105 protein-coding genes and 2 riboswitches (1 of these 107 running past the window's edge) are annotated in these 115,343 nt (G+C 62.1%); of the genes, 89 read left to right on the top strand and 16 right to left on the bottom strand.

Annotated elements, in window-relative coordinates:
- Positions 1-312 precede the first annotated feature (312 nt).
- The 3 genes from nifJ (at position 313) to Q4T40_22325 (ending at position 6,464) form a co-directional block, all read left to right on the top strand.
- On the top strand, positions 313-3,864 hold the full coding sequence (gene nifJ, locus Q4T40_22315; protein MDT8903977.1) for a pyruvate:ferredoxin (flavodoxin) oxidoreductase: 3,552 nt from the start codon (positions 313-315) through the stop codon (positions 3,862-3,864).
- A 172-nt stretch (positions 3,865-4,036) separates the two neighbouring features.
- Complete coding sequence (locus Q4T40_22320) at positions 4,037-4,768, top strand: AAA family ATPase (GenBank protein MDT8903978.1); 732 nt, start codon at positions 4,037-4,039, stop codon at positions 4,766-4,768.
- Positions 4,769-4,985: 217 nt separating this feature from the next.
- The gene (locus Q4T40_22325) at positions 4,986-6,464 is read left to right on the top strand and encodes a methyl-accepting chemotaxis protein (protein ID MDT8903979.1); all 1,479 of its coding nucleotides are present in this window, start codon (positions 4,986-4,988) and stop codon (positions 6,462-6,464) included.
- Between the two features lie 75 nt (positions 6,465-6,539).
- Here the strand turns inward: Q4T40_22325 and Q4T40_22330 are convergent, their stop codons facing one another.
- On the bottom strand, positions 6,540-7,355 hold the full coding sequence (locus Q4T40_22330; GenBank protein MDT8903980.1) for an alpha/beta hydrolase: 816 nt from the start codon (positions 7,353-7,355) through the stop codon (positions 6,540-6,542).
- A gap of 141 nt (positions 7,356-7,496) precedes the next feature.
- Positions 7,497-7,694, bottom strand: a complete 198-nt coding sequence (locus Q4T40_22335) for a hypothetical protein (GenBank protein MDT8903981.1) — start codon at positions 7,692-7,694, stop codon at positions 7,497-7,499.
- A gap of 103 nt (positions 7,695-7,797) precedes the next feature.
- A riboswitch (cyclic di-GMP riboswitch) is annotated at positions 7,798-7,882 on the bottom strand.
- Between the two features lie 212 nt (positions 7,883-8,094).
- On the opposite strand from Q4T40_22335, the gene Q4T40_22340 reads away from it, so the two are divergent.
- Positions 8,095-8,490, top strand: coding sequence for a molybdenum cofactor biosynthesis protein MoaE (locus Q4T40_22340; protein MDT8903982.1), 396 nt, complete (start codon positions 8,095-8,097; stop codon positions 8,488-8,490).
- A 108-nt stretch (positions 8,491-8,598) separates the two neighbouring features.
- Here the strand turns inward: Q4T40_22340 and Q4T40_22345 are convergent, their stop codons facing one another.
- Positions 8,599-9,195, bottom strand: coding sequence for a ferritin-like domain-containing protein (locus Q4T40_22345; protein MDT8903983.1), 597 nt, complete (start codon positions 9,193-9,195; stop codon positions 8,599-8,601).
- Positions 9,196-9,383: 188 nt separating this feature from the next.
- On the opposite strand from Q4T40_22345, the gene Q4T40_22350 reads away from it, so the two are divergent.
- From Q4T40_22350 to Q4T40_22375, 6 genes are all read left to right on the top strand, one after another.
- Positions 9,384-10,223, top strand: a complete 840-nt coding sequence (locus Q4T40_22350) for a methyl-accepting chemotaxis protein (protein ID MDT8903984.1) — start codon at positions 9,384-9,386, stop codon at positions 10,221-10,223.
- A gap of 135 nt (positions 10,224-10,358) precedes the next feature.
- Positions 10,359-10,631, top strand: coding sequence for a hypothetical protein (locus tag Q4T40_22355; protein ID MDT8903985.1), 273 nt, complete (start codon positions 10,359-10,361; stop codon positions 10,629-10,631).
- A gap of 410 nt (positions 10,632-11,041) precedes the next feature.
- Positions 11,042-12,004, top strand: a complete 963-nt coding sequence (locus Q4T40_22360; protein ID MDT8903986.1) for a GGDEF domain-containing protein — start codon at positions 11,042-11,044, stop codon at positions 12,002-12,004.
- Positions 12,005-12,275: 271 nt separating this feature from the next.
- Positions 12,276-13,055, top strand: a complete 780-nt coding sequence (locus tag Q4T40_22365; protein ID MDT8903987.1) for a helix-turn-helix domain-containing protein — start codon at positions 12,276-12,278, stop codon at positions 13,053-13,055.
- Positions 13,056-13,436: 381 nt separating this feature from the next.
- Entirely contained in the window at positions 13,437-14,126 is a 690-nt protein-coding gene (locus Q4T40_22370) for a hypothetical protein (GenBank protein MDT8903988.1), read from the top strand.
- A gap of 178 nt (positions 14,127-14,304) precedes the next feature.
- On the top strand, positions 14,305-14,736 hold the full coding sequence (locus tag Q4T40_22375; protein ID MDT8903989.1) for an EamA family transporter: 432 nt from the start codon (positions 14,305-14,307) through the stop codon (positions 14,734-14,736).
- Between the two features lie 76 nt (positions 14,737-14,812).
- On the opposite strand, the gene Q4T40_22380 is transcribed toward Q4T40_22375, so the two are convergent.
- On the bottom strand, positions 14,813-15,271 hold the full coding sequence (locus Q4T40_22380; protein ID MDT8903990.1) for a hypothetical protein: 459 nt from the start codon (positions 15,269-15,271) through the stop codon (positions 14,813-14,815).
- Positions 15,272-15,431: 160 nt separating this feature from the next.
- On the opposite strand from Q4T40_22380, the gene Q4T40_22385 reads away from it, so the two are divergent.
- Both Q4T40_22385 and Q4T40_22390 read left to right on the top strand, forming a co-directional pair.
- Positions 15,432-16,223, top strand: coding sequence for a PhzF family phenazine biosynthesis protein (locus Q4T40_22385; protein MDT8903991.1), 792 nt, complete (start codon positions 15,432-15,434; stop codon positions 16,221-16,223).
- 134 nt (positions 16,224-16,357) lie between these two features.
- Positions 16,358-16,918: a flavin reductase family protein gene (locus Q4T40_22390; GenBank protein ID MDT8903992.1), complete on the top strand. Its 561-nt coding sequence runs from the start codon at positions 16,358-16,360 to the stop codon at positions 16,916-16,918.
- On the opposite strand, the gene Q4T40_22395 is transcribed toward Q4T40_22390, so the two are convergent.
- Positions 16,906-17,289 (bottom strand): VOC family protein, encoded by a 384-nt coding sequence (locus tag Q4T40_22395; GenBank protein ID MDT8903993.1) that lies wholly within the window; start codon positions 17,287-17,289, stop codon positions 16,906-16,908. The two genes, Q4T40_22390 and Q4T40_22395, sit on opposite strands and share 13 nt — an antisense overlap.
- Before the next feature lie 58 nt (positions 17,290-17,347).
- A complete protein-coding gene (gene rph / locus Q4T40_22400; protein MDT8903994.1) occupies positions 17,348-19,987 on the bottom strand; it encodes a rifamycin-inactivating phosphotransferase in 2,640 nt (879 codons plus the stop codon).
- Between the two features lie 220 nt (positions 19,988-20,207).
- Between rph and Q4T40_22405 the strand changes: the two genes are divergently transcribed.
- The 8 genes from Q4T40_22405 (at position 20,208) to uvrA (ending at position 33,891) form a co-directional block, all read left to right on the top strand.
- Positions 20,208-21,923, top strand: coding sequence for a histidine kinase N-terminal 7TM domain-containing protein (locus Q4T40_22405; protein ID MDT8903995.1), 1,716 nt, complete (start codon positions 20,208-20,210; stop codon positions 21,921-21,923).
- A 4-nt stretch (positions 21,924-21,927) separates the two neighbouring features.
- The gene (locus tag Q4T40_22410) at positions 21,928-22,572 is read left to right on the top strand and encodes a response regulator transcription factor (GenBank protein ID MDT8903996.1); all 645 of its coding nucleotides are present in this window, start codon (positions 21,928-21,930) and stop codon (positions 22,570-22,572) included.
- A 139-nt stretch (positions 22,573-22,711) separates the two neighbouring features.
- Positions 22,712-23,086 (top strand): hypothetical protein, encoded by a 375-nt coding sequence (locus Q4T40_22415; protein ID MDT8903997.1) that lies wholly within the window; start codon positions 22,712-22,714, stop codon positions 23,084-23,086.
- The gene (locus tag Q4T40_22420) at positions 23,079-26,105 is read left to right on the top strand and encodes an autotransporter outer membrane beta-barrel domain-containing protein (GenBank protein MDT8903998.1); all 3,027 of its coding nucleotides are present in this window, start codon (positions 23,079-23,081) and stop codon (positions 26,103-26,105) included. Before Q4T40_22415 ends, Q4T40_22420 begins: the two co-directional genes overlap by 8 nt.
- A 482-nt stretch (positions 26,106-26,587) precedes the next feature.
- Positions 26,588-27,259: a peroxiredoxin gene (locus Q4T40_22425; protein ID MDT8903999.1), complete on the top strand. Its 672-nt coding sequence runs from the start codon at positions 26,588-26,590 to the stop codon at positions 27,257-27,259.
- A 149-nt stretch (positions 27,260-27,408) separates the two neighbouring features.
- Complete coding sequence (locus Q4T40_22430; GenBank protein MDT8904000.1) at positions 27,409-28,647, top strand: PDZ domain-containing protein; 1,239 nt, start codon at positions 27,409-27,411, stop codon at positions 28,645-28,647.
- Positions 28,648-28,915: 268 nt separating this feature from the next.
- The gene (gene uvrB, locus Q4T40_22435) at positions 28,916-30,982 is read left to right on the top strand and encodes an excinuclease ABC subunit UvrB (protein MDT8904001.1); all 2,067 of its coding nucleotides are present in this window, start codon (positions 28,916-28,918) and stop codon (positions 30,980-30,982) included.
- 56 nt (positions 30,983-31,038) lie between these two features.
- Positions 31,039-33,891 carry an excinuclease ABC subunit UvrA gene (gene uvrA, locus Q4T40_22440; GenBank protein MDT8904002.1) on the top strand — a complete coding sequence of 951 codons (2,853 nt, stop codon included), beginning with the start codon at positions 31,039-31,041 and terminating at the stop codon, positions 33,889-33,891.
- 547 nt (positions 33,892-34,438) lie between these two features.
- Here the strand turns inward: uvrA and Q4T40_22445 are convergent.
- Positions 34,439-34,936 carry a hypothetical protein gene (locus tag Q4T40_22445; protein ID MDT8904003.1) on the bottom strand — a complete coding sequence of 166 codons (498 nt, stop codon included), beginning with the start codon at positions 34,934-34,936 and terminating at the stop codon, positions 34,439-34,441.
- Positions 34,937-35,029: 93 nt separating this feature from the next.
- Here Q4T40_22445 and Q4T40_22450 point away from each other — a divergent pair, with 93 nt between their 5' ends.
- The 12 genes from Q4T40_22450 (at position 35,030) to Q4T40_22505 (ending at position 44,168) form a co-directional block, all read left to right on the top strand.
- Positions 35,030-35,191: a hypothetical protein gene (locus Q4T40_22450; GenBank protein ID MDT8904004.1), complete on the top strand. Its 162-nt coding sequence runs from the start codon at positions 35,030-35,032 to the stop codon at positions 35,189-35,191.
- 522 nt (positions 35,192-35,713) lie between these two features.
- Positions 35,714-36,313 (top strand): hypothetical protein, encoded by a 600-nt coding sequence (locus tag Q4T40_22455; protein ID MDT8904005.1) that lies wholly within the window; start codon positions 35,714-35,716, stop codon positions 36,311-36,313.
- 259 nt (positions 36,314-36,572) lie between these two features.
- Positions 36,573-37,052 (top strand): hypothetical protein, encoded by a 480-nt coding sequence (locus tag Q4T40_22460; GenBank protein ID MDT8904006.1) that lies wholly within the window; start codon positions 36,573-36,575, stop codon positions 37,050-37,052.
- A 128-nt stretch (positions 37,053-37,180) separates the two neighbouring features.
- Positions 37,181-37,612, top strand: coding sequence for a C-GCAxxG-C-C family protein (locus Q4T40_22465; GenBank protein ID MDT8904007.1), 432 nt, complete (start codon positions 37,181-37,183; stop codon positions 37,610-37,612).
- Positions 37,613-37,631: 19 nt separating this feature from the next.
- The gene (locus tag Q4T40_22470; GenBank protein ID MDT8904008.1) at positions 37,632-38,153 is read left to right on the top strand and encodes a GNAT family N-acetyltransferase; all 522 of its coding nucleotides are present in this window, start codon (positions 37,632-37,634) and stop codon (positions 38,151-38,153) included.
- Entirely contained in the window at positions 38,150-39,007 is an 858-nt protein-coding gene (locus Q4T40_22475) for a C45 family autoproteolytic acyltransferase/hydrolase (GenBank protein ID MDT8904009.1), read from the top strand. The genes Q4T40_22470 and Q4T40_22475 overlap by 4 nt, the downstream gene beginning before the upstream one ends.
- Before the next feature lie 110 nt (positions 39,008-39,117).
- Positions 39,118-39,684, top strand: a complete 567-nt coding sequence (locus Q4T40_22480; protein ID MDT8904010.1) for a DcrB-related protein — start codon at positions 39,118-39,120, stop codon at positions 39,682-39,684.
- 109 nt (positions 39,685-39,793) lie between these two features.
- On the top strand, positions 39,794-40,354 hold the full coding sequence (locus tag Q4T40_22485) for a PsbP-related protein (protein ID MDT8904011.1): 561 nt from the start codon (positions 39,794-39,796) through the stop codon (positions 40,352-40,354).
- A 22-nt stretch (positions 40,355-40,376) separates the two neighbouring features.
- Positions 40,377-40,937, top strand: coding sequence for a DUF6141 family protein (locus Q4T40_22490; GenBank protein MDT8904012.1), 561 nt, complete (start codon positions 40,377-40,379; stop codon positions 40,935-40,937).
- Positions 40,938-41,114: 177 nt separating this feature from the next.
- Positions 41,115-42,110 (top strand): ABC transporter substrate-binding protein, encoded by a 996-nt coding sequence (locus Q4T40_22495; protein MDT8904013.1) that lies wholly within the window; start codon positions 41,115-41,117, stop codon positions 42,108-42,110.
- A 13-nt stretch (positions 42,111-42,123) separates the two neighbouring features.
- The gene (locus Q4T40_22500; GenBank protein MDT8904014.1) at positions 42,124-42,981 is read left to right on the top strand and encodes an ABC transporter permease subunit; all 858 of its coding nucleotides are present in this window, start codon (positions 42,124-42,126) and stop codon (positions 42,979-42,981) included.
- Between the two features lie 11 nt (positions 42,982-42,992).
- Positions 42,993-44,168 carry a glycine betaine/L-proline ABC transporter ATP-binding protein gene (locus tag Q4T40_22505; GenBank protein ID MDT8904015.1) on the top strand — a complete coding sequence of 392 codons (1,176 nt, stop codon included), beginning with the start codon at positions 42,993-42,995 and terminating at the stop codon, positions 44,166-44,168.
- A gap of 86 nt (positions 44,169-44,254) precedes the next feature.
- Here the strand turns inward: Q4T40_22505 and Q4T40_22510 are convergent, their stop codons facing one another.
- Entirely contained in the window at positions 44,255-45,754 is a 1,500-nt protein-coding gene (locus Q4T40_22510) for a long-chain fatty acid--CoA ligase (GenBank protein ID MDT8904016.1), read from the bottom strand.
- 163 nt (positions 45,755-45,917) lie between these two features.
- On the opposite strand from Q4T40_22510, the gene Q4T40_22515 reads away from it, so the two are divergent.
- From Q4T40_22515 to Q4T40_22525, 3 genes are all read left to right on the top strand, one after another.
- Positions 45,918-46,508, top strand: coding sequence for a peroxidase-related enzyme (locus Q4T40_22515; protein ID MDT8904017.1), 591 nt, complete (start codon positions 45,918-45,920; stop codon positions 46,506-46,508).
- A 21-nt stretch (positions 46,509-46,529) separates the two neighbouring features.
- Positions 46,530-46,913: a Rid family detoxifying hydrolase gene (locus Q4T40_22520; GenBank protein MDT8904018.1), complete on the top strand. Its 384-nt coding sequence runs from the start codon at positions 46,530-46,532 to the stop codon at positions 46,911-46,913.
- Between the two features lie 73 nt (positions 46,914-46,986).
- A complete protein-coding gene (locus Q4T40_22525; GenBank protein MDT8904019.1) occupies positions 46,987-48,336 on the top strand; it encodes an MFS transporter in 1,350 nt (449 codons plus the stop codon).
- Here the strand turns inward: Q4T40_22525 and Q4T40_22530 are convergent.
- Positions 48,333-49,970: a hypothetical protein gene (locus tag Q4T40_22530; protein ID MDT8904020.1), complete on the bottom strand. Its 1,638-nt coding sequence runs from the start codon at positions 49,968-49,970 to the stop codon at positions 48,333-48,335. The two genes, Q4T40_22525 and Q4T40_22530, sit on opposite strands and share 4 nt — an antisense overlap.
- Before the next feature lie 184 nt (positions 49,971-50,154).
- Positions 50,155-50,565, bottom strand: coding sequence for an OsmC family protein (locus Q4T40_22535; GenBank protein MDT8904021.1), 411 nt, complete (start codon positions 50,563-50,565; stop codon positions 50,155-50,157).
- Between the two features lie 246 nt (positions 50,566-50,811).
- Positions 50,812-50,896, top strand: a riboswitch (cyclic di-GMP riboswitch).
- A 116-nt stretch (positions 50,897-51,012) separates the two neighbouring features.
- Between Q4T40_22535 and Q4T40_22540 the strand changes: the two genes are divergently transcribed.
- The 4 genes from Q4T40_22540 (at position 51,013) to Q4T40_22555 (ending at position 54,267) form a co-directional block, all read left to right on the top strand.
- Positions 51,013-51,174: a hypothetical protein gene (locus Q4T40_22540; GenBank protein MDT8904022.1), complete on the top strand. Its 162-nt coding sequence runs from the start codon at positions 51,013-51,015 to the stop codon at positions 51,172-51,174.
- 67 nt (positions 51,175-51,241) lie between these two features.
- Positions 51,242-51,412, top strand: coding sequence for a hypothetical protein (locus Q4T40_22545; protein ID MDT8904023.1), 171 nt, complete (start codon positions 51,242-51,244; stop codon positions 51,410-51,412).
- Positions 51,413-51,546: 134 nt separating this feature from the next.
- Positions 51,547-53,352 (top strand): excinuclease ABC subunit UvrC, encoded by a 1,806-nt coding sequence (gene uvrC, locus Q4T40_22550; GenBank protein MDT8904024.1) that lies wholly within the window; start codon positions 51,547-51,549, stop codon positions 53,350-53,352.
- Positions 53,353-54,108: 756 nt separating this feature from the next.
- Entirely contained in the window at positions 54,109-54,267 is a 159-nt protein-coding gene (locus Q4T40_22555) for a rubredoxin (GenBank protein MDT8904025.1), read from the top strand.
- Between the two features lie 819 nt (positions 54,268-55,086).
- Here the strand turns inward: Q4T40_22555 and Q4T40_22560 are convergent.
- Both Q4T40_22560 and Q4T40_22565 read right to left on the bottom strand, forming a co-directional pair.
- Complete coding sequence (locus Q4T40_22560; protein ID MDT8904026.1) at positions 55,087-57,054, bottom strand: methyl-accepting chemotaxis protein; 1,968 nt, start codon at positions 57,052-57,054, stop codon at positions 55,087-55,089.
- 154 nt (positions 57,055-57,208) lie between these two features.
- Positions 57,209-57,748 (bottom strand): DUF3231 family protein, encoded by a 540-nt coding sequence (locus tag Q4T40_22565; GenBank protein ID MDT8904027.1) that lies wholly within the window; start codon positions 57,746-57,748, stop codon positions 57,209-57,211.
- Positions 57,749-57,909: 161 nt separating this feature from the next.
- Between Q4T40_22565 and Q4T40_22570 the strand changes: the two genes are divergently transcribed.
- From Q4T40_22570 to Q4T40_22595, 6 genes are all read left to right on the top strand, one after another.
- A complete protein-coding gene (locus tag Q4T40_22570; GenBank protein ID MDT8904028.1) occupies positions 57,910-58,923 on the top strand; it encodes an alpha-hydroxy-acid oxidizing protein in 1,014 nt (337 codons plus the stop codon).
- 329 nt (positions 58,924-59,252) lie between these two features.
- Positions 59,253-60,260, top strand: a complete 1,008-nt coding sequence (locus Q4T40_22575) for an aliphatic sulfonate ABC transporter substrate-binding protein (GenBank protein ID MDT8904029.1) — start codon at positions 59,253-59,255, stop codon at positions 60,258-60,260.
- A gap of 121 nt (positions 60,261-60,381) precedes the next feature.
- Positions 60,382-61,194 carry an ABC transporter permease gene (locus tag Q4T40_22580; protein MDT8904030.1) on the top strand — a complete coding sequence of 271 codons (813 nt, stop codon included), beginning with the start codon at positions 60,382-60,384 and terminating at the stop codon, positions 61,192-61,194.
- Complete coding sequence (locus tag Q4T40_22585) at positions 61,194-62,009, top strand: ABC transporter ATP-binding protein (GenBank protein MDT8904031.1); 816 nt, start codon at positions 61,194-61,196, stop codon at positions 62,007-62,009. Before Q4T40_22580 ends, Q4T40_22585 begins: the two co-directional genes overlap by 1 nt.
- Entirely contained in the window at positions 61,996-62,505 is a 510-nt protein-coding gene (locus Q4T40_22590) for a methylated-DNA--[protein]-cysteine S-methyltransferase (protein MDT8904032.1), read from the top strand. The genes Q4T40_22585 and Q4T40_22590 overlap by 14 nt, the downstream gene beginning before the upstream one ends.
- Before the next feature lie 289 nt (positions 62,506-62,794).
- Positions 62,795-63,139, top strand: a complete 345-nt coding sequence (locus tag Q4T40_22595; protein MDT8904033.1) for a phage holin family protein — start codon at positions 62,795-62,797, stop codon at positions 63,137-63,139.
- Positions 63,140-63,187: 48 nt separating this feature from the next.
- On the opposite strand, the gene Q4T40_22600 is transcribed toward Q4T40_22595, so the two are convergent.
- Entirely contained in the window at positions 63,188-63,847 is a 660-nt protein-coding gene (locus Q4T40_22600; GenBank protein ID MDT8904034.1) for a hypothetical protein, read from the bottom strand.
- A 96-nt stretch (positions 63,848-63,943) separates the two neighbouring features.
- Here Q4T40_22600 and Q4T40_22605 point away from each other — a divergent pair, with 96 nt between their 5' ends.
- The 28 genes from Q4T40_22605 to Q4T40_22740 all read left to right on the top strand — a co-directional run bounded on the left by Q4T40_22605 (position 63,944) and on the right by Q4T40_22740 (position 94,137).
- Positions 63,944-64,741 carry a Cof-type HAD-IIB family hydrolase gene (locus Q4T40_22605; protein ID MDT8904035.1) on the top strand — a complete coding sequence of 266 codons (798 nt, stop codon included), beginning with the start codon at positions 63,944-63,946 and terminating at the stop codon, positions 64,739-64,741.
- A gap of 169 nt (positions 64,742-64,910) precedes the next feature.
- Entirely contained in the window at positions 64,911-65,399 is a 489-nt protein-coding gene (locus Q4T40_22610; protein ID MDT8904036.1) for a hypothetical protein, read from the top strand.
- Positions 65,383-66,147, top strand: coding sequence for a 6-carboxyhexanoate--CoA ligase (locus Q4T40_22615; protein ID MDT8904037.1), 765 nt, complete (start codon positions 65,383-65,385; stop codon positions 66,145-66,147). Before Q4T40_22610 ends, Q4T40_22615 begins: the two co-directional genes overlap by 17 nt.
- Positions 66,148-66,149: 2 nt before the next feature.
- The gene (gene bioF / locus Q4T40_22620) at positions 66,150-67,325 is read left to right on the top strand and encodes an 8-amino-7-oxononanoate synthase (GenBank protein MDT8904038.1); all 1,176 of its coding nucleotides are present in this window, start codon (positions 66,150-66,152) and stop codon (positions 67,323-67,325) included.
- Positions 67,325-68,071 carry a dethiobiotin synthase gene (gene bioD, locus Q4T40_22625; GenBank protein MDT8904039.1) on the top strand — a complete coding sequence of 249 codons (747 nt, stop codon included), beginning with the start codon at positions 67,325-67,327 and terminating at the stop codon, positions 68,069-68,071. Before bioF ends, bioD begins: the two co-directional genes overlap by 1 nt.
- Positions 68,058-69,401: an adenosylmethionine--8-amino-7-oxononanoate transaminase gene (bioA, locus tag Q4T40_22630; GenBank protein MDT8904040.1), complete on the top strand. Its 1,344-nt coding sequence runs from the start codon at positions 68,058-68,060 to the stop codon at positions 69,399-69,401. The genes bioD and bioA overlap by 14 nt, the downstream gene beginning before the upstream one ends.
- Before the next feature lie 81 nt (positions 69,402-69,482).
- Positions 69,483-70,145 carry a HEAT repeat domain-containing protein gene (locus Q4T40_22635; protein ID MDT8904041.1) on the top strand — a complete coding sequence of 221 codons (663 nt, stop codon included), beginning with the start codon at positions 69,483-69,485 and terminating at the stop codon, positions 70,143-70,145.
- Between the two features lie 139 nt (positions 70,146-70,284).
- Complete coding sequence (locus Q4T40_22640) at positions 70,285-71,013, top strand: phosphatase (GenBank protein MDT8904042.1); 729 nt, start codon at positions 70,285-70,287, stop codon at positions 71,011-71,013.
- A gap of 69 nt (positions 71,014-71,082) precedes the next feature.
- Positions 71,083-71,961 carry an RNase adapter RapZ gene (gene rapZ, locus Q4T40_22645; protein ID MDT8904043.1) on the top strand — a complete coding sequence of 293 codons (879 nt, stop codon included), beginning with the start codon at positions 71,083-71,085 and terminating at the stop codon, positions 71,959-71,961.
- A 297-nt stretch (positions 71,962-72,258) separates the two neighbouring features.
- Positions 72,259-73,632 carry a YvcK family protein gene (locus tag Q4T40_22650; GenBank protein ID MDT8904044.1) on the top strand — a complete coding sequence of 458 codons (1,374 nt, stop codon included), beginning with the start codon at positions 72,259-72,261 and terminating at the stop codon, positions 73,630-73,632.
- A 29-nt stretch (positions 73,633-73,661) separates the two neighbouring features.
- The gene (whiA, locus tag Q4T40_22655; protein MDT8904045.1) at positions 73,662-74,600 is read left to right on the top strand and encodes a DNA-binding protein WhiA; all 939 of its coding nucleotides are present in this window, start codon (positions 73,662-73,664) and stop codon (positions 74,598-74,600) included.
- Positions 74,601-75,359: a polysaccharide deacetylase family protein gene (locus tag Q4T40_22660; protein MDT8904046.1), complete on the top strand. Its 759-nt coding sequence runs from the start codon at positions 74,601-74,603 to the stop codon at positions 75,357-75,359. It abuts the gene before it with no gap.
- 135 nt (positions 75,360-75,494) lie between these two features.
- Positions 75,495-76,580, top strand: a complete 1,086-nt coding sequence (locus Q4T40_22665) for a copper amine oxidase (GenBank protein MDT8904047.1) — start codon at positions 75,495-75,497, stop codon at positions 76,578-76,580.
- A 57-nt stretch (positions 76,581-76,637) separates the two neighbouring features.
- Positions 76,638-76,856, top strand: coding sequence for a hypothetical protein (locus tag Q4T40_22670; protein MDT8904048.1), 219 nt, complete (start codon positions 76,638-76,640; stop codon positions 76,854-76,856).
- Positions 76,857-76,997: 141 nt separating this feature from the next.
- Positions 76,998-77,138 carry a six-cysteine ranthipeptide SCIFF gene (gene scfA, locus Q4T40_22675; GenBank protein MDT8904049.1) on the top strand — a complete coding sequence of 47 codons (141 nt, stop codon included), beginning with the start codon at positions 76,998-77,000 and terminating at the stop codon, positions 77,136-77,138.
- Positions 77,139-77,284: 146 nt separating this feature from the next.
- Positions 77,285-78,640, top strand: a complete 1,356-nt coding sequence (gene scfB, locus Q4T40_22680; protein ID MDT8904050.1) for a thioether cross-link-forming SCIFF peptide maturase — start codon at positions 77,285-77,287, stop codon at positions 78,638-78,640.
- A gap of 74 nt (positions 78,641-78,714) precedes the next feature.
- Positions 78,715-80,964 carry a carbamoyltransferase HypF gene (gene hypF, locus Q4T40_22685; protein MDT8904051.1) on the top strand — a complete coding sequence of 750 codons (2,250 nt, stop codon included), beginning with the start codon at positions 78,715-78,717 and terminating at the stop codon, positions 80,962-80,964.
- Positions 80,965-80,966: 2 nt separating this feature from the next.
- On the top strand, positions 80,967-81,188 hold the full coding sequence (locus Q4T40_22690) for a HypC/HybG/HupF family hydrogenase formation chaperone (protein ID MDT8904052.1): 222 nt from the start codon (positions 80,967-80,969) through the stop codon (positions 81,186-81,188).
- A complete protein-coding gene (gene hypD, locus Q4T40_22695) occupies positions 81,178-82,275 on the top strand; it encodes a hydrogenase formation protein HypD (GenBank protein ID MDT8904053.1) in 1,098 nt (365 codons plus the stop codon). Before Q4T40_22690 ends, hypD begins: the two co-directional genes overlap by 11 nt.
- A complete protein-coding gene (gene hypE / locus Q4T40_22700) occupies positions 82,272-83,282 on the top strand; it encodes a hydrogenase expression/formation protein HypE (protein ID MDT8904054.1) in 1,011 nt (336 codons plus the stop codon). The genes hypD and hypE overlap by 4 nt, the downstream gene beginning before the upstream one ends.
- A 161-nt stretch (positions 83,283-83,443) precedes the next feature.
- Positions 83,444-84,703, top strand: coding sequence for an RNA polymerase factor sigma-54 (gene rpoN / locus Q4T40_22705; GenBank protein ID MDT8904055.1), 1,260 nt, complete (start codon positions 83,444-83,446; stop codon positions 84,701-84,703).
- 237 nt (positions 84,704-84,940) lie between these two features.
- On the top strand, positions 84,941-85,969 hold the full coding sequence (locus Q4T40_22710; GenBank protein MDT8904056.1) for a rhodanese-like domain-containing protein: 1,029 nt from the start codon (positions 84,941-84,943) through the stop codon (positions 85,967-85,969).
- A 70-nt stretch (positions 85,970-86,039) separates the two neighbouring features.
- Positions 86,040-88,256, top strand: coding sequence for a respiratory selenite reductase catalytic subunit SrrA (gene srrA, locus Q4T40_22715; protein ID MDT8904057.1), 2,217 nt, complete (start codon positions 86,040-86,042; stop codon positions 88,254-88,256).
- Between the two features lie 4 nt (positions 88,257-88,260).
- Positions 88,261-88,806: a 4Fe-4S dicluster domain-containing protein gene (locus tag Q4T40_22720; GenBank protein ID MDT8904058.1), complete on the top strand. Its 546-nt coding sequence runs from the start codon at positions 88,261-88,263 to the stop codon at positions 88,804-88,806.
- 4 nt (positions 88,807-88,810) lie between these two features.
- Positions 88,811-89,962 (top strand): polysulfide reductase NrfD, encoded by a 1,152-nt coding sequence (gene nrfD, locus Q4T40_22725; protein ID MDT8904059.1) that lies wholly within the window; start codon positions 88,811-88,813, stop codon positions 89,960-89,962.
- Positions 89,963-90,008: 46 nt separating this feature from the next.
- Positions 90,009-90,959, top strand: a complete 951-nt coding sequence (locus tag Q4T40_22730; GenBank protein ID MDT8904060.1) for a rhodanese-like domain-containing protein — start codon at positions 90,009-90,011, stop codon at positions 90,957-90,959.
- Between the two features lie 172 nt (positions 90,960-91,131).
- On the top strand, positions 91,132-92,514 hold the full coding sequence (locus tag Q4T40_22735; protein ID MDT8904061.1) for a hypothetical protein: 1,383 nt from the start codon (positions 91,132-91,134) through the stop codon (positions 92,512-92,514).
- Positions 92,515-92,751: 237 nt separating this feature from the next.
- On the top strand, positions 92,752-94,137 hold the full coding sequence (locus Q4T40_22740; protein ID MDT8904062.1) for a hypothetical protein: 1,386 nt from the start codon (positions 92,752-92,754) through the stop codon (positions 94,135-94,137).
- On the opposite strand, the gene Q4T40_22745 is transcribed toward Q4T40_22740, so the two are convergent.
- On the bottom strand, positions 94,124-94,807 hold the full coding sequence (locus tag Q4T40_22745) for a hypothetical protein (GenBank protein ID MDT8904063.1): 684 nt from the start codon (positions 94,805-94,807) through the stop codon (positions 94,124-94,126). The two genes, Q4T40_22740 and Q4T40_22745, sit on opposite strands and share 14 nt — an antisense overlap.
- A 322-nt stretch (positions 94,808-95,129) precedes the next feature.
- On the opposite strand from Q4T40_22745, the gene Q4T40_22750 reads away from it, so the two are divergent.
- The 6 genes from Q4T40_22750 to Q4T40_22775 all read left to right on the top strand — a co-directional run bounded on the left by Q4T40_22750 (position 95,130) and on the right by Q4T40_22775 (position 102,667).
- On the top strand, positions 95,130-96,371 hold the full coding sequence (locus tag Q4T40_22750) for an ROK family transcriptional regulator (GenBank protein ID MDT8904064.1): 1,242 nt from the start codon (positions 95,130-95,132) through the stop codon (positions 96,369-96,371).
- Positions 96,372-96,437: 66 nt separating this feature from the next.
- Positions 96,438-97,451: a TRAP transporter substrate-binding protein gene (locus Q4T40_22755; protein ID MDT8904065.1), complete on the top strand. Its 1,014-nt coding sequence runs from the start codon at positions 96,438-96,440 to the stop codon at positions 97,449-97,451.
- Between the two features lie 97 nt (positions 97,452-97,548).
- On the top strand, positions 97,549-98,061 hold the full coding sequence (locus tag Q4T40_22760; protein ID MDT8904066.1) for a TRAP transporter small permease: 513 nt from the start codon (positions 97,549-97,551) through the stop codon (positions 98,059-98,061).
- On the top strand, positions 98,051-99,346 hold the full coding sequence (locus tag Q4T40_22765; protein MDT8904067.1) for a TRAP transporter large permease: 1,296 nt from the start codon (positions 98,051-98,053) through the stop codon (positions 99,344-99,346). Before Q4T40_22760 ends, Q4T40_22765 begins: the two co-directional genes overlap by 11 nt.
- A 280-nt stretch (positions 99,347-99,626) precedes the next feature.
- Complete coding sequence (locus tag Q4T40_22770; GenBank protein ID MDT8904068.1) at positions 99,627-101,153, top strand: tagaturonate reductase; 1,527 nt, start codon at positions 99,627-99,629, stop codon at positions 101,151-101,153.
- Positions 101,154-101,179: 26 nt separating this feature from the next.
- Complete coding sequence (locus tag Q4T40_22775; protein MDT8904069.1) at positions 101,180-102,667, top strand: altronate dehydratase family protein; 1,488 nt, start codon at positions 101,180-101,182, stop codon at positions 102,665-102,667.
- Between the two features lie 80 nt (positions 102,668-102,747).
- On the opposite strand, the gene Q4T40_22780 is transcribed toward Q4T40_22775, so the two are convergent.
- Together Q4T40_22780 and Q4T40_22785 are read right to left on the bottom strand one after the other, a co-directional pair.
- The gene (locus Q4T40_22780) at positions 102,748-103,491 is read right to left on the bottom strand and encodes a LytTR family DNA-binding domain-containing protein (GenBank protein MDT8904070.1); all 744 of its coding nucleotides are present in this window, start codon (positions 103,489-103,491) and stop codon (positions 102,748-102,750) included.
- On the bottom strand, positions 103,488-105,167 hold the full coding sequence (locus tag Q4T40_22785; GenBank protein ID MDT8904071.1) for a LytS/YhcK type 5TM receptor domain-containing protein: 1,680 nt from the start codon (positions 105,165-105,167) through the stop codon (positions 103,488-103,490). Before Q4T40_22785 ends, Q4T40_22780 begins: the two co-directional genes overlap by 4 nt.
- A gap of 271 nt (positions 105,168-105,438) precedes the next feature.
- On the opposite strand from Q4T40_22785, the gene Q4T40_22790 reads away from it, so the two are divergent.
- The 10 genes from Q4T40_22790 to Q4T40_22835 form a co-directional block, all read left to right on the top strand.
- Positions 105,439-105,687, top strand: a complete 249-nt coding sequence (locus Q4T40_22790; protein MDT8904072.1) for a hypothetical protein — start codon at positions 105,439-105,441, stop codon at positions 105,685-105,687.
- 2 nt (positions 105,688-105,689) lie between these two features.
- Positions 105,690-107,510, top strand: a complete 1,821-nt coding sequence (locus Q4T40_22795; GenBank protein MDT8904073.1) for a cobalamin-dependent protein — start codon at positions 105,690-105,692, stop codon at positions 107,508-107,510.
- An 85-nt stretch (positions 107,511-107,595) separates the two neighbouring features.
- A complete protein-coding gene (locus tag Q4T40_22800) occupies positions 107,596-108,045 on the top strand; it encodes a hypothetical protein (GenBank protein MDT8904074.1) in 450 nt (149 codons plus the stop codon).
- Between the two features lie 30 nt (positions 108,046-108,075).
- On the top strand, positions 108,076-108,543 hold the full coding sequence (locus Q4T40_22805; protein ID MDT8904075.1) for a RidA family protein: 468 nt from the start codon (positions 108,076-108,078) through the stop codon (positions 108,541-108,543).
- 75 nt (positions 108,544-108,618) lie between these two features.
- Positions 108,619-110,082 (top strand): hypothetical protein, encoded by a 1,464-nt coding sequence (locus Q4T40_22810; protein ID MDT8904076.1) that lies wholly within the window; start codon positions 108,619-108,621, stop codon positions 110,080-110,082.
- A gap of 92 nt (positions 110,083-110,174) precedes the next feature.
- Positions 110,175-111,473, top strand: a complete 1,299-nt coding sequence (locus Q4T40_22815; GenBank protein MDT8904077.1) for an FAD-dependent oxidoreductase — start codon at positions 110,175-110,177, stop codon at positions 111,471-111,473.
- A 73-nt stretch (positions 111,474-111,546) separates the two neighbouring features.
- Entirely contained in the window at positions 111,547-112,284 is a 738-nt protein-coding gene (locus Q4T40_22820) for an FCD domain-containing protein (protein ID MDT8904078.1), read from the top strand.
- 89 nt (positions 112,285-112,373) lie between these two features.
- On the top strand, positions 112,374-113,375 hold the full coding sequence (locus Q4T40_22825; GenBank protein MDT8904079.1) for a D-cysteine desulfhydrase: 1,002 nt from the start codon (positions 112,374-112,376) through the stop codon (positions 113,373-113,375).
- 138 nt (positions 113,376-113,513) lie between these two features.
- Positions 113,514-114,218, top strand: coding sequence for an SIMPL domain-containing protein (locus Q4T40_22830; GenBank protein ID MDT8904080.1), 705 nt, complete (start codon positions 113,514-113,516; stop codon positions 114,216-114,218).
- Between the two features lie 454 nt (positions 114,219-114,672).
- Positions 114,673-115,343, top strand: the start of a protein-coding gene (locus tag Q4T40_22835) for a methyl-accepting chemotaxis protein (protein ID MDT8904081.1). The gene runs 1,348 nt beyond the window's last position; the window shows 671 of its 2,019 coding nt (coding positions 1-671); the start codon lies at positions 114,673-114,675; the stop codon falls past the right edge of the window.

The following is a 115,343-nucleotide window of genomic DNA, read 5'->3' on the forward strand; positions in this document are numbered from 1 at the left end:
TCAACGGCCGGGGCTTTTTCGCGTTCTTGCGGGGCCGCCAAACCCCGTCGCCGCCTCCCGCCCGCCCCCAGGCAAAAAGTATGTTAAATAATTCTTTTTCCGGCTATATCGCGAAGGATTATGGGGCCATAAGGGTGAATTGTATACTTGGTGTATTCGTGTATACACTTGTTTTTTCGGCGCCCTCCGAGGCGGAAAAACCGACGCTCGTCCGGGGCCGGCCACCCCCTCCGGCCGTCCCCGGTCCGGCCCGTTTCAACCGCCCCGTCGGCCCGAGTGTAATAGTACCGTTACGAAAGGATGGGAAAATTTATGGCTAAAATGAAAACCATGGACGGAAACTGCGCGGCGGCGCACGTGGCGTACGCGTTCACGGAAGTCGCGACCATCTACCCCATCACCCCCTCGTCCACCATGGCCGAGTACGTCGACTCCTGGGCGGCGGAAGGCCGCAAAAACATCTTCGGCCAGACTGTCAAAGTCGTCGAGATGCAGTCCGAGGCCGGCGCCGCCGGCGCCACCCACGGCTCGCTCCAGGGCGGCGCCCTCACCACCACCTTCACCGCCTCCCAGGGCCTCCTCCTCATGATCCCCAACATGTACAAAATGGCCGGCGAGCTCCTGCCCGGCGTGCTCCACGTCAGCGCCCGCGCCGTAGCCGCCTCGGCCCTAAGCATCTTCGGCGACCACCAGGACGTTATGGCCACCCGCCAGACCGGCTTCGCTCTCCTGGCCGAAAGCAGCGTCCAACAGGTCATGGACCTGGCCGCTGTCGCCCACCTCGCCGCCATAGAAGGCCGCGTCCCCTTCGTCAACTTCTTCGACGGCTTCCGCACCTCGCACGAAATCCAAAAAGTCGAGACCTGGGACTACGACGACCTCGCCAAGCTCATCGACCGCGACGCCCTCGCCGGCTTCCGGCAGCGGGCCCTCAACCCTAGCCGCCCCTGCATCCGCGGCACCGCCCAGAACCCCGACATCTACTTCCAGGGCCGCGAATCCGCCAACGAATACTACCAGGCCCTGCCGGCCATCGTCGAAAAATACATGGCCAAAGTCAAGGAAGTCACCGGCCGCGAATACCACCTCTTCGACTACTACGGCGCCCCCGACGCCGACCGCATGATCGTCGCCATGGGCTCGGCCTGCGAAACCATCGAGGAAACCATCGACAAACTCCTGGCCCAGGGCGAGAAGGTCGGCCTGCTCACCGTCCACCTCTACCGGCCGTTCTCCATCGAACACTTCATGAAATACATCCCCAAAACCGTTACCAAGATCGCCGTCCTTGACCGCACCAAAGAACCGGGCAGCGCCGGCGAACCTCTCTACCTCGACGTCAAGAACGCCTTCTACGGCAAAGCCTGGCAGCCCGTCATCGTCGGCGGTCGCTACGGCCTCGGCTCCAAGGACGTCGTCCCGGCGCAGATCGTCGCCGTCTTCGAAAACCTCAAGGCCGCCCAGCCCAAGGACAGCTTCACCATCGGCATCGTCGACGACGTCACCGGCACCTCGCTGCCGCTCGGCGCCGACATCGACACCACCCCGGCCGGCACCCGCGCCTGCAAATTCTGGGGCCTCGGCTCCGACGGCACCGTCGGCGCCAACAAAATGGCCATCAAAATCATCGGCGACAAGACCGACCTCTACGCCCAGGGCTACTTCGCCTACGACTCCAAAAAATCGGGCGGCATCACCGTCTCCCACCTCAGGTTCGGCAAAAAGCCGATCAAATCGCCCTACCTCATCAACAAGGCCGACTTCATCGCCTGCCACAACCAGTCCTATGTAGCCAAATACGACGTCATCGCCGGCCTCAAGCCCGGCGGCACCTTCCTCCTCAACTGCATCTGGGACGACAAAGAGCTCGACGCCCAACTGCCGGCGGCCATCAAACGCTACATCGCCGTCAACAACATAAAATTTTACACCATCAACGCCGTCAAAATAGCCCGCGACATCGGCCTCGGCGGCCGCATCAACATGATCATGCAGTCCGCCTTCTTCAAACTCGCCGACATCATCCCCGTCGAAGACGCCGTCAAATACCTCAAAGACTCCGTCACCGACGAATACGGCAGCAAAGGCGACAAGATCGTCAACATGAACTTCGCCGCCATCGACCAGGGCATCAGCGCCATGGTCAAAATCGACGTCCCCGCCGCCTGGAAAGACGCCAAGGACGCCGTCGCCGCCGCCAAAGCCGTCCCCGAATTCATCAGCAAAGTCGTCATCCCCGTCAACCGCACCGAAGGCGACAGCCTCTCGGTCGGCGTCATCAAAGAGATGGGCATGGTCGATGGCACCTTCCCCAGCGGCACCTCCGCCTACGAAAAACGCGGCATCGCCGTCGACGTCCCCGAATGGCAGCTCGACAAATGCATCCAGTGCAACCAGTGCGCCTTCGTCTGCCCGCACGCCTGCATCAGGCCGGTGTTGGCGAACGACGACGAAGTAAAGAGCGCCCCCGCGGGCTTCACCGTCAAACCGGCCACCGGAGCCGCCGGCCTCCACTTCCGCATAGCCGTCTCGCCGCTCGACTGCACCGGCTGCGGCAACTGCGCCCAGGTCTGCCCCGCCAAGGAAAAGGCCCTCGTCATGCAGCCGCTCGACAGCCAGCTGCCCCAGCAGGACCTGTGGGACTACGCCATGAGCCTGTCTGCCAAGCCCAACCCTATGAACAAAGAAACCGTCAAAGGCAGCCAGTTCGAAACCCCCTACCTCCAGTTCTCCGGCGCCTGCGCCGGCTGCCTTGAGACCGCCTACGCCCGCCTCGTCACCCAACTGTTCGGCGACCGCATGATGATCGCCAACGCCACCGGCTGCTCCTCCATCTGGGGCGCGTCCGCGCCGTCCATGCCCTACTGCGCCGACAAGAACGGCTTCGGCCCCGCCTGGGCCAACTCCCTCTTCGAGGACAACGCCGAATACGGCCTCGGCATGTACACCGCCGTCAAACAGATCCGTGAGCGCCTGGCCGGCAAAGTCGCCGCAGCCATCGCCGTTGCCAGCGGCGACGTCAAAGCCGCCCTCCAGGAATGGCTCGACAAAAAAGACATCGGCGCCGGCACCCGCGAGCGCGCCGACAAGCTCGCCGCCGCCCTCGAAGCCGCCAAAGGCGCAAATCCGCTCTACGCCGAGCTCCTCGAATATCAAGACTCCTTCGTCAAGCGCTCCCAGTGGATCTTCGGCGGCGACGGCTGGGCCTACGACATCGGTTACGGCGGCCTCGACCACGTCCTCGCCTCCGGCGAAGACGTCAACGTCTTCGTCTTCGACACCGAAGTCTACTCCAACACCGGCGGCCAGTCCTCCAAAGCCACGCCCACCGCGGCCATCGCCCAGTTCGCCGCCAGCGGCAAGCGCACCAAGAAAAAAGACCTCGGCATGATGGCCATGAGCTACGGCTACGTCTACGTCGCCCAGGTCTGCATGGGCGCCGACCGTGCCCAGACCCTCAAAGCCATTGCCGAAGCCGAAGCCTACCCCGGCCCGTCGCTCATCATCGGCTACTCGCCGTGCATCAACCACGGCCTCAAGATCGGCATGGGACACAGCCAGCTTGAGTGCAAACGCGCCGTCGAAGCCGGCTACTGGGCCAACTACCGCTACAACCCCGCCCTCAAGGAAATGGGCAAAAACCCCTTCAGCCTCGACTCCAAGGCGCCTACCGCCGACTTCACCGAATTCCTCATGGGCGAGGTCCGCTACGCCGCCCTCAAGCAGGAATTCCCCGACGTCGCCGACCAGCTGTTCGCTAAGACGGCCAAAGACGCCGCCGAAAGGCTCGACAGCTACCGCCGTCTGGCCAAGTCCTGCGACGAAGCCGTCGCCGAAGCCGCCGCCGCAAAGGAAGGCAAATAAAGCCCCGCAACGAGCGAACAGCCTCAGCCCCGTAAAGGGGCTGAGGCTGTCTTCATCCCACCGCCTTTCGCCCGCGGCCGGCGTTCCGGCGCGAGCGATGGATTATTGGTCCGGAATAAGCTATAATACCACCAAAGAAGCCCGGGGCAGGGCGGAAGAGGGGGGAGCAAACATGGAAGCGCTTGAATGCGGGCACTACCTGCGCTCGATAAAACTACTGCGCGGGGAAATAGCGTCGTTCGATCACTATCCCTTTTCCCTGCCCGTCATCCGCAACCTGGATTGTCTGGCGTTTCACCCGCGGGTCACCTTCATCATCGGCGAAAACGGCACCGGCAAATCGACACTGCTGGAAGCGATTGCCGTCGCCTGGGGCTTCAACCCCGAAGGCGGCACGCGCAACTTCAACTTCGCCACGCGCAGTTCCCATTCCCAACTGCATCAGCACATCCGGCTGATTCGCGGGGCGAAAAGACCCCGGGACGGCTTCTTTCTGCGGGCGGAAAGCTTCTACAACCTGGCGACGCAGATAGAAGAACTCGGCGTCGGAGATTCTTACGGCGGCAGGTCGCTGCACGAGCAATCCCACGGAGAAGCGTTTTTTGCCACTTTCATGAACAAATTCAGGGGCAGCGGGCTCTACATTCTCGACGAGCCCGAAGCCGCCCTGTCTCCCATGCGCCAAATGGCGATGATCGCAAGAATCCATGATCTGGTGCGGCAGCACTGCCAGTTCATCATCGCCACCCACTCGCCTATTATTATCGGCTATCCGGACGCGGCCATCCTGCAAATAACCGAAGACAGCATCGACACCGTCGAATACGAAAACACCGAACACTATATTGTAACGAAAGAGTTCATCAACAACCGCAAAAAACTCCTGCCGATACTGCTGGAATAAACTCGCCCGCCCGTCCTCCTCATACCCTTATGCATTACTGACACCCGCAGGTATTGATGGTGCCATTGAATTTGGTAATAGCACATTTTAGCGTCACTTGGCGACATTTAGCAGGATTTTCCCGAAATAGCGCGAAAGTTAATTTATAATGATTATGAACTAATAATACATAAAAGCGATAGCCGATAACTTCACCGGCGAAAAGGAGACGGGAACCATGTTCAACATTTTCAAAAAAAGCGCGCCCTGCGAGGAAGCTCTGTGCATCCTCAAAAACGTCGAGGACAGGATAAGCGGCAAACAGGCCGACCCTGTCCGGGTCGATTACCCCATCCACCAGCGCGTCCTCAGCAACTTCGATAAACTGTTGGCCAGCGAAGCCAAGATGGCCGAAGCCTGCAAAAAAATGCTCGGCACCGTCTCCGCGCTCAGCGAATTCGACGTCAGGATGACCCACTCGTCCTACAGCCTCATGAACTTCGCCAAGGAAATGGCCCTCCTCAGCGAATCCAACCTCGCCATCGTCGAGGAAATCACCGCCAGCATGAACACCGTCAACGACACCATCTCCCAGACCTCCCAGAAAATGCAGCACCTGTCCTCAGCCTCCCAGGCCCTCATCGCCAAAAACGACGAAAGCATCGTCCAGATCGGCGAGATCAACGCCCTCAAGGAAAACGTCGTCGCCGACACCACCCTCATGCGCGAGCAGATCGGCCAACTCGTCGAAATGGCCACCCGGGTCAACGACATTGTCGACGGCGTCGCCGCCATCGCCGAGCAGACCAACCTGCTGGCCCTCAACGCTTCCATCGAAGCGGCGCGGGCCGGCGAGCACGGTCGCGGCTTCGCGGTCGTCGCCGAGGAAATCCGCAAACTCGCCGACAGCACCAAAACCAACCTCAACGACATGCGCGGCTTCGTCCAAAACATCCAGCAGGCCGCCCAGGGAGGGCGGGAGAGCCTCGGCAACACCCTCAGCTCCACCAGCTCCATGAACGAAAAACTCGACAACATCTCGGCCACCGTCGCCGAAAACGTCGTCATGCTCAAAACAGCCGTCAAAGACGTCGAAGACATCTCCGCCCTGATGGTCAACGTTAAGGAATCGGCCCAGCAGGTCAACCAGGCCATGACAATGTCCGCGCAGGACGCCGAAAAGCTCCACGGCATGACCCAGGCCATCCACGACGACGCCGCCCAGAGCGCCGCCAACGCCAAGCAGATATCCAAGATCGACGAAGACCTCAGCGGCATCGTCCGCGACATGGTCTCATCCCTCAACGGCGGCATCCACGCCATCTCCAACGAGGAACTCGTCGCCAACCTCGTCAAAGCCAAGGAAGCCCACGCCAACTGGATGCGCAACCTCAAAAAAATCGCCGACGAGATGAAAACCTACCCCCTCCAGACCAACTCCAAGCGGTGTGCCTTCGGCCACTTCTACCACGCCATCACCATCGACCACCCCGACGTCCTCCGCGAATGGGCCGCCATCGACGCCGTCCACAACGACATGCACGGCATGGGCGATAAGGTGATCGCCGCCGTCGAAGCCGGCGATGCGGCCGGAGCGCAGAGCCAGTACGCGCAGGCCGAGGAGCTTTCCCGCCAGATCGAGGCGCGGATCGACGCCGCCATCCGCGTCATCGAAGGCAAGGCCCGGGCTGGCGAAGCCGTCCTCCGTTACGCCTGAGACCCGTGACGCAAAACCGTCCCCGTTCCCGCAAAAGGGAACAGGGACGGTTTTTTTGCCTTTCCCCGGCGGCGCTTAACGCCCGGCCGCGAACCGCGCCAGCTCCGCGTTGAACTTCTCGCGCTCGTCGTAAAACAGGCCGTGGCCGCTGTACTTAAACGGCACCAGCCTTGAGCAGGCGATGCCCTCGTGTTGGGCCACGCCCAGCGGAAAGTGACACACCCTGTCGTGGATGCCGTGCATGATCAGCGTGGGCACGCGGATCTCGCCGAGATCGGCAAAAAGCCGCTCCTCGTCCAGCCACACCTGCGCCACCGCCGCCGTCGCCCAGCCCGCCGCCTCCAGCCCCATCTGGAAAAACCACTCCATCAGCGGCTGGGTCTTATACTGGAAAAAGAACATATCGCCGAAATCCCTCAGCATCGCCGGGCGGTCGGCAAGCGTCCCGGCGATGATCTTCTCCACAGCCTCCCGCTCCAGGCCGTGAGGGAAATAGGGCCGCCGGATGAGGCTGGGGGCGGCGGCCGCGCACAGGGCCAGCCTGGCGAAGCCGCACCCGTGGCGGGCCATATAGCGGACGGCGATCGCCCCGCCCGTCGAATGGCCTAAGAGAGTCGCGTTTTCCAGGCGAAGCGCCTGCACCACCGCCAGAATATCGTCCGCCTGGCGGTCATAATCGTAACCGCCGGCGGGTTTGTCCGCTTTGCCGAACCCGCGGCAGTCCACGCCGATGCAGCGGTACCCCAGCCGGAAAAGCTCGTCGAACTGATACTCGAACATCCTGTGGCTCGCCGGCCAGCCGTGCAGGAACAAAATCGCCTCCCGGCCCTCCGGGTTGAGCTCCTCCACATACAGCCTCACACCCGGTTCAACTTTTACATAAAACCCCATGCGCCTCGCCTCCGAATTCGTTTATTATCATCCTATTCGGCGCTGGGCGTCGTAGTTACATAAGAACTAATCCACCTGGTTCTCCGCTCCCGCTTAAAGCCAAAAAAACAAACCCGCGCGGCTGCGCGGGTTTGCTCATCATTACACCTTCGTATCTATCCTGGATGCAAACAACACCGGGCCCTTGTCGGCGCCTGGCAGCACCAGCCTCCGGATAACGTCCCTGCCCAGGATTTCGATCTGCTTTTCGGCCTGCGTCGTCAGATAAACCACCAAATCCTCCTCCGCGGTCGGCAAATACCCCTTGATTGTTTTATAGACACACTCGCGGTTTATCATCGAAAACCTCCGCACCAGCCCATAGCCGCCACCATCCGTCAAGTGCAGCCGAATAACTAAAAAAGGCAGGCCGCCGCCTGCGCAAAACAACTATTCTCAGATAGTTGGCGGCTTGGCAGTCATAGACGTATGTCCTTAGACCCATAGCTTTGCGTCCTTATCTTTCGATAAGTTTGCCCATTCGACAAATTATAACAATTATTATTAATTCAATCTTACTACCTGAACATCATCAGTGTCAAGGTACTTCCTAGGAGTTTTTTCCTACGTAACAGGGACTTAAGTCCTATAACAAGAGCGGCGCCCCCTTTTTCATCGGTCGCCGGCAGGTCATGCCTCCCCGGCGGCGTATATAATATAAGTCACCTAAATCCCTGCACTGATGAAAGGCGTTGGTAAAATGAAAAAACTCGCACCATCCATCGACGAATGGCTCAAAGAAGCGAAAGCCCATCCGTCGGCCGCAAGGGTAGGCATGTATCTCGTCCATAACGGCGTCGTCCGCCAAACGCCCAAGGCCCAGGTCCGCCAGGGCATCGACGACGGCTCGCAGGTCACGGGAATGGAGTTCGCCTACGACGCAGCGAAAGTCGACGCCGCGGTCGCGGAAACCTATAAAATGGCGGGCATCTTCTACATCAAGGTCTGGCTCAACGAAGGCCGGCTCGACCTCGGCGACGACATAATGTACATTCTGATCGGCGGCGACATCCGGCCGCATGTCGTCGACGCGCTGCAGACCCTCGTCGAAAAAATCAAAACCGAATGCGTCACCGAAATCGAGCAGAAACATTAGCGGCTGCGAAATTCCGGCCCCCTCGCCCCGGGGCCCCAAAGACCCGCGGCAATATGCAAAGGGTCTTCGGGGCCGTTTCCGGCAGCGAACCGGCGGCGCGAACGCCGATTAGTCGGTTTCTTCCGGCAGCGGTTCGTGCGTCAGCTTGAATAACGCCGCCGAAAACTCCGCCACATGCTCCTTCTCGTCATTCATAAGCATGCAAAAGTGAGCTTTTACCCGGTCCTCCTCGGCCTCGTTCATGTAGCGCTGATACTTATTGATCGCGTGCAGTTCGTCCTGAATGGCTTTCGTAATGCAGCGTATCGCCGGAAGATCCTTCTTATTCGGCGGTACGACCTCCACATCCGCTTCTTCCTGGGCCTTTTTACTCGCAGTCCATTTTGGCTTCGGGCGTTTCATCACTAAGAAGCCGAGGTCTTCCTCCTTAAGCATTGCCGCCTGCACGGGATCAAACAGCGAAATCAGCCGCATTGTTTCGACATAATGCTGCATCTCATCTTCGGCGACATCAAGAAAAAGTTCGTCCAGGCACGTCTCCGCGGCACAGGTCAGATAGTCGGCAATCGCCCCGCGCTCGTCCGCGGCCGCATCTCTAAGCAAATAAAGGTCAGGATGATTGGGGCATTCATCCATGTCCGGCTTGCAGGACGACGGCGAGCAGCCATATCCGGCTTTGGCCGGGTAACAGGTGGATTTAGGCACAGTCATTCCTCCCGTATTCTTTCTTGATATATGATATGTCGCGTAGTTGGCCAAAGTGTTCCCAAGCGACCGGACGCCCCCGCGCTTTTTTCGTCGGTCCGGCAGGAGGCTTAGAGCCACCCCGTGGCGTATGCTATAAAATACTGATGTATCAGGCTTCGTTCGGATTATATGGAGGGAGAAAAAACATGCAAGACAGCGACAGGGACATACTGAATCAATATATCTATGTACTATCGCGTCTGTCCGATATAGTTCCGGCAGACTACGGCGTGACGGTCGCGGACTGCACGACCTGCCTTTTCTACAAGCCGGCGAAAAACCTTGATCTCAAGGCCCCGGTAGGGCAGTCGCTAAGGGACGGGAGCGCGATCAAAAGGGCTATCGATGAAAAGCGGCGCATATTTACCAAAATCGATAAATCGGTCAGAGGCATCCCTTACATCGCGCTGGCCAACCCTCTGTACAATGACGACAACCAAGTCATCGGCGCCGTTACCATTACCCAGTCGGTCGAGCTATACGACAGCTTTAAAGAAATGGCGACGACGCTGACCGGGGCGATAAGCTCGCTGGCGGCGACCAGCGAAAAGATCGCGGCGCAAAGCGAGGAAATAGCGGCCGTCAGCCAAACCCTGACAACCTCCACCAAAGAATCCCAGCAAAGTGCCCAGGAAACGGACAAAGTGCTCGGCCTGATAAAAAACATAGCGTCGCAAACAAACCTGTTGGGCTTAAATGCGGCGATCGAAGCGGCGCGGGTTGGTGAACAAGGCCGGGGCTTCGGCGTGGTTGCCGAAGAAATCCGCAAGCTCGCTGCCGGCAGCACCGATTCGATCAAGCAAGTCGAGAACATCATCAAAGAAATTAAAGAAACAAGCACGTCATCATATCAGCACGCGGCGCATATTGAAGGAACGATAGCCCAGATCGCGGGCGCCATCGAGCTTATCGCCTCCTCCATCCAGCAGATAAGCGTGATGGCCGAAAAACTGGATCATACCGCCGAAGGCTTCATCGACAGTTGATATCCCGGACAGCCTCCGTCCTGCCAATCCGGAAGACAGCAAACCCGCGAGCCTCGCGGGTTTTGCCCGGGCAGGGCCGGCGTATACTATTAGTGCCGCCGATATTGGCTGAATACATACTAAGGGGGACTCGTATTGACGGCGCTAAAGAAGGTGGCCGTTTTTCTTATGATTATCGGCGTCGAGAAAGGCCAGAGAATTTTTCAATTGATGGACAACAGCGAAATCAAAGCCGTCGTTCCCGAAATCCGGGGGCTGACGGCAGTCACCCGGCAAACGCAGGAAACCGTCTGGGCCGAGTTTAAAGACTTGGGCTACGAAGATAATATGAACCCCGCCGAGGCGCTGGACATCGTCCGGCTGCTGTTCAACGGCCGCAAGATCGGCGGGAAGGCCGGAAGAGGCTAGAGTGGGTTACGCCCGCTCTTTTTTGTTTGTACCCATACCCTTTGCGGGGGAAGAAAGCTCCGGCTCCTGTCCGGCTTAGGTTTTGCGCCTAAAGCGATTGGCTCTTGAGTGAAACCGACGGGCGTCAAAACGAAACCCAACGCGTCAGCAAGGAATTTGTCGAATAAAGGCGAATTGGGAAAAGTATATTTACGTTGCCTTAAAATGGATCGCGCTGTTGATTGCCGGCAAGGAAGTGATGATCAATTAACACAATGCTTGCGCTTCAGTTGAATATATTTATGGTTATATTACTGTCTATCGTTGCCGGACACGCATATTCCAAGCTTGATAGAAAAAAGCAAGTCCACCGGTTGTTTTTTTTGTTAATACTCTTAACTCTGTTAACATTGGTATTGGAAATCCTGAGTGTGGCGTTAAATTCCGGTTATTATCCCAATTTTATTGTTGCCCATAAGCTGGTTGATACATTAGGGTTTGCATTGTCGCCGTTAGTACCTATTTGTGCCGTGTCATACGTATATAAGAGAACGAACAAATATAAAAAAGTGAATAGCAAAGCTTTTTGGCTGGCTATCCCGTTCTTTGTAAATGGCATCATATCAGTTGGCAGCTTTAGTTTTGACTGGATATTCAGCATAACTCCTGAAAACGTGTACGTTCGGGGGCCGCTGTTCTTTGTTTCACCGCTAACCTATTACTTTTATTACACAGTAAACTTAGCGGTCTTATGTGCTGCCCGCAAGAAGTTTAGCAAGGAAGAGCTGCTTATACTCGGCATGCTCACGATAATTCCTGCGGTGATGTCTGTCTTTCAGTTGTATTACTTTATTTTTTTGACCATCTGGAATAGCACGGCCATTGCCGTGATAATTAACTATATTTTTATTATCCACAGTCAGACGAAGATTGACCCGTTAACGGGCCTGAGGAACCGTGTCGCGTATAACGAATACATTGAAGGTTTGCGAGGGAAAAGAAATATAGTTTTATCGGTAGTGACTATCGACCTGGACGACTTCAAAAGCATTAATGATACCCATGGTCATCACGAGGGAGATAAAGTATTGCGGATATTCGCCGGGCAGTTAGAAGACATATTTGAAGGGAAAGGAGTTCCCATCCGCTTGGGTGGTGATGAGTTTGTCGTCTTGCTCGACGAGAACCAAAGAGCTGTGGTAGAGACGTATATAAAAATACTGAACGATAAGATCAATGCTTATAATTTGCGAAGCGAACTGCCTTATCGGATTAAATTCAGCTATGGCCTGACGGTATTTGACGACAGGTATAACAGCGTGGATGAGCTTATCCGTCACAGCGACAAGCTTATGTATATAGAAAAGCAGCGAAGAATCGACGGGGATAATTAAACGACAACCGGCATGAATGAAATTACTCCGAGCGCCAGGATGCAAAGAGCGGAATACCGCTCTTTTTTGTTTGTCCCTTCCTTCCCGTTGCGAAGCCTGCCACGCGTCGGCACGGCTCGCGGTATCGGTTCACGGACAAAGATTCTCTGGCCCTCCGCGGTCGGGAAAACCAAATTATTTTTCCTTAATTTTGAAAAATATCAATAATTTACAAGGAAATTATTGGTAAATGTCGAAGAAGTTCTTACATATAGAAAGGGTGTGAAGCCTCTTGTTGTCTTTCGGTCGTGTCACCGTCCGGCTTACCGCGGTCGTCCTCTGCTTGGCTATCGTCTTTTCCTCCGGTGTCGCCCAGGCGTTCAGCTTTTCGACAACAACCTCCCGCGCCGTCAATCACGCCTACATACCCGCCGGCACAATCGTCCCCTGCGAGCTTATCACGCCCCTCAACTCGGGCCGCAACTACCAGGGCGAGCGGGTGCTGTTCAAAACGACCGGCGCCGTCCAGGTCAACAGCGTCACGGTCATCCCCATCGGCGCCGCCGGGGAAGCGATTGTCTCCGAGGTCAAAAAGGCCGGGGCCTTTGGGAAGGGCGGCAAGATCGCGATAACGACCCGCTCCGTCAAGGCTGTCAACGGCGTCGATGTTCCGGTGGCCTTCAACCTTGAAAAAAGCGGCGGGGGAGAAGGCGGCTGGGTAATTCCGGCCTTCCTCGTGATATCGATCTTTGCCGGCTTTGTCCGGGGCAAGAACCAGGACCTTCCCGCCGGCACGAGGTTCAGCGTCGCGGTGGAGAGCGATTACGACCTGGGCTGCGAGCCCGATCAACTGGCGGAAGTGATGATCGACCCCAACAGCAGGAAAACGGCCGTCGCGCCGGCAGCCCCCCAGAAAGCCGCCGTGCCCGACATCATGACAGTCGACCAAGCCGCCGCCTACCTTCAGGTATCGCCCGAAACGGTGCACTACCTCATCAACGAGGGCAAACTGAGGGCCATCAAAGTCGGCGACGGCTACCGCATCAAGAAAAGCGACATCGACAACATGTGACGGGAACGAAAAAGCCACGAGTGATCGTGGCTTTTTTGTTTGTGCCGATACCTTTGCGGGGGCGCAAACGCCCGGCTCCTGTCCTCCGGCCGAACGCGCCGTATGGCTCGCGGTTTCGCCCGCCGGCGCCGTCGTCAACTGTCGTCCGTGACAGATGACTCCTCTCGCGGCCGTCCATGGCCGCTCGCGCCGCATGCTCACCGCTTCGCCAACGGCGCGTACCAGCCTCCGCAACGTCGCCGTCGTTTGCGCCCCCGCAAAATTGAAAGAAACACATTACTTTTTAGTGACCAAAAAAGAATTGAGAAAGAAGGGAATGTAATTATAGAACAGAAGTGTCAGTAGGGAAATGAATTTTACGGAAGGTAAAAATGGCGAAAGATGAAAGCATACGATGGCACATTTATTCATGGTATTGACCTAAAAAACTGGTATCCCGTACATAATATTTCTCTAGCTGGTTCTCTCATGTCACCTGATTATTTGGCTTTGATTGATTCTGGAATTGGCGCAAGTCATCTTAGCTTAAGAGAGGCATCCCTATCAGATATTTCAAATGCGAAAATTCCTTCTGGGGCTGTAACACCTCGATCTGTGCAAACAATAATTATGGCTTCAATTATTAAGAGCACAGGTGGGGTGGGCTTTGGTTTAACCAATACGCAATCGCTTATGACTTCGGAAATGCAAGAAGTGTTACTAAAAGCAAATGTCGAATTAGAATTTGAGAGACTTAGGCGCATAGTCGCTTCTGACGCTGCAAGTCGCTTATCCTGCATATGGGTTGCTGAAAATAACCGAATCGGAGAGGCTCATATTAGAAAGATGCTGGGAGTTTCAACATATATTGTTTCTGTCGATATTCCTGAAGCTCTTCGAGTAACCAAGGTGGATACGGACTGGTTTGATTTATACTGCCATGATCCAAAAGAAGAATATATTCATAAATATTGGTCGTCATTAGAATGCACAAGTATTCCCAAATGGGAGTTTCTGGTTGAAGGCATAGTCAGGCTAACTGAGGAGAGACAGATAGATTATATTAAAAAGTTTGGTGCAAAAATCCCGTAGGATGACCATATAAATTGAAGTATGACTTGAAGGGTATGGACAACTTTTTGTTCCCAAAAGGATTGAAGGTTTTTTCCTTTTAGAGCGGGTACCCCCGCTCTTTTTTCATTGCCGGGAGGTTGAGCGCCCACTCCCGGCGTATATATAAAAAATTACCAACAACCGGGAGTGATTACCCTTGGATCATCTTTGGCTTGTTTTCGCGCTGTTGTCGGCGGGGACGGCGGCGTTGGTGGCGATTTTCGGCAAGATAGGGTTGCAGGGTATCGACGCCAATACGGCGACCGCGGTGCGGGCGGTTATCATGGCTTTGTTCCTGGTCGGCGTTGTGGCTTTCCAGGGGACGCTGAAGGACATCCCGGCCATCATCGCCGACCGGAAGGCGATTACGTTCATCGCCCTGAGCGGTGTGGCGGGGGCGACGTCGTGGCTGTTCTACTTCCTCGCCCTCAAGTACGGCAACGTCTCCCAGGTCGCCCCCGTCGACAAGCTCAGCGTCGTCATGGCCACCGTCATCGCCGTCCTCTTCCTCGGCGAAAAAGTCAGCCTCCTCGGCGGCGCTGGCGTCGTCCTCATCGCCCTCGGCGCCATCCTCGTCGCCCTCGGCTGACAGCCTGACCGGTACCGCGAAAAGATAAGAGCGCCGTCAAAACTGACGGCGCTCCCGTATCCGGTTCGCTTATCCCTTACTTCACCCTTGTCCAGGTTCCCACGACCACCATCGAATCGTTGTCGTTGGCGTGCTTGTAAAAGTAATCGATCCTATCGTTTTTGCTGTCGTATGTACCATCGTTGAACCCGTCCTCATCGACGCAGTGGATGGTCTTATTGTCGTAGCCGATCACCCCGGCGAAGTTTTCCGCGACCTTGCCGGTTTGCTTCGTCCCGTAAAAGATTCTGCCCTTCTGCTCCGTTATGACGATCTTCATATCAGGAGCCGAGCTGCCGATGGCTTTTATTCTCCCTTCCTTGTCGAGAGTATCGTTCGCCCGCCCGTGCTTAACCGCATCGTTCCCCTTTAACAGAGCCACGCCCTCGGACGCGACCGTCCAGGTCCCTACCAGATTGGGGATCGGATTGGCGAAACAGACCGACTGACCCAGTACGAACACGAGAAGAGTGATACCAAGCAGCACTTTTTTCATAATACGACCCCTTTCGTCAAAAAAGTAAAATACTGCTTATAGTATACCGTCAACTGGCAATTATTTCAACCGAGCCCTCCCGCCGACCCGGTCGGGGTGACGGTACCCCATAAAGCCGCTTACACGCGAACGCCCAACAACAGCAAAGGAGTGAAACCTCATGCGAATCCCCATTTATCAGGTCGACGCCTTCACCGCCGAGCCCTACAAAGGCAACCCCGCGGCCGTCTGTCTCCTCGACAAAGCGGCGGACGAGGCGTGGATGCAGTCCGTGGCCGCCGAAATGAACCTGTCCGAAACCGCCTTCATCTTCCCCGAAGGCGACGGCTACCGGCTGCGCTGGTTCACGCCCAAAAGCGAAGTCAAGCTCTGCGGCCACGCCACCCTCGCCACCGCCCACGTCCTCTTCACGGAAAAGGGCGTGCCGCGCGATAAGCCGATCAACTTCCACACCCTGAGCGGCCTGCTCACCGCCCGCTATGCCGACGGCCTCATCGAGCTCGACTTCCCCGCCTCCCCCGTGGCCCCCTGCGAAGCGCCGCCAGGGCTTGTCGAGGCTCTCGGCGTACGGCCGGTCTTCGTCGGCCGCGGCGACGAAGACTATCTCGTCGAAGTCGCCACCGAGCAAGAGGTCCGCGCCGCCGCTCCCGACTTCGCCCGCCTCGTCAAAACGCCCTGCCGGGGCGTCATCCTCACCGCCCCGTCCCGCACCGGCGATTACGACTTCGTCTCCCGCTTCTTCGCCCCCGCCGTCGGCGTCAACGAAGACCCCGTCACCGGCTCGGCCCACTGCCGCCTCGTCCCCTACTGGCAAAGCAAGCTCACCAAGGAAGCCTTCACCGCCTACCAGGCCTCGGCGCGGGGCGGCTTCCTCAAAGTCGCCGCCAGAGGCGACCGCGTCAGCATCCGCGGCCACGCCGTCACCGTCCTCGCCGGCGAACTGCTGGCCTAGCCGCCCTTCGGGGCCGAAACGCCCCTTAATATGCATCAAAGCCTCAACCATAGGGTTGAGGCTTTTTCATGTTGTCGCACCTGATAATTTCTCTCGCCGCCGCAAAAGCTATCAGCCAGAAAGGAGCGTTAAATATGACGAAAAAGAAAATCGCCAATATCCCCTTCGGGCCGTATATCGCCGTCCTCGCCGGGGCCACCGTCAACGGCAAGCCCAACTACGCCACCCTCGGCGCCTACGGCGTCGTCAGCCAGCGGCCGGTGCTGTACATCTCGCTGAAAAACTCCCACTACACCACAGCGGGCGTGGTCGAGAACGGCTTCTTCAGCGTCAACGTCCCGGCCTCGGCAGATGTCGCCAAAACCGACTACTGCGGCACCGTTTCCGGCAAAGACATCGACAAGTCGGCGGTGTTCGAGTCCTTCTACGACGAAGCGGGCAACGCGCCGCTGATAAAGGAGTGCCCGATCAATTACCTCTGCAAGGTCATCCAGACCATCCCCATCTTCGACTTCACGATGTTCCTCGGCGAGATCGTCGCCGCCTATGCGGACGAGGACTGCCTGGAGAACGGGGTGCCGGACGCCCTGAAAGCGAAACCGACGATGATGATGGCTTTCGGTTATTTCGATATCAAAGACAGAATAGGGACAGTATTCAAAGCCTGCGGCGGCAGTCGCCCTCACTCCCCGTAAACCTGGATCAGATTCCCGCAGGTGTCGTCGAACAAGGCAATCGTGACAGGGCCGGCTTTGGTCGGGGTCAGGGTAAACGTCACGCCCAGCTTTAGCAGGCGGTCATACTCCCCGGCGACATCGTCGCTCGCGAAAGCGGTCGCCGGTATGCCCTGGTCGCGGAGCGCCTTCTGGTAAATTTGGGCCGCCGGGTTGCCGTTCGGTTCGAGGACGAGCTCCGCCTCGTCGGGCGCTTCCGGCGACACCACCGTCAGCCATCTGGCATCCCCCAGCGGGATGTCGTTTTTTTTCTCAAACCCCAGCACCTCGGTATAGAACTTCAAGGCTTTCTCTTGGTCGGCCACGAACACGCTGCTCAGTTTAATTTTCATGCTTGTCCTCCCTATGCTGTGAAAGGCTGGTGGCTTTCTTGTATCGGGGGATAGTATGTTAATGCAGTACCTCCACAACGCCCTTCGTACCATCCACCCTTATCCTGTCCCCGTCGTGGATCTTCTCCGTCGCCTCGTCCACTCCCACCACCGCCGGGATGCCGTACTCGCGGGCCACCACCGCCCCGTGGGTCATCAGCCCGCCCACCTCGGTCACCAGTCCGCTGGCTGAAACGAACAGCGGCGTCCAGCCAGGATCGGTGAACGGCGCCACCAGGATATCGCCCCGCTCCAGGTCGGCCTCCTCCAGCTTCGTCACCACCCGCGCCCGGCCCTCCACCGTCCCCGCCGACACCGCCATCCCCGCCAGCGCCCCAGGCGGCAGGTCGCGCGGCGCATACGAGCCGGCGAACATCTCGCCCTCGCTCGTCATCACCCGCGGCGGCTTCAGCTTCTCGTACTCCGCGTACTTCTCCCGCCGTGCCGCGATTATTCTCTTGTCTGCCCGGCCGGTCGCCACCGCCGCCGTCAGCTCTTCCAGCGTCAGGTAAAAAACATCCTCCGGCTGCTCGATCGCCCCCTGGGCCGCTAAAGCCTCCGCCTCCTCCATGATCGCCTTCTTGCACTCGTCCAGCAGGCTTACCATCAGATATTTCGGATACTCCCTCAAACCGATGAACTCCCGGTACGTCCGCGCCAGCCGGCCCATAACCCGTGCTTTCATCCCGCCGGCCAGCCTGCGTTTCAGCCGCCGCCTCAGCTCCTGCGCCGCCCGCTCGGCGTCCGCCTTCCCCTGGGCGAACTTCCGCCGGTGCTCGCCCGGCTCGGTGCTGTGGATATGGCTGGCGATCGCCGGCACCAGCTGCGTCGGCCGCTCCCGCCAGCGCGGGCGGGTAATGTCGATCTCGCCCGGGCAGCGCATACCGTACTTGCGCAGAAAACTCTCGAACGCCGGCCGGATGGCGTCGCCGCCCTCCACCCGCCCCAGGCCTTCCAGGAAAGTTGCGTCCTCCGCCGTCTTCATATACGCCAGCGCCGCGGGGTAGGGGCGGATTACGTCCGCCAGGTCGCCCAGCACCAGGCCCATCTCGGACGACACGTTCCCCGGCGCCGACTTCGTCAGCTCGTCCAGCGGCGACGGCTCGCCCAGCCAGTACCGAGCCAGCCAGCCGATCAGCATCGACGCCATCCAGGCCGTGAACACCGGCGGCCCGATTTCCTCCATAAACGCATCGAACCCCATGCTGAAACTGTCGGCGATATACTTCAGCCGCTCCTGCCCCGGCCGCCTCGCCAGCTCGCGGCGCAGCTCGCCGACAAGCTGAGCGCAGAGCGCCTCCGTATCCGGGACCTTTATCTTATCCTGCAAAAGCAACTTCGGGACCGCCCCGGCCATCATCGCCAGGCTCTTCGTCATATAGGACTTCCCGCCTTTGGCCCGCTTGCGCGGCTGCAGCGAAGCGATAAAATCGCGGCGGCGGAGCACCTCGGCGATCGCGCTCGCGATCAGCGCGTCCGACTTGCTGTACATCGCCGGCGCCGTCTTGCGCCCCAGCCACGACGCCAGCGAATCGGTGATATCGATATACATCCTTCCCCCCGCGGCCACCGGCACCCAGCGATTGTCCACCGCCTCCATCGTATTCTCCCAGATCGACATCCCCAGCGGTCTGATCGGATCGGTCATCATCTGCACATGGCCGAAGGACACGTATACCCCCGGCGCGTCGCCGGCCGTCTCCGGCAAGGGGTAGAGCGTCGTTATCGGCCGGCTCTGCACGATGTAAAACCGCCCCCCGGCCCGCGCCCACTCGATATCCTGCGGCGCGCCGAAATGCTCCTCGATCTCCCGGCCCAGCGCCGCCAGCTCCGCGATCGCCGCGTCGGGCAGCGCCTGCTCGCGCTGCCGCCCGGCGGGAACCTCCCGCTCCTCCGTGCCGCCGTCCGCCAGCGGGTATATCGCCAGCTTCTTGGCCGCCACCTGCCGCTTCACGATCCGTCCGCTCCGCACCTTGTACAGGTCGGCGCTCACCAGCCCCGACACCAGCGCCTCCCCCAGCCCGAAGGCCGCGTCGATCGACGCCACCCTGCGGTTGCCGCTCACCGGGTCGGCGGTGAACATTATCCCCGCCACCTCCGGGAAAACCATCCGCTGCACAACCACCGCCAGCCGCACCTTGCCATGATCGAAACCGTTCTTCGCCCGGTAGGCGATCGCCCGGTCGGTGAACAGCGACGCCCAGCACCGCTTCACATGGTAAAGCAGCTCGCCTTCCCCTTTAACATTCAGATAAGTATCCTGTTGGCCGGCGAACGACGCCCCCGGCAGGTCCTCGGCCGTCGCGCTCGAACGCACCGCGTAGGCGTGCCCGGCTCCCGCCCGCCGCCAGGCGCGGACGATTTCCGCCGCCACTGGCGCGGGGATGGCCAGGCTCTCCAAATGGGCGCGGATGCGGCCGCCTACGGCGCGGATCTCCGCCAGCGCCCCGGGGCCCACCCGGCCCAGCTCGGCCAGCAGCGCCGCGAACTCGCCGCTCTTGGCCGCAAATTCCTCATAGGCCTCCGTCGTCACGCAGAACCCGGCCGGCACCGCCACCCCCGGGATGCGGCACAGCTCGCCGAGGTTAGCCCCCTTGCCGCCCGCACGGGCCAGGTCAGTCTTGCCTATCGCCGCGAAATCCAGCACATACCTGTCCATCGTCGTCCTCCCTCCGGGATCGTCCGCTAATAGCCTTCCCGGCCGCGGGGCAAAAATTGCCCCCGACGGCCCGAACCCCGAAGAAGTACCTCGCCATTGTCGCCGGCAGCGGCGTGAAGACCGTCAAAGGCCATGCGCGGCATAAGTAGGAAATGCCGGATCTTTGCCGAATAATGCAACAAACGCCCCTCAGACGCGGGAAACAGAGGAAAGGCTTATTATGAACGTATTTTCGTCACAGGCGGGCTGGCCTGCGTCGCAGGTGCTGATCTATCACCCGATACAAGATATCTGGATATATCTCCTGGCGGCGGCGGTGCTGCTGTCGCTGTCGGTGTATACCTGGCGGTACCGGCAGTCGCCGCCAGCCTTGTACCTCGCTCTTGGCTCCGCCGCCCGGGTCGTCTGGCTGGTCGCCCTGGTCATGATTACCGTCAGCCCGGCTCTGGCCGACAAGCTTCGTTGGGCCGTCATCCACCAACTAGGCGCCCTGGCCGTCATCCCAGTGGCTCTCATGACCGCCCTCCACCTCACCGGCCAACGGCCGGTCGTCATCCGCGCCGCCCGTGTCTTCCTCCTCGCCATCACCGGCTTTTTCTGGCTGGCTGTTCTTACCGGCGGCTGGCACGACTGGTACTGGCGAGGCCTACCGTGGGACGTCGCGACCTTCGGTTTCATTCGCGGGCCGCTTTTCTGGACGGCCATGATTATAGGCTACCTGACACTCGCGGTTACCCTGGCGCTATACATCCACCGTGCGGTCCGCACCTCCGGACTGCGGCGCTGGCAGGCACTGGCCGTCCCGGCCGACATGGTGATATCGGCGGCCGGCCATATCCTCTGGATTACCGGCCCATCAACGAGCTTCGCGTTGCCGCTGGGCTTCCTGCTCGGCAGCCTGGTGTGGTTTGCCATCTTTTTCGGGCTGCGGGTCTTCGACCTGCAGGAGCTGGCCGAGGCCACGGTCACGCGCGATATGAACGACTGCCTGATTGTGACTGACGCCCAGGACTACATCGTCGAGCTCAACCCGGCGGCCGAGGTGCTATTCCGCGAACAGGCGGCGGCAATGGCAGGCAGACGGGCGGCGGCGGCGTTCGCGCCCTGGCCGGCTTTAGCCGCGCTGGCGGAAAGCGGCGAGGCGCGGGCGGAGGAGATCGCGGTGGCCGGCGGCCACTACCTTGCCCGGGTGTCATTGTTGACCGGCTGGGGAGGCAGGCACTTCGGCAAGGCGATCGTCCTGCAGGATATCGGCGAACTGAAAAAGGCCCAGGCGAGGATAATCGAGCAGGAGAAGGCGTTGTCGATAATGGCGGAACGGGACCGGCTGGGGCGCGAGCTGCACGACGGGCCCGGCCAGGTATGGAACTATCTCAGCCTCAAACTGCAGACCGTCGACGCCTTCCTCACGAACGGCCAGTCGCAGTTGGCGAAACAGGAGATCGCGGGACTCATCGGCACGGTCGGACAAATGAACGCTGACGCCAGGGCGTCGATCGTCGGCCTGAAGCTGGCCGGCGACACGGGCGACGATTTCATTGCCAAGCTGAGGGACTACCTGGCGTGGTACCGGGAAAGCACCGGCCTTGCCGTAGAGTTGGCCCTGCCGCCCGACTGGACGGAAAAAATAATCAGCCGCTTTCGGGAAGTGCAGCTTCTCAGGATAATCCAGGAAGCGCTCACCAACGTCCGCAAGCATGCCGGCGCCGCCCGCGTCAGGGTCGGCATCGAGAAAATCGGCAAGCGGGCGGTCGTGTTGGTCGAGGACGACGGCTGCGGCTTCGATATGACGGCCCTTACGGCGGGCAAATCCAGCTTCGGGCTGCGGATCATGGCCGAACGGGCCGCGGAGGCGGGCGGACAGTTGGAGATAGAGTCGAAGGTCGGCCGGGGCACGAAGGTGATCGTCCGCTTCGACCCGGAAGGCAAGGTGTGAAGCGATGAGGATACTGCTGGTCGACGACCAGGCCCTGATGCTGGAGGGGCTGCGCAGCCTGCTGACGGCCAAGGGCTTTACGGTGGCGGGCACGGCGCAAAGCGGGGCGGAGGCGCTGATGAAATACGAGATGCTAAGGCCTGACCTCGTGCTGATGGATATCCAGATGGCCGGACTCGACGGCATAGAGACCACCAGGCTGCTGAAAAAGGAATACCCGGAGGCCAAGGTCGTCATGCTCACCGGCGTCGAGACTGACAGCAACCTGGTAGCCGCCATCCGGGCCGGGGCGGAAGGGTATCTTTTGAAGGATATGGATGCGGACGGCTTCGTGCGCCAGCTCGCGGCGGCCGCCGCCGGGGAGATGCCGTTCGCGCCGGGGCTGGCCAGGCGGCTGCTGGACAGGCTGAGCGACCGGCCACGGCCAGAGGACCACGGGCCCGGCGGCGAGGAGCGGCGACTGACCGAGCGGCAGAGCGAGCTTTTGCGGCTGCTGGCCGAGGGGCTGACCTACAAGGAGATCGCCGCCCGGCTGGGGCTGGCGGTGGATACGGTAAGGTACCACATCCGCGAGATACTGGCCAAGACGCAACTGGCCAACCGGACGCAGCTCATCGCAAACGCCTCGCGCCTCACCGCCAAACCTTAATAAAAACTAACGAAAGTGGTAGTCGGCGACTACCACTTTTTCTTTTGGGGGACTACCGGAAAAGGAGGTATGGAAAAAGACAAAATTTGCTACTATTGTCTTAAATGAGACAAGTATGGGCGCCCGGAGGGGAAAAACCGTGATCAAGGCAGCACTGGAGATCGGGATATGCGGCGCCGGCCCGCGATGGTCGGGCGTCGAGGAGATACTGCGCCGGCAGGAGGGCCTCCGGGTCAGGCGGCTGGGCGACTCGCTGGCGGCAGCCGTCCCGGAGATATTGATGCTGTCGCCGCACGCGGTGCTGTTCGAGATAAACCGGGCCGCCCCGGCCGATATCGCCGTCATCATGCAAAGGCTGCCGGGGACGCGGCTGATAGGCCTGAGCGCCGCCGGCGACGCTCTGACGGTATTCGCGGCCAGCGAGCGCACCGTGCGGAGCGTCGAGGAGCTGGCGCTCATCGTTGAGGGCGGCCACGCCGCCCCCGTGAACGAAAGGAGAAACGACCATGCGTAAAACAAGATTGCTCGCCACCGGCATGCTCGGCTTCTGGCTGTGGCTGGCCGGCCTGCCCGCCAACCACGACACCGCCGGCCAGTGGCTGGCCGGCCGCCTGTCCCCCGCCCGCGCCGCCGACGTCAGCGGCGAAGTCACCGCCGGCGCCACCCTGACCGGCGATAACGTTGTCGGCACCTCCCTGACCGTCAATGCGGAACTCTACACCGGCAGCGGCACCCTGACCGTCAACGCCGGCGCCACCCTCACCAACAACAACATTTTATGGAATTGGGATACCAGCAATGTCTATGGCACGCTCATCAACAACGGCACCATCGTCAACAACGACACCGGCGTCCTGTCGCCCGGCGGCGGCAAACTTGGCCGCATTACCGGCGGCAACCTGACCAACAATAACACCATCATCAATTATTCCGATATTGGGTCGGCCGGCGGCACCCTCACCAACAACGGCACCATTGCCAACCTCGGCGCCGGCAACATGGCCTTTCATCATGGCACCAACCGGGGCCGCATTACCAGCGACAGCGGCGGCTCGCTTACCTTGTATGATACGGCCAACGAGAGCGGCGGCACCATAACCGGCTACGGCAGCCTTCGCATATACACCTCCACAAATAAAAGCGGCGGCACCATAACCGGCTACGGCAGCATAGTCATAGAAGCCTCTACAAATGACGCCGGCGCCGCCATCGACAACTACGGCACCGGTGTTACTATAAACCTTGTAAATAGCGGCACCGTGACCAACTACGCCGGTGGCACGCTGGACATGGCCCGGTCCACGGAAAACAATGCCGGCGGGAAGATCGTGAATCACGGCACCCTGACAAATACCCAATATACGGCCGGGCTGAAAATGACCAATAACGGTATCCTGGAAAACAGCGGCTTTTTCCAAAACACGTATACTCTCGGCTTGCGGGCCGTCCTGGACAACAACGGCGCGCTGACCAACAACGCCGGCGGCACCGTCGACAATCGCGGCCTCATCACCAACAACGCCGGCGGCACCATCGACAACGGCGGCACCTTCGCCAACGCCTACAGCTTCGACAACCTCGGCACCGTCGTCAACCGCGGGACGTTCTCCGGTCTCGGCGCCGTCTCCACCGTCAACCGCGGCACCTTCACCAACGCCGGCGTGTTGACCGTCCTGGACAATTATCAGACCCTGACCAACACCGGCACGGCCTCCTATGTGAATAACGGCTGGGTGGTCTGGCAGGGCGACGGGCATACCCATCCCAATGTCGCCACCCTGGACAACAGCGGCACCCTCGTCGATGTCACGAATTACGCCACCATCACCAACCGCGCCGCCGGGACGATCGCCGTCACCGCCGGGGCCGTTAACTGCGGCGGCCAGCTGACCAACTACGGCCGCCTCGTCAACAACGGCCTGTTTCTTAACATGGATGACCAAAGCAGCGGCGGTTACGCCTACAACCCGCTCGTCACCGGCACCCTCACCAACAACGGCAGCATTACCAACAGCGCCGGCGCCACCTTCGAGAACAAGGGCGGCGCCACCCTGAACAACAACGGCACCCTCTACAACTACGGCACCTTCGCCAACAAAGAGAATATGACCAACGACGGCCACGTCCCCGGCACCATCGCCAACACCGGTGCCATCTACAACTACGGCACGCTTACCAATCAGGACGGCTCGACCCTCACCTCCAGCGGCTCCCTCTACAACTACGGCACCTTCACCAACGCCGCCGGCTCTACCCTTACCGTCACCGGCGGCACGGTATACGGCCCCATCGTCAACAACGGCACTTTCAACATCAGCGGCGGCAGCTTCACCCTGCCGGCCGCCGGGCAGAGGCTGTCGATCACCAACCTCAGCGGCTCCGCCGCTTTCAGCTTCGCCGGCATCACCGCCGGCGCGCCGGACGTCACCGTCACGACCAGCGCCGCGGGCAGCCATACGCTGACGGTCATGGGCAGCGGCGCGGCGACGGGGACGGCGAAGGCGGTCGACCTGCCGGCCGGCAGCACGGCGACGTTCACGGGCGGCGGCGACGTGGGGGCTTACTACTGCACGCTGGCCAAGGGGTCGACCCTGGGCCTCGACGCCGAGGACTACTATTTCAGCAGCAGCGGCCTGCCGTCGGCCATCTCGAAGGCGGCCATGGGCACGACGGTGAGCACGACGACGCTCTGGTACGGCGAGATGAACGAGATACGGAAGCGGATGGGCGAGCTGCGGATGGGCGGCCAGTCGGCGGACGATTTCTGGGCGCGGGCTTACGCCAGCCGCTTCACGGTGCGGCCGGCGGGGGCGGGCGGCTACAGCCAGCGGATGAACGGCCTGGAGCTCGGCAGGGACAACCCGCGGAGTTTCGCGGGGGGCAAGAAGTACACCGGGTTCCTGCTCGGCTACGGCAAGGCGGACAACACGTTCGACGGCGGCAGTGGCGGGACGACGGAGAGCGGCTATCTGGGGGCCTACGCGAGCTGGGTGCGGGAGAACGGGGCGTATTGCGACGTGATCGGCAAGTACAACCGGTTCAATACGCGCTTCTCGACGGCGAGCGACCGCGGTGCCTACGAGAACAGCGGCTTCGGGCTGTCGGCGGAGCTGGGCAAGAGGTTCGAGCGGGGCGACGGCTTCTTTATCGAGCCGGCGGCGGAGCTTGCGGCGCTGTGGGCGGGCCGGGCGGCGTACACGACGGCGAACGGCCTGAGCGTGGAGGCGCCGGCGGCGACGTCGCTGCAACTGAGGCTGGGGCTGACGGGCGGCCGCAAGTGGCAGGGGGCTGACGGGGCGGGCCGGCAATTGTACGGCAAGGTGGCGTGGGTGAACGAGTACAGGGGCGACTCCACGACGCGGGTGGACGGGGCGACGTTCGAGACGAGCGTGAAGGGCCACCAGTGGGTGGCTGGGCTTGGATTCGTGTACGACAGCGGCAGAAGCCAGCTTTACATCGACGCCGAGAAGTCGTGGGGGACGACGGTCAGCAAGGACTGGGGCGTCAACGCCGGTATGCGTTGGAAGTTTTGAGCAAGCGGAGTATTTCTCTCATACCTTCATCACCTCGCTGCGGAAGCCAGGCTTCCGCAGCTTTCTTCGTCCGCAAGCCGGCTTTTCCCCCGCGGCAGGTCTGTCTTCCGACGCCTTCTTCTCCGCCCATACTCCCTCCGCCGGACTCGTACCACATAACAGCGCACGCCCTGCTTCCGCCGCCTTCCTTTACTGCCCATGCGCCCTCCGCCGGACTCGTACCACATAACAGCCCACGCCCTGCTTCCGCCGCCTTCTTTTACTGCCCATACTCCCCTGAATCGCAGTCAGGTCTGTTCAGCTTTCAGTCAGGCACCTTGGTTAAGGCGAACTTAGCCGCTTCCGACACACCAATCCGACCGGGAAAATTTACAAAACCCCCCTTGACTTTGCCGATGAGCATTATTATAATATAAACAAAGGATAATAATTATTGATTAATGATTATTATCAAAAATATTGTACATAGGAGGATCTACATAATGGAAGAAAGACGGGCCATGCCCCTCATCGGCGACGACGCGCCGGCCTTCGTCGCCAGGACCACCATGGGAGACATCAGCTTCCCCGGGGATTACAGCGGCAAATGGGTTATCCTCTTCAGCCATCCCGCCGACTTTACCCCCGTTTGCACCACCGAGTTCATGACCTTCGCCTCCATGCAGGACGAGTTCCGCGCCCTCAACACCGAACTTATCGGCCTTTCCATCGACAGTATCTACGCCCATATCGCCTGGCTGCGGACCATCAAGGAAAAAATCGACTTTAAGGGCATGAAGGGCGTGGAGGTCCTTTTCCCGGTCATCGAGGACCTTAAGATGGAGGTCGCGGCGAAATACGGCATGGTCCAACCCAACGCCTCCACCACCCAGGCCGTCCGCGCCGTCTTCATCATCGACCCCGCCGCCAAGGTCAGGTGCATCATGTACTACCCGCTCAGCACCGGCCGCAACCTCGACGAGATAAAGCGCACCCTTATCGCCATCCAGAAGGCCGACGCCGAAGGCATCGCCACCCCCGCCAACTGGCAGCCCGGCGACGACGTCATCATCCCGCCCCCTGGCTCCTGCGGCGCCGCCAAGGAGCGGGTGGAGAGCGCCGAGGAAGGAAAATACTGCCTCGACTGGTTCATGTGCCTCCGCAAGGATAAATAACCAACTCCCCTTCTTCAGGGCCCGGAAGTTTCCGGGCCTTGTTTTCTTCCCGGCCGGCGGTTTGCTACCCGCCCCCCATTTGTGATAATATTTTCTTACCCGTAAGGGCTAAACTTCCGCTTTTCCACCCTGAGACACGAGGTGACGACGTGCATCCCTGGCTCGACCTGTTCGGCATCATCGCCTACCGCGTATTTTTCGTCTTCTTCGACCTGACCTTCTGGCTGGTGGTTGGCCTGGTGGCCTTCCAGTACCGGCGTATGCAGCAGGATCAGCTTAAGATGTTCGGCATCCCCGGCCCTAGCCTCTTCCGGCGGGTCGCCGCCGCCGCCGCCATCGGCGCGGCCGGCGGCGTCGTGGGCAGCTTCGTGCTGACCTTCGTCGGCCTACCTCTCAATCACCTCGGCCTCGCCTACATCTGGCCGGTCGTCATCGCCCTCATGCTCGTCAACCTCCGCTTCATGTGCTTCGCCTACGCCGGCGGCCTCGTCGCCGTATCCAACGTCCTGTTCGGCTGGCCGGATGTCAACGTCCCCCAGGTCATCGCCCTCGTCGCCGCCCTGCACGTCACCGAAAGCATCCTCATCTTCGTCAGCGGCCGCTACGGCGCCGTGCCCATGATCCTCCAAAAAGACGACGGGCGCGTTGTCGGCGCCTTTACCCTCCAGAACTTTTGGCCGTTGCCCCTCGTCCTCCTCATGGCCTTTGTCCCCGAAACGATCGCGGGGATGATAAAAATGCCCGACTGGTGGCCGCTGCTGCCGATGCCGGACAAACCGCCGGTCGGCGACGAGTGGCACTACGCCCTCGTCCCCGTCGTCGCCGCCCTCGGCTACGGCGACATCGCCGTCGCCAGCACCCCCGCCGAGCGCCGCCGCCAATCCGCCTTCCACCTTGCCCTTTACAGCCTCGCCCTCCTCGGCCTCGCCGTCCTGTCGGCCAGGTACGCCTGGCTGCAATTCTTCGCCGCCGTCATGTCGCCCCTCGGCCACGAGCTGCTCGTCCAGCTCGACAACCGCCGCGAGATGCGGGGCGAGCCCCGGTTCGTGCCCCCGGAGCGCGGCGTCATGGTCCTCGACACCGTCGCCGCCACCCCCGCCAGCCAGGCCGGCCTTCGCCCCGGCGACATCATCCTCGACCTCGGCGGCCTCGGCGTCGACAATACCTTCGAACTGGCCCGCGCCATCAGCTTCGCCCCCGACGCCTTCGACATCACCGTCAGCCGCGACGGCGCCGTCACGCGCCGCCGGGCCAGCTTCGCGGGCGGCGAGCGGCGCCTGGGGGTCATCCCCGTCCCCGAGGGCCGCGAGCAGAATTACGCCCGGCTTGTCGGCAACCGCTTCGGCCTGCTCGACTGGCTCAGAAACCGTTTTCGCAAAAGCGGATAATCGTTCTCATTCTTCTGTGGTTATGATATAATTATTACTAACCGATAATTTTTATAAATTAATTTCCAGCCGAGGAAAAATTTCGTGCGGATTCCCGCCGTTTGCCAGACAGTTGCCAGGGTAAATGTCTGAGCGGATGTCAGGGGAAATGCCAGGGTTTTTGCAAGAAAAATGCCAGATTTTCCCCGGACCGCTTGCCCGAACATACGTACTGTAGTACAATGGAAACGACGAACGCTTGTTCTAAAAATAGCTTTGCGAGGCGGATATGACGACACTTGTCCCCAAACTAAAAACCACCTATCAGGAAGGCGGCCGGCCCTTCGAGGTCGTCGCTCCCTTCGTGCCCACCGGCGACCAACCCGCCGCCATCGCCAAGCTGGTCGGCGGCATTCAGGGCGGCGACTGGGCCCAGGTGCTGCTTGGCGCGACCGGCACCGGCAAAACCTTCACCGTCGCCAAGGTCATTGAGGCGGTCCAGAAGCCGACCCTCGTCATCGCCCACAACAAAACCCTCGCGGCCCAGTTGGCCAGCGAGTTCAAGGAGTTTTTCCCCCACAACGCCGTCGAGTACTTTGTCAGCTACTACGACTACTACCAGCCCGAGGCGTATATCGCCCACACCGACACCTACATCGAGAAGGACGCGTCGATCAACGACGAGATCGACAAGCTGCGCCACTCGGCCACCAGTTCGTTGTTCGAGCGGCGCGACGTCATCGTCGTGGCCAGCGTGTCCTGTATATACGGCCTCGGCTCGCCCGAGGACTACTACAACCTCGTGCTGTCGCTCCGCCAGGGCCAGGTGAGGGACCGCGACGAGATCCTCCGCAAGCTGGTCGACATCCAGTACGAGCGCAACGACATCAACTTCACCCGCGGCACCTTCCGCGTGCGCGGCGACATCATCGAGATCTTCCCGGCCGCCTACGGCGAGCGGGCGGTACGCGTCGAGCTGTTCGGCGACGAGGTCGAGCGGATCATCGAGATCGACACCATCACTGGCGAGGTGCTGGCCGAGCGCAAGCACATCGCCATCTACCCCGCCAGCCACTATGTCACCTCGCGCGACAACATGCTGCGAGCGACGCAGGACATCGAGGCGGAGCTGGCAGAGCGGCTGGCCGAGCTCAAGGCGCAGGACAAGCTCCTCGAGCACCAGCGCTTGAGTCAGCGCACCAGGTACGACCTGGAGATGATGCTGGAGATGGGCTACTGCTCGGGGATCGAGAATTATTCGCGCCACATTACCGGCCGCAAGCCGGGCGAGGCGCCGTACACCCTTATCGACTATTTCCCCGACGATTTCCTGATTGTCGTCGACGAATCGCATGTCACCATCCCGCAGCTCAGGGCGATGTACAACGGCGACCGCTCCCGCAAGGAGGCGCTGGTCGACTTCGGATTTCGCCTGCCGTCGGCGTTCGACAACCGGCCGCTGACCTTCGACGAGTTTGTCGAGCGGATCAACCAGATCGTCTATGTGTCGGCGACGCCGGCTCAGTACGAACTGGGGGCGTCCACGCAGGTGGCGGAGCAGATCATTCGTCCCACAGGCCTCCTCGATCCCGAGGTCGAGGTGCGGCCGATCAAGGGGCAGATGGACGACCTGCTGGGCGAGATCAAGGCCCGCGCCGCCGCCAACGAGCGGGTGCTGGTCACCACGCTGACCAAGAAGATGGCCGAGGACCTGACCGAGTACCTCAAGGAGATGGGGGTGCGGGTGCGTTACCTCCACTCGGACATCGTCACCCTGGAAAGGTTGGAGATCATCCGTGATCTCAGGGCCGGAGCCTTCGATGTCCTTGTCGGCATCAACCTGCTGCGCGAGGGGCTCGACCTGCCGGAGGTGTCGCTGGTCGCTATCCTCGACGCCGACAAGGAGGGCTTCCTCCGTTCGGAGACGTCGCTCATCCAGACGATCGGCCGCGCCGCCCGCAACGCCAACGGTCGGGTCATCATGTACGCCGACGTCGTCACCGACTCGATGCGGCGGGCCATCGGCGAGACCGACCGCCGCCGGGCGGTGCAGCAGGCCTATAATGCCGAGCACGGCATCACCCCGCAGACCATCCGCAAGCGGGTCAAGGAGATCATCGAGACGACGAAGGTGGCCGAGACGCCGGGCGAGTACCGCGCCGAGCGCATCAAGTCCATGTCGCGTTCCGAGACGCTGGCGCTCATCGCCAAGCTGGAGAAGGATATGCGCCAGGCGTCCAAGGTGCTGGAGTTCGAGCGGGCCGCCGAGTTCAGGGATATGATCGTCGAGCTCCGCCAGGGACTGCAGAACGCACCGCCGGCGATGAAGGAGAAGAAGAAAACGCGGGGCAAATAAAACGTTGTCCAGCGCTTGATATTTTTGCATTTAATTATTTGCGGAGGCTATTTACGTTGAAAGATAAGATTTACGTCAAAGGGGCCAGGCAGCATAACCTGAAGAATATCGATGTGGAGATCCCGCGCGACGAGCTGGTGGTCATCACCGGCCTGAGCGGCTCGGGGAAATCCTCGCTCGCTTTCGATACTATCTACGCCGAGGGGCAGCGCCGCTACGTCGAGTCGCTGTCCGCCTACGCCCGTCAGTTCCTCGGCCAGATGGACAAGCCGGACGTCGACTATATCGAGGGCCTTTCCCCGGCCATTTCGATCGACCAGAAGACGACCAGCCGCAACCCCCGTTCCACCGTCGGCACGGTGACGGAGATTTACGACTACCTGCGGCTGCTGTTCGCCCGCGCCGGGCGGCCTCACTGCCCCAAGTGCGGCAAGCTCATCAGTCAGCAGACGGTCGAGCAGATGGTCGACCAGATCGTCGCTCTCCCCGAGGGCACCCGCCTGTCCGTCCTCGCCCCGGTCGTTCACGGCAAGAAGGGCGAGCACCAAAAGGTGCTTGAAGACATCCGCAAGGACGGCTACGCCCGCGTACGGGTGGACGGCGAGGTGCTGGAGATCGGCGCCGATATCAAGCTGGAGAAGAACAAGAAGCACAACATCGATGTGGTCGTCGACCGCATCGCCATCAGAGAGGGCATCGCCCCCCGCCTGGCCGACTCGCTGGAGACCGCCCTGAAGCTTTCCGAGGGCCTGGTGGTGATCGACGTGGTCGGCGGCAAGGAGCTGATCTTCAGCCAGAACTTCGCCTGCGCGGAGTGCGGCGTCAGCCTGCCGGAGATCGCGCCCCGGATGTTCTCGTTCAACAACCCGTACGGCGCCTGCCCAGACTGCACCGGCCTCGGCAGCAACATGGAGATCGACCCGGCGCTGGTGGTGCCGGACGGCTCCAAGTCGCTGCTCGACGGTGCGCTCGCCCCGTTTTCCAGGAACACTAATTCGTGGTTCATGTGCCAGCTGGAGGCGCTGCTCGAAAAGCGCGGCCATTCGCTATACAGTGTGTGGGACGAGCTGCCGGCCGACGTGCAGCAGGCCGTCCTGTGGGGGGCGGGGGAAGAGAAGGTTACCTTCGAATACGAGAACCTGCGCGGCGAGCGGCGCCTCCACCACACCCACTACGAGGGCGCCATCCCGACGCTAACCCGTCGCTATAAGGAGTCGAACTCGGACTGGTCGCGCGAGGATATCGAGGAATTTATGAGCACCAAGCCCTGCCCCACCTGCAAGGGGGCGCGGCTCAAGCCCGAGGTGCTGGCCGTGAAGGTGGGCGGCAAGAGCATCTACGAGGTGACCAGGCTGACAGTGGCCGACTGCGCGGATTTCTTCGCCGGCCTCGAACTCACCGAGCGCGAGCGGACGATCGCCCACCAGATTCTCAAGGAGATCAAGGCGCGGCTGGGCTTCCTTCTCAACGTCGGCCTCGACTACCTGACCCTCGATCGGGCCGCTGGCACCCTTTCGGGCGGCGAGGCCCAGCGCATCCGCCTGGCCACTCAGATTGGCTCGGGCCTGGTCGGCGTGCTCTACATCCTCGACGAGCCGAGCATCGGCCTTCACCAGCGGGACAACAACCGCCTGCTGGCCACCCTCCAGAAGCTCCGCGACCTGGGCAACACCATGCTGGTCGTCGAGCACGACGAGGACACGATGTACGCCGCCGACCACATCATCGACATCGGCCCCGCCGCCGGCGAGCACGGCGGACGCATCGTCGCCCAGGGGACGGTGGAGGAGATCAAGCGCAACCCGCTGTCGGTCACCGGCCAGTACCTGAGCGGCAAGAAGGCCATCCCCGTGCCGGAGGTCCGCCGCCAGCCGAACGGCAAGTGGTTGGAGGTGGCGGGGGCGCGGGAGAACAACCTCAAGAACCTGACGGTGAGGTTCCCGATGGGCGTGTTCACCGCCGTGACCGGCGTGTCCGGGTCTGGTAAGAGTACGCTCGTCAACGAGATTCTGTACAAGGGCCTGGCCGGCCGCATCTCCGGCAGCCGCCAGCGGCCCGGCGACCATGACGCCATCCGCGGCGTGGAGTATATCGACAAGATCATCGACATCGACCAGTCGCCGATCGGCCGCACGCCGCGCTCCAACCCGGCGACCTACACCAGCCTGTTCGACGCCATCCGCGAGGTTTACAGCCAGACGCCGGAATCGAAGGTGCGGGGCTACAAGCCGGGGCGGTTCAGCTTCAACGTCAAGGGCGGGCGGTGCGAGGCCTGCCGCGGCGACGGCATCATCAAGATCGAGATGCACTTCCTGCCCGATGTGTACGTGCCCTGCGAGGTGTGCAAGGGGGCGCGCTACAACCGCGAGACGCTGGAGGTGAAGTACAAGGGCAAGAGCATCGCCCAGGTGCTGGACATGGTGGTGGACGAGGCGGTCGAGTTCTTCCAGAATATCCCCAAGATCCACCGCAAGCTGGAGGTGCTCCAGGACGTCGGCCTCGGCTACATCAAGCTCGGCCAGCCGGCGACCACCCTTTCGGGCGGCGAGGCCCAGCGGGTCAAGCTGGCCACCGAGCTGGCGCGGCGCTCGACCGGCAAGACGCTCTATATCCTCGACGAGCCGACCACCGGCCTCCATACCGCCGACATCCACCGCCTGCTGGAGGTGCTGCAGCGGCTGGTCGACGGCGGAGACACGGTGGTGGTCATCGAGCACAACCTCGATGTCATCAAGACGGCCGACCACATCATCGACCTCGGGCCCGAAGGCGGCGACCGGGGCGGGATGGTCGTCGCCCAGGGTACCCCGGAGGAGATCGCCGCCTGCCCGGTGTCGTACACCGGCAAGTTCCTGGGGCCGGTGCTTGAAAAGGGGAAGAAGATTGCGAAGAAAAGCAAGGCTGTGTGATGAAAAAAGGCTACCTGCGCCGGGATGGCGCGGGTAGCCTTTTTATATTGGGGAGGGCTTTTGAGTTCATGGCACGCTTTACCTAGCGGCCGGGCCGTAGGTGCTGGGCTCCGGTACTCCGACTGAACGCGCCGTACGGCTTGCGTTGCGCGCCCGCGGGCACCGTCGTCAACTGACGTCCATGTCAGTAGACTCCTCGCTCGGCCGTCCATGGCCTCGCGTGCGGCGGCGCTGCTCTGCTTCGCCAACGGCGCGGTAACAGCCTCCGTAAAGTCGCCCTGCACCTGCGTCCCGGCCGCACAGCCCGCATCAAACGATCATCTGTGAGCTCGTGACCTCAGGCGACCGGGGCGGGATGGTGGTCGCCCAGGGCACCCCGGAGGAGATCGCCGCCTGCCCGGTGTCGTATACCGGCAAGTTCCTGGGGCCGGTGCTTGAAAAAGGCAAGAAAGAAGTAGGTAAAGCAGGATAGATACCGGCTTACGAGATAGACCAGGCAGCTTTAAGCTGCCTGGCTTCTTTTACTTGCAGTGAGGGTACCTGTGGTTTATTGGAGCTCAGACTTGTCCGGTTTTTTTCCGGCAGTTGCGCTAGCTTTAACGTCAGTGGCTTTGCCGGTGACAACGCTTTCCTCCATGTTTTTTATCGTTTCCCGTATTTTTTGCTGATGATAGCCTGTCAGGGCAAACATGCGGAGGTCGCCGAGAAAATCTAGACCGGCGGGTTCCTTTGTATTGCCACCGTTTTCTTTGGCCGCGGTCGGCTTAGCCGAACTGACGGACGCGGCGCTATCGCCGGCGGCCGCTGGCTTATCTTGGCTGCCGGCGACGGCGTTCTTGTCGGCGGCAGTTTTTGGGTCGTTATCGTCAGTCTTTTTGGCGGAGGTCTGGCCGACCAAAACCTTCATGTTTTTACCGATTACTATATAGGTGTATATAATATCGCCTGACTGAACGGTGACAAACTTCCAACCGCCCGCGTTGCCGCCCGCATCCTGTGAGGATTGATTTGCCGATTGCCCGTATGCGGCCTGATTTTTTGTCAATGCTGTAACCCCGGAAAGATCCATGCAGATATCATCTCCTGAAAATGAAAATAACTTCTCTAATTAATATCGTAATTTCCAATAATTTCTTTAATGGATATTAAAACTGACGGCGTATTTGACTTCGGCAGCCGAACGATCGCCCGGTGCACCCCGGAGGAAATTGCCGCCTGCCCGGTGTCGTACACCGGCAAGTTCCTGGGGCCGGTGTTAGAGAAGGGGAAGAAGACTACGAAGAAAAGCAAGGCTGTATAATAAAAGGCTACCGGCGCCGGGGTGGCGCGGGTAGCCTTTTATGGTTTTGTGGGGCTTATTAATTCGGGGCACGTTTAGCCGGCCCCGATTCGCCTTGCCTAGCGGCCGGGCCGTAGGCGCGGGGCTCCGATCCTCCGGGCGAACGCGCCATAAGGCTTGCGCCGCGCGCCCGCGGGCACCGTTGTCAACTGACGTCCATGTCAGTAGACTCCTCGCTCGGCCGTCCATGGCCTCGCGTTCTGCGGCGCTGCTCTGCTTCGCCAACGGCGCGGGAACAGCCTCCGCAAAGTCGCCCTGCACCTACGTCCCGGACGCTCGCTTGCCCATAGCCTCTTTTCTTTGGGAGACGGAAGCCCGTGGCGGAGACGTATGTTTTCCAGTCGCCGGATCGTTGTTTGAGCTCAATTTCCAGGGCAAACGAACTAAGTTTCATGGAAATTAATGTAAATTAAGCAGGAGTTTGGGAAGTGACGGCGGAATATGTTATGCTGATAAAACCTTTTACAAGGAGCTGACTATGTTTTGCCGAGAATGTTTGTCATTTGTATCCTGACTGTCGCGCTGCTGGCCACTTGTCCCGTGCCAGCTCTGGCCGACACTAACCTGCTGGACGATGACCAACCTGCTGCAAAGCCAGTGGTGGCTACGATTTACATCAACAATGCCAAAACCACCTATGACGACGAAATTACCGTCAAGCTAACCGAGCGCTTCAACGCTAAACTTACGAGATATGATATCCGTAAAGGCGACAGGTATGTGGAAAAACTGGATAAACAGGGGGTAACCGATATCTCTGTGGCCGAACGCGCCGATATTCTCAAGGCGTTTGAAGGCGAGGGCGTGGACTACGTCGTATATGCAGAAGTGCAGCCGCCGATCCTGAACGAATGGGTAGCGGTTTTCAACGCGGGATACAAGGTCACCGTCATTGTCCCTGTGAAGATTCTCAATGTCAAAGCAGGAAGATATATTTATAACGGCAAGTTTACGGAGCAAGCGGACAACAGCGCCGTGATCGGCGGTGTTGGCACGAAAGCGGCGGTAATGACAGCATTGGATCAGATTTTGGCGAAGACGGATGAGGTTTTGGTCAACAGGCTGCCAATAATAAATAAATGATTAAAACAAGCCCGTTTTTTAAAAAATCGGGCTTGTTTTAACAATTCGGGAAAATTTGTAAAAAAAGAAACAAAAAAAGAGGAATGAGGGGCGGAGCAAGGAATTAATGAAATGTTAAATTTTGCAAAGGGGTTGACTGTGCTTGCAGAAAAAGCTGGTTGTTTGCTGCCTAGCGATCGTGTTCCTTGTACTCTCTTCTATTCCCGCCTCCGCCGAGATAGTTTTGCTGCCAAAGGAAGAAACGGGACCCAAACCAGTAGTGGCAACTATTTACATCAACAACGCCAAGGCCACTTATGACGACGAGATTATCGCCAAACTGACCGAACGTTTTAATGCCAAGCTAAAAACGTACGAGATCCGCAAAGGCGACAAATATGTTGAAAAGTTGCATAAGATGGGAGTGACAGATATAACCACCGCCGAACGCACCGACATTCTTCAGGCGTTCGAGGGGGAGAATGTCGACTACGTAGTGTACGCAGAAGTACAGCCGCCCATCCTAAAACACTGGATGTCTCTTTTCAACCAGGGTTACGCAGCCACCGTCACCATTCCTGTCAAGATCATCGATGTCAAAGGCAGCAAATATATATACAACGGCAAATTCACGGAGCAAGCCGACAACAGCGCGGTCATCGGGGGTGTCGGTACTAAATCCGCCGTTATGAAGGCGATGGACAAGATCTTCGTAAAAACTGACGAGCTTTTGGTGAGCAGAATGCCAATGAATAAGTAATTATAACAGAACAGGCACGGCCTTCGCGGTTCGGGCCTGTTTTTTTGTAAAGTATATTGTTTGCAGGGCTTTTATTGGCATTGCGGAAAAGAATCATATGAAGCAAGTACAGGTTGGAGGTCATCAATTTGGATTTAAAGCAATGGGTCGCCGGCGAGGTTCACAGGTGCTATTGGGAGGATAACGTCAACTGCGCGCGGACGGTGCTGGCGATATTGGCGGAGTTGGGCGGGCAGACCCTCCACCCGCAGGTGGTGGCGGCGGCCACGGGGATGCACGGCGCGGGCGGGTTCCGGGCCCAGTGCGGGCTGGTGGAGGGCGCCCTGATGTATATCGGCATCGCCGGGGCGGAGCGCGGCCTGAACGACGAGGAGGTCGGCGACCGCTGCCGCGAATTCGCCGAGGAGTTCACCGCGGCGTTCGGCAGCCTGCTGTGCCGCGAGCTGAGGCCGGAAGGCTTCGCTGACGACCTACCTACCCATCTGTGCGAGCCGCGCAGCGTGGACGCGGCGATGTTCGCCGTGGAGTTTATGCGGGCGAAGGGCCTTATCCGCGGCTAGCCGCGCAGGGGGATGCACAATGACTGATATCGATTTCGTTACCATGAATGACACGGAGGCATGGCTGGCGCTCGCCCGGGAGGTGGAGCCGCTGTTCGGGCCGATGGCCGGGGAGGCGGGTTTTATCCAGGCCGTGGAAGAGATAATCGCGGCGAGGAAGGCTTATTGCGTCCGCGACCGGGAGGGCCTGGCGGGGGGTGTCGCGGTCTCCGGCAACGCGATCGAATGGCTGGCCGTTGCTGCGCGGGCGCGGGGGAAGGGCTACGGCCGGGCGCTACTGGCCTTCGCCCTGGAAAAGTGCGACCCTGCGCTGGCGGTGACGGTGCAGACTTTCGACGCTTCGTGCCCCGAGGGCGCGGCGGCGCGGCAGCTGTACACGGACGCCGGGTTCGTTGAGACCGAGAAAGCGGGGCCTAATCCGGCCGGCGTGGGGACGGTCATGATGAGGCGCTCATCGGCGGGAAAGGGAGACCGGGGCGGCGTGGGGCAAACCCGATGCCCCGCAGGACGGCATGAGGAAAAACCGGGGGTGCGAAAGTGAGAAACCTCGCGCGGTTGGTCTGCGCAACGCTGATAATGGCTTTTATGTCCGCGCCGGGGGTGGCGGCGGCGTGTACGCTGTGGGCGGGAGCGGGCGAAAGCGTCGCCGGGGGCGGCACGCTCATCGCGAAGAACCGGGACTGGGCGCCGGATCACCAGCAGCAAATCCGCCTCATTACTCCGAAGCGCGGTTACCGGCTGATAGCCCTGTACGCTGTGGGCAACAGGCACGAGGGCACGAAGGCCGGCATCAACGAGAAAGGCCTTGTGGCGGTGAGCGCTTCGCCGCCCAGGCATCTGGCGGCGCGGGAAAACTATCAGGGCAAAACCAGCATGCGGACGATGCTGACCCGCTACGACAGCGTAGCCGCCGCGCTTGAGGCCCTCGACAGGGGCGAATGGGTCTGCGGGCCGGAGTACCTGATGCTGGCGGACGGCAAAGAGGTGGCCTGTATCGAGTTCGCGGCCGGCGGGGCTTACGAGGTCGTCGCCCGCACCGCCGCGGGCGTGGCTTTCCATACCAATCATTACCTGGCTCCGCGATTGGCGGACCTGAACAAGGGCAAGCTGGCGAGCAGCATGAAAAGGTGCGCCAGGATCGAAGAACTGCTGGCGGATAAGGCGGTCCACGATACCGACGATTTCCGGCGCTATAGCGCCGACAGCGTCCTGTGGCGGACAGGGGATGCTCCGGCCGCCGCCCGGACGCTCGCGTCCTGGATTATCAGGCAGCCGCGGGACGGCAGCGCTATCCTGTATCTGAAGATGGCCAATCCGGGCATGCCGGTTGCCGAGTATGAGTTCGCCGTGGACGACCTGTTCGCCGGCAGGGTGGATCTGGCGCGGATCGAATGAGACCGCTTCCCCGACGGAGGCGGCCTGTTCCATCCCTTGCGCCGGGGACCTATTGGGGCTATACTTGAAGTTGCAATCATCAATCTCATACGTCAGGGGAATATACGGGCATGAGCATTAAGAGGCTTTTCATAGCGTTGGCGCTGTTCGTGGCGGCGGTCGGGGCGGCGTTGTATTTGACGGCACCCGCGAAGCAGGACGGCGGGGCGGCCAGGGACGGCTACGCCGTGTACGAGAACGAGACTTATGGTTTGAAGGCCGAGTACCCAGCGGCGTGGCGGACGCTCGAGGACGTGCCGGGGGTGGCCGTGGTCTTTCATTCGCCGCCGGAGTCGGCCGAGGATAAGTACAACGACAATGTCAATATCATCGTCGAGGATGTGTCCGGCAAGCCCGGAACTACCGCGGAAGCGTACGTGGAGCGAGGCGTAGCCGGGCTGCGGGCGTCGCTGGACGATTTCCGCCTGCTCGGCAACAAGCCAGGCGCCGTTTCCGGCCGGCCGGCGAGGCTGCTGGAGTACACGGGCCGGCGGGGGGAGTTCCGCCTTCATTTCCTGCAGGCGGTGACGGTCGTGGGCGGCAACGCCTATTTGGTTACGTATGTCGCCGAGGAAGACAAGTACGCGCAGTTTTTGCCGCTGGCGAAGAGGATTTTCGCGTCGGTGGCGATAAAGTGAGGCCGCCGCGCCGGGACGACGCGGGCGGCCTTTCCATATTGCGGACGGGGGGCAAAACGGGCTATACTAGAAGCAGCGGTTTTCGTTATCTTGCTACAGGAGGGTTTATATGAGGAAGCTCTTTACCGCCTTGCTGCTGGCCGCGATGCTGGCGCTGCCCATAGCGGCGTCGGCCGCTCCCGCGGATGCGGGCGCGAAATCGGCGCAGGGGGCGTTCGCCGTGTACGGCAACAAGGATTATGGTTTTCAGGCGCAGTATCCCGCGGGGTGGCAGGTGATCGAGGGGGCCGCGGAGACGGTCGTCGCTTTCCATTCGCCGCTGACGGCGGCCGGCGACCGGTTCAGCGAGAATGTGAATGTGATCGTGGAGGACCTGGCCGCGCATCCCGGCCTGACGCTCGACGGCTATGAGAAGCTCGGCCTGGCCAACCTGGCGGCGTTTATGCCGGAGCTTGCCGTGAAGGAGCGGCGCGCGGGCACCCTTGCCGGCCGCGCGGCGAAGCTGGTGGAGTTCACGTGCCGTCAGGACGCTTACCGCCTTCATGTGCTGCAGATGATGACGATCGCGAACGGCAGGGCCTATGTTGCGACCTACACCGCCGAGGAGACGGAGTACGGGCGTTTTCTGCCGGCGGCACGGAAGATAATGGCGTCGCTGACGATTAAGTGAGCCCGGAAAGGATGGCGGGACGATGAGTGAGCCGGCGGGGGCGATTTTCCGCGAGGAGCAGCGGTTTCGCCAGCTGTGGCTGTGGCTGGTGGTCGCAGCTACGGCGGGGATCACGTGGTATGGGTTTGTGGGCCAGGTGTTTATGGGGCGCCCGTTCGGCGACAGGCCGGCTTCGGATGGGGCGCTGACGGTTATCTGGCTGTTGTTCGGCATCGGCTTGCCGGTGTTTTTCCGCCTGTTGCGGCTGGTGACGGTGGTTAGCCCGGCGGGGGTGCACTTCCGGTTCGCGCCGTTCCATTTTTCCTTCCGGGCGCTGCCGCCGGCGGATATTCGCTCGTACGAGGCGCGTACTTACCGCCCGCTGCTGGAGTACGGCGGCTGGGGCATCCGCTCGGGCCGGGGCGGCGACGCGTATAACGTGAGCGGCGACAGGGGTGTGCAGTTCGTGCTGGCGGGCGGCCGGCGGGTGCTGATCGGGACGCAGCGGCCGGAGGAGTTCGTCGCGGCTCTCGACAAGGTTTTAGGATATTCGAAAACGACCGGCGCACAACGCGCGGATAGTCAAAATGATCCTGACCGGTAAGGGTTGGGGTCTTTTTATATTCCCGGAGGGGAGAACGGCTGATTAATCGCCATTTTTCGCCGGGCGGAGCGGCCGAAGGTGTCGAGAAGGCCGATGTATTGCGACTTGACCGGCTTACAATCTAAAAAGTATAATGAAGTTGTAAGTTGTCGATTATTAGATTGTGAGGTGTGGCTGATGAAAAGGAGAACGCTTGTTATCCTTGCCGTTATATGTGTGGCGGCGCTGCTTTTGGCCGGCTGCGGAGGAAAGCAGGAGCAGAAGCAGGTTACTCTGAAGTTTGCCGATGCCGGTTGGGACAGTATCAAGTTTCATAATGCCGTGGCGATGTTTATCGTCGAGAAGGGCATGGGGTATAAGGCCGAGGAGATGAGCGGCACGACGACGCTGACTTTCCAGGCCTTGAAGAACGGCGATATCGATGTCTATATGGAGGCGTGGACGGACAATCTGGCTACATATGCCGAGGATGTGCGCAAGGGCAGCATCAAGGAGCTGGGGGTGAACTTCGACGATAACGCGCAGGGGCTGTATGTGCCGCGGTATGTGATCGAGGGCGACGCCAAGCGCAATATCAAGCCGCTGGCCCCCGGCCTGAAGACGGTGGAGGATCTGAAGAAGTTCAAGCAGGTGTTCGCCGATCCGGAGGCACCCGGCAAGGGCCGTATTTACGGATCGATCCCCGGCTGGGAAGTGGATAAGATCCTGTATAAGAAGTATGTGAATTACGGTCTGGATAAGGATTTCACTTATTTCCGGCCCGGTTCGGACGCCGCGCTGGCGGCCGCTTTCGCTACGGCTTACCAGAAGGGCGAGCCGATTGTGGGCTATTACTGGGAGCCGACGTGGCTGACCGGCAAGTATGAGCTGGTGAGGCTGCAGGATACGCCGTACAATAAGGATACTTTCAAGGAGGGCAAGGGCGATTTCCCGGCTGTGAGGGTGACGGTGTGCGCCGCCAAGGATATCGAGCAGAAGGCGCCGGACGCGGCCGCGTTCCTGAAGAAGTACCGGACTTCGAGCAAGCTGACGGCGAAAGCGCTGGCGTATATGTCGACGAATAAGGCCAGTTACCGGGATACGGCGAAATGGTTCCTGAAGAATAACGAGGCTGTCTGGACGAAGTGGGTGACGGCCCAGCAGGCGGAAAAAGTGAAAGCGGCGCTGAAATAGGCGGGATGATGTTATGAATTGGCTCTGGGAATTCCCTGCGGGGATGTATTTCGATATCGGCACGCCGATCGAGAATGCCGTCATTTATCTGAGTACCAATTTCGGGTCTGCTTTCGATTTCGCCAAGGCGGCGCTGCAGGGGTTCACCCAGGGCGTCCATGCGGTGGTGTCGTTCGTGCCCTGGTGGCTGACGATCGCGGCGGTGGGCGTGTGGGGCTGGAAGTCGAGCGGCCGTCCGTCCCGGGGGGCGCTGTACGCGGCGCTGCTGCTGGCGGTGGGCCTGATGGGGCTGTGGTCGCTGATGCTTGAGACCATTTCGCTGGTGATGGCCTCGGTGATTATTTCGCTGCTGATCGGGCTGCCGGTGGGCGTGGCCGTGTCAGGGAGCGACCGGGCCAACGAGGGGCTGCGCCCCGTGCTGGACGCGATGCAGACGATGCCGACGTTCGTTTACCTGATCCCGGCGGTGATGTTTTTCGGGCTCGGGCAGGCGCCGGCGGTGATCGCGACGACGATTTACGCCGTGCCGCCCGTTATCCGCCTGACCAGCCACGCCATCAGGCAGGTGGACGCGGAGGTGGTGGAGGCGGCCCGGTCCTTCGGCTCGACGTGGGGGCAGGTGCTGTTCAAGGTGCAGATTCCGCAGGCGCTGCCGACGATTATGACCGGGGTGAATCAGACGATCATGATGGCGGTGGCGATGGTGGTCACGTGTTCGATGATCGGCGCGAAGGGGCTGGGCATGGAGGTGCTGATCGGCATCAACCGCCTGGAGCTGGGGCGCGGGTTTACCGCCGGGGCGGCGATAGTGATCGTGGCGATTATTATCGACCGGCTGACTCAGAATTGGTCTGATGCGAAAAAGGGATGAGGTAATGCCTGTTGAATGAGATTTTGCGGGTGGAGCATCTGACGATGCTGTTCGGGGCCAATGCGCCCGCGGCGCTCAAGAGCCTGCAGAAGGGCGCGGAGAAGGACGAGATCCTGAAAAAGACCGGGGTGGCGGTCGGTGTTTATGATGTCAATTTTTCGATTTCGCAGGGGGAGATATTCGTCATTATCGGGTTGTCGGGCAGCGGTAAGTCGACCGTCGTCCGCTGCCTGAACCTGCTGAATCAGCCCACCCACGGGTCGGTGTTTTTCAAGGGGCAGGATATTACCAAGTTCGACAGCCGTCAGTTGATGGAGTACCGCCGGACGAATATCGCCATGGTGTTCCAGAGCTTCGGGCTGATGAGCCATCGCAACGTGCTGGGCAATGTGGTGTACGGGCTGGAGGTCCGGGGAACGCCGAAGGCGGAGCGCGAGCGGCGGGCCCGGGAGATGATCGAGATGGTCGGGCTGACGGGCTGGGAGGACCGGCCGATTACCGCGCTGAGCGGCGGTATGCGCCAGCGGGTCGGGCTGGCCCGCGCTCTGGCGAACGATCCCGATGTTTTGTTGATGGATGAGCCGTTTTCGGCGCTGGACCCGATCATCAGGCGGGATATGCAGTTCGAGCTGCTGAGCATCCAGAAGAAGGTGCGCAAGACGATCGTTTTTATCACCCACGATATCAACGAGGCTTTCAAGCTGGGCAACCGCGTGGCGATCATGAAGGATGGCCGCCTGGTGCAGGTGGGCACGCCGGAGGAGGTGCTGGAGAATCCGGTGGACGCCTATGTGGAGAAGTTCATCAGCGATATCGACAGGACGAAGATTCTGTCGGTGCGCAATGTGATGAGCGCACCGTCGGCGATCGTGAAGAAGGGCGACGGCTGGCATGTGGCGATGGGCCAGATGCGGTCGAACGGCGTTTCGAGCGTTTATATGGTGGATGACGATATGCGGCTGCTGGGGCTGCTGACGCTCGACGGGGCAATGCAGGTGCGCAGCGGCGCGGTCAGTATCGAGGAGGCGGTGATCCGGGAGATTCCGCTGACGACGGCCGAGACGTCTTTGCAGGAGCTTATGCCGGTGGCGGCCGAGGCGAAGTATCCGATCGCGGTGATCGATGACCAGCAGCAGCTTGTCGGCATCGTTACCAAGGCGGCGGTCCTTTCCTCCCTGGCGGGATGACCGGTTTGCGCCTCATCCGGGAGTAAATAAAATAACGGCCCGAATCCGTTTTTGGATTCGGGCCGTTTCGTGTTTGTGGGAGGCGGTCAGCCCACCTGCTCGGCGGTGCCGGCGGCGACCTGGTCGCGGAGGACGCGTTTGAGTATTTTGCCGGTCTGGTTTTTGGGGAGGGCGTCGAGGACGATGTAGTCGCGGGGTAGTTTGTAGGCGGCGAGGTTGGCCGCGAGGTAGTCGCGGACGGCTTTTTTGTCGAGGGTGTGCCCGTCGGCGAGGACGAGGTAGGCCCTGACCGCCTGGCCGCGCAGTTCGTCGGGGACGCCGATGACGGCGGCCTCGGCGACGCCGGGGTAGGCGTAGAGCAGTTCCTCGATTTCGCGGGGGTAGACGTTTTCGCCGTTGGCTATTATGAGGTCTTTGAGGCGGTCGACGATGTAGAAGTACCACTCGGTGTCGCGGTAGGCGAGGTCGCCGGTGTGGAGCCAGCCGTCGCGCAGGGCGACCGAGGTTTCGAGCGGCAGGTTGTGGTAGCCCTGCATTACGCTCGGCCCTTTGACGATGATTTCGCCGACGGTGCCGGGGGCGACGGGTTCGCCTTTCGGGCCGGCGATTCTGACTTCGAGGCCGGGCAGGGGCTTGCCGATCGAGTAGTATTTGGTTTTGTCGGGCGGGTTGAGGGTGACGACGGGCGAGGCTTCGGAGAGGCCGTAGCCTTCGATGATGGGACGGCCGTATTTTTCCCGGAACTGCCGGGCGATTTTCTCTGGTAGGGGGGCGCCGCCGGACACGAAGAAGCGGATTCCGGCCAGGTCGTCGGCTTCGCCGGCGCGGGCGAGGAGGTTGTACATGGGGGGGACGCCGTACATGACGGTGACGCCGTGTTGTTTGACGGCGGCGATGGTTTCCTTGGGGGTGAAGCCGTCGAGGACGGTGATGGAGGCGCCGCAGAGGAGCGGGTTGAGGACGGCGCAGGTCCAGGCGAAGCAGTGGTACATGGGCAGGACGCAGAGGACGTTGTCGGCGGCGTCTATGGGCAGCGCTTCGCGGAAGGCGGCGGCGTTGCTGACGAGGTTGCCGTGGGTGAGGACCGCGCCTTTGGGGTTGCCGGTGGTGCCGGAGGTATAGATGATGACGCAGGGGCTGTCTTCCCCGAGGGTTGCGTCGATGTCGGGGGCGGGGGGGAAGGTTTCGGCGGCCAGCCGCGCCTTGAGGGCGGGGATGGCGTACTGGGCGAGTTCGCCCTGGTAGCCGCAGCGGTCGAGTTCGGCGCCGAGGCTGAGGGTTTCGGCGGTGATGAGGTGCCGTATGCGGGCGTCGTTGATGATGTAGGCTATTTCCCTGGCGGTGAGCTGGAAGTTGAGCGGCACGACCACGGCGCCGAGGCTTACGACGGCCATGTAGGCGTAGACGAATTCGGCCGCGTTGCGGGAGATGAGGCCGACGTTGTCGCCGGCTTTTACGCCGGCGTGGTGGAGAAAGGCGCGGTAGGCGGCAACCTCGGCGCGGAACCGCCCGTAGGCGACGGTTTCTTTGCCGTGGAAGGCGATGCAGTCGTCCGTTCCCCGGGAGATCAGTTGGTGTAGAAGCATCCTAAACCCCCTTGTGTTTTTTGCACAGACGTATGTGGGTATTGTATCCTAAATCGCCTGATTTGTCACGCGAGTGTGCGGTGAGCTAATTTTCCGGCGCGTTGACAGGAAAATCCTGTTATTGGTCGAAGTAGGAGGAAAAATACGTGAGGGGGTTATCGACATGGCGAAATACGACGAGCAGCTTTCTTATCTGCAGAAGCCCAATCCGGAGGAGGTGCCGGCGGAGCTGCAGGAGGTTTTCGACAAGTTCACCGATTTTCAGGAGAAGAACTGGGGCTTTATCAATAATCTCTTCAAGGTGCTGCCGCTCAACGCGCATCAGTACAAGGGTTTCCTCGATTTCAAGGCGTCGCTGTTCACCCCGGAGACGTGCTATCTGTCGAACGCGGATAAGGAAATGATGGGGCTGGTGGTGTCGGCGACGAATAACTGCGCGTATTGCCTGACAACCCATACCGACGCTCTGCGCGGGATGGTGGACGATCCGGCCTGGGTGGATACGCTGAGTTATAACTACCGGTCGGCCAAGCTGACGCCGAAGCAGCGCGCCCTGTGCGATTACGCCTTTTTCGTGACCGCTTATCCGCAGGAGATCGACACCGATCAGGTCGACAAGCTTCGGGCGGTGGGCTTCACCGATCACGAGATCCTGGAGGCGGCGTACGTGGCAGGGTTCTTTAACTATACGAACCGCTGGGTGAGTACGATCAAGCCGGTGGCTAACCGCGGCCATTTCAGCCATAACCGCTAGGAGAAGGAGGGAGGAATTGATATGACAAGAAAAGCTTACAGCGCGGCGGGGGCTGCTACGGTGGGGCCGTATTCGCACGCGGTGGCGGCGGCCGGCGAGCTTGTTTACCTTTCGGGGCAGACGCCGCTCGACCCGAAGACGGGCAAGCTGGTGGAAGGCGACGTGGGCGTCCAGACGGCGCAGTGCTTCGAGAATCTGGCGAATGTGCTGGCGGCTGCCGGACTGACGCTGGACGATGTTGTGAAGGTCAACGTCTTTCTGACCGATATCGGCGATTTCGCGGCGATGAACGCGGTGTACGCGACGAAGTTCGCGGCTCCCTATCCGGCGCGGTCGACGGTCGGCGTGGCTGCTTTGCCCCTCGGGGCGCGGGTGGAGATCGAGATGATCGCCCGCCGGGGCTAAAGCGGCAGGGACTTTTCTCTGACGATAGGGAAACTGATGACAGCACAATACGGGTAGGAGCTGGCGCATACATATGTTGCAGGATGATGGGCAGAGCGCCTGGCAGTTGCGGGTGCGCGAGCTGGAGCGGCGGCGGTGGCTGGTATGGGTGCCGGTGGCGCTGGCCTTTTTGGCCGCGTATTTCCACCGCACCGCGACAGGTGTGGTGGCCGACAGCCTGATGCGCGATTTCGCCATCGAACGGGCGGCCGAACTGGGCGTTCTTTCTTCGATTTATTTTTACACGTACGCGGCGATGCAGTTGCCGGCCGGCATTCTGGCCGATTTCTGGGGACCGCGGCGGACGGTCACGCTGGCGCTGCTGATGGCGGCGGGCGGGGCGGTGCTGTTCGGCGCGAGCGAGAGCATGCCGGCCCTGTACGCCGGGCGGTTTCTGTCGAGCGTGGGGGTCGGGCTGCTGTTCGTCAATCTCGTCAAGATTTACGCCAACTGGTTCCGGCTGCGGGAGTTCGGCACGATGTCGGGGCTGACGGTGCTGGTGGGCAACGCCGGCTCGCTGCTGGCGGCGACGCCGCTGGCGTTCGTGGTCGAGGCGCTGAACTGGCGGGCGGCTTTTTACCTGATCGCCGCTTACTCGCTGGTGATGGCGGCGGCGAGTTGGCTGATCGTCCGCGACCGCCCCGCCGACGTGGGCCTGCCGCCGGTCGCGGCGGTGGAGGAGAGCGAGGGCGTGGCAGCGTCAGGGTCGACGATGACCGGCCAATACAGCGTGGTGGCGTGCATCCGGACGGTGCTGGGCAACCGCTATACCTGGCCGCCGTTCCTGGCGGGAACGCTGGTGTACAGCGTGTTCATGACCTTCCTCGGTGTGTGGGGGGTGCCGTATTTCATGCAGGTGTACGGGATGTCGCGCATTGAGGCGTCGAATTATATGGTGGCGGTCGTGGCCGGGAATATGGTCGGCGGGCCGCTGATCGGCTTTCTGTCGGACCGGCTGGGGTACAGGCGGTGGCCGTACTGCGGCTTCGTGGCGATGTTTTTGGCGGTGTGGCTGACGCTGACGGTGTGGAACGGCGGCAAGCCGCCGGTGGGGGCGCTTTATCCCCTCGTCTTTATGATCGGTGTCGGGATGTCGGCGCTTACGATATCGGTGGCGTGCGCGCGGGAAGTCAATCCGCCGCATGTGGCCGGCATTGCCGCCGGGTTCGTCAACTCGGGACCGTTTATCGGCGCGGCGCTGATGCAGCCGATTTTCGGCTGGGTGCTCGATTTGCACTGGCAAGGAGCGATCGAGAACGGGGTGAAGGTTTACCCCGGCAGTGCCTGGCAGAGCGCGTTCTGGCTGTGCGCGGCGGTGCTGGCCGTGGGGCTGGCGTTGACGCTCTTGATCAGGGAGACGCGCTGCCGGGCGCGAGTCGACTAGCCGGGCGAATCCCCGGCTCGGCCGGGATTCGGGTTATAACGCAGCACTACTTTGTACCGGGGGACTTGCAGTATATCAAACCCGATCACGGTCAGTTCGCCGTTTTTCCGCAGGACATCATTCAGCATTGTAAGCGGCAGGTCCCTCCCGGAGACGGGAGCGGGCCCGGCCGCCACTGCCGATAGTCTTTGCAGGACTGCTTCTTTTGAGATCCAGTTGCCCATGCTTTGCGGGGTGGCGCTGACCCATTTTTTAACTTTCGGTATCAGCTCCGTAACATCTTTAACCCGGGTTTCCCGGGGATAGTTCAGGTAAATAACCCCGGACATGAATTCTCCGGAAGCGGGGAAGGTCCGATAAAACCGCAAGGAGTTCACGCCTTGCGCGTTTTTTATTGTCCTCAGATCGCTTTCCTGCAATAGCGTAATATTATAGGAACCTAAGTCGACCATTTTTTGAGCAGCTGCACCCCATAAAAACGTCTGACGGTCCTTGGATAATGCCCCGACGACCTCCAGCAGGGACAGCGCGTCGCCCGTGCCGTCCAAGGTTGCCTCCTTTGAGCCCGGATAATAGCAAAAAGCCCCCTCGCTCTCCTGATAGCACTTTTCAAACGTGCTTTGCACCATATTTTCCATGAAGGTTTTTGCCGCTTGTTTGTTTTCCGCCGATACGCCGCTCCAAAGATAATTTGTCAATAGTTTTATACCTTGGTACCTTGCTATTTTCCAGTCATGCACTTCGGCGAGATCGGCATCCTCAGGCATGGGCCGGGAAAGCTTGCGAAGGGTTGTAGCCAGCATTTCGTCTTTATAGCGCAAGGGGAATTCACGGTGGCGATCGGCGCCATTCGGAGCTGCAAATAACTGGACAATTTTATAGGTGGGTCCCAGGTCTCCTTCATTCAGCAGTTCACCGGTATAACGGAGCCGAGGCCCCCAAAAGCCTGTCTTGCTGTCCTGGTTGGCGTAAAACCACTCTAGCAGCGCTTGTTTCCACGCCGGCGAAAAGGTATAGAGGTTGTTTCGTTCCAGTTCGCCGTAGTTGTGATAAAAAGCCGCCATGATGTAATTGGTTTTCGGGAGTTTGGCGCCCAACCACCCTACCGTCGATAGATCGTCCAATACGGCCGTCAGTTTGTGGGGGGTAGCGATTTCGTCGAGGAACTTGAGGGGGTATTTCAACCGCAGGGGCCGACCGGTTTCTTTGGCTAACAGTTCAAGGTGCTGCACGACATTCAGTGTCGGCTCCAGATAATAAAAGGAGGGGTACGCGGGGTCCATAAAACCGCCTGTCTCAGGATTCTGGAGGCTTAAGTAAAAATCCATTTCCACGTTTTTATCGGCGAAGGCCGGCACCTTAATCAACCCTTGCCTGGTTTTCAGCTGGCGGTGCAGGTCGTTAAGCCTGGCAAAGGCGGTAATATAACGGCCCTTGTCGAGGTAATGGGCGCACCCCAGCATCTTGAATTCGAATTCCGCCATGTAGTATCCTTCGGCCTGCAATTGTCCGTTCAGTTTAAACATTTCGGAAATTGCGGCCACGCTGCGGTAGACATAGAAGCCTGCTCCGGCCGCGAATATTGCCGCAATCGTTAAGCCGGCGGCGATTAATCTCTTAACCTGCGTCTTCATTATTATCCTTCTCCTTGGGGGACACGCTGCCACCTCACAAATAATATTCCATATGTGTTATATAACATGTGGAATATTGCCCTTGCCTGGTAAATGCAGGCAGCTTTTCATGCAATCGGAGCGAAAAAGAGACCGTCCGCGAGCTGCTGAGGCTCCGCGGACGGTCTTGGTTAAGTAGCGAGGGTTAGGAGCGGTATTTGAAGGTGATGGTTTTTTTCATGTCGGGGTGGAGGCTGTTGAACACCGGGCATTCCTTGGCGGTCAGCTCGATGATCTTCTTTTGCTTGGGGGTGTAGTTGTCGTGCGGCAGGGTGAATTCGCTGATGAGCTCGACTATGCGGCGCGGGTCGGTGCCCATGACTTTGGTGGTTTGGACTTCGGCGCCGTCGATGGAGAAGCCGTGGGTTTCGGCGGCGATGCCCATGATGGTGAGGACGCAGGAGCCGAAGGCGGTGGCGACGAGGTCGGTGGGGGAGAAGGCTTCGCCGCGGCCGTGGTTGTCGACGGGGGCGTCGGTGATGATTTTGTTGCCGGACTGGAGATGGACGCATTCGGTGCGCAGGCCGCCGAGGTATTTGTTTGTTACCGTTGCCATTATAAAACCCCTTTCGGATATTTGGTCATAATGTAATATTCAAGCTGCGGGCGGTATTTTCCTTCGCTTGCGTGAAAATCCCCGCTCCCGGGCGGCGGGGGGGGGCAGGCCGGAGGGGGTGGGATAAATAATGAGTCGAAATACCCAGTATTTTCAGACTAAAGTCCTAAAAAGGCTTGCCAGCGGCGGGAAAACACGATAATATTAAGTCATCAACAGCGGCTTTTCGCAGAATATTGTCGAAAATATCATAGCTGGCAAACCTGCCGAAAGACAGGGACGCAAAGCCATGGGTCTAAGGACGGATGTCTATGACTGCCAGGTTGCCTATTCGCTGAGGCGAATTGTTTCGATTGCGGCAGTCTTTCAGGGGATTGGCGCTATTTTTTATGGCCGGAATGACCGCCGTGGCGCGGGTGGCGAAGGCCGGCAGAGGGGGAAGAGCGGATGCCTGATTTGGATTATTCATATGTGCTTGCGGCGGTGGGGATTACTGCGGTTATGCTGGCGGCGTATATCTATGCGACGGTGACGGAGCCGAAAAGCTTTTTTAAGCGGCCTGTGGGTCAGGTGCAGGTCAGGGATCTGCGCAAGATCAAGGGCAGGTAGAGATTGGGGGCGGTGAGAGGTGACGTGACTGTGCGGGGGTTAAGGATTACGGACAAGGAGGTGGGCCATGAAGAAGATGGTTGTCGAGGCGCTGACGCCGGGTATGGTGGTGGCCCGTGAAGTGGTTTCCCGCGAGGGGGTCGTGCTCCTCGAAAAGGGCGGGCGCCTGACGCAGGCGCATATCGCCATCCTCACCCGCCGGGAAGTGCCGTTCGTTTATATCAAGAAAGAGGAATAGCAGCGGATAAGCAGCGTTGCGGCCGGCAAAAGCCGGCCGCCTGTTTTTTCCGGGGGGCGCGGCAGCCGGGCGGCTTGGCGCGGGCGGCGTTTTTTATTATAATGACAGTACGGAATTCCACGGGAGGGCCTTTTATGGCAAGCGAGCTGACGGAAAAACTGAGCCATCTGCCGGATAAGCCGGGCGTGTATCTGATGAAGGACGCGAACGGCCGGATAATTTATGTCGGCAAGGCGGTTAACCTTAAAAACAGGGTGCGCTCCTATTTTCAGTCGAGTCGCGGGCATTCACCGAAGACGACGGCCCTGGTGGCCCGCATCGCCGATCTGGAGTTCATTGTGACGGGGTCGGAGATCGAGGCGCTAATCCTGGAGTGCAACCTGATCAAGAAGCACCGCCCGAAGTATAATATCAGCCTGCGGGACGACAAGAGCTTCCCGTACGTGAAGGTGACGATGAACGAGCCGTACCCCCAGGTTTTCGTGACGCGGCGGGTGGTGAAGGACGGGGCGCGCTATTTCGGCCCGTATACCGACGCCGGGGCGATCCACGAGACGGTGGCGCTGCTGCGCCGCCTGTTTCCGCTGCGCACCTGCCGCAAGCTGGACGCGCCCCGGCCGTGTCTGCAGCACCATATCAAGCGCTGCCTCGCGCCCTGCGCCGGCAAGGTGGACGAGAAGACGTACGGGGAGATGATCCGCGCGGTGCTGCTGCTTTTGGAGGGCCGCTCGGACGATGTGGTGAAGGAACTGAAGCGCCGGATGGCCGAGGCGGCCGCGAACCTGGAGTTCGAGCGGGCGGCCCGCCTGCGCGACCAGTTGGCGTCGGTGGAGAAGGTGGTGGAGAAGCAGAATATCGTGACCGGCGCGGGCGACCAGGACGCTGTCGGCCTGGCGCGGTCGGCGGCCGGCACGTGTGCGCAGGTGTTCTTCATCCGCAGCGGCAAGCTGGTGGGCCGCGAGCACTTTCTGCTGACCGGGGGCGAGGACGAGGAGGACGCCACGGCGCTGGCGGCGTTCGTGAAGCAGTATTACAGCCAGGCGGCCTTCATCCCGCGCGAGGTGCTGCTGCCCGAACCGCTGCCCGAGCAGGAGCTGCTGGCGGAGTGGCTGAGCGGCCTGAAGGGCGGCCGGGTGCGGGTGGAGGCTCCCAAGCGCGGCACGAAGCGCGACCTGGTGACGATGGCGGCCGATAACGCGGCGGTGGTGCTCAAGGAGCAGGCCGACCGTCTGGCGGCCGACACGCGGCGCACGGCCGGGGCGGTGGCCGAGCTGGCGGAGTATCTCGGCCTACCGGAACCGCCGGGACGGATTGAGTGCTTCGACATTTCCCATATCCAGGGGGCGGAGACGGTGGCGTCGATGGTGGTGTTCGAGGACGGCGCGGCCAACAAGGACGAGTACCGCCGTTACAAGCTGAAGACGGTGGAGGGCAAGCCGGACGATTTCGCCTCGATGGCGGAGGTGATCGGCCGCCGCTTCCGCGGCCCGGAGGCGCTCCCCGGCCTGGTTATCATCGACGGCGGCAAGGGGCAGTTGAGCGCCGCGCTGGCGGTGGCGAGGGAGCAGGGGGTCGACGTACCGATGGTCGGCCTGGCGAAGGAGTTCGAGCATATTTTCCGCGAGGGGGAGAGTGAGCCGCTCATCCTGCCGCGGAATTCCCAGGCGCTTTTCCTGGTGCAGCGCATCCGCGACGAGGCCCACCGGTTCGCGATTACTTACCACCGCAAGCTGAGGGCGCGCCGCAATCTGGTGTCGGTGCTCGACCATGTACCGGGGATAGGGCCGGCGCGCCGCAAGGCGCTGTGGGAGAGTTTCGGCAGCCTGGCGAAGATCAAGGCGGCGACGGTGGAGGACCTGGCGGCTGTGCCGGGGATGACGCGGCCGGCGGCCGAGGCGGTGTACGCGTTTTTCCAGCGCCGGGAGGGGAAAGACGGCTGATAGAAATTACCCCGATTTTTCTTTTCTTTTCCATGCATGAGGACGTTTTTTCGGGTCATAATAGTAACGCAGAGGTTCGTAATGGTCGAGCCAAGAGTGGTGTCGGATCTCATCAGGGGTTCGGCATCAGTCGGCCAAAGATTGGCGTTGGATCTCATCCGGGGTTCGGCGTCAGTCGGCGGGCAGATCGTCATATGTCTTGTAAGGCTGTACGGCAGCCCAACTGTTGTCGTGTGGTCAAAAGGGATGTATGGCGGTCGAGCTAAGACTGTCAGGGGTTCCGGAGAGGTTTCCCGGAAAACCGTACTTTGGGTCTGTCGTTGTCGAGAGACTGCGGCAGGTTCGGCAGGTACTCCTGGTAGTCGAGCAAAGGTCTGCGCCGGTTGTGTAATGCTTGTGCGTAGCCGACAGGTTGCGTATAGGTATGTAGTGATCGGTGTAGGCTGTAGCGTAGATCATTACGGGCCTTTGCCCTGTTTGTTTTTGGTTCGGCTGCTGATAAGCCCCCATCTACTGCGTTGCTCCTCGGATTACCCGCTCGACGTACGCAACCAAGTACGCCGTCGCGGGCAATCCTCCGGTGCGCCTTGTATCTGGGGACTTCTGAGCAGCCTCACGTCGTTTATACCTTGGTTGAGGCGAATTCTTTTGCCCTAAACACAATAAAAATAATTAAAAAATAATTATTTTCCGTTTGCCTTTTGGCGGTGCTGCTGGTAGAATTTAATTATCAGCAATACATAAGGAGGAGTAGCTATGGCGAAGTGGGAGTGCAGCGTGTGCGGCTATGTGTACGACGAGGCGGCGGGCGATCCCGACCACGGGATAGCGGCCGGGACGAAGTTCGAGGATATCCCCGACGACTGGGTGTGTCCGGTGTGCGGGGTTGGCAAGGATCAGTTCACAAAGCAGTAGGATACAGGGAAAGGCCCTCTGAAAAGAGGGCCTTTTTGTTGGGCGCGACACGGCTGAGGTATCGGGAGAGGCGGGCGCTGGCGTGCGTCATGCGCCGTCTGGTCAACATCGTCTATGGAATGATGAAGCACCGGAATGCCTAAGTGATGCCGGACCTGCCGGAGAAAGAGGCTGTTTGACAGCAGTGGCAGCATCCTCAAAAGATGCTGCCACTATGTTGGTTTTTTCGGTTGTCCGACGGGAGCGACAGTTGCGTCAGAAGCGAATTTGCCGCTCTGGACGGTACTGACGCTTCGCTAGGGGCACTGTCGGGTGACTGACTGCAGAATCTGAATTCTGCGGTCAGTTTCCGTGCCCTCTGTTTGTCAGGAAGTTATGCATCGCATGGGCTTTTGAGATGTAGGCACCAGCTTCCGTTGTTTTGCAGTGAGTTTGGGCAGCTGCCTTTAGCACCCCAGTTCTCAAGTCATTTGCTACCTCGCCAATCGTTCTGCCAGAAAAAGTTCCGGCTTGGCTAAACCGTCCTGAAGCTGTCGTTTGCGTAAATTTGAAGCTGCTTTCCGCCGCTTCTGGAGCAGCTTTACTCAACCCCTATACACTGACTTGTAATGAGTGAGAGCGTACACAACGAAGGCTAACAAAAAAACCGCCCAAGCCATTGGCTTTAGGCGGTTTTTAATATCCTTGAATTGCCGGGACTGAGCTAAAAAGCTCCAGATGCAAGGCGCACCGGAGGCTGGCACCGGAAGCGTACACGAACGTACGCTGAGGATGGCAGCCGAGGAGCAACGAAGCAGATGGATTTTTTAGCCAGTCCCCCTATAATTTGAATCTCATTACTGAGCGCTGGAGTTCGTCGGCTACTTGGGATAGCGCCTGCGCGCTGGCGGCGATTTCCTCGATGGAGGCGTTGACCTGCTCGGCGCTGGCGGCGGTGGTTTCGGTGGCGGCGGCGGATTCTTCGGCGACGGCGGCGATGTTCTGGACGGCGTCTTTGATGCTGGCCGCGGCGCGGGCCTGACGGTCGGCCATATCTACGGCTTCGGCGACTTTGGCGGCGGTGATTTCGACGGTGGCGGTGATTTCGCTGAAGCTGGCGTTGGCGCGGTTGATGGTTTCGACTCCGCCGGCGACGGCGGTGCTGGTGCCGCCGAAGGCCCGGACGACGCCGTCGATGTCGCCGAGCATGTCGCCGATGATGGCGCTTATCTGTTCGGCGGCTTGGCCGGATTGTTCGGCAAGCTTGCGGACTTCCTCGGCGACGACGGCGAAGCCGCGGCCGTGTTCGCCGGCTCTGGCCGCTTCGATGGCGGCGTTGAGGGCGAGGAGGTTGGTCTGCCCGGCGATGGTGTTGATCATTTCGACGATTTCCCGCACTTGCTGGGATTTGGTGTTGAGTTCGCCGGCAAGGCGGGTGTTGGCGGCGGTGGTGTCGGCGATGCCGCGGATGACGGCGGTGGCTTCGTCGATGGCGGCCTGGCCTTTGCCGGCGGCGTCGCTGATTGCTCTGGCGTTGCCGGTAAGGGTCTGCATTTCGTCGGCGACGGTCGCGGCGAGGTCGTTGAGTTCGGCGGTGCGCTCGGCGGCGCCTGCTACGGCGTGCCCGGTTTCGTCGGCTCCTTTGGCGATTTCGCCGGCGGTGCGGGCGACCTGGCCGACGGCCCGGCCGGCTTCGTCGGTGGTGGCGGCAAGCTGTTGGCTGGAGGCGGACAGGGCTTCGGCGTTGCCTTGGACGGTGGCGACGATGGAGCGCAGGTTGCGGACGGTGTCGTTGACGGCGGCGGCGAGCCGGCCGAGTTCGTCTTTGGAGCGATAGTCGACGGAGAGGGTGAGGTCGCCGGCGCCGAGTTTGGCGACTTCGCCGGTGACGAGGGCGATGGGCCGGAACAGGCGGCCGATCAGCCACCAGACGGCGAGGGTGATGAGGACGAGGGCGGCGAGGAGGAGGATGGCGCTGTTTTTGATGCCGCCGTAGAAGCCTTTCATGAGTTCGTTTTTGGGGAGGGAGGTGGCTACGAACCAGTTGGGGCCGGTGGACTGGTGGATGGATATGTAGCTCGGCTGGCCGAGGGAGGAGGTGTAGGGATGCGCTTTGCCGGAGCTGTCTTGGAAGCGCTCTATGATTTCGGGCGGGGCCGATTTGCCGTCTTTGACGAGTTGGTCGACGCTGTGGGCGATGAAGCGTCCTTTGTCGGTCATTATGGCGGCCAGGCCGCTGTAGCCGGATTTAAGGTCGTTGAGGAGGAACTGGAGGAAGGTGAGGTCGAGGCTGAGGGTCATTACGCCTATGGTTTCCAGTTGGTTGTTGAGGAGCGGGTAGGCGATGGCGACGGTTTGTTTGCCGGTCGTGCGGCTGACGATGACGTCGCTGACGGTGATGAGGTTGTTGCTCATGGCGGCTTTCCAGTGGGGCCGGTCGGCCAGGCTGGTGCCGATGATTTTGGGGTCGAAGGGGTAGCCGTTGATTATTTTGCCGGCACGGTCGGTGACGTTGATGGCCAGTATGCCGGGCATGTTGCTTTGCGTAAGCTTGAGCTGCTGTTGGACGGCCTGGAAGTCGCTGGTGAACATTTGGGGCTGTTTGGCGAGGATCTGGCCGGCCTGCCAGAAGGTCATGAACCAGGTGTTGACTTCATGGCCGAGGATGGCGCTTTGCCCTTCCATGGCGGCCAGGGCGTCGCTTTCGACGGCAGAGTAGATGGAGTAGAGTTGGAGGCCGCTGACCATGAGGGTGACGGCCAGCAGGGCTACGATCATGACTGTCAGGAATTTGTTTTTGATGCTCACTTCGGATCTTCTCCTCCCGCGAGAAATGTGACTGTTGGGAAAATTCGCTATAAATGGGTCGATTCCCTGTGCGCGGGATAAAAAATGTCGATTGTTGCCAATATTTGTTTTCGGGGAGGAAAAGAAAGAACCGGGAGGATGTCCCGGTTGGCGTTCAGTGCTGAAGTTTGTGGAGGTGAGGCAGCCAGCCCTTGGTGAGGGTGAGCTGCATGAGGCGGTAGTTGAAGTCGGTGGCTTTGTCGAGGACGTCCTGATACATTTTGGCGAGGTTGGGCTGGTAGCAGTTGTGCATGGCGCCGAGGACGGCGAGCTGGGAGGTTTTGGCCATGTTGGCGAGGAGGAGGGCGATTTCCTGGTCGCTGAAACGGGCTTCTTCGGGGATGTCGAGCTGGCGGTCGACGAGGTTGCGCCGCATGAAGTGCAGGGCGGGCTGTTCGGCGCCGGCGGCGGCGAGGACTTTTTCGGCGCGGCTGGTGAGCCATTCGGTCTGTTCGTCGATGGAGCGTTTGATGACCGCCTTGAGGTCGGTGTCGCGGGCGTGGTTGTAGAGGACGGCGAGGGTGGCGACGTTTTGGCGGCCGGCCATGATGCTGGCGTAGAGTGCGGCGGCTTCGATCTGATTGGGAGGTTCTTTGTCGAATATCATGTTGAGGGCTGTGTCGGCCTGGGCCATAAGCTTGTCGGTGATGGTCATGGCGATGCCTCCTGTGTATGTTTTGATGGTGCCTCTAATAGCTTGGACATTATGGCGTTATTTCATGCACGGGGGGAGGAGTAGGCCGCGCGGGCGCGAAAGTATAATGTCTGAATGCTTGTGTTTCCGGAGTAAATTTGTCAGTCGCTGGAGGTGCGAGAATGGATTGGAAGACGTTGAAACAGACGGCGCGGGAGAAGTTCAACGGGGCGTGCCGGGTGTGCCCGGTGTGCAACGGCGTGGCCTGCGCGGGGGAGATGCCCGGTATGGGCGGGATCGGCACGGGGACTTCTTTCCACAATAATGTGGCCGCTTTAGCCGGTTATCGCCTTAATCTGAAGGTGGTGCACGATGTCGGCGAGCCGGTGCTGGCGTGCAAGGTTCTCGGCCTGGAGCTGTCGATGCCGGTGATCGGCGCGGCGATCGCGGGCGGCAAGCTGAATATGGGCGGGGCGGTGACCGAGCCGGAGTATGCGGCGGCGGTCGTGAGCGGCTGCCAGCAGGCGGGCACGGTGGGCATGACGGGCGACGGGCCGATAGCCGATGTGTTCGAGGCGGGGCTGAAGGCAATCGGCGCGGTGGGCGGCCGGGGCATCCCGGTAATCAAGCCGCGCGAGAACGACAAAATTATCGAGAAGGCCAACCAGGCGGCCGACGCCGGGGCGCCGGCCTTCGGGATGGATATCGACGCGGCGGCGATCATCAATATGACGAACGCCGGCCAGCCGGTGGGTCCGAAGACGGCGGCCGAGCTGGCGTATATCAAGAAGAATACGCGAATTCCCTTTATCGTGAAGGGCATTATGGTGCCTGAGGACGCGCGGGCGTGCGTGGAGGCGGGTGTGGACGCGATCGTGGTTTCGAACCACGGCGGCCGGGTGCTCGACCACACGCCTGGTACGGCGGAGGTGCTGCCGTATATCGCCGAGGCGGTGAAGGGCAAGATTACCATCCTGGTGGACGGCGGCGTCCGCAGCGGGGCCGATGTGCTGAAGATGCTGGCTCTGGGCGCGGATGCGGTGCTGGTGGGCCGGCCGGTGACGATCGGCGGCGTGGGCGCCGGGGCCGAAGGGGTGGCGATGGTGCTGAACAAGATGGCCGCCGAGCTGAGGGCGGCGATGGTGCTGACCGGCACGAAGAGCGTGGCCGATGTGACGGAAGATATTCTCTGGTAAGACTAAATGATAAGGCCGCCGGGCATTGGTCCGGCGGCTTTTGTATTTGGGAGAGGGGGAAGAGCGCAGACTATGCGCTCCCCGCGGCCTATAGCGTCTTATTGCCGGGAACGTTCAGAACGCCCCAGATACAAGGCGCACCGGAGGCTGCGGCGCGATGGCGTACTTGGTGCGTACGCCGAGCCCGCAGCCGAGGAGTAACGCCGTAGATGGGGTGTTATCAACGTTCCCCTAGTATTGTTCTAAAGTTTTAATTGTTTAAAGTGTTAGCAGGATATCCTCTCGGCATATAGAATATATACTCATTCTGTTTGGGAGGGGATATTCTCATGAAGAAAAAGTATTTGGCGCTGGCGCTGGCGGTGGTGTTCGCTCTGACCGCCGTGCTCGCCGGCTGCGGCTCAAGCAAGCCCGCGACGCCGGCCAAGCCGGCCGCGCCGCAGAAGGTTATCATCGCTTACACGCCGTGGACCGGTTATGCGGCGTTGTTCGTGGCCCAGTCCAAGGGTATGTTCAAGGCCCGCGGCCTTGATGTCGAGGTGCAGGCGATCGAAGGGGTCGGCGACCGCAAGCAGGCGCTGGCCGCCGGCAAGATCCAGGGTATGGCTGCGTCGATCGATGTTTCGATTTCGGCTGCCGAAAGCCTGCCGCTTAAGTATGTATGGGCGTTCGATTCCTCGGCGGGTGCGGACGGCCTGCTGGTCAAGCCGGCCATCAAGACCTACGCCGACCTGAAGGGCAAGCAGGTGGCTTATCACAAGGGCTCGGCTTCCCACCTGATGCTGACCGAACTGCTGGCCAAGAACGGCATGAAGGAAAGCGATATCGTCCCCGTGGACATGAAGGCTTCGGAAGCGGCCGCCGCGTTCATGGCCGGCAAGGTCGACGCCGCCGTGACCTGGGAGCCGCACCTGAGCAAGGCCGTGAAAGCGGGCGGCAAGCTCATGGCCACCTCCAAGGACACCCCCGGCCTGATCGCCGATGTGCTGGTGTTTAAGGAAGATTATGTGAAGGCCAACCCTGAAACCGTCCAGAAAATCGTCGAGGCGATGGCCGAGGCGACCGCCTTCCTGATCAAGAACCCTGGCGAGGCCAGCAAGATGGTGGCCGAGGGCATGAAGATGAAGCCGGAGGATGTGGCTTCCGACTTCCCGACGCTGAAATTCTATGATCTCAAGGCTTGCCTCGAGTTCTACGGCACGGCCGCCAAGCCCGGTCCGATGTACGCGGTGACCAAGAAGGCCGCCCAGTTCTACGTCGATCAGAAGGTTCTCAAGGCGGTGCCAGACGTAACCAAGATCATCGACAGCAGCTTTATCGAGAAAATCAAGAAGTAAACGCACAGCAGCGGAGAGGTTGCGCCGAAGGCAGGGGCCTTGGGGCAGCCTCTCTTTTTTGGCAGCCGCTTGGTCGCAGGCTGTGGTATAATTATTGTTGAAGTTTCCCCGGAAAGGAAATGTGGTAGTTTTGTCCAGGAGTAAAATCTTCGTTCCGAAAGCCGCTATCCCGCCCCACCTGTACGCGTTGTGCAGCGTGGTGGCGTTCGCCCTGCTGCTGCTGGTGTGGTCGGCGCTGACGTACGGCGCCTTCGTGCCGCCGCTCTTCCTGCCGACGCCGGACGCGATCGTGACGAGCGCGGTGACGCTGTTCGCCGAGTTCGATCTGCTGAGCGACGTGCTGGCGAGCGTGATGCGCGTGTCGGCCGGGTTTCTGCTGGCGGCGGTCATCGGCGTGCCCCTGGGGGTGCTGATGGGCAGCCTGAAGACGTTCGAGGCCTTTTTCGAGCCGCTGCTGGGCTTTATCCGCTATATGCCGGCGTCGGCGTTCATCCCGCTGTTCATCCTCTGGCTGGGGATCGGCGAGAGCGAGAAGATCGCGGTGATCTTTTTCGGCACTTTCTTTCAGTTGACACTGATGGTGATGGACGTGACCAAGAACGTGTCCATCGACCTTATCAATACGGCGTACACGCTGGGCGTGTCCCAGCGCGGCGTCTTCCGGCGCGTCATTCTGCCGGCCAGCCTGCCGGGGATCGTGGATACGCTCAGAATAACCTTCGGCTGGGCCTGGACTTATCTGGTGGTGGCCGAGATCGTCGCCGCGAGCTCGGGGCTGGGGTACATGATCATGCAGTCGCAGCGTTTTCTGAAGACGTCGAACATCATCGTCGGCATCGTGGTGATCGGCATCATCGGCATCATCATTGACGTGCTGTTCAAGTGGCTGTATGGCCGCCTCTTCCCGTGGCTGGGCAAAGGGGGTGCCGCGTAGTGAGCGCCAAACTGCTGGTTGAGAATGTTTCGAAGGTTTTCGGCGGCCCGGACCGCCGGGTCACGGCGCTGGAGAACACCGATTTCAGCGTGGCCGAGAGCGAGTTCATAACTATCCTCGGGCCGTCGGGCTGCGGCAAGTCGACCATTCTGAAGATCATCGCCGGCCTGGAGGAGACTTCGAGCGGCCGGGTGGAACTCGACGGCCGGGAGATTCACGGGCCGGGCAAGGACCGCGGCATGGTTTTCCAGAGTTATACGCTGTTCCCGTGGCTGACGGTGGCGGAGAATATCGAGTTCGGCCTCGACGTGGCCGGACGCCCGAAGGAAGAGCGCCGGGACATCGCCGCCCATTATATCGCCAAGATCGGTCTGAAGGGGTTTGAGAAGGCTTATCCCGCCCAGCTTTCCGGGGGGATGAAGCAGCGGGTGGCGATCGCCCGCGCGCTGGCCAACGACCCGCAGGTGCTGCTGATGGATGAGCCGTTCGGGGCGCTCGACGCTCAGACGCGGGCGGTGATGCAGGAGCTGCTGCTGAGCGTGTGGGAGGAGTCGCACAAGACCATCCTGTTCGTCACCCACGATGTCGACGAGGCGGTGTTCATGGGCGACACGGTGTACGTGATGACGGCCCGCCCGGGGAGGATCAAGGCCCGCATCGCCGTGCCCCTGCCGCGGCCGCGCAGCTACGATATCAAGGTGTCGGACGTGTTTCTCGGCATCAAGAAGGAGATTCTCGGACTGATCCGCGAGGAGAGCTGGAAGGCGGCCAACAGCCTGGAGCTTATGGGAGGCGGGCGCGATGAGGAAGTATAGCATCTTTGCGACGGACTGGGGCAAGGTCGCCGCGGTGTGGTCGGCGGACGGCCTGTGGGCGTTGTCTTTCCCCCGCGCGTCGGCGGAGGAGGCGCTGGCTTCCCTGAAGACCGACATGGCCGGGGCGGCGGAGGCGTACCCCGCGTGGGCGGATGCCCTCGACCGCGAGCTTAAGCGTTATTTCGCCGGCGAAAAGCTGGACTTCACCGTGCCGGTGGACTGGGGCGGCTACACGCCTTTCCAGGCGGCGGTGCTGCGCCATACGGCGGCCATCCCTTACGGCGTGGTCGAGGGCTACGGCCAGGTGGCGAAGGCTGTCGGCTCGCCCAAGGCTGCCCGCGCCGTGGGCGGGGCGCTGCATATCAACCGCACGCCGGTCGTCGTGCCTTGCCACCGCGTGGTGGGGGCGAACGGCGCGTTGGTCGGCTTCGGCGGGGGGCTGGACAGGAAGAAGGCGCTATTGGATTTGGAGTCCGTTACTTATTTGGACCGCTGACCGCTCCCCTTAGAAAAGGCCCAAGGCCGTACAGAAACCCCCGGATGCTAGGCGCACCGCAGGCGGCGCAGAGACGGCGTACTTGGTTGCGTACGCCGAACAAGACCGCCGAGGAGCAAGTGCGCCACTCTTAGCGCTTTAGCGGTTAGCGTGGCGGCCTACCCCTTGCGGGTGCGCAGCAGATGGGGGTTTATCAACGGCCGAAAAAAGAAAAAGATGTTGCCATATTTTTGTCCCTGAGGATATAATAACTGTATTGGCAAAACGGACCGGGAGGTCGCGCGTTAAAGTGGCGGGTTTTCTGCTGAGGATTCTCATCAACGCGATAATAATCTGCACCATCGTCGTCGAACTGCCGGGTATCTTCGTCGATACCCTGGGGGGGACGCTGCTGGGGGCGGCTATCATCGGCACCGCTAACGCGGCGATCAGGCCGTTCATTACGCTGGCGGCGATGCCCTTGAACGCGGTGACGGTGGGGGCGTGCGCCTTTTTCACCAACCTCCTGGCGCCACTGGCGGTGTTCAAGGCGCTGCCGGGGTTCCAGGTGTCGAGTTTTCTGGCGCCGCTGGCGGGGATCGTGCTGATGACGCTGTGCAGCTATACTGTGACGAGGGTAATTCAAGACCGGTAGGATATAATCGGCAAGGAAAAAGGCGCCTCGGTCGAGGCGCCTTTTAGTCTAGAACTTGTAGGTGAGGCCGAGGCCGAAGCCCTTGGTGGTGGTGTCGAGGTCGTAGCCGTTGACCTTCAAGTCGTCGATGCGCTTGTAGCGGTAGAAGAGGTTGGCGTCGAGGTCTTTGGAGAGGGCGTAGGCGAAGCCGGCTTCGGCGTTGAACAAGCTGCCGCCGGCGCCGACGATGCCGTAGAGGGTGGTTTTTTTGCCGAGCGCGGTCGTGCCGATGAGGCCGGCCTGCCAGGTGCTCTTATTGTCGAGCGAAAAGCCCGGGGCGTTGGTGGTGATTTTGGCCTGGTGCCAGCCGGCGAAGGCGGACAGATTCTTGTCAAGCTTGTAGAGGATGTTGACTTCCTGGCTCCTGACGCCGGCGTGGTAGTTTCCGGTAAGGCTGCCGTAATCTACGAAGTAGTCTTTGCTGACGGGGTTGAAGTAGCGGTACTGGATGGCCCATTTGCCGCCGAGACCGGCGGTGAGGCCGTAGTCGAAGTTGGCGTTCTTGCCGTCGATGGTCCCGTCTTCGGCTTCGATGTCGAGGCGGGGCGTCCAGTTGACGTCGAGGGCCACCTTGCCGGCCGAGTAGTCGGTGAGCGGGCTGGCCGTCGTTACGCCCGCCGTCATGAGGGTGCAAAGCAGCACCGCGAGGATTACCGCGAATTTTTTCATTCCTTACACCTCCTTTCCCTGGAATCTATAGCTAGACTATGCAGTCGGCGCCAAAAATGATGCTTGGAAAATTTATCCTGACATGGAGGATTCTCGATGCCTATTAAACTGATCGCCGTCGATCTCGACGACACGCTACTCGATCATAGCCGCACTATTTCGCCCCGGGCCCGCGCCGCGATCACGGCGGCGATGGCGCAGGGCGTGACGGTGACGGTGGCCACCGGGCGGATGTTCCGCTCGGCGCTGCCGTACGCGCGGCAGCTGGGGCTGGACGTGCCGCTGATAACATATAACGGGGCGCTGATAAAGTGCGGCCTCTCGGGGGAGACGCTCCGCCATCTGCCGCTCGATATGGCGGCAGCCGGCAAGCTGCTGGCGCTGTGCCGGGAGCGCGGCTGGTACGTGCAGGTATACCTCGACGATGTCCTGTATGTGCGGGAGCGGGACGACAACGCCCGCCTGTACGAGACGATCGCCGGCGTTACGGCGGTGCCGGTGGGGGACGAGCTGTGGTCGCCGGCCGGGCCGCCGACCAAGCTGCTGGCGATGGCCGACCCGGCCGATATCCCGGCGATCGAGGCCGCCGTTCGCGCCGTCGGCGGCGACCGGGTGTATACGGCGGCTTCGAAGACCAATTACCTGGAAATGACCGATCCGGCCGCCAACAAGGGGGCAGCCCTCGCTTTCCTGGCCGGGAGCCTGGGGATCGACAGGTCCGAGGTGATGGCGATCGGCGATTCGAGCAACGACCTGGATATGATCGCGTACGCCGGCCTGGGGGTGGCGATGGGCAACGCCAGCGAGCGGGTTAAGGCGGCCGCCCGGGCGGTGACGGACGCCAACGACGCCGACGGCGTGGCGGCGGCGATCGAGAAGTATGTGCTGAAATAGGCGAGTTGAAGAGGCTGTTGCGACAGTCTCTTTTTGTTTCATTTACAGGTGACACAATTTGGTGTATATTTATATTTGGTTAACCGCAAAGTATTTAAAGGTTAACCAAAACTTTTACCGAAAAGGTAAACTTAATTATTAAATGAGGTTAACAAAAGGGGGCGGCTGTATGGGTATCCGCTGGTTGAGCGAGACGGGCCTGTTGGCGGCGCTGATTTTCCTTACCGGGACTTTCAAGTTGCCCGGCCTTGTGCCGGGAACGGAATTTCAACTGTCAGCGCCGCTGGCGGTGGCGGTGTGCGCCGTTTTCGGGTTTCGCCGCTACATAACGGCCGGCGTTATCGCCAGCATAATCGGGCTGGCGCTCGGGACGCAGAATTTCCTCAATGTTTTCATCGCCATGGTTTTCCGGCTGACGGTCGGCGGCGTGCTAGCCCTGGGGGGGACGTCGTGGCCGGTGGTGGCGCTGGCCGGCCCGGTCGGGTCGGCCGTGGCGAGGCTGTCGCTGGCCGCGGTTGTCGGCAAGGCGGCGACGGCGCTGGTCGTGGCCGCGGCGCCGGGGATGGCGTACACCGCCCTGGCGGCGTGGCCGCTGACGGTTTTGCTGCGGAAGGTTAAGACGGCGACGGCGAGGCTGGACGATGTATTACAGCGTTAGGATGAGGGCTGCCCAGGGCGGAGATCATGCCGCGGGGGGACGCCATATATCGGGGGCGGAACGGCTGGTGCCGCCGGGCGAAGCGGCGGCGCTGGCCGGTGAGCTGGTGGAGCGGGCTCTGGGCCATAGCCGGGGCCGGGCGGATTTCATCAATATCACGGTGGAGACGGTGGCGGCGCAGGCTGTGCGGCTGGCGCCGATTCCCGCCGTAAAGACGGTGGCGGTGGCCGACGTGGCGGCCGGCAGGGTAGCGGCTCTGGAGGAGTTGGTCAGGGCCGGGGTGAGCACGGCGGCGGCGCAGGCCGGCATGGGGGCGCTGGCGGCTTTGCCTGACAGCATGCGGGGCGCGATGATATTGTGCGCCGCCAGCGGCAGTCGGCTCGACGGGAACGGCGCGCGGGGCGTAAGGGTGTCGCGAATGGACGCGGCCGACGGCCCGGCCCTGCTGGCGGCTCTTCGCCGGCGGGGTCTGGCCAACGATCACGTGCGCGAGGCGCTGGTGCTGGCGGCCAAGGTGGCGGCCGGGCCGGGGGTGACGGCCGAGCTGTGCTGGTCGGACGATCCGGAGTATACCGCGGGGTATGTCGCGTCGCGGCTGGGCTATTGCCGGTTCGCCCATCTCAAGGAGTACGGCTGTCCGGTGGGCGGCCGGGTGTTTTTCGCCGCTCCGGGCTGCGATGTCGCCGCGCTTGTCGATTATCTGGAGCGCCAGCCGGTGCTGGCAACGCTGGCTGATTGGGAGGAATGACGGTGGACGCGCTTTTGAGGACCAGGCTCGATATGCTAAAAGAGGCGGGGCTGCACCGCCGGCTGACGGCCTGCGGAGAGGCGGACGAGGCCCGCGACGAAGGCTCGTCGCCGCTGATGCTGGCGTCGAACGATTATCTCGGTCTGACCAGGCATCCGGCGGTGCGCCGGGCGGCGGCCGACGCCGCCATGCGTTTGGGCGGCGGCGCGGGCGGGTCGCGCCTCACAACCGGCAATCACGCCCTGTACGCCGCTCTGGAGGAGGAGCTGGCGGCCTTCAAGGGGACCGAGGCGGCGCTGGTGTTCGGCAGCGGCTATATGGCCAACATCGGGACGCTCGGCGCCCTGGCGGGCGGTGACGACGTTATTTTCAGCGACGAGCTGAACCATGCGAGCATTGTCGACGGTTGCCGCCTGGCGAAGGCGCGCACGGTCGTCTACCGGCACTGCGACCCGGCCGATCTGGCGGCCAAGCTGGCGGCCACGCCCTGCCGGGGCCAGCGGTTCATCGTCACCGACGGGGTGTTCAGCATGGACGGCGATGTCGCGCCGGTGGACGAGATTGTCGCTGTGGCCGGGTGTTACGGGGCGGCGGTTATGGTGGACGACGCCCACGGGACGGGGGTGGTGGGGCCCGGCGGCCGGGGCACGGCGGCTCTTTTCGGCGTCGGCGGCCGGGTGGCGGTGCAGATGGGCACCCTCAGCAAGGCGCTGGCGTCCGAGGGCGGCTATATCGCCGGCAGCGCCGTGTTGATCGAGTATCTGGTCAACAGGGCCCGCAGCTTCATTTTTACTACCGCGCTGGCGCCGGCGACGGTGGCGGCGGCCCGCGCGGCCCTCGCCCTGCTGGTTGGCGAGCCGGAACTTACGGCCAGGCTGCGGGACAACGCCGTTTTTTTGCGGCGGGCGCTGACGGCGGCGGGACTGGCCGTAGGGACGGGGGAGACGCCGATCATCCCGGTGACGGTCGGGGAGGCGGCCGTGGCGGTGGCTTTGGCCGCCGACCTGCGCCGGGCTGGCATCGTCGTGTCCGCCATCCGGCCGCCGACCGTGCCTGACGGCTCGAGCCGCCTGCGGGTGACGGTGTCGGCGGCCCACACGCGGGGCGAGCTGGCCAGGGCGGCGGCGGAGGTCGCCGCGGCCGCCGGGCGCCTCGGTCTGCGGAAGGAGGGGCGGTGATGGCCGGGTTATTCGTTACGGCCACCGATACCGAGGTGGGCAAAACTGTTGTGGCCGGGGCGGTCGCCGCCGGCCTCAGGGCGCGCGGCCTGTCGGTGGGGGTGATGAAGCCGCTGGCCTCCGGCGGCGTCGTCGATGCGGCCGGATACCTGGCGGCCGAGGACGCCGTTTTTCTGATGCGGGCCGCCGGCGTGCCGGAGATCGAGCGGCCGCTGGTCAATCCGGTGTGCCTGGCGCCGGCGCTGACGCCGGCGGTGGCGGCGGCGGAAAGCGGCGTGACCATAGAGATGGCGGCGGTGACGGCGGCCTACCGCCGCCTGGCGGCCAGATACCGGCTGATGGTGGTCGAAGGGGTGGGCGGCATGGCCGCGCCGCTATGGGAGGATTATCTGGTGGCCGATCTGGCCGGGGCAATCGGGCTGCCGCTGCTGGTGGTGGCGCGGCCCAACCTGGGGACGATCAACCATACCGTGCTGACGGTCGACTACGCCCGGCGCCGGGGACTGACGGTGGCCGGGGTGGTGCTGAACTGCTGGGACGAGGCGCGGGCCGGGGTGCTGGAGCGGTCGAACGCCGCGTATATCGAACGGCTGACGGCGGTCCCGGTCCTGGGGCGGTTGCCGCGCAGCGCGGCGGTGAGTGTGCCGGCGGGCCGGACGGAGGGGCTGGCGGCAATGGCGGAAAAGTATCTCGATCTTGACGCGATTTTCAAGGTGATGGAGGGTAACAGGCATGAACGCTGCTGAACGGTTGGACAAGGACTACGTATGGCATCCTTTCACCCAGATGCGGGACTGGCTGGCCGAGCCCCAGCTCGTTATCGTGGCCGGCGAAGGCGTGAGGCTGATCGACGCCGACGGCAATATGTACTATGACGGCGTGTCGTCGCTGTGGCTCAATGTGCACGGTCACCGCAAGGAGGCGATCGACCGGGCGATCATCGACCAGTTAGGCAGGATCGCCCACACGACCATGCTGGGGCTGATAAGCCAGCCGGCGGCGGAGCTGGCGGCGGAGCTGGCGGCCATCGCGCCGCCCGGCCTGGCAAAGGTTTTCTATTCCGACAGCGGGTCGACGGCGGTGGAGATCGCCGTCAAGATGGCGTATCAATACTGGCAGCTGAAGGGCGTGGCGACGAAGCGCAGGTTCGTGACGCTGGCGAACGCCTACCACGGCGACACGATCGGGTCAGTGAGCGTAGGGGGCATCGATCTTTTCCACCGGATCTTCGCGCCGCTGCTGTTTCCGACGGTCCAGGCGCCGTCGCCGAGCTGCCGGCACTGCCGCCTGGCCGGCGACCCCAAGCGGTGCGGCATGGCTTGCCTGGCGGCGATGGAGGATATTCTCGCCAGGGACCACGGCGAGATCGCCGCGGTGGTGATGGAGCCGCTGGTGCAGGGGGCGGCCGGGATGCTCACCCACCCGCCCGGGTACCTCAAGGGTGTCCGCGAGCTGACGAAAAGATACGGCGTGCTGCTGATCGTAGACGAGGTGGCCACCGGCTTCGGCCGGACGGGCAGGATGTTCGCCTGCGAGCACGAGGGGGTCAGCCCCGATATCATGACGGTGGCCAAGGGCATCACCGCCGGCTATCTGCCGCTGGCGGCGACACTAACGACTACGGAGGTTTTCGAGGCTTTCCTGGGCAGCCACACTGAGCAGAAGACTTTTTTCCACGGGCATTCCTACACCGGCAATCCGCTGGCCTGCGCCGCGGCGCTCGCCAACCTCCGGGTGTTCCGCGAGGAGAAGGTGCTGGCGGGGCTGCCGGCCAAGATAGCGGCCGCCCGCGAGCAGTTGGACGCTTTGCGGCTGCTGGCGCATGTGGGCGACGTCCGCCAGTGCGGGCTGATGATCGGCATCGAGCTGGTGCAGGACCGCGCGGGCGGCGTCCCCTACCCGGCGGAGGCGGCCATGGGCGCCAGGGTGTGCCGACACGCCCGGCGGTACGGCCTCATCATCCGCCCTCTGGGGGACGTGGTTATCCTGATGCCGCCGCTCGCCAGCACGGCGGCTGAGATCGGCGAGATGACGGCGATCGTCCGCCGGGCGATCGATGAGGTGACGGGGGAGTGAGCAGGGGTTCGGGGCGTGGCGGGAGAAGTATAATGTATCGCCTGTCGAGGCGATAAGACGTCATCCCCGAGGTGATCCGCTTTGAATCGCGAAGGTGTGAAAAGACTGCTTTACGAACGGGACTGGGAGGAGGTCGTCCGGCTGGCGCTCATCGACCGGCGCGTGCTGCGCGTCCTCATCGGTCTGCTCTACGACGCCGACGATTACGCGCACTGGCTGGCGATCGACGCTCTTGGCCGCTGGGGGGGCAGGATGGCCGCCGACAACCCGGAGAAGACGCGCGACCTGATCCGCCGCCTGCTGTGGACGCTGAACGACGAGAGCGGCGGCAATCCATGGGGGGCGACGGGGGCGATCGGCGCGGTGATCGCCGCCCGGCCCGAGCTGTTCGCCGGCTACCTGTCGATGATCTGTCCGTTCCACGACGATGTGAACATTTACCCGGAGTTTATCTGGTCGGTGGCCGCGGTGGGCAGCGCCCGGAGCGACCTGGCGGCCGAGTACGTCCCTTTCCTGCTTGATGCTCTCGGACACGCCAGCGCTTCCATCCGTGCTTACGCCGCGTGGTGCCTGGGGGCGCTGCGCGTTCCGGAGGCGGCGGCCGCGTTGACGGCCCTCATGGACGACGCCGCCGAGGCGGCGGTGTACGAGGGCGACGGTGTGTACCGCCGGCGCACGGTCGGCGCGATCGCCGCCGAGAGCCTGGTGAGGATGGGACAGGCTAGGGCGGGTTCCCCCAATTGAGCCGCGACCGCTCACAAGCCCCTGGATGCAAGGCGCAGTGAACCCGAGGAGCAACGCCGCAGACGGGGGCTTATCAGCGGTCATTTTTGCTTTTTGAGCAAAATTGGCCTATAATTGGATATATATAAGGGGGGATACGATGCGGTTCGTAGCCGACCTGCATGTTCACACTGTCGCCAGCGGCCATGCTTACAGCACGGTGCTGGAGGTCGCCCGCGCCGCCGCCGACCGGGGGCTGGAGATGATCGCCGTCACCGATCACGGGCCGGCGATGCCGGGCGGGCCGCACGCCTACCATTTCAGCAATCAGTTTTGCATGCCTGAGAGTCTCTTCGGCGTAAGGGTGCTGAAGGGCGTGGAGGCGAACGTTATGGACCGCGACGGGACGCTCGATCTCGACGAGGGCCGCCTGGCGAAGATGGAGGTGGTGCTGGCGGGGCTGCACACCTTCTGCGCTCCGTACGGCACGGTGGCCGAGAACACGGCGATGATGGTCAATACGATCAGGAACCCCTGGGTGGACGTTATCGTGCATCCGGGGAACCCGGAGTATCTCATCGACGAGGAGGCGGTGGTCCGGGAGGCGGCGGAGCAGGGCGTGGCCCTGGAGATCAACAACAGTTCGCTGACCGTCTCGCGCAAGGGCAGCCTGCCCCACTGCGACCACATCGCCTGCCTGGCGAAGGAGTACGGCTGCAAGATCCTGATGGGCTCGGACAGCCATTTTGCTTATTCGGTGGGCGACTTCGGCGCGGCCGCCGAGATCGTCGCCAGGAACGGCATCGATCCGGCCAACGTGCTCAATACCTCGGTGGAGGCAATCACGCGCTACCTGAAGGAGCGCAGGGATAAAAGACCGACGAAGTGACGTTATAAGCTTAGACTGTTTAGAATCCCGCAGACGGGGGGATAAACGGTCGCAGGTGGTGGGGGAAGAATGGATAACTTTCGCCTTGTTGTCATAACCGGCATGTCTGGGGCGGGCAAGACCCAGGTTGTCCGCGCGATGGAGGACCTGGGCTATTTCTGCGTGGATAACCTGCCGCCGACGCTTATTCCCAAGTTCGCGGAGCTGTGCGTGCAGTCCGCGGGCCGGGTGAGCAAGATCGCCCTGGTGGTCGACATCCGCGGCGGCGAGTTTTTCGACACTCTTGTGCAGGTGCTCGAGGACCTGGAGACCCAGGGGTTCATGTACGAGATCCTTTTCCTGGAGGCGTCGGACGAAACGCTCATCCGCCGCTATAAGGAGTCGCGCCGTCGCCACCCCATGGCCCCCTTCGGCCGGGTGAGCGAGGGCATCAGCCGCGAGCGCGAGCGCCTGGAGCATATCCGCGGCCGCGCCACCCACATCATCGACACGTCCGACCTGGCCACGGCCCAGCTCAAGGAGAAGATCACCGCTTTGTTCGCCGGCGAGCGCGAGAGCGACCGGATGACGGTTACGGTGGTGTCGTTCGGGTTCAAGTACGGCATCCCGCTGGACGCCGACATGGTGTTCGACGTGCGGTTCCTGCCCAACCCGTTCTATGTTGAGTCGCTTAGGCGCAAGAGCGGGAAGGAGACCGACGTCAGCGATTATATCGGCAAGTGGCCGATCACCCACCAGTTCCTCGACAAGCTCGGCGGCCTGATCGATTTCCTGGTGCCCAACTATGTCAAGGAGGGCAAGGGACAACTGATTATTGCCGTGGGCTGCACCGGCGGGCTGCACCGTTCGGTGTTCGTGGCCGAGAAGATTTACGAGGGGCTGAAGAAGAAGGGCTACAGGGTGGGTGTGGAGCACCGGGATATCAAGCATAACGTGCTGGAAGTCTAGTTTCGATACATCGGCGGCTGTTGATAAGCGTCGCCTCGCGGCGTTGCAACTGCGTCTGCCATCCTCAGCGTACGTTCGAGTACGCTTCCGGTGTCAGACTTGTTGCGCCTTGCGACGCTTGCTTCTGAACAGCCGCTCGCCTAAACGTGTCCCGGAAATACACGAACTGGCTAGAAGCGAGTAGCGCAAGGCGCCGAGCCACGGCACCGGAGGCGTACACAGACGTACGCCGAGGATGACGGCGGCGAAGGCAACGCCGCGATACGAAGCTTATCGCCGGTTCCCCAGGAGCATGGCGTGAACTACCTGAAGTGGTTATACCCCGGCATGAAGCTCAAAAGATGGCTGCTGCTCTTTTCGCTGGGCGTCATCGCCGCCAGCCTGGGGCTTGCCATTGTCTTCAACTATAAATACATCGGCGTGGTAGAGGAGAATATTTTCAAGCTGTTTTACCGCGCCACGGGTAAGTATTATTACGCCGTGACGACGGTGGCCGGCACGGTCATTTTCGTCCTCGGACTGGCGGTGATGACGTTTTCCACCCGCCAGATCATTCGCTCGGTGGTCAGTGTGCTGCTGCCGGAGGGGTCAGATAAGCTTGTGGAGATCATCTTCCAGAAGCGCAAGCTCAACCGGGGACCGGCGGTGGCGGTCCTCGGCGGCGGCACCGGGCTGTCGGTGCTCCTGAGGGGCATCAAGGGCGTAACGAGCAATATCACGGCGATCGTGACGGTGGCCGACGACGGCGGCTCGTCGGGACGTATCCGCAACGACCTCGGCATCATCCCGCCGGGCGATCTCAGGAGTTGCCTGGTGGCGCTGGCCGATACCGAGCCGCTGATGGAGAAGTTGTTCCAGCACCGCTTCGGCGGTGCGGGCGACCTGGCCGGGCACAGCTTCGGCAATTTGTTCATCGCCGCGATGACCGAGGTGCTGGGCGATGTGGAGCTGGCGCTGAAGGAATCGAGCAAGGTTCTGGCGGTTAGGGGCCAGGTGCTGCCGTCGTCGGCCCAGACCATCCGCCTGGCGGCGGAGATGACGGACGGCAGCGTGGTGGAGGGCGAGTCGTGCATTCCGCTCGCCGGCAAGGTTATCAAGCGGGTGTTTATCAGGCCGGAGGACGCCCCGCCGGTGGCAAGCGCCATCGAGGCGATCGAGAACGCCGACGCCTGCATCCTGGGGCCCGGCAGCCTTTACACCAGCGTCATCCCCAACCTGCTGGTCGGCGGCATCGCCGACGCGCTGCGCCGCACCCAGGCGGTGAAGATCTATATCTGCAATGTGATGACCCAGCCGGGGGAGACGGACGGCTATACGGCGTCGCGCCACGTCCAGGCGATTTTCGATCATGTCGGCCCGGGGCTGATCGATTACGTGGTGGTGAACGACCAGGCGGTCGCGTCCCACCTGCAGGCGGTTTACGCCCGCCAGGCCGCGTATCCGGTGACGGTGGACACCGAGGCGCTGGAGGTTCTCGGCGTCAAGACGGTGAAGGCCAACCTTATCAGCGAGACGGTGCTGGTGCGCCACGATCCCGTAAAGCTGTCGCAGACGATCATGGAGATGGTTTTCCGGCTCAAGGCGAGTTCGGAGCGGATGAAGCTGCTGGATTATTACCTGATCGCCGATAACATCAAGGAGCTTAAAAACGGCGACGACAGTCGCCGGTAAGATAGCTGCTAGTCATGGAGTGAGCTTGGGTGTCCTTTTCCACGGATGTGAAAAACGAACTGGCCAGGGTGACGGACGAGCAGAGCTGCTGCCACGTCGCCGAGCTTGCCGCCCTTATGAGGATGGGCGGCACGATGCTTATCAGCGGCCACAATACCGTAGGCGTCAACTTTACGACTGAGAACGCGGCGGTGGCCCGTAAGGCGCTGACGCTCATCAAGCATGGTTTTGGCCTTGCCACCGAGGTGGTGGTTACCCGCGCCCGCCGGCTGAAAAAGGCCAATTCGTATCATGTGAGGGTGGCGCCGTCGCCGGTGGTGGCCAAGCTGCTGGCCGAGCTCGGCATCATGCGGGGCGAGGTCATCAACGCCGGCCGCGACATGGGCCTGCTGCGCAAGGCCTGCTGCCGCCGGGCGTATCTTCGGGGCGCCTTCCTCGGCGGCGGATCGGTGAGCAGGCCCGAGGGGGAGTATCATCTCGAACTGGTGACCGGCAACCACGATTTCGCCAAGACGCTGGTGCGGCTGCTGAAGTCGTTCGGACTGCCGGCCCGGATGACCGACCGCAAGCAGGATTTCGTCGTTTATCTCAAGGACGGCGACGCGATAACCTCCCTGCTGCGCATCATCGGCGCCCATAACGCCCTGTTCGCGTTCGAGAACGTGCGGGTGGTCAAGGATATGCGCAACCAGGTGAACAGGCTGGTGAATTGCGAGACGGCCAATCTGCAGAAGACGGTGAACGCCGCGGTGCGGCAGGTGGAGAGCATCAGGCTGGTCGCGGCCCGCATGGGGCTGGACAAGCTGCCGCCCAGCCTGCAGGAGGCGGCCGAGCTGCGTCTCGCCCACCAGGAGGCCACGCTGCAGGAGTTGGTCGATCTGGCGGACGGACGGGTTGGCAAGTCGGGCATGAATCACCGCTTGCGGAAACTGGAACAGATCGCCCGCGACCTGGAAGGGAAGGAATAGATGAAGCTGCTGTCGAGGGGCGCCGCTGTCGGCGCCGCGCTTATTATCCTGGCCGCCGTGTGGGCGGCGTGGCCCGCCGCCGGCGTGCCCATCCTGTCCTATCACAAGGTGGGCGACACGGAGGAAGCCTACAGCGTGGCGCCGGCCGACTTCGAGCGGCAGATGGCTTACCTGGCGGACAAGGGCTACACGGCGATCACGATGGCCGATCTCTTCGGCCGCCTGACAGCGGGGAAACCTCTGCCGGCGCGGCCGGTGGTCATTACCTTCGACGATGGGTACGCCGACAATTATTACACAGCGCTGCCGATCATGGCCAAATACGGCATGCGGGCGACGGTGTTCGTGGTCACCGATTTCCTCGGCGAGCGGCCGTATCTTACCTGGGACGAGGTGAAGGCGCTGCGGGCGGCGGGCACCGAGATTGGCTCCCATTCCCTGGCGCACCGGGCGCTGCCCGAGCTGCCGGCCGACGAGCGGCTGCGGGATGTTGCGGCGTCGAAGGAAGGGCTGGAATGGCGGCTGGATGCGCCGGTTCGCTTCTTCGCCTACCCGTTCGGCCGTTATGACGCGGCTTCGGAAGAAGCGCTGCAGGCCGTCGGGTACCGGGCGGCGGTGAGCACCAGGCTGGGGCTCAATAATCCCGGCGACGATCTGTACGCTTTGAAGCGGATCAACATCCCCCGCAGCCGGTGGGGGCTGCTGGAGTTTCGCCTGCGATTGCTGCGGGCCAACGTATACGAAAAGTTGGGGCTATGAGGTGGGCGTCCGCGGGGGCGTCCCTTTTCCTATGCCGGCAGCGGCGGCGATAATTTCCTGGCACCCGTTTTATTTACATAACAAATAGACGCTTGTTATAATGATAAGTGATCCAAGAGCAGGAGGTACATATATATGAGTTATATAATGAAGCGGTTCAAGGCGGCGGCGCTGGCGGCGGCGCTGGCGTTCGCCCTCGGGGGCGCGGCCGCGGCCGCCGGGCCGGCAGACCTCGATATCCTGAAGCTGCCGGAGTGGCAGGTGACCTCGAGCCCGTACGGGGGTAAGCTGCTGTTATCCGACAGCCCGGAGATGGTCGCGGCCGACGGTATTCTTTACCAGGACAAGGTGGCGGGCAATGTGCGCCTGTTTTTCCATCACGTGAATGCGACGGCTGTTCCCAAAAGGCTGGCGGTGCTGCTGGAGAACGCCGGTCCGGAGGCGGCGACGGTGACGGTCCACCAGTACGGCGTCGGCGGTCCGGGTTACGACTGGATGGCTGTGGGCAAGGCGGCCCAGGAGGCCTATCTGGACGGCGGCGAGCTCTATGTGGCGGAGGTGCCGGCCGGCGGGGCGGCGACGCTTTCGGCCGCGCTGCAGGGCGCGGTGGTCAAACCGAATATGCTGGTCAACGGGATTTTCGACTTCATCGCCGACAGGCCGGTGACGGTCAAGGTGATGATGCTGCCGACGGACGCGGATATACGGAAGTTCGCCCGCGCGGCGAGGGTGCTGCCGCCCGACGAGCAGAAGCTGCGCGGCACGTTCGAGGGCAAGGACCGCATGCTGGTGCCGATGAAGGTGTACGATCCGCAGACCGACGGGCCGGTGGCGCTGACGCTGGCCGACAACGCGCTTGACCGGTACGTGACGGGGATCGATGCCACCACCGGGGAAAAGGTGCTCAATTACGGCAACTACGGCGTGGTGTACAAATTGTTCCTGCCGTCCGGCGGCCGGGGAATGACCGCCTATTACCTCAATCCGCGGGGCGGCGATTATGCCGGCGCGCTGGGGGTGAAGTACCGGCACGCGGACGCGCCGCCGGTGCCGACGCCGGCCGGCAGGACCGGCTTCGGTCACGACAAGTTGACCGATTTCGCCCCTGTGGGCATGTTCGCCAACGGCGAGTCGCTGTGGCTGACGTTCAGCCCGCCGGGGGCGTCGAATCTGCCGGTGAAGCTTGTCATCGTGCCTGAGAAGCGGGGGACGGGGATTTAGCGGCAACCGCTTTTTTCCTGGCGGGGATTGTGCTAAAATAGTACCCGAGGTGATAACATGGCCGTTAAAGTATGCAAAACCGTCCTGAAGCTGCTTGTCAAGGATATCGACTTCACCGCAGCGGAAGCCAAAGTAAGCTTCAACACAGTGCTCGATGCCCTTGCCACCGATCACCCGGAAATTACCGTCTCCGAGGAAGAGTGGAACAAGCTGGACGAACAGACCAGGAATTCGCTTATCGATCAGGCCAAGGAAACATTGAAAGTTATCAGGTAGCAGCCGTTCCCGGCCAAAGCGCCGGGCGCGGCTCCCGCCCCCGGGAATGGCCGTCTGGTCGCCAGACGGTTGTCCGGGCTGGCAAAGTGTGGTATCATAATCTATGCAATCGCATACATATCGGCAAAGGGGGTTTTTACGATGGCTAAACATATCGTTACCGTGAATAAAGGCTTGCTGCAAAAGACGGTCAAGACGGGCGGCTGCGGCGAGTGCCAGGCTTCGTGCCAGTCGGCCTGCAAGACGTCGTGCACAGTAGGGAATCAGGTCTGCGCGAAGTAAGTTTAGAGGCTGCCCTCGCAAACGCGGGGGCGTTTTACTTGAGGCCGTTCAGAAACCCCAGATGCTAGACGGCTCCGGGCCACGAACACGGAAGGCCGGAAAAAACAACGCAATGGGGCTTTATCAATGGCCGGGGGAGAGAGAAGATGGATATTCATAAATTTCACCTGAACGGCATGTACGTCGTGCTCGATGTGAATAGCGGTGCGGTGCATGTCATGGATAAAGTGGCTTACGACGCGCTGGACGTGTTCGACGGCGGCAACGACGCGGCGACGGTCGCCGCGCTGAGCGGCGAGCACGGCGCGGCGGCGGCCGCCGAGGCAGTGGCCGAGCTTCACGGGCTTATCGACGAAGGGCATCTATTTTCGCCTCCCGTGGAGGTGCCGGCCGTCCTGGACGATGCGCCGCTGGTCAAGTCTCTGTGCCTGCATATCGCCCACGACTGTAATCTGCGCTGCCGCTACTGCTTCGCCGGCACCGGCGACTTCGGCCACGACCGCGGCCTGATGCCGAAGGCGGTGGCTGAGCAGGCGGTGGATTTCATCATCGCCGGCAGCGGCCGGCGGCGGCACTGCGAGATGGATTTCTTCGGCGGCGAGCCGCTGCTGAACATGGAAACGGTACGCCACGCGGTGGCGTACGTCAGGCGGCGGGAGGCCGAGACCGGCAAGGTGTTCAAGCTGACGCTGACGACCAACGCCGTGCTACTCGATGAGGAGACGCTGGCGTTTTTGAACGCCGAGAACATCCAACTAGTGCTCAGTCTCGACGGCCGGCGGGAGGTGCACGACGCCATGCGGCCGTACGCCGACGGCCGGGGCAGCTGGGAGCAGGTGGTGGCAAGGGCCCGCCGGGCGGTCGCATCCCGCGGCGACAAGAATTATTACGTGCGCGGCACGTATACCGCCCATAACCTCGATTTCGCCGCCGACGTGCTGGCGATGGCCGACCTCGGCTTCACCGAGCTGTCGGTCGAGCCGGTGATCGGCAAGGACGCCGGCTACGCCCTGCGGGAGGAGCATCTGCCGACGCTGTTCGACCAGTACGAAGCGCTGGCCGCCGAATATCTGGCCCGCCGCCGGGCGGGGCGGCCGTTCGAGTTCTTCCATTTCAACCTCAACCTCGACAACGGTCCGTGCGTGGCCAAGCGCCTGGCCGGCTGCGGGGCCGGACACGAATACTTCGCCGTGACCCCGGATGGCGACCTCTACCCATGCCACCAGTTTGTCGGCCGCGATGAATACCTTATCGGCAATCTCACTGACGGGATCAAGAAGCCCGAACTTGTCCGGAGGTTTCGCCAGACCCACGCCCTGGCCAAACCGGCCTGCCGCGACTGCTGGGCCCGCTTCTACTGCAGCGGCGGTTGCCACGCCAACGCCCAGTTATTCGGCGGCGACATCGCCGAGCCGTACGCTTTGGGCTGCGAACTGCAGAAGAAAAGGCTGGAGTGCGCGATCATGATTCAGGCGAGCCTGGCCATGGACGAGCGGGTATAGGGCCGTTTTTCCCGGGTTGCGAAAAATCTGAATACATGGTAATCTCGGATTATGAAACGTAAACAGGAGTTATTATGAAGCGCCTGCGGATAGAGATTACGGGAATCGTTCAAGGGGTGGGGTTCCGCCCCTTTGTTCATAACCTCGCCCGCCGCTCCGCCATCGCCGGCTGGGTGGCCAACGACGGCCGCGGGGTGGTTATCGAGGCCGAGGGCGAGCAGCCGGCGGTCGCCGCGTTTCTGGCCGCCCTCCGGACCGAGGCGCCGCCGCTGGCGGTCATCGACGCTATCCGGACCGGGGCGCTTACGCCGGCCGGCGACAAGGAGTTCGCCATCCTGGCGAGCGATCCGGCCGCGGCGCGGCTGGCGCTGATTTCACCCGACGTCGCCACCTGCGCGGACTGCCGGGCGGAGATCGCCGACCCGGCCGACCGGCGCTACCGTTATCCGTTCACCAATTGCACCAACTGCGGGCCCCGCTACACCATCATCGAGGATGTACCCTACGACCGGGTGCGCACGACAATGGCGGCCTTCAAAATGTGTCCCGCCTGCCGGTCCGAGTACGAAGACCCGGCCGACCGGCGGTTCCACGCCCAGCCCAACGCCTGTCCGGTGTGCGGGCCGGCTTACCGCCTGCTTGACAGGGACGGCCGCCCGCTGCCGGGTGACCCGCTCGCCGAGGCCCGCCGCCTGGTGGCGGCCGGCAAGGTGGCGGCCATCAAGGGTATCGGCGGCTATCATCTGGCCTGTAACGCCTTGGATGCCGAGGCTGTGGCGGCTCTCCGGTCCCGCAAGGTCCGCGAGGACAAGCCGTTTGCGGTTATGGCCGGCAGCCTGGAGGCCATCCGGGCGCGCTGCCGGGTGGACGCGGCTGAGGAGGAACTGCTCGCCGGGACGGCCCGGCCGATCGTGCTGCTCGCCAAGGGGCCGGGCTACGATCTGGCGGCGGCGGTGGCCCCCGGCAACCCGTACGTGGGGATGATGCTGCCGTACGCTCCCGTCCACTGGCTGCTGCTGGCGCCGGGCGACGTGTGGGTGATGACGAGCGGCAATACCAGCGACGAGCCGATCGCCTTCGAGGACGACGACGCGCTCGCCAGGCTGGCCGGCATCGCCGATTTCTTCCTGGCGCACAACCGGCCGATTCGCTGCCGGGCCGACGATTCGGTGGCCCGCGTGTTCGCCGGCCGGCCGTATATTCTGCGCCGCAGCCGCGGGTTCGCGCCCGCGCCCGTCAGGCTGAACGCCCCCGGGCCGGCGGTGCTGGCGTGCGGCGGCGAGCTGAAGAACGCCTTCTGCCTGACGCGCGGCGATCTGGCTTTCATGAGCGCCCATGTGGGCGATCTTGAGAATATGGCGACATATAACGCTTATACGGACGCCATCGCTCACTACCAACGGCTGTTCGACGTTGTCCCGGAGGTGGTGGCCCACGACCTTCACCCCGAGTATCTGGCGACCAAGTACGCTATGGAGTGCGGCCTGCCCCGCGTGGGGGTGCAGCACCATCACGCCCACATCGCGGCGGTGCTGGCCGAGCACGGCGAGAGCGGCCCGGCGATCGGCGTCGCCTTCGACGGCACGGGGTACGGCGACGACGGGCGGCTGTGGGGCGGCGAGTTCCTGCTGGCCGACCTGAAGGGCTACACCCGCCTCGCCCAGCTGGCCTATATGCCGCTGCCGGGCGGCGCCAGGGCGATCCGCGAGCCGTGGCGGCTGGCGGCCCGGATGTTGTACGAGCTGTACGGCGCCGATTTTGTGAATAAGGATATTCCGTTCACCCGCACCCTGCCGGCCGGCTGGGAGCTGATGCTGGATGCGGCCGCCAAGGGACTGAACGCGCCGCTCTCTTCGGGGGCGGGACGCCTTTTCGATACGGCCGCCGCCCTTCTGGGCATTCGCGGGACGATCAATTACGAGGGCCAGGCGGCGGTGGAGCTGGAGCTGGCCGCCGCCGGCCGGCGCGGCAGGGTGCTGCCGTATGACGTGACCGCCGGCGAGCCGGCCGTGGTCGACTTCCGGCCGGCGTTCGCCGCGCTGGCGGACGCGCTTGGCCGGGGGACGCCCCCAGCCTTGCTGGCGGCCGATTTCCACGCGACGCTGGCCGACGCCGTGGCATCCGTCGTCCGGCGTTTGGCCGCCGCCAGCGGCGTGCGCAAGGTGGCGCTGAGCGGCGGCGTATTCCAGAACGTTACGCTACTGGGGCAGGTCGTCGGCCTGCTGGAGAAAGATTTCACCGTGCTGCTTCACCGCCGCGTCCCCGCCAACGATGGCGGCCTGGCGCTGGGGCAGGCCGCGGTGGCCATCGAAAGGAGCAGATGATTATGTGTCTTGCCGTGCCAGCGAAAATTGTCGACAGGAAGGATTTGATGGCCACCGTGGAGGTCAGCGGCGTCACCCGCCAGGTGAGCCTGATGCTGCTGCCCGACGCCAAGGTGGGCGAATTCGTCCTCATTCACGCGGGGTTCGCCATCCAGACGGTGGATGAGGAGGAAGCGAAACGGACGATGGAGCTTTTCGAGGAGATGGCGGCTCATGAAGAGTAGAAGCAGGGAGGAAGAGCACCGTTTAGCCGCTTATTTCCGCGGCGAGATCGCCCGGCTGGCAACCAAGCCGGTGAGGCTGATGGAGGTCTGCGGCACCCATACGGTGGCGATTTTCAAGGCCGGCATCCGCCAGCTGCTGCCGCCCGAGGTCGAGCTGGTCAGCGGGCCGGGCTGCCCGGTGTGCGTCACCCCCAACGGATACCTCGACACGGCGGTGGCGTTCAGCCGCCAGGCCGATGTCATCATCACCACCTTCGGCGACATGCTGCGGGTGCCGGGGTCTTCGTCGAGCCTGGCGGCCGAGCAGGCGACGGGCGCCGATATCCGCATCGTTTACTCGCCGCTCGACAGTCTGGAGATCGCCGCCGCCAACCCCGGCAAGAAGGTGATTTTCCTGGCGGTGGGCTTCGAGACGACCGCCCCGACGGCCGCGGCGACGGTGTTGGCGGCCGAGCAGGCCGGTCTGGCGAATTTTTACGTGCTTTCGGCCCACAAGCTGGTGCCGCCGGCGCTCCGCGCACTGTTGACGGCCGGCGAGGTCCAGGTGGACGGTCTGCTGCTGCCGGGGCACGTGAGCGCGATTATCGGCGAGGAGCCGTACGGCTTTTTGGCGCGGGAGTACGGCGTGCCGGCGGTGATCACCGGCTTCGAGCCGCTCGATATCCTGGGCGCGGTATACCTGCTAGTGAAACGGATCGCGGCCGGGGAGGCGGCGCTCGACAACGAGTACCGCCGCGTGGTGCCGCCGGCGGGCAATCCCGCCGCGCTCGCCGTGCTTGACAAGGTTTACGGTGAAGCCGACGCCGCCTGGCGAGGGCTGGGTGTCATTCCGGCCTCGGGCTTGGCGGTGAAGGCTGCCTATCGCCGTTTCGACGCCTTGGCCGCCCTGCCGGTGACGGTGGAGGAGACCAAGGAGCACCCCGGCTGCCGCTGCGGCGAGGTGCTGCGCGGCGTGGCCCGGCCGGCGGACTGCCCGCTGTTCGGGACGGCCTGCACACCGGAGAAGCCGGTGGGGTCGTGCATGGTGTCGGTGGAGGGCACGTGCGCGGCCTGGTACAAGTACGGTGCCGGGAGGTGGCAGGTATGAAGGATGAACGGATTCTTCTCGCCCACGGCAGCGGCGGCAAGCTCAGCCACGATCTGGTGGCGAGGGTGATGCAGCCGGCGTTCGCCAACCCGGCCCTCGACCTGATGCATGACGGGGCGAGGGTGGAGGCGGCGGGCGCCAAACTGGCCTTTACCACCGATTCTTATGTGGTCAAGCCGCTGTTTTTCGCCGGCGGCGACATCGGCAAGCTGGCGGTGTGCGGCACGGTCAACGATCTGGCGGTCAGCGGCGCGACGCCGCTGTATCTCAGCGCCGGATTCATCATCGAGGAGGGTTTCCCGGTCGCCGACCTGAGGAGGATCGTGGCCTCGATGCGGGCGGCGGCGGAAGAGGCCGGGGTGTCGGTCGTCACCGGCGACACCAAGGTGGTGGAAAAAGGGGCCGTCGACGGCATCTATATAAATACGGCCGGCATCGGCGCCGTCATCGCCGGCACGGATATTTCGCCCCTCAACGCGCGGCCGGGGCAGGACATCATCCTGAACGGCCCGATCGGCGACCACGCGGTGGCCGTGATGGCCGGCCGCCACGGCCTTAGTCTGCCGGCGTCGGTGGCCAGCGACTGCGCGCCGCTGGCGGGGATGATAAAAGCGGTGCTCGCCGCCGTGCCGCAGGTGGCGGTGCTGCGCGACCCGACCCGCGGCGGGCTGGCGACGACGCTGAACGAGATCGCCGCTCAGGCCGGTGTGGGGATCATGGTGGACGAGGCCGCCATCCCCGTTCGTCCCGAGGTGCAGGCGGTATGCGATATCCTGGGATTCGACCCTTTATACCTCGCCAATGAAGGGAAAGCCATAATTTTTGTCGAATCTCCTTATAGTGAAGAGGTTATTACCGTAATGCGCGCGCATCCTTACGGCCGTGAGGCCCGCGTCATCGGCCGGGTGACTCCCGCCCCCGCCGGCCAGGTCGGCCTTAGAACGGGCATCGGCGGGGTACGGCTGCTGGACATGCTGGTCGGGGACCAACTGCCGCGGATTTGTTAACATATCCAGAGCACGTCCGTCATAAGATTTAGCGAGAGGAGTGAGCTGAAGATGCGCATGGACTACAGCCTCAAACTCGAACTGACCCAGAAGCTCGTCATGACGCCCAACTGCGCCAGGCCATCGCCATCCTGCAGCTTTCCTCGCTGGAACTTACCGAAATGGTCGAACAGGAACTGTTGGAAAATCCCGTCCTCGAAACGGAGGAGAAGGCGGCTGCCGAACCCGCCGAGGATGAGGCGGGCGACAGAATCCGCGAGTATTTCGACTGGGCCGATTATTTCGACGACGGCACGGATACGGGCTACTCGCCGCCGGGCGAGGAGAAGCCGTCGTTCACCACCTTTGTGTCGGCGGCGTCGACGCTGCACGAGCACCTGGAGTTCCAGCTTCATTTAACCCTGCTGGACGAGAAGGCCCGCGCCGTGGGCCAGTACCTCGTCGGGTGCATCGACGAGAACGGCTACCTTTGCGGCACGGTGGCGGAGGCGGCGCAGAACCTGAGCGTGGCCGAGGAAACGGTGGCGACCGTCCTGAAGGTCATCCAGACCTTCGACCCCCCGGGGGTCGGGGCCAGGGATCTCAGGGAATGCCTGCTTATCCAGGCCGAGCAGCGGGGCACCGCCGAGCCGCTGGCGATCGCCGTCATCGACAAGTACCTCGACGAGGTCGCCGCCGGGCATTTCAAAAATATCGCCGACAAGCTTGACTGCACTCCCCACGACGTGCAGCGGGCGGTCGATTTCATCCGCACCCTCGACCCCAAGCCGGGGCGGGCGTTCGATGGCGGCGAGCAGCCGTGCTACATCATTCCCGATGTCACTATCGAGCGGGTGGCGGGCAATTATGTCATCATTATCAATGACCACAACATCCCCCAGCTGACGATCAATCCCTACTATCGCCGCGTGGTGCGCGACGCGGACAGCGAGGCCAAGAAGTTCGTGGAGGGGCGGATAAACGCCGCCGTGTGGCTCATCAGGAGCATCGAGCAGCGCCGCCGCACTCTCTATAATGTCGTCGAAACGATCGTCGAGCTGCAGCGCGATTTCTTTGATCATGGGCCCAAGTATCTCCGGCCGCTGACGATGAAAAAGGTGGCCGACAAGGTCGGTATTCACGAGTCCACCGTCAGCCGGGCGATTGCCAACAAGTACGCCGACACTCCCCACGGACTGTTCAGCCTGCGGGCCTTTTTCTCGGCCGGGCTGCAGGGGACGGACGGCGAGACGCTTTCGGCCTCGACGGTCAAGCGGCAGATCAAGGAATTGGTCGCTGCCGAAGACCCGGTTCAGCCGCTGAGCGACCAGGCCATCACCGAGATTCTCATCGGGCGGGGTGTGGCGGTGTCGCGCCGCACGGTCGCCAAGTACCGCGAGGAGTTGAATATTCTGAGCTCGAGCAAGCGGCGGCGCTATTGACGGTTGGCGCCGGTACCCGCGAGGGCGTCTGAGCATTACAGATTCGTATTGTTCACCGGAACCAGGTCTTGCGCCTGGTTCTTTTTTTTTCACCGGGGAAGGGGCGGCCAGCGGCAAAAAATCGCTGGCGGAAATTTCGCGGGTGGTGTATAATTTGTCTTGATAGCCCCTCCCCTAGGGGTGGTGTCCCATCCGGGGGCGGGGAGGTATAAGAACGTTGTGATGAGGAGGTTCGTCATGAACCCGTTGAAGGCGGTATTGACGGCGGTTGCCGCTTTGGTTGTCGCCGCTGCCCTGGCCGGCTGCGGCAGCGCCCCCAAGTCGGCCGCGCCGGTGAAGCAGGCCGCTGTCGCCATCGGCAATCCCTTCGCCGTGCTGCAGGCGGAGACGGATAAATACCTGCAGCAGGACCGGCCGCTGTACATAGAGCCTGAGGAGGTGCTGGCCAAGGCGGTGACGGCCGGCGACCAGAGCCTTTACCTCGTCGATATCCGCAATGACGAGCACTATGCCGCCGCCCATATCCCCGGCGCGATCCATATCGCGTACGCGGATGTCTGGCGGGAGCAAAAGACGGCCTATCTTCCCAGGGACAAGAAGATTGTCGTCATCGATTATTCGGGGCACACCGCCAGCCAGGTGGCCGCTTTCTGGAGCATGCTCGGTTTCGACGCCACGGCGATGAAGAACGGCATGGCCGGCTGGTCGCGGGACCGGGAGGTTGTAGGCGGTTCGCCGCTGGCCTGCGAGGCGCTGAATTATCCGGTGACGACAGCGGTTACGGCCGCCGCCGGCCACGAGCTGCCCAAAATCGAGACCAAAGCGGTGTCGCTGGCCGAACTGCTGGCCGAACGGTCCCGCGAGGCGACCGGGACGGCGCCGGTGATTCAGCCGCAGGATTTGCTCGCCAAGCGCGGCGAGTATTTTTTGGCCGACATCCGCCGGGGCGAGCATTACGGGGCCGGCCATATCGAGGGCGCGGTGAATATTCCCTTCCGGAGCTTGGCGATGACGGAGAATCTCCGCAAGCTGCCGGCCGACAGAACGATCGTGGTGGTGGACTACGACGGTCACGCGGCCAGCCAGGCGGCGCGGCTTCTCAATCAGCTCGGCTATAAGGCCACCGTCCTCAAGAACGGAATGAGCGTCTGGACGGCCGACGAGAAGGTGATCGGCGCGAAAAGCGTAGCCTGCAACGTGGGCGAGCACCCGGTCGCGAAGCTGAACGCCCCGCTGAAGCCCGGCCCGTCGACGGCCGCGACGTGAGGGTAGTAAATGCGCAGCCAGTTTGGCTGCATAAAACCGTGGACCGGATAAACGCATGGAAGGTGACACAATGCTGATCAGCAGACGAACCTTTCTCAAGGCCGGCGCCCTTGCCGGGGCGGCGTGCGCCGTGCCGGCGGCTTTTGACTTCGCCTCGTTCGTGCGCGGGGCCGCCGAGGCGCCGGTGACCAGGATACCTTCGACCTGCAACGGCTGTTCGACGAATTGCGCGCTGTGGGCGCTCGTCAAGAACGGCCGGCTGTGGAAGCTGGAGGGCGTCCCCCGGGCGATGAAGAACGAGGGCAAGCTGTGCGCCCGCGCGTACGGCGTGGCCGCCGACGTCTACAACCCCGACCGGGTGACCCGGCCGATGAAGCGGACGGGCGACAACCAGTTTTCGCCGATTTCCTGGGAGCAGGCGTTCAAGGAAATCGCTGATAAGCTGACCAAGATCATCGATAAGGATACCGCCAGCACTGTCGCCTGGCTGACCCACGGGGGCAAGGAGACGTACGCCCAGATGCTGTTGGACGAGATCGGCTCGGCCAACTACATAACCCATTATTCGACCTGTTTCACGTCCAAGACCAACGCCTGGGACAAGATGGCCGGCGCCCAGCTGACGTCGGACATCGATCGGGCGAGGTACATGCTGTTCTGCGGGCGCAACTACGCCGGCGGCATCATGCCGGGAGCGATGCGCAAGATCATGCGGGCCAAGGACCGGGGGGCGAAGATCGTGGTCGTCGACCCCAGGCTGTGCGAGCTGGCGAAGGTGGCTGACGAGTGGCTGCCCATCCGGCCCGGCACCGATCTGGCGTTCTTCCTCGGCATCGCCCACACGCTGGTAAGCGAGAAGCTCTATGACGAGAAGTTCGTAAGGGAATACGTCTTCGGTTTCGAGGAGTTCTGGAACGCCAACCGTCATTTCACCGCCGAGAAGGCGGCCGAACTCTGCGATATTCCGGCGGCCAAGATCCGGGAGATCGCCCGCGAACTGGCGAAGAACGCTCCGGCGGCCTTCCTGGAGCCCGGTTACCACGGGCTGCACAACCACTACGCGTCGAGCACGCGGATCGCCCAGGCCAACGTGATCGTCAACGCCCTGCTGGGCAATTTCTACAAGCACGGCGGCCTGATGCCGGCGGCCAGCCCCAAGTTCGGCAAGCTGACGCTGCCGAAGCGCCTGCAGCCGGAGAAGGGGCCGCGCGCCGACGGCGCGGGCGTGGGGAACGAATATCCGACCGTCGAGACCGGCCGAGGCATCGCCCAGCATATGCCCGACCTGATCGCCGCCGGCAAGGTCAAGGCGCTGTTCGTCTACCATTTCAATCCCCTGCGGACGGCCCCCGACCCCGAGTACCAGAAGCGGATGGTCAAGGCCGATCTGGTGGTGTCCATCCCGGTGAGCTGGAACGAAACGTCGGTCTATGCCGCCCACTATATCCTGCCTGAGCATTATTATCTGGAGCGCATGGACGCGCCCAAGTCGACGGGCGGCAACATCGCCTACGATTACCCGCAGGCGGTGATGCGCTTCCCTGCTTTGAAGCCGCTCCACGATACCAGGCACCTGCTCGATATCCTCAAGGGCATTGCCCAGGAGATGAAGATCGACGATCTCTATCCCTTCACCGTCGAGGAGGAGGCGGCGGCGATGCTGAGGCCGCTGGGCGCGACCCTGGAAACGATGAGGGAGAGCGGCTGCCTGGAGATGCCTGAGGCCGTCAAGCCGGGGTTCCCGATGAAGGACGGCAAGCCCGCCCTTGGCACGACGACCGGCAAGGTGGAGTTCACGGTCGGCGCCTTCAAGCTCCACGGGCGGATGGGGGTGCCGGTGTGGACGCCGCCGTTGGTGAGCCCCAAGGGCGACAACGAGTTCCGCCTCATCCACGGCAAGCAGCCGTGGCATTCGCACTCGGTGACGAGCAATAGCCCTTACCTGATGGCTGTCACGAAGAGCTACAACGGCAGCCGGATGTGGATGAACCGCGGCCGGGCCGATAAGCTCGGTATCCGCGACGGGGATGAGGCGACGGTCGAGGCGAGGATCGAATACAAGGGCGAGACCAGGACGGTGAGCAAGAGGGTGGCGGTGAAGGTGACCGAGATGCTGCACCCGGAGTGCGTATGGGTGCCCTCAGGCTACGGCAATTTCTCGCCGCGGCAGACGGTGGGCTACCAGCAGGGGGTCAACTACAACGATTTCGCGCCGGCCAGGGTGGAGCCGCTGTCCGGCGGCTGCATGGTCCAGGAAGTCATCGTCACGGTGAGGAAGGGGGGCTGACGCGATGGCGCATTACGCGATGCTGATCGACGCGGCGCGCTGCACAGGCTGCGCCGCCTGCCGGGTGGCCTGCCAGCTGCAGTGGCAGCTTCCCCCGGAGGTGTTTTTCAACCGCCTGGAGTTTCGCGAACACGGCCAGTACCCCGACGTCCGCCAGGAGATAGTGCCGGTGCAGTGCATGCACTGCGACAACCCGCCCTGCGCGACCGTCTGCCCCACGAAGGCGACTTATAAGCGCGCCGACGGGCTTGTCCTCATCGACCATGACAAGTGCATCGGCTGCAAATACTGCGTCGTGGCCTGCCCCTACGATGTGCGGCAGGTGAACGACCGCGGCATTCCCGAGAAGTGCCGTTTCTGCGCGGGGTTCATCGAGAAGGGCGAGCAGCCGCCGTGCGCGAGCACGTGCATGAACGATGTGCGGGTGTTCGGCGACCTCGACGACCCCAACAGCGCGATCAGCAAGAAAATGAAGACGGTGCAGGTTTATCAGCTGGCGGCCGAAAAAGGCACCAAACCGCGCGTTTTCTACGTGAAGAGGGGAGGCTGACGTGATGCCGAAATTCGAGCGCTGGATGGCGCTGCCCGGTTTGCTGGTGCTGGCCGGGCTGGCGGGAGCCGGCTATAAGCTCGTTTACGGCGAGCACGCGCTGGGTACGACGGCCGCCGTGCCCTGGGGCAGTCTGATCGCCGGCTACGTGTTTTTCGCCGCCGCCGCGACCGGCGTCGGCCTGGTCGGCGCAGCCGGGCATTACAGCGGCCGGCCGGCGCTGGCGGCCCTGGAAAGGCCCAGTCTGTTCCTGGCCCTGTCGCTGCTGCTGGCCGGCTTCGGCCTGATCGGCATCGAGCTGGGCAATCCCCTGCATATGATTTACATAGTTTTTTCGCCCAACCTCCATTCAGGCATCTGGTGGATGGGATTGCTGTACAGCATCTACATGGCCCTGCTGGTGGTGGAGTGCTATTTCAGCCAGACGGACCCCGCCAACAAGAACCTGAAGTTCGTATCCGCCCTGGCGGTCGTCAACAAGGTCGCGGCCGTCTGCAACCTGGGGGCGATTTTCGCCCTGGTCGCCACCCGGCCGTTCTGGCACGGTTTCTATTTCCCGCTGTACATTCTGCTGACAGCGATCCTGTCGGGCGCGGCCGCGCTGGCGGCGGTCATGTGGCTGAGCGCCAGGCGCCGGGGACGGGAGGCGGACGGCGGGGTGATGGCGGCCCTGGGCAGGATAATGCTGGCGGCGGCGGCGGTTACGCTGCTGGCGAACGCCGGCAAGGTGTTCCACGGCCTGGCGAGCGGCGATCCCGCCCTGCGGGAGGCCACGGCGGCGCTGGTGAACGGCCCGCTGGCGCTGCGTTTCTGGGTGTTGGAGATCGGCCTCGGGCTGCTGGTGCCGCTGGCGCTGTTGGTGAAGCCCGGCGGCGGGGAGCGCGTTTTCAGGGCGGCGGTCATGGTCCTGATCGGCGTGTTTTTCATGCGCCTCGATTTCGTTATGGCCGGGCAGATGGTGCCCCAGGTGGTGGTGGCAGGCGTCCAGCATACCCTGATGCACGCCTACGCGCCGACCTGGACGGAGTGGGCCTTGATCGGCGGGGCGGCGGGCGCGGCGACGCTGCTGTTCGCCTTCAGCGAAGCGCGTTTCGATCTCGGCGCCGGCAAGACCGTAGCGCGCGGCCAGAGCTTACGGGCGGATGCGTCCGCTTAGCGATAGGTTTATTTCCAATAACAAGTTGAGAGAGGGGATTAAAAACGTGTTCAACAATCGCTTCCTGACCAACCGGTTCCTGTCTGTCGTAACCCTGCTGGTCCTGATCGCCTTCGTGGTCGCAGGCTGCGGAGCGCAGCAGGCCAAGGCGCCGGAGAAACCGGCCTCGGCGCCGGCGGCCTTCGACGCCGTCCAGGTGACCAAAGACACCGCCTGGGACGCCTACAGGAAGGTCGTAGCCGACGTCCAGGGCAAAACCTTCCCCGTCGACGCCGCCAAGGCCAAGGAACTCGTAACAGGCAACGAAAGCAAGTACCTGATCATCGACATGCGCTCTCCCGAAGACTACGCCAAGGGCCATGTCAAAGGGGCGGTCAACCTGACCATCGTCAAGCTGGCCGAGAACCTCGACAAGCTCCCGGCCGACAAGACCCTGCTGCTGTACTGCTATTCCGGGCAGAACACCGGCACGGCGATGGTCCCTCTGAAGGCATACGGTTATAAGGCACTGTCGATTTCCAAGGGCTTCCCGATGGTGGAAAAGGCGGGCTTCGCGATGGACACCGCCGCGACCGCCTTCACTCCGGCAGCCGCCAAGCCGGCAGCCGATCCCAAGCAAGCCGCCGCGCTGGCCGGTATCAAGGACAACTATATGACGATCGCCAGGCAGATGGCCGCCAAGACCCTTGTTGTCAAGGGGGCAGATGTTAAGAAGCTCGTCGACAGCGCGCCCGACAAGTATGTTTATATCGACCTCCGCTCGGCCGACGATTTCGCCAAGGCCCACGTGAAGGGCGCTGTCAGCGCTCCGTTGGCGACCCTGCAGGACAAGGCCAAGACCTTCCCCAGGGATAAGACGCTTGTGCTGTACTGCTACAGCGGCCAGACAGCCGCCATGGCCACCGCTCCCCTGAAAGCGGAAGGGTTCAAGCTCATTTCCATCAGCGCCGGGTTCCCGCAGGCCGAGGCCGGCGGGCTGCCGATCGAAAAGAAATAAGCTTTGTCAACGCGGCAAGGCCCGCCACATGGCGGGCCTTGCCGCCGTTTGTGTATATAAAAACAACCGGTGGGAAAATTACCTATTGTGGCGCATAATGGCACCCCTCGGCACCTGCCCGGGTGAGGCGGCGACGGAGCGCCGAAACCTTTATCAAGGAGGATTCTGCAATATGGTAACACTGACAACGGCCCACTGGGTATTCCTGTTCTGGGTGCTGGTCGTCATCGTCGTCATGGGTCTGAGAAAAGACCCGCTCATCCCCTGTATCCTCGGGCTGCTTTCCGTCGGCTGGATGGTCAAGGGCAGCATGGTCGGCGCCTTCACCACTGTATTCAATTCGCTGATCGTCGCCGGCAACGAGTTTTGGGGCATCATCGTCATCATTTCGCTGATCGTCGCGTTGTCCAGGCTGCTCAGCGAGACGGGGGCGGATTATCTGGTTATGAGTCCGGCCGCGAAGCTGATGGTCAACGCCGATGTCGCCTTCTGGGTGGTCGGCTTCGCGATGCTGATCGCCTCGTGGTTCTTCTGGCCCTCGCCGGCCACCGCCCTGGTCGGCGCCATCCTCTTCCCGGTTGCGGTGCGGGCCGGCCTGCCGGCAATCGGCGTGGCGATGGCGATGAACCTCTTCGGTCACGGCATCGGCCTGTCGACCGACTATGTCATTCAGGGGGCACCGACGATCACCGCCAAGGCGGCCGGGTTCGCCGACCCCGGTCCGGTGATTTCGGCCAGCATCCCGCTCGCGATCACGATGGGCCTGGTTACGACGATCGCCGCCTATCTCGTCGTCAAAAAAGACATGCGGACCAACGCCGAAGCCCATAAGCTGGAGCGCGAGAAGATGGCGGCGGCCGCGCCGTCGCAGCGCGACATCGACTGGGTGTCGTGGCTGCTGGCGGTCGTTACGCCAGTGGCGTTCGCCCTCGACGTCGCCGCCATGCTGACCCTCAACCTGCGGGGCGGCGACGCCACCGCCCTGCTCGGCGCGACCGCCCTCGTCATCCTGGCTGTCGGCTGCCTGCTCAAATTCGGCATGGACGGCCTTGAGAAGATCACCGACTACCTGCGCGACGGCTTCATGTTCGGTATCAAGATCTTCGCCCCCGTAATCGTCATCGGCGGATTCTTCTTCATGGGCAAGGGCGACCTCGCCAAGTCGATCTTCGAGCTCAAGACCGCGACCGGCTTTCTTGAGGATTTCGGCATCTACCTGTCGCAGACGGTGCCGCTGAATAAGGCGTTCGTGGCTATCGTCAGCCTGGGGACGGGCATCATCGTCGGCCTCGACGGCTCGGGCTTCTCGCCGCTGCCGTTGGTGGGCTCAGTGGCCGCGACCTTTGAGAAGGCCATCGCGGTCGACAAGGCGACGCTGGCAGCCCTGGGGCAGATGGCCGGCGTGTGGACGGGCGGCGGGACGATCATCCCCTGGGGCCTTATCCCGGTGGCCGCCATTACCGGGGTCAATCCCATCGAGCTGGCCAGGCGCAATTTCGTGCCGGTGGTGCTGGGGTTCGTCGCCACGACGATCGTGGCCATCATCCTGATGTAAGGTACGCACGAAAGGGGCGGCAGCGGAAGCTGCCGCCCCTTTCGTGTAAAAATACATTGCGGCCGGCGGAGCGGCGGCAGGAATATGAAGAGAAAATGGCGAATTTTCAAAAAGGCTCATCATTGATGAGTAGCTACCATATTTGGAAAAAAGGAGGTGACGCCGCTGCTGTAGTGGGATAACTTTTTGTTTTTATAGCCCCGGGATCGATACGAATTTTGAGGAGGAGTTTAGTATATGACGGTAGCGCTGACCGCGGCTCACTGGCTGTTCCTGTTTTGGGTATTGGTTGTCATCGTCGTCATGGGCTTCCGCAAGGATCCGCTGATTCCCTGTATCCTGGGCTTGCTTTCCGTAGGCTGGCTGGTAAAAGGCGGCGTTGTGGGCGCGTTTACCACGGTGTTCAATTCGCTGATCGTGGCCGGCAACGAGTTTTGGGGAATTATTGTCGTTATTTCGTTGATTGTCGCGTTGTCCAGGCTGCTCAGCGAGACGGGGGCGGATTATCTGGTGATGAGCCCGGCCGCCAGACTGATGGTTAATGCCGATGTCGCCTTCTGGGTGGTCGGCCTGGCGATGATGTTCGCTTCCTGGTTCTTCTGGCCTTCGCCGGCCACCGCCCTGGTTGGCGCCATCCTGTTCCCGGTCGCGGTGCGGGCCGGCCTGCCGGCGATCGGCGTGGCGATGGCCATGAACCTCTTCGGGCATGGCATCGCGCTTTCCACCGACTTCGTCATCCAGGGGGCGCCGACGATTACCGCCAAGGCGGCCGGGTTCGCCAATCCCGCCCCGGTGATTTCGGCCAGCGTGCCGCTCATTATCACCATGGGTCTTGTGACCACCGTGGCCGCGTTCGTCCTGATCAAGCGCGACATGAAGGCCAACGGCGCCGCTCATAAGCTGGAGCGCGAGGCGCTGATGTCAAACACCGAAACCAAGCGCGAGCTCGACTGGGTGTCGTGGTTCCTGGCGGTCGTGACGCCGGTGGCCTTCGCTCTCGACGTCGTCGCGATGTTGACCCTCAACCTGCGGGGCGGCGACGCCACCGCTCTCCTCGGCGCCACCGCCCTCGTCATCCTGGCTGTCGGCTGTCTGCTCAAGTTCGGCATGGAGGGCCTCGAAAAGATAACCGATTACCTGCGCGACGGCTTCATGTTCGGTATCAAGATCTTCGCCCCCGTTATCGTTATCGGCGGATTCTTCTTCATGGGCAAGGGCGATCTTGCCAAGGCGATTTTCGAACTCAAGACGGCAACCGGTTTCCTGGAGGATTTCGGCGTGGCTCTCTCCCAAACGGTGCCGCTCAACAAGCCGTTCGTCGCTCTGGTGACTCTGGGAACGGGCATCATCGTCGGCCTCGACGGCTCGGGCTTTTCGCCGCTGCCGCTGGTGGGCTCCGTGGCCGCGACTTTCGACAAGGCCATCGCTCTCGACAAGGCGACGCTGGCCGCTCTCGGCCAGATCGCCGGTGTGTGGACGGGCGGCGGGACGATCATCCCCTGGGGCCTTATCCCGGTGGCCGCCATCACCGGCGTCAATCCCATCGAGCTGGCGAGGCGCAACTTCGTGCCGGTGGTGCTGGGGTTCGTCGCCACGACGATCGTGGCCATTATTCTCCTGTAACCCAGGTAACGATTCGACCCCGGAAAGAGGGTGGCAACCCGGTTGCCATCCTCTTTATTTCATTTTCGCGGCCGGCGGCGAAAAGGATGGCGTCGTTGTCCGCGGTCCAGTCCGCGGGCGAGGCGAGGGTCACCCGGCTGCCGCGGGCGCGCAGGCCGTCGGCCAGCGGCGCGAGCAGGGCGGCCAGCGGAGCGGACGCGAGGATGACGATCTGGCGGCCTGCCGCCGCGGCCAGCGTTTCGTGGCCGGCGAAGGCGTTGCCGACGGGCGCCGGTTTGATCGCTTGGCCGAGGAGCAGGTCGGCGGGACAGGGATCGAAGGAGAGGAGGTACACCTGGCCTGAGGGGTAGCTTCTGAGGACTACCGCGCCGATGTTTCGGCCGCCGGGCACCGGGAGACGGAATTTGACCGTCGTGCCGGCCGTTGCCGCCGCCAGAATGCCGCCGCCTTTGACGATCAGGCCGGTGGCTCCCGCCAGGGGACGCACGGCGACAACCGTGCCGGGCGGCCGGTCGTCGCCGTCCCGCCATTGGTAGCGCTCGAAGGCGCATCGACCCTGCCAGTCGCAGTCGCACACCGTTTCGCCCCTGAGGTGCGTGCAGTAGGTGCATTCCGCCGTTTCCGCAAGGGTGCAGGGGCAGCGTTCCGCGGCAAGTTCTTCGCATTCCACGGGTTATCACCTCTCGATATCTTCGTGCGCCGATGTCTGTCGGCTATCCATGATATGCGGGAGGCGGCCGGGAGGTTCCGTATAATGAAAAAATGATGTTTGTCCGGGGGCGTGGCTGGCGGCTGATCCGGAGTGCCCCGCGGAAAGCCCGGCAGACGGCGGTTTTGGATGGTGAAGTTAAATTTCACCATTTGAAACGGCCGTCGGCAGGAATAAAACTCCTGACACAGAATTTGCAATTAACAGATAAGTAATTGAGTTAATAAAGTGCCGGCGTTTTTCGACGCTATTTCCCTTGCCCGGGAAACGGAGGGGCGATTCATTGCAGAATTTTGCGGTTAACAGTAAGTGGATTAAGAAACTTAACAGGATGAATGTCCTTAACATCCTAAAACGCCAAGGCTCGGTATCGCGCCAGGAACTGGCCGTCATAACCGGTCTTACGGGACCGGCGATCACCGGCATCGTCAAGGAGCTTCTCGCGATGGGGTTCGTCAAGGAGACGGGGCTCGGCCGTTCCCAGGGAGGGCGTAAGCCGATGCAGTTGGAGATCAATCCCGAGGCTGGCTATGTTTTTGGCGTCGAGGTGACTCGCCACGAGGTTTCGATGGGCATGGCCAACCTTACCGACGACCCCGTGCTGCTGCAGCGGCGGGCTGTCGATATGTCGGCGCCGCGCCCGGGGATCGACAATTTTATCAAGATGATCACTTCGGCCGCCCGCATGGTGGAGCGGAAAGGGCAGCTGCTGGCGCTGGGGGTGGCCTTTCCCGGCCTCCTGGACGCTGCTACGGGTACGGTCAAGCGCTCGGTCAATCTCGGCCCCGACTGGAACGGCTACCCGATTCAGACGGCGCTGGAAGAGCGGCTGGGGATAAAGGTATTCGTCGAGAACAACTCCAACGCGGCCGCTTTGGCGGAAAGGTGGTTCGGCGACTGCGCCGACTGCCGCGATCTGGTGTACGTCAACTGGGGCGAGGGCGTCAGCGCCGGCGTCCTGACGGACGAGCGCATTCTCCAGGGCCACCGCGGTTTTGCCGGGGAGATCGGCCATATCGTCATCCAGGAGGGCGGCGCGCTCTGCAACTGCGGCAATCGCGGCTGCCTGGAGACGCTGTGCGGCATCCCCGCGCTGGAACGCAGGGTGGCGAGCGAGTTGCCGTTCATCCCCGCCGATGACCCAGTGCGCAAGCTGGCCGCCGCCGGGCGGGTGTCGATCGAGGATTTCATCGACTGCGCGGCGGCCGAAGGCTCGTACTGCGCCGATCTGATGCGCCAGGTGGCGAGGTATGTGGGCTATGCGGTGGCCGATGTCGTCAATATCCTCAATCCCGAGGTGGTTTTCCTCGGTGGCCGGATGGCCCGCGCGGCCGCCCTCTGCCGGGATGTGATCGAGGAGACGGTGCGTTCCCACGCTTTTCCCGAGGTAGCGGCGGCGACCGAGCTGAGGATTTCGTCGCTTGACGGGCGGGCCGGGTTCGCCGGGGCCTGCGCGCTGGCCCTCAGGGAAACGATGGAGTCTGCGGAGTCAGATTTGTTGAAGAGGGCAGGGAGAATGGATTAATTTGATCCTGCGGAAGCCGCGGAGGCTTCTCCGTTAAAAATAAATTAATGTTTAGGGAGGGTAATCATGAACAAGAGAACCATCGCGATCCTGGTGGCCGTGCTGTTCGTCCTCACCGGCATTTTCGCCGGCTGCGGCGGCGGCGACAAGAAAGCGGCCGACAAGCCTGCCCAGCAGCAACTCGTGCTGAAACTGGGCGAGACTCATCCCCCCGACTATCCCACCACCCTCGGCGACAAGAAATTTGCCGAGCTCGTGACCGAACGCTCCAAAGGTCGCATCAAGGTAGAGGTTTATCCTTCATCCCAGCTTGGCGAGGAAAAAGCCGTCATCGAGCAGGTTCAGCTCGGCGCCATCGCTTTCACCCGCGTAAGCTCCGGCCCGATGGCCGAATTCTACAAGCCGATGGGCGTTTTCTCCCTGCCCTACATCTTTAACAACGGCGACCATATGTGGAAGTTCCTCAACGGCCCGGACGGCCAGAAGATGCTCGACGGCCTGCAGGGCTCGAAGTTCGTGGGTCTGTGCTACTTCGATCCGGGCGCCCGCAGCTTCTATTCCACCAAGCCGATCAAGTCCCTGGAGGATATGAAAGGCCTGAAGATCCGCGTTATCCAGAACAAGATCAATATGGATCTCATGCAGGCTCTCGGCGCCAGCGCCACCCCGATGCCGTACGGCCAGGTCTTCAGCTCGCTGCAGACCGGCGTTATCGACGGCGCGGAGAACAACTTCCCGAGCTACCTGACCGCCAACCACTACCAGGTGGCCAAGTACTACCTCGTCGACACCCATCAGCGGGTGCCGGAAGTGCTCGTGATGAGCAAGGTCGTCTGGGATAAGCTGTCCGCCGAGGACAAAAAGCTCATCAAGCAGGCTGCCGTCGATTCGGTGAAGACCCAGCGCGAGCTGTGGGCGAAGTTCGAGAAGGAGGCCGAAGCCAAGGTCAAGGCCGCCGGCTGCACCGTGACCGAGGTCAAGGACCTCAAGCCCTGGCAGGAAGCCGTCAAACCGATGATCCAGAAGTATCGCGCCGATTACGGCGAGGTGCTTGACGATATCGCCAAAGCTGCCAAATAATAATCGAATCTTTTACGACGAACCGGCCGACTGGCGGCGCTCCCACGGAGGGCCGCCAGTCTTGCCGATGCCGAGATGAATTGGGGGTGACCGACGCGTGCAAACGATCAAACGGCTGCTTACCGTGATGGACCGGACGCTGGAAGGCTTCGCCGTCACCTGTCTGCTGGCGATGATTCTCATCGTGACGATGCAGGTATTTACCCGTAAACTGTTCAACTTCGTCTTCTTCTGGTCGGAGGAAATCACCCTGCTCCTGCTGGCCTGGTTTTCCTACATGGGGATTGCCATCGGTTTTCGCGAAAAGCTGCACATGAACATGGACATGATCGAGAACTACGTTTCCAAGCGTGTCATCTATATTATGGACAGGATCATCGATTTGGCGACTTTTACCTTCGGCCTTTATCTGATTATCGCCGGCTGGGACTTTACCGTGCTTATGAACGAGTCCACGCTGCCGGCCACCAAGTTGCCAAACAGCCTGCTGTACGTGGTCATGCCGCTTACCGGTCTGATGACCTGTGCTTATTCCGCACTGCAGTTCTTCGGCATGGACACCCGCCGCTACACCGATGTGGAGGAGGAAATAAAGCAACATGATGCCTGATCAAACGACCGCCATCTGGATCTTATGCCTCAGCTTTGCCGTCCTCCTCATCCTGCGTTTCCCGGTCGCCCTAACTCTCGTGGCTTCGTCCATTCTCACACTTTGGTACCTTGACATCCCGCTGGTGGTCGTCGGCCAGCAAATGATCCAGGGAATAACGATTTATTCCCTGCTCGCCATCCCCTTTTTCATCCTTACCGGCCAGATCCTTGGCGAGGGCGGCTTGGCCAACAGAATCGTAAACCTGGCCAATCTCTTCGTCGGCCGCATTCGCGGTGGCCTAGCCCTGGTCAATAGCGTGGCCTGCATGTTTTTCGGCAATCTGTCCGGGTCGGCGGTGGCCGACGCTTCGGCCATCGGCTCGGTTATGATACCTTTGATGAAGAAAAAGGGCTACGCCGCCGATTATTGCGTCGGCGTGACCATTTCCTCCGCCATCCAGGGCGTTGTCGTGCCGCCCAGCCATAATCTGGTGCTGTACGCCATCGCCGCCGGCGGGGTTTCGATCAGCGGCCTTTTCCTGGCCGGCATCGTTCCCGGCATCATTCTGCTATCATCCCTTATGTTGACAAGTTATATCATCGCGGTTAAGAAGGGTTATCCCAAGGGGGACCCGGTCGTAAAAGCCCAGATTCCCGGCATCCTTTTCCACGGCCTGCTGTCTTTCACGCCGGCGGTCATCATCCTCGGCGGCATCATCAGCGGCTGGGCGACTGCGACCGAGTCGGGCGCCCTGGCGGCGGTGTATTCCTTCCTGCTGGCCTTCTTGGTGTACCGCGAGGCGTCCCTGAAGCAGATGTGGCCGGTGCTGGTCCGCACCTTCCGCACCGTGTTGATGGTGTTCTTCCTTATCGCCGCCTCGCAGGCGTTCGGCTGGGTTATGGCCTACCTGCACCTGCCCGACCTTATCACCAAGTGGTTTTTGTCGGTGTCCGACCAACCGTGGGTCATCTTGCTGATGATCAACGTCCTGCTCCTCATCCTCGGCGCGCCGATGGATATGGCGCCGATGATTCTCATCCTCACCCCCGTGCTGCTGCCGGTGTGCAAGGCGATCGGCATGGACCCGATCCATTTTGGCATCGTGCTGATCTTCAACGCCGGCATGGGCCTGTTGACGCCGCCGGTGGGCACGGTGCTGTTCGTGGGCTGCGCCATCGGCAAGGTGTCGGTCGACGCCGGCACGCGGGCGATGATGCCTTTCTTCCTGGCGATGCTGGTGGTGCTGTTTATGTTGACGTATATACCGGCGCTGTCGATGTGGCTCCCCAATATGTTTAAGTAGCGAGACTTGGGCAGAACGTTGATAACCCCTATCTGCGTCGTCGGTCCTCAGAGCGTTTGCTAGCGTACGCAATCAGTACGCGGCCGAACGCTACGCCCTCCATGGCGCGTTCGGCACTAGGCCCATCCGGGGCCGTCGTCGCGGCGCGCTCGCGCCCTTTCGGGTATAAGCGATCACGTCAACGCTAAAGCGTGTGTGTCCGCTTATCCGGTCCGCCTGGCAGCTAGGGATTCTGAATGTCTGCTCGCATTCCTTGTGCGGCAAAGGGAGGAACGTTCTTATGCCCCGATTGACAAAAAAATTGCTGGAGGGGAGTTTCCGTTTCCCGCCGGAGATGGATCTACCCGCCTATCCTGACAATCTGCCCGAGCGGGTGATCCAGTTCGGCGAGGGCAATTTTCTGCGCGCCTTCGTAGACTGGATGTTCCACCGCCTCAACAACAGCGGCCAGTGGGGCGGCAGGGTGGTCGTCGTCCAGCCGATCGCCGACGGGCTGGCAGGCCGCCTGAACGAGCAGGACGGCCTGTATACGCTGGCGCTGCGCGGCCTGCAGGACGGGCGGCCGACCGAGGAGCTGTCGCTGATCGGCGTGGTGAGCCGCGCCCTGAACGCCTATAGCCAGTGGGAAGAGGTGCTGAAGTGCGCCGAGAATCCCACCATCGAGTACTTGATCTCCAACACCACCGAGGCCGGCATCAGCCACGACCCTGCGGACGGGCCCGATCTCGCGCCGCCCGCGTCCTTCCCCGGCAAGGTGACGGCGTACCTCTACCGGCGGTTCCGCCATTTCGGCGGCGACGCCGGCAAGGGGATGACCGTAATCCCCTGCGAACTGATCGACCGCAACGGCGACGTGCTGAAAAAGGTGGTGCTGCGCTACGCCGCGGAGTGGAAGCTGCCGAAGGAGTTTGCCGCCTGGGTGGAGAAGAATAACCTGTTCCTAAATACCCTGGTCGACAGAGTGGTAACCGGCTATCCCCGCGACGAGGCCGCGGTGTTCGCCAAGCGCCTCGGCTACGAGGACGGCCTGCTGGACACGGGTGAGAACTTTCATCTGTGGGTGATCGAGGGCCCGGCCCGCCTGGCCGAGAAATTGCCCTTTACCCGCATCGGTCTCAACGTCATCTGGACGGACGACATGACTCCGTACCGCACCCGCAAGGTCCGCATCCTTAACGGCGCGCATACCGCCTCGGTGCCGGCGGCGTTCCTCTACGGGCTGGACACGGTGGGTGAGATGATGGACGACGGGATTACGGGGCGGTTCGTGCGCGAGGCGGTATACGAGGAGATCATCCCCGCCTGCGGGCTTGACAAGGATATGCTCAAGTCGTTCGCCGACGCGGTCGTAGAACGGTTTCGCAACCCTTTCATCAAGCATTATCTGTTAAGCATCCTGCTCAACTCGGCTTCGAAGTTTAAGAACCGCGTCCTGCCGTCCATCCTCGACCACCAGCGGCGCCTGGGCCGGTTGCCGCGGCGGCTGGTGTTCGGTCTGGCGGCCCTGGCGGCCGTGTACAGGGACGGAAGGATAAACGGCGCGGTGCTGGAAGCCCGCCGTGCGAAGGGGCCGTTCGAGATGCGCGACGATCTGCCGGTGCTCGAAGCAATGGCCGCCGCGTGGCAGCTTTACGACGGCACCGGCGCCGGCGCTCGCGCCGTGACGGCCGCGGTGCTGGCCAATACGGCTTTATGGGGCCAGGACCTTAACAAGGTCGACGGCCTGACGGACTTGGCCGCCGGTTACCTGCACGGCATCTGCCGGGACGGCATGGCGGCCGCCCTCGCGGCCGTGCTGGACGGCTAAAACAAGTAACGAAAAGGAGAAACGGCATGGACCTGATGAGAATCCACCCCAAAGACAACGTAGCTGTGGCAGTCAGGCCGCTCGCTCCCGGACAGGCTCTCGCCGCAGGCTTGGCGGCCGTGGTCACCCGCCAGCCGATCCCCGCCGGCCACAAGATGGCGATCGTGCCCATCGCCGCCGGCGAGAAGGTCATCAAGTACGGTTTTCCGATCGGAACCGCCCAGGTGGACATCGCCGCCGGCGACTGGGTCCACACCCATAACTGCAAGACCAATCTCGGCGAGCTGCTGGAGTATACTTACGAGCCGGAGGTTGCCGCGCTCGAGGCCGCCGGCCGGGGCGAGTCCTTTCTGGGCTACCGGCGTCCGGACGGCAAGGCGGGGACGCGCAACGAGATCTGGATAATCCCCACGGTCGGCTGTGTCAACCAGAACGCCCGCGTGATCGCCGAGGTGGCCGGGAAGCTGCTCTGCCAGGAGAATATCGACGGCGTCCACGCTTTCACCCATCCGTACGGCTGCTCGCAGTTGGGCGAGGATATCGCCAACACCCAGAAGATTCTCGCCAACCTTGTGCGGCATCCCAACGCCGGCGGCGTCCTTGTCCTCGGCCTGGGGTGCGAGAACAATCATATCAGGGCCTTCAAGGAGATTCTCGGGCCGGTCGATCCCCAGCGGGTGAAATTCCTCGAAACACAGGGGGTGGACGACGAAATCGCGGCCGGGGTGCAGCTGGTGTCGGAGCTGGCGGAGTATGCCGGCGGCTTCAGGCGAACTACCTGTCCGCTGTCCGATCTTGTTGTCGGTCTGAAGTGCGGCGGCTCGGACGGCTTTTCCGGCATTACCGCCAACCCGCTCGTCGGCCTGTTCTCCGACCGGCTGGTGGCGAGCGGCGGCACGACGGTGCTCACCGAGGTGCCGGAGATGTTCGGCGCCGAGACCATCCTGATGAACCGGGCCAAGGACAAGGAGACGTTCGAGAAGATCGTCCGCCTGATCAACGATTTCAAGATTTACTTCACTTCCCACAACCAGCCGGTGTACGAGAATCCTTCCCCCGGCAACAAGGACGGCGGCATCACTACGCTGGAGGATAAGTCGCTCGGCTGCACGCAAAAGGGCGGCTACGCCGCCCCGGTGGTCGATGTGCTGCAGTACGGGGAAACAGCCGTCACGCCGGGCCTGAACCTGCTGAACGGGCCGGGCAACGATCTGGTGGCCTCGACCGTGCTGGCGGCCGCCGGCTGCCAGGTCATCCTGTTCACGACCGGCCGCGGCACGCCGCTCGGCACGGTTGTGCCGACGGTGAAGATCGCCACCAACAGCGATCTCTTCCGCCGCAAGCAAAACTGGATGGACTTCGACGCCGGGCGCCTGCTGGACGGCATCCCCCGGGAGGAACTCACCGGCGAGTTTTTCGCCTTCGTGCTGAACGTGGCGTCCGGGCAGACGACCAAGGCCGAGAAGCTGGGCTTCCGTGATTTGACGCTGTTCAAGAACGGCGTAACAGTATAGCGCACTCCTTCGCGGCATGCCTTCGGGCATGCCGGTTTTTTTACAAAAAAGTGAAGCACGCTGGGTAGCGTGCTTCTTTTTTATTTCAGGCCGAGGGCGGCCTTGACCTGGCAGACCTTGTGGCGGCTGACCGGGATCTGCTGGCCCTTGCAGTCGTCCATCTTCAGAAAATAGGTGCCTTTAAACCAGGGGATGATTTCAACCACTTTGTCAAGGTTGACGATGTACTGGCGGTGGACGCGGACGAAGGGCGTCCCACCGGTGCGGCCGGCGGTCAGCAGGTTTTCGATTTCCTGCATGGTGAGGGGGGCGGCGTACTGGCCCTGTTTGGTGAGGACATAGACGGTCTTCTCGCGGACCTGGACAAGGGCGATGTCTTCCTTACTCAAGGGGACGATCCGCCCGCCGGACAGCACGCAAACTTTGCCGGCCGGCTCTTTCGGCGCGGCGGCCGGCCGGGCCGAAAGGCGGCGGACTTTGCCGAGCACGGCGGCGATCTTGGCGTCGGTCACCGGCTTGGTGACATAGCCGACAGCCGGGGTTTCGAAGGCGGCGAGGGCGTATTCGGGGTGGGCGGTGATGAAGACGATGAGGGGCGGGTCGCGCAGGACGCTGAGGCGGGCGGCCATCTCGAGGCCGGATATGCCGGGGAGGCTGATGTCGAGAAAAACGAGGCGGGGGGCGTTGACGGCGATGTAGTCGAGGGCTGCCGGCGGCTGCTCGAAGCGGGCGACGACCTTGATGTCCGGGTGGCTGCCGAGCAGGTATTCGATTTCCTCGCTGATGGGCGGTTCATCGTCGACGATGACGGTTGTAAGGATCATGCCGAATGCCTCCTTTCCAGAGGAACGCGGATGGCGGCCCGGGTGCCTTCGCCGGGTCCGCTGTCGATGGTGAGGCCGTAGCCGCCGCCGTAGATGCTGGCCAGGCGCCGGTGGACGTTCTTGACGCCGATGCCCTCCGCGCTGGTGAACAGGGTGGTCAGTTTGGCGGCCGGGATGCCGACGCCGTTGTCGGTTATCGTTATCAGCAGATCGTCGCCTTCCACCGCGGCGCGGACGGTCAGCCGGCAGTGGCTGAGTTTGGGGAACAGGCCGTGTTCGAGGGCGTTTTCCACCAGCGGCTGCAGGGAGAGGACGGGGACGCGCACATGGCGGGCGGCGTCGTCGATGGCAATGTCGACGGTGAGCCGGGGGCCGAACCGCATTTTGGCGATTTCAAGATAGGCGTAGATGCCGGCGATTTCGTCCTTCAGAGGCACGAAGTCGTCGCGGACGGTGAGGCTGTGCTGCATGATCGTTGCCAGGTGGGTGAGAAGGGTGCGGGCGGTTTCCGGCTTGGTGCGGCAAAAGGACATGATGGCGTTCAGGGTGTTGAACAGGAAGTGGGGGTTTATCTGCGCCTGCAGGGCTTTGAGCTCGGCTTTTTCGCGCAGTTTTTTCTGGTTGTCGACCTCGGCGAGCTGGATCTGGACGGACAGCAGGTTGGCGAGACCGTCAGCGAGGCGGATGTCCATGGCGTTGACGGTGTTGCTGACCGCGCGCGACAGCTTGATGGTGCCGACGACTTCGCCGTGCGAGAAGAGGGGCGCGGCGACGCCGGAACGGAGCGGGCAGTTGGGAACCGAGCAGCCCCGGTCCTCGGGGGTTTCGATGACGATCAGGCGTTGCTGTTCGTAGACTTGGCGGGTGGATGCGGTGCTGATGGGTTGTCCGGCGGCGTGGTGGTCGTCGCCGGCGCCGATGAAGGCCAATACCTTCTCGCGGTCGGAGATCGAGACGGCATCCATCTTGGTTAGTTCGTAGATGATCTCCGCCGTTTTCTGCGCAGAGGCGGGAGTAAGGCCCTGGCGGAGGAAGGGGAGGGTGCGGCTGGCGATCTCGAGCGAAAGCTCGGCCGCCTGGGCGCTGTGGGTTTCGCGTGTTTTCTGGAGATCTTCGATGATGATGATGAAGATGACGGTGCCGAGGATGCTGACCAAGGTGGTGGGGATGGCGATGACCCGTTCAAGAGCCCAGGCGGAGTCGAGCGGTCCGAAAACGAACACCAGGCCCTTCTGTACGATTTCTCCCGCGAGGGCGACGGCTGCGCCAATTTTCCAGTTGAGGCGGTGGATGCCGAGCCGCTGGCGGACAAGTCCGGCGAGCAGGCCGCCGATAAGGGCCGACAGACCGCAGGCCTCGGCGGTGAAGCCTCCCAGGGAATAGCGATGGAGGCCGCTGATCGCGCCGACGGTCAGCCCCACCCACGGGCCGCCCATGATGCCGCCCATCAGTGCCCCCACCAGGCGGGTGTTGGCCAGGGCCCCTTCAACCGGGATGCCGTTGTATGTCCCCATGATCGACAGCGGGGCGAAAATGGCGACAAGCGTCGCGAAGCACCGTCCCCGCGTGGGGGTGTGGACGCAGTCGCTGATGAATTTGTTGCGCCCGATAAGGTAGGCGGCGATGGCGATCAACGCCCCGTCGCTCAGCAGGTCGAGCAGCATGCCTGTACCCATGGTCCACCTCGGAGTGACGATATTTCTTGGGGAATGAATTCTCCGTCTGTCGGCCAATCCCTCCCCGGCTCTAGGGTTGTAGGGGCAGGGACGAGGCTGCTCGGAAGCCGGAAACGCCTGGCTTAGTCATCGGTCTTTGCATTTCATCAGCCTCGCGGAAAAATTTTATCTTTTTTCCATTGTGGGCAGGAAATTAGAAAACGATGGCGAAAGGCTAATATATAGCTCATCAATGATGAGTAGCAACCACCGGAAAACGGAGGTGGACATCGTGCCCAAGATCACCGAACAGATAATGGATGCTTTGGATGTGGAGACTTTCTTCGTCTGCGCCACCGAGGAGGAGGGCCGCAACCTGATGCTCAACTTGATCAAATCGTGGGGCTTCACTGACGCTGATGTGGTTTTCGCCCAGCACGAGGGCCCGGGAGTCCGGGTCAGGGGCCGGGCGTACGTTTACCGGCCGGCCGACAAGTACCGCTGGCTGCTCCGTGAAGCGGAAGCGGCGCAGGAGGGCTGATAATGAAAAAAGTGTTGCTCGCACCGCTCGACCCGGTGCATGACATCGGCCTGAAGATCATCGCCCGCGGCCTTGAGGAGGCCGGCTACGAGACGCTGCTCCTGCCCCCCGATCTGACCGAGGAAGAGATCATCGACAACGCTTTGCGGGAAAATACCGCGACACTGCTTTTGAGCCGCACGCTCGGCTACGGCGTGGCCGAGATCCTCGCCCGGTTCGTCGACCTCGCCGACGCAGCCGGCATCCGCGCCAAGGTGAAGCTGGGCATCGGTGGTATGGCTATCAGGCCGGAACTGGCCGCCGAGCTCGGTTTCGACGCCGGCTTCGGACCGGGTACGACGGTGGAGGAGGTCGTCTGCTTCATCGAGGGGCGGGAATACCGGCCGGATCCCACGCGGTGCGCCAAGACCAAGCCCGATATGACGGCCGGCTACGGCTACGGCTACCGCCATGCCGGCATCGCCGCCCGGCTCGACCGCATCAGCGCGCAGATCATGGACTGGGTCAAGGATAAGTCGTCGCCCGGTGTGGAACGCGCCCGGTTGCGCGATGAGCTGTGGAACGCCGCCGAGTGGCGCGCGCGCCGGGGCGACGGCGAGCTTTACCGGCATTACCCCGCCCTATGCGGCGACATTCCGCGGAAGTACTATGCCAGCGGCGAACTCCACCCGAAGACGCGCCGCTTTACCAAGACCGAGGTGGAGGGGCTGGAGAAGTATCTGGCCGACACCAAGGCCCGCATGTCGGTCCGCAAGCTTCAGCACAGCCGCAGGAAGCCGCTGGTGTTTGTCCAGTACGGCACCGGCTGCCCCTTCATGGATATCGGCCACATTCTCGCCAGCGAGGCGTGGGGCGCCGATGGCGTGGTCCATTTCGACCCCTCGTGGGGGGCGCGTACCGAGGGCTTCCTCGATGGCTTCCTCACCCACCAGGAGGACGGTACGGTTATAACGCCGGCCAATTTTAACCGCATTAAGGGCGCCCTTGAGGATTCGACGCTATGGCAGGTGAGGGCCCACCGCGGCCTAAACACCCCGGAGACGGCGGTGCTGGCCGGCAAGATGGGCGCCGACCTGACGAAGATCAATTTCTGCTACGGCGCCCTGGGGGCGGGGACCGACCCGGCGCGCATGGTGGTGGACGGCTACCACACCATTTTATACGCCAAGAAATACAACCTGCCCTTCGATGTCGTGACCAACGAGGAGCTGTGCGGCGTGCCGGCCCATAAGGCGTTCGCCGGCATGCTGATCGTCGCCGACCTGGCGGTGCGGCTCGGCGGCCGGCCAATCCTGCAGCCGCTGTTCGCCTACTCTCCCGAGGTGATGGTCGGCGGTCTGATGGCCGATAACTACGTCGATTTCAACACCGCCAAGATCAAGGCCCTCCGGGGCATCATCGACGCCCCCCTGTGGCCGGGCGCGCCGATCGGCTTCCTCACCCACACCGAGGACCGGGTCCAGTCGGCGATGGCCACCGCGCTTCACGCCTGTCTGGCAAGCTCGCTGGAGGTCGACGCAATTTCGATCGCCTCCACCGACGAAGCCTATTCGGGCGGGCCGATCTCCGCTCCATCACGGATCGACACCCTGCGGGCCGTCCAGGAAGGCTTCCGCTTCTTCGGCCAGGCGGGCATAAACCCCACCTCTGAGGCCGACCGCTACGCCGACGAGCTGGTGGCCGGCATCGAGAAGGTCCTGGACGAGGTGGCGGCACGCGGCGATTTCGTAGCCGCCGTCCACGAGGGCTTGCTGGGCAGCCGGGCGGAGGGGGCGTATCCGGGGCGCAGCGGCAAGGACACTGTGACTATCGTCAAAAAATAGGGAAACCGCCGCAAAAGTCCATCTGCGGCGTTGCTCCCCCCGGGTGCTAGCATAGACGGGTGCTAGCATAGATAGGAGGCCATACATGAAAAATGATCCATATGCTTCCGGCAAATTCTCCTCCAACCCCTACGCCGCCAAGACCGACGTCAACGGCACGCTGGCGGTCGTGCTGCGGGGGAAGATGGAAGACCGCGGCCTGGAGCTTATCAAGCCGATATCCCGCTGCGTCAGGCGGCATGACATCCACGAACTTATCCTTACCGACGAGCCGGACGCCAAGCCCGGCAGCCGCGTAAACCGCATCGCCTATCTGGGGTTCGCAGCCGTCGCCGACGGCGGTGTGATCGTCGCCGGGGACGAGGTTTATCTCGCCGGGCGCCTTGTCGGCACCCTGGCCGGCTTCGACGAAACCCATATGCCCAACCACCTCAACATTGTCATCCGGACCGACCGGCTGGCCGACGGGGTGGAGCAGGGGGCTGAACTGGGGATGCCGGTGCGGTTTACCGTCGCCAAAAGGGATGAGAAATAGAATCCGGCTTAAGCCGGGGAGGTGAACGAGATGAGTGTTGAAGCAAAAATCAAGGAAATGGGACTGAGCCTGCCGCCGGCGCCAAAACCGGTGGCCGCGTACGTCCCGGCTGTCGCGACCGGCGACGGTTATGTGTATACTTCGGGCCAGATTCCCTTTGCGGGCGGCGAGCTTATCTTCAAGGGCAAGGTGGGCCGCGAACTGGACGAGGCCCAGGGTTACGCGGCGGCGCAGCTTTGCGCCCTCAACTGCCTGAGCGTCATCAAGGCGGCGATCGGCAGCCTGGACCGCATCGAGCAGGTGGTGAAGGTTACTGGCTTCGTGGCCAGCGCCCCGGGGTTCAACGCCCAGCCCAAGGTGGTAAACGGCGCGTCCGAGCTCTTGGGCAAGCTGTTCGGCGCCGCGGGCGAACACGCCCGGTCGGCGGTGGGGGTCAGCGAGCTGCCGCTGGATGCGGCGTGCGAGGTGGAGATGGTCGTCAAAGTCAAAAACGGGTAAAAAATTATTTGCTGCGTAGCAGGAACCCTTTACGGAGCGACTTACATAGAGAACATATTTTAGGAGGAGATCGACATGGGAAAATTTAAGTACAAATTTCAGATGTATAAGAGCCTGCAGGCCAACATACCTGCCATTTACGCCGAGGCCAAGAAGGCCGCCGAAGAGCTCGGCATCCCGCAGGAAATCCGCGGCAAGTTCGGCATGACCGGCGGCATCTCCGGCTGCCCGGCGCCGCTGCGCGAAGATATCATGCACGCTAGCGAGGAAGCCGCCAAGACGGTCACGCCGCTGGCGGTGATGGTCGATCAGATCCGCGAGCTCGTCAAGGACATCTACGGCGACGAGTACGACGCCGCGCCGACCAGCACCTGCGAGGCCGGCCTGTGGGTCGCTTTCGACTCGCTGTTCACCCCGCCGGCCATGGGCCGGGGCGACAACTACCGCGCCCGTTACATCGCTCCCTACGAAAAGCATTTTCATCACCAGGGCGGCTACGGGCGTCCTTTCCCCGGCAAATACAAGGATCTCATCGCCGATCGCGGCACCACCCCCGGCGAACTGGGCTTCTACGGCAAACGCCAGAACAACCTCGATACCCTCGTCGTGCCGGTGGCCGGCGCCGAGTATCCGGTGCACGGCATCAAGCATCATCCTGTTCCGCTTCTCACCAAGGTCGACCCCGAGGCCACCTATGCCGAGATGAAGAAGATCGCCGAGCGCCACGCCGCCATGTTCACCGGCATGACCTCCCTCGGCTACGAGACCCCCGGCTATGGCTACGGCGCCAAGGACAAGGACGGCACGCCGGTTCTCCAGAAGCTCTACGCCAAGCTGTGCAAGGAATATAACGTTCCTTACGTCATCGACAACGCGTGGGGCGTGCCCGGTATCGGCCACGACATCCGCAAATCGGGCGCCGACGCCATCATCTATTCGATGGACAAGGCGAGCGGCGCGGCGACCAGCGGCCTGATCATCGGCAAGGAAGACGTCATGGTACCTATCCGCCGGGCGATGGGCATGCACGGCGACCGCTGGGGCACCGGATCTTCCTACGGCAAGGCGGCCTACGTGACCTTCGATCCCGGCAAGGAGGCGCTGGCCACCCAAATCCAGGTTCTCAAGGTGCTGCGCGACAACCCCGAGGTTTACACCAAGGCGGTCGACGATCTCTTCGACGTTGTCAAGGAGGAATTTGCCAAGATTCACCCGAAACTGAAAGCGGGGATAATCATCAACAAGTCGTACAACTCCCGCGCCGTCGAAGTTAACTACGAGGGCACCTGGCAGGGCGGCGAGCTTGGTCTGCCGATCTTCTCGATCGAGGACATGTATTCGGGCACGAACATCTTCCAGAGCGGCATGGCCCAGATGGGCGTCATCCCGACGGTGGCCTACGACGGCAACATCTACATCTCCCCCGACCTCGGCACCACCGACAGCAAGGGCAACCTGCTCAAAGACGTCATGCGCTACGGCGTCCAGGCGCAGGTGAAGCTGATCGAGATCGTCGCCAAGTTCGTGGGCATCATCTAGGCGGTTGCAAGGTAATATGAAATAACCGAGGTCGCCCAGAAGGCTCGGTTCGGGTTTTCTGGGCGACCAAAGTGTTAGGGAGGGGTATCATCATGGCTAAAAAAGTCGTCATCGTCGGCGGCGGCTGGGCCGGCTGCGCGGCCGCCCTGGCGGTCCGCAAGGCGGGCTGCGAGGCGGAACTTTTCGAGCGGGCCGATATGCTGCTCGGCACCGGCTTGGTGGGCGGCATCATGCGCAACAACGGCCGTTTCGCCGCCACCGAGGAAGCCATCGCCATGGGCGGTGGGGACCTGTTTCAGATCGCCGACGCCAATGCGCGCCACAAGAACATCGAATTCCCCGGCCACAAGCATGCCAGCCTCTATGACGTTTCCACCATCGAGCCGGCCGTCCGCAAGGCGCTCCTGGCCGCCGGGGTGACGGTGCACATGCAGTCCAGGGTGCGCGACATCGAGGTCAAGGACGGCGCAATAACCAAGGTTTTCGCCGATGTGTTCCATGGGGAACCCGTTGAGGCGAGCGGCGACGCCTTCGTCGACGTGGCCGGCACCGCCGGCCCGCAGGGCAACTGCATGAAGTACGGCAACGGCTGCGCGATGTGCATCTATCGCTGCCCGACCTTCGGGCCGCGCTTTTCGATCGCCGCCAAGGCCGGGGTGAAGGAAATCCTCGGCGAGAAGGCCGACGGCACCTTCGGGGCGATGAGCGGCTCGTGCAAGCTTCACAAGGACTCGCTCGCGAAGGACATTCAGGACAAGCTCAACGCGACCGGCGTGGCCATCATCCCCGTGCCCGCCAGTCTCCAGAAGGACCTCGGCTCGCTCGCCAAGAAGGCGTGCCAGCAGTACGCACTGAAGGAGTTCGCCGAGAATATCATCCTTCTCGATACCGGCCACGCCAAGCTGATGACCTCTTACTACCCCCTCGAAATCCTCCGTCAGGTGCCCGGCTTCGAGAACGCCCGTTTCGAGGACCCGTACGCGGGCGGTATCGGCAATTCGATGCGCTACCTGGGGATGCTGCCGCGCGACAACGCTCTCAAGGTGGAAGGGCTGAAGAACGTTTTCTGCGGCGGCGAAAAGGCCGGCCTGCTCGTCGGCCATACCGAGGCGATCATCACCGGGACGCTGGCCGGGAATAACGCCGCCCGCGCCGCCTGCGGCCTGGCGCCGATCGAGATTCCCGCCACCCTGGCCTGCGGCGACGCGATCGCGTTCGTCCGCCAGGAGATGCAGACCAAGGCCGGACTGGCCAAGAAGTACACCTTCTCCGGTTCGGTATACTTCGAGCGGATGCAGAAACAAGAGCTTTACACGACCGACATCGCGGCCATCGGGGCAAGGGTGGAGAAAGCCGGCATGAGCGGCATATTCGCCCGGCCGGTGTGCTGACCGGCGGCAGGAAAAGACGTTCCGGCGACGAATAAGGCATATGGCCCCAGGTTGTACGAGAGGTGGGCGGATAATGCTAAGTAAACGGGAAAAGCTGGAACGCGATCTGCTGACGATTATCAGCGACAGCGCTCAGCCGGTTGGCTGCGGCCATATCAGCCAGATTCTCCAGGGTATGGGACACAGCATCAGCGAGGCTACCGTCGGCCGGCTGCTGCGCGATTTGGACAGCCAGGGTCTTACCGACAAGGCCGGTTTCCAGGGGCGGTCGCTGTCGGCGCGCGGTACGGCGCGGCTGGACGAGCTGACGAACAGGCAGAAGAGCATCGAATGGGGGATAGAGTTCGCCAGCTCGCTGCGCGGCCACACCAAGAGCCAACTGCTGGAGGTGCTTGTGGCCAGGCGGGCCATCGAAAGCGAGCTTGCTTATCTGGCGGCTGTCAACCGCACCGAGGCGGCGGTCGCCCAACTCCGCGAAATCCTGGAAAGGCAGCGGCAGGCGCTCGATGAAGGCGGCGGCGCCGCTCAGGAGGACGTCGACTTTCACTCGCTTATCGCCCGCATGGCCGGCAACCGCGTCCTGGGCGCGGCCATCGCCCTCATTCGCCAGGATACCCAGCTTTCGCCCGTACTCGAATATATCCGTCGCCGGGTCAAGAGCCCCGTCTACATCGATCACCAGCGGCTTGCCGAGGCGATCGCCGACGGCCGGGGGGACAGCGCCCGCGAGATTATGGTCGAGCATATCAACAATTTGATGAAAGACGTCGAGAAGTACTGGAAACTCGCCGGCGTCAAGGATAAGGAATAATGCGGGATGAGCGTGCGGAAATAACCGTGCGCTCCGTCTCGTTTTTGGGCACTCTTTAATACAGTACGGTGTAAAGAAGGAGGATAGCCATGAATCTGGACCAGTTCCCCCGCCGACGGTACACCGAGGGGCGGACGCCGATCGAATTTCTGCCCAATTTCTCGCGGGCGGTCGGCGGCCCGGAGATTTACGTCAAGCGCGACGATCTGCTAGGACTAACCGGCGGCGGCAACAAGACGCGCAAGCTGGAATTTTTGGTCGGCGACGCGCTGGCGAAGGGCGCCGACACGCTGATCACCTGCGGGGCGGTGCAGTCGAACCATTGCCGGCTGACGCTGGCCGCGGCGGTCAAGGAGGGCCTGAAGTGCCGGCTGATACTGGCGGAGGCGACGCCGGGGGCGTACCGGCCGGACGCCGGCGGGAATGTCTTTCTTTATCATTTGCTAGGGGTGGAACGGATAACGGTCGTGCCCTGGGGAACCGATCTGCTCGCCGCGCTCGCCGCCGCCGAAGCGGAAGCCGCGGCCGAGGGGCGGCGGCCTTACGTCATTCCGCTGGGGGGCTCCAACCCCATCGGCGCGCTTGGCTATGTCGCCTGCGGGCAGGAGATCGCCGCCCAATGCGCCGAGGGAGGACTTGAATTCGACAATATCGTGGTGGCCGGGGGCAGCGCCGGTACCCAGGGCGGGTTGCTGCTCGGGCTGAGGAGCGAGGGGTGCGGCGTCCCGGTGACCGGCATCAGCGTTCTCAACCCCCGGGAGGTTCAGCAGAAGCTGGTGTACGAGATGGCGGAAAAAACGGCCGGCCATATCGGCGCGGCCGTGCCGGTAAAGCGCGAGGAGATCGCGGTGTACGACGACTACCTCGGTCCTGGGTACACGCTGCCGACCGCGGCGATGGTGGAGGCGGTCAAACTGCTCGCGAGTACGGAGGGCATCCTGCTCGACCCGTCGTACACCGGCAAGGCGATGGCCGGGCTGATCGACCTGGCCCGCAAGGGTGTGTTCCCGGCCGGCGGCAGGGTGTTGTTCATTCATACCGGCGGGTGGCCGGCGCTGTTCGCCCATCAGGAATTGTTTTTGGATAAATAGCAGCCGTTGATAAGCCCCCATCTGCGGCGGTGCTCCTCGACTGCCATCCGAAAATTTTCTTCAGCCGTTACCTTTATCGGCTGGCAGCGTTTAACACAGTGAAAGGCTTGGATGAATACATATTCGAGGAGGATTCCGATGTTGAAACGCAGCCTGGTTGTTTTCACCGTACTGTCCCTGCTGGCCGCCTGCCTGGCAGGCCCGGCGCTCGCCGCCCCGGCCGACGGGGCCCGCACAATCACCGTCACCGGCCACGCCGAGGCGGCGGTGACGCCCGACATCGCGTTCGTTACCGCCGGTATCGTTACCACCGGCGCGGATGCCGAATCGGCCCGCGCGGACAACGACCGGACGATGCGGCGGATCATCGACGCCCTCGCCGCCCAGGGCACTGACAAGGGCAACATCGCCACGTCCCAGTTCTCCCTGCAGCCCATCTACAGAAACGACGGCAAGGACGGCGCGCCCGGAACGATAAGCGGCTACCGCCTGCAGAACAGTGTGACCGTGAAGGTCGAGGACCTCGCTAAAATCGGCCCCGTCATCGACGCAGCCTTCGCGGCCGGCGCCAATCAGTTCCAGGGCCTGCGCTTCGCCGTCAGGGACGACGACCGGCTTCACGACGAACTGCTCCGCAAAGCGGTGCTGGACGGCCGGCACAAGGCTTCGGTGATGGCCGACGCGCTGGGCGTCGCCCTCGGGCAGCCGCTGTCGGTATCGGAGGGGGGACGCTATATGCCGGTGCAGTTCGACGCGGTAAGGTCGTACAAGGCGGCGGGAACGCCCATCGAGGCGGGGACGATGACGGTGAGCGTGGACGTCAACCTGGTATTCGGCATGTAGGCGCGGGAACGGAACGCTCCTCCCCGCAGTGTTCGCGTAGCTCATGGAAAGCCGCCCGTTGTGGAAAACAACGGGCGGCTTCTTGCGTCCCATAGGGCGGCAGGTGTTTTCATGCAGAAACGCGAGGCGGATTCTTGAAGCATAATTGAGCCAAATTCGCCATGAAGGGCAGTTTTGTACGAATGTACGTTTTCTCTATCTTTTAGCTGATTGGCCGTTGTGTGCCGAAAACAACGGTAAGCCTTCTATCTGCGGCATAATCAGGCGCTGGATAAGATTGGCGAGCTCCTTCTTTTAGCAGACGTAACAAACACATACCGCCAAGTATAATGTATTCGACGAAAAAGCGACACATTTCGACTTTGCTGCCGATGAGCGGTAGTGATTCCGCTGTGCCTCCGATGGCGGAGATTTAATCATAGATGGATCGGAATCAAAAGGAGTGGTAGCAAAGATGGCAGCGACACCGATAAACGGGGGCACCCGGAGAGGGCTGGCGTTTAACAGCCTGCAGACGAGACTGACGGTCATAATCCTGGCAATTTTCCTTATTTCCCTGGGTGCGCTGGGGGGGATCAACCACTGGCAGGCCGAACGGATGCTCGCCAAAAGCATCGATAGCGGCCTGGCGACCCTGGCGACGATGACGGGCGAAAGCATGGGCGACTGGCTTGACGGCGTTAAGCTGGAACTGAGCGGTATGGCGAACGCGCCGGTATTTCAAAGCGGCGACCCGGCGGCGATCGTGCCTTTTCTGCAAACATTGGCGATGAATAATAAGAAATACGAGTCGTTCGCTTACGTCAATCCCGCCGGTTTTTTCAATAACAATACGGGCGCGTCCGGCGACCTGAGCCACCGGGCTTATATCCGCCAGGCGCTGGCAGGCGTGCCGGCGATTTCCGACCCCGTGGTCTCCAAGGCGACGGGCCGGATGGTGGTGGTTGTCGCCGTACCGGTAAAAACTGCCGGCAAGGTGACCGGCGCTTTATTCGGGGCAGTCGATATTGACAGCCTGACGAAGCGGCTGTTGGAGGTGAAGGCGGGCAAGACCGGCTACGCTTTCGTGGTGCGGGGCGACGGCCTGATGATCATCCATCCCAACAAGGACTTGGCGATGAAGAT

This window comes from Selenomonadales bacterium 4137-cl (genome assembly GCA_032334055.1).
Taxonomy (GTDB): Bacteria; Bacillota; Negativicutes; order Sporomusales; family UBA7701; genus Anaeroselena; species Anaeroselena agilis.

What these genes read in the sequence shown, in the direction of transcription:
- Q4T40_22775 (MDT8904069.1), top strand. Translation starts at nt 101,180, where the DNA reads ATGGACCTGATGAGAATCCACCCCAAAGACAACGTAGCTGTGGCAGTC.
- Q4T40_22535 (MDT8904021.1), bottom strand. Translation starts at nt 50,565, where the DNA reads ATGGCAACGGTAACAAACAAATACCTCGGCGGCCTGCGCACCGAATGC.
- hypD (MDT8904053.1), top strand. Translation starts at nt 81,178, where the DNA reads ATGAAGAGTAGAAGCAGGGAGGAAGAGCACCGTTTAGCCGCTTATTTC.
- Q4T40_22575 (MDT8904029.1), top strand. Translation starts at nt 59,253, where the DNA reads ATGAAGAAAAAGTATTTGGCGCTGGCGCTGGCGGTGGTGTTCGCTCTG.
- Q4T40_22510 (MDT8904016.1), bottom strand. Translation starts at nt 45,754, where the DNA reads ATGCTTCTACACCAACTGATCTCCCGGGGAACGGACGACTGCATCGCC.
- Q4T40_22815 (MDT8904077.1), top strand. Translation starts at nt 110,175, where the DNA reads ATGGCTAAAAAAGTCGTCATCGTCGGCGGCGGCTGGGCCGGCTGCGCG.
- Q4T40_22755 (MDT8904065.1), top strand. Translation starts at nt 96,438, where the DNA reads ATGAACAAGAGAACCATCGCGATCCTGGTGGCCGTGCTGTTCGTCCTC.
- Q4T40_22395 (MDT8903993.1), bottom strand. Translation starts at nt 17,289, where the DNA reads ATGAAAATTAAACTGAGCAGCGTGTTCGTGGCCGACCAAGAGAAAGCC.
- Q4T40_22825 (MDT8904079.1), top strand. Translation starts at nt 112,374, where the DNA reads ATGAATCTGGACCAGTTCCCCCGCCGACGGTACACCGAGGGGCGGACG.
- Q4T40_22710 (MDT8904056.1), top strand. Translation starts at nt 84,941, where the DNA reads ATGAACCCGTTGAAGGCGGTATTGACGGCGGTTGCCGCTTTGGTTGTC.
- nrfD (MDT8904059.1), top strand. Translation starts at nt 88,811, where the DNA reads ATGCCGAAATTCGAGCGCTGGATGGCGCTGCCCGGTTTGCTGGTGCTG.
- Q4T40_22780 (MDT8904070.1), bottom strand. Translation starts at nt 103,491, where the DNA reads ATGATCCTTACAACCGTCATCGTCGACGATGAACCGCCCATCAGCGAG.
- Q4T40_22410 (MDT8903996.1), top strand. Translation starts at nt 21,928, where the DNA reads ATGAGGATACTGCTGGTCGACGACCAGGCCCTGATGCTGGAGGGGCTG.
- Q4T40_22515 (MDT8904017.1), top strand. Translation starts at nt 45,918, where the DNA reads ATGGCGAAATACGACGAGCAGCTTTCTTATCTGCAGAAGCCCAATCCG.
- Q4T40_22810 (MDT8904076.1), top strand. Translation starts at nt 108,619, where the DNA reads ATGGGAAAATTTAAGTACAAATTTCAGATGTATAAGAGCCTGCAGGCC.
- Q4T40_22570 (MDT8904028.1), top strand. Translation starts at nt 57,910, where the DNA reads ATGGATTGGAAGACGTTGAAACAGACGGCGCGGGAGAAGTTCAACGGG.
- Q4T40_22555 (MDT8904025.1), top strand. Translation starts at nt 54,109, where the DNA reads ATGGCGAAGTGGGAGTGCAGCGTGTGCGGCTATGTGTACGACGAGGCG.
- Q4T40_22795 (MDT8904073.1), top strand. Translation starts at nt 105,690, where the DNA reads ATGAAAAAAGTGTTGCTCGCACCGCTCGACCCGGTGCATGACATCGGC.
- Q4T40_22335 (MDT8903981.1), bottom strand. Translation starts at nt 7,694, where the DNA reads ATGATAAACCGCGAGTGTGTCTATAAAACAATCAAGGGGTATTTGCCG.
- Q4T40_22325 (MDT8903979.1), top strand. Translation starts at nt 4,986, where the DNA reads ATGTTCAACATTTTCAAAAAAAGCGCGCCCTGCGAGGAAGCTCTGTGC.
- Q4T40_22805 (MDT8904075.1), top strand. Translation starts at nt 108,076, where the DNA reads ATGAGTGTTGAAGCAAAAATCAAGGAAATGGGACTGAGCCTGCCGCCG.
- uvrC (MDT8904024.1), top strand. Translation starts at nt 51,547, where the DNA reads ATGGCAAGCGAGCTGACGGAAAAACTGAGCCATCTGCCGGATAAGCCG.
- Q4T40_22470 (MDT8904008.1), top strand. Translation starts at nt 37,632, where the DNA reads ATGACTGATATCGATTTCGTTACCATGAATGACACGGAGGCATGGCTG.
- Q4T40_22330 (MDT8903980.1), bottom strand. Translation starts at nt 7,355, where the DNA reads ATGGGGTTTTATGTAAAAGTTGAACCGGGTGTGAGGCTGTATGTGGAG.
- Q4T40_22770 (MDT8904068.1), top strand. Translation starts at nt 99,627, where the DNA reads ATGCCCCGATTGACAAAAAAATTGCTGGAGGGGAGTTTCCGTTTCCCG.
- Q4T40_22520 (MDT8904018.1), top strand. Translation starts at nt 46,530, where the DNA reads ATGACAAGAAAAGCTTACAGCGCGGCGGGGGCTGCTACGGTGGGGCCG.
- Q4T40_22425 (MDT8903999.1), top strand. Translation starts at nt 26,588, where the DNA reads ATGGAAGAAAGACGGGCCATGCCCCTCATCGGCGACGACGCGCCGGCC.
- Q4T40_22495 (MDT8904013.1), top strand. Translation starts at nt 41,115, where the DNA reads ATGAAAAGGAGAACGCTTGTTATCCTTGCCGTTATATGTGTGGCGGCG.
- bioA (MDT8904040.1), top strand. Translation starts at nt 68,058, where the DNA reads ATGAACGCTGCTGAACGGTTGGACAAGGACTACGTATGGCATCCTTTC.
- Q4T40_22720 (MDT8904058.1), top strand. Translation starts at nt 88,261, where the DNA reads ATGGCGCATTACGCGATGCTGATCGACGCGGCGCGCTGCACAGGCTGC.
- Q4T40_22525 (MDT8904019.1), top strand. Translation starts at nt 46,987, where the DNA reads ATGTTGCAGGATGATGGGCAGAGCGCCTGGCAGTTGCGGGTGCGCGAG.
- Q4T40_22660 (MDT8904046.1), top strand. Translation starts at nt 74,601, where the DNA reads ATGAAGCTGCTGTCGAGGGGCGCCGCTGTCGGCGCCGCGCTTATTATC.
- Q4T40_22615 (MDT8904037.1), top strand. Translation starts at nt 65,383, where the DNA reads ATGTATTACAGCGTTAGGATGAGGGCTGCCCAGGGCGGAGATCATGCC.
- Q4T40_22500 (MDT8904014.1), top strand. Translation starts at nt 42,124, where the DNA reads ATGAATTGGCTCTGGGAATTCCCTGCGGGGATGTATTTCGATATCGGC.
- Q4T40_22390 (MDT8903992.1), top strand. Translation starts at nt 16,358, where the DNA reads ATGACGAAAAAGAAAATCGCCAATATCCCCTTCGGGCCGTATATCGCC.
- Q4T40_22610 (MDT8904036.1), top strand. Translation starts at nt 64,911, where the DNA reads ATGGGTATCCGCTGGTTGAGCGAGACGGGCCTGTTGGCGGCGCTGATT.
- Q4T40_22385 (MDT8903991.1), top strand. Translation starts at nt 15,432, where the DNA reads ATGCGAATCCCCATTTATCAGGTCGACGCCTTCACCGCCGAGCCCTAC.
- Q4T40_22420 (MDT8903998.1), top strand. Translation starts at nt 23,079, where the DNA reads ATGCGTAAAACAAGATTGCTCGCCACCGGCATGCTCGGCTTCTGGCTG.
- Q4T40_22450 (MDT8904004.1), top strand. Translation starts at nt 35,030, where the DNA reads ATGGATATTAAAACTGACGGCGTATTTGACTTCGGCAGCCGAACGATC.
- Q4T40_22320 (MDT8903978.1), top strand. Translation starts at nt 4,037, where the DNA reads ATGGAAGCGCTTGAATGCGGGCACTACCTGCGCTCGATAAAACTACTG.
- Q4T40_22670 (MDT8904048.1), top strand. Translation starts at nt 76,638, where the DNA reads ATGGCCGTTAAAGTATGCAAAACCGTCCTGAAGCTGCTTGTCAAGGAT.
- Q4T40_22530 (MDT8904020.1), bottom strand. Translation starts at nt 49,970, where the DNA reads ATGAAGACGCAGGTTAAGAGATTAATCGCCGCCGGCTTAACGATTGCG.
- Q4T40_22490 (MDT8904012.1), top strand. Translation starts at nt 40,377, where the DNA reads ATGAGTGAGCCGGCGGGGGCGATTTTCCGCGAGGAGCAGCGGTTTCGC.
- rapZ (MDT8904043.1), top strand. Translation starts at nt 71,083, where the DNA reads ATGGATAACTTTCGCCTTGTTGTCATAACCGGCATGTCTGGGGCGGGC.
- hypF (MDT8904051.1), top strand. Translation starts at nt 78,715, where the DNA reads ATGAAGCGCCTGCGGATAGAGATTACGGGAATCGTTCAAGGGGTGGGG.
- Q4T40_22830 (MDT8904080.1), top strand. Translation starts at nt 113,514, where the DNA reads ATGTTGAAACGCAGCCTGGTTGTTTTCACCGTACTGTCCCTGCTGGCC.
- Q4T40_22600 (MDT8904034.1), bottom strand. Translation starts at nt 63,847, where the DNA reads ATGAAAAAATTCGCGGTAATCCTCGCGGTGCTGCTTTGCACCCTCATG.
- rph (MDT8903994.1), bottom strand. Translation starts at nt 19,987, where the DNA reads ATGGACAGGTATGTGCTGGATTTCGCGGCGATAGGCAAGACTGACCTG.
- uvrB (MDT8904001.1), top strand. Translation starts at nt 28,916, where the DNA reads ATGACGACACTTGTCCCCAAACTAAAAACCACCTATCAGGAAGGCGGC.
- Q4T40_22665 (MDT8904047.1), top strand. Translation starts at nt 75,495, where the DNA reads ATGAGTTATATAATGAAGCGGTTCAAGGCGGCGGCGCTGGCGGCGGCG.
- Q4T40_22740 (MDT8904062.1), top strand. Translation starts at nt 92,752, where the DNA reads ATGACGGTAGCGCTGACCGCGGCTCACTGGCTGTTCCTGTTTTGGGTA.
- Q4T40_22540 (MDT8904022.1), top strand. Translation starts at nt 51,013, where the DNA reads ATGCCTGATTTGGATTATTCATATGTGCTTGCGGCGGTGGGGATTACT.
- Q4T40_22340 (MDT8903982.1), top strand. Translation starts at nt 8,095, where the DNA reads ATGAAAAAACTCGCACCATCCATCGACGAATGGCTCAAAGAAGCGAAA.
- Q4T40_22590 (MDT8904032.1), top strand. Translation starts at nt 61,996, where the DNA reads ATGAGGAAGTATAGCATCTTTGCGACGGACTGGGGCAAGGTCGCCGCG.
- scfA (MDT8904049.1), top strand. Translation starts at nt 76,998, where the DNA reads ATGGCTAAACATATCGTTACCGTGAATAAAGGCTTGCTGCAAAAGACG.
- Q4T40_22480 (MDT8904010.1), top strand. Translation starts at nt 39,118, where the DNA reads ATGAGCATTAAGAGGCTTTTCATAGCGTTGGCGCTGTTCGTGGCGGCG.
- Q4T40_22350 (MDT8903984.1), top strand. Translation starts at nt 9,384, where the DNA reads ATGCAAGACAGCGACAGGGACATACTGAATCAATATATCTATGTACTA.
- Q4T40_22735 (MDT8904061.1), top strand. Translation starts at nt 91,132, where the DNA reads ATGGTAACACTGACAACGGCCCACTGGGTATTCCTGTTCTGGGTGCTG.
- Q4T40_22820 (MDT8904078.1), top strand. Translation starts at nt 111,547, where the DNA reads ATGCTAAGTAAACGGGAAAAGCTGGAACGCGATCTGCTGACGATTATC.
- hypE (MDT8904054.1), top strand. Translation starts at nt 82,272, where the DNA reads ATGAAGGATGAACGGATTCTTCTCGCCCACGGCAGCGGCGGCAAGCTC.
- Q4T40_22565 (MDT8904027.1), bottom strand. Translation starts at nt 57,748, where the DNA reads ATGACCATCACCGACAAGCTTATGGCCCAGGCCGACACAGCCCTCAAC.
- Q4T40_22785 (MDT8904071.1), bottom strand. Translation starts at nt 105,167, where the DNA reads ATGGGTACAGGCATGCTGCTCGACCTGCTGAGCGACGGGGCGTTGATC.
- Q4T40_22800 (MDT8904074.1), top strand. Translation starts at nt 107,596, where the DNA reads ATGAAAAATGATCCATATGCTTCCGGCAAATTCTCCTCCAACCCCTAC.
- Q4T40_22485 (MDT8904011.1), top strand. Translation starts at nt 39,794, where the DNA reads ATGAGGAAGCTCTTTACCGCCTTGCTGCTGGCCGCGATGCTGGCGCTG.
- bioD (MDT8904039.1), top strand. Translation starts at nt 67,325, where the DNA reads ATGGCCGGGTTATTCGTTACGGCCACCGATACCGAGGTGGGCAAAACT.
- srrA (MDT8904057.1), top strand. Translation starts at nt 86,040, where the DNA reads ATGCTGATCAGCAGACGAACCTTTCTCAAGGCCGGCGCCCTTGCCGGG.
- Q4T40_22690 (MDT8904052.1), top strand. Translation starts at nt 80,967, where the DNA reads ATGTGTCTTGCCGTGCCAGCGAAAATTGTCGACAGGAAGGATTTGATG.
- Q4T40_22370 (MDT8903988.1), top strand. Translation starts at nt 13,437, where the DNA reads ATGAAAGCATACGATGGCACATTTATTCATGGTATTGACCTAAAAAAC.
- Q4T40_22605 (MDT8904035.1), top strand. Translation starts at nt 63,944, where the DNA reads ATGCCTATTAAACTGATCGCCGTCGATCTCGACGACACGCTACTCGAT.
- Q4T40_22380 (MDT8903990.1), bottom strand. Translation starts at nt 15,271, where the DNA reads ATGAAAAAAGTGCTGCTTGGTATCACTCTTCTCGTGTTCGTACTGGGT.
- Q4T40_22405 (MDT8903995.1), top strand. Translation starts at nt 20,208, where the DNA reads ATGAACGTATTTTCGTCACAGGCGGGCTGGCCTGCGTCGCAGGTGCTG.
- Q4T40_22765 (MDT8904067.1), top strand. Translation starts at nt 98,051, where the DNA reads ATGATGCCTGATCAAACGACCGCCATCTGGATCTTATGCCTCAGCTTT.
- Q4T40_22545 (MDT8904023.1), top strand. Translation starts at nt 51,242, where the DNA reads ATGAAGAAGATGGTTGTCGAGGCGCTGACGCCGGGTATGGTGGTGGCC.
- Q4T40_22640 (MDT8904042.1), top strand. Translation starts at nt 70,285, where the DNA reads ATGCGGTTCGTAGCCGACCTGCATGTTCACACTGTCGCCAGCGGCCAT.
- rpoN (MDT8904055.1), top strand. Translation starts at nt 83,444, where the DNA reads ATGGTCGAACAGGAACTGTTGGAAAATCCCGTCCTCGAAACGGAGGAG.
- scfB (MDT8904050.1), top strand. Translation starts at nt 77,285, where the DNA reads ATGGATATTCATAAATTTCACCTGAACGGCATGTACGTCGTGCTCGAT.
- nifJ (MDT8903977.1), top strand. Translation starts at nt 313, where the DNA reads ATGGCTAAAATGAAAACCATGGACGGAAACTGCGCGGCGGCGCACGTG.